Origin of the sequence: Cellulosilyticum ruminicola JCM 14822, assembly GCF_001311925.1 — a bacterium.
Classification (GTDB): Bacteria; Bacillota; Clostridia; order Lachnospirales; family Cellulosilyticaceae; genus Cellulosilyticum; species Cellulosilyticum ruminicola.
In genome coordinates this window covers 1-109,756 of sequence record NZ_BBCG01000007.1, presented here as the reverse complement: position 1 = coordinate 109,756, position 109,756 = coordinate 1, and the positions used below count along the sequence as shown (strand labels likewise).

The following is a 109,756-nucleotide window of genomic DNA, read 5'->3' as shown; positions in this document are numbered from 1 at the left end:
GAGAATTATATAACTTACTTGAATGTTGACTTTTGCCATTAAATTCATGAAAGATATATTCGAAGAGATTATTAAGGAGTATAAAGATACAAAAGTAATTTCTGATTAGCTTACAGAGTTAAGTAGAATAGATTAGAAAAATGAAAGGATATATGAAAAGTAGAAAGAATATAATCCTTTTTCATACTATGAAAGTGTAGTTATTAAGTCAGATATAATTGATAAAATAGCTACACTTATTTTGGTTATACTTGAGGAAGGAACTGGTTGATAGAGAAAAATAAATGGTAGCGTGTTGCACAAAAAAATCGGCAATTGTATTTATAAAGTAAAATATTTTAGTGAAATGTAAACAAATATATTTAAAAAGGTTAAAAAAATATTGATATTCGAGTGTATTTAAGTTATATTTACCATGTATTTAATTAAGAATATTAATAATATATTCTATAAAAAAGATATAAGTGGGGGATATATGATGTTAAAAATGTATGTAAATCCTAATATTAAAAAGGGAAAAATTAATAAAGAAATATATGGGCATTTTGCAGAGCATTTAGGAAGAGGAATTTATGAAGGGATTTATGTAGGAGAAAATTCGTCTATTCCTAATACTAATGGAATGCGTAATGATGTAGTTGAAGCATTAAAGAAAATGCAAGTACCTGTATTAAGATGGCCAGGTGGATGTTTCGCTGATGAATATCATTGGAAAGATGGTATTGGTCCTAAAGAAACTAGAAAAAAAATGATTAATACAAACTGGGGCGGTGTAGTTGAGGATAATAGCTTTGGTACACATGAATTTATGGAACTTTGTAATCAGTTAGGCTGTGAAGCTTATGTGAATGGTAATATGGGAAGCGGTAGTGTACAAGAAATGAGTGAATGGGTAGAGTACATGACTTTCGGAGGAAGCTCTCCATTAACTAAACTTAGAGAAGAAAATGGACGTAAAGAACCATGGAATATTAAATTCTTTGGTGTAGGGAATGAAAACTGGGGTTGTGGTGGTAATATGACACCAGAATACTATGCAAATCAATATCGTCAATATCAAACATTCTTAAGAAATTATAATAGTGATAAGCCAATCAATAAGATTTGTTGTGGTCCTAATGGTAATGATTATAACTGGACTAAAAAAGTAATGGAAGAATGTTTCAAAGGCGTTCAAAAAGAAGCACATGGTTTAATGGATGGTTTATCTCTTCATTATTATACAATTACAGGGCCCGATTGGTTCCATAAAGGAAGCGCTACTGGATTTAGTAAAGAAGAATGGTATAAAACACTTAAAGCTACATTAAATATGGAAGAATTAATTACACGTCATAGTACAATTATGGATGAATATGATCCAGAACAAAATATAGGGCTTATGGTTGATGAATGGGGTAACTGGTTTGATGTAGAAATTGGAACAAATCCTGGATTCTTATATCAACAAAATACAATGAGAGATGCACTTGTTGCTGGAATTAATTTAAATATCTTTAATAAACACTGTAAACGTGTAAGAATGGCTAATATTGCGCAAATGGTAAATGTACTTCAATCTGTTATTTTAACAGAGGGAGAAAAAATGGTATTAACACCTACATATTATGTATTTTATCTCTACAAAAATCATCAAGAAGCTACATTAGTAGACAGTTATTTACAAACAAGTCTAATAGGTACTGAAGAATCTAAAGTGCCAAATCTTGTTGAATCTGTTTCTATGAATGAAGAAGGGCATATTAATATGACTATTAATAACTTATCAGCAGATGAAAGCTATGATGTAGAAAGTCTATTAGTAGATTTTAAAGCTCAAAATGTTAATGGAACTATTTTAAAAGGTAATATTAATGCCTACAATACTTTTGAAAATCCAGATGTAGTAAAATTAGAAGCATTTGATGCATATGAGTTAACAGATCAAGGCATTAAATTTACAATTCCACCATGCAGCGTATTACACTTAGAGGTATTCTAGATGCGTGTATGTAAGGGATGTCTTATAAGAGATATAGATTACAAAAAAGAATATCAAAATATGTATGATTATATTAATGGGTTAGATGAAGAAATTAAAACAGATGAATCAGTATATAAGATGAGATTGCAGACTTGTAAAGACTGCGATGCACTTATAAATGGTATGTGTAAATATTGTGGGTGTTTTGTAGAAATGAGGGCAGCTATTAGTCATAATAGCTGCCCATATAAAAAATGGTGAATACTTATTTTATTGGACTATAGTTAATTTGGACATTAATGTCTTGATTATAATTTCCAAAATTCTTACCGAAGATTGTGAGACCTCCAATATAATGAGCTGTGTTAGGAACGCCTAATTTAAATTTAATTGTACTTTTATAATCGAATTTAAATTGATTAATGGTTACATCAGAGATACGTGTACCGTCAATAAAGGTACCTTCTTCATTAATCACAAGCATTTTTAAAAGACCGTATTGATTCCAGCCACGAGGCCACCAATCAGGGGTAAAAATACCTTTTACATTTCCAAAATCACCAGGGCTTGTCCATTTGCCAACATAGATATCATTAATATAGAAATGAATATCAGAAGGCCATACTGCATTATAACCAGGTGCTTCAGAAGAAAGTTCAGCAGAAATTGAAATTTGGTCAATTTTTTGGGAAATAGGAATGAAATTAGGAATGATGTATTCTACATATCCTTTTGTGAACCATAAAATATCTGCGTCATAGTGATCAGGATGTGCAAAATACCTAGCATCATCAACTTCGCCTATAATTTTAGTTTTAGAAGAGAGTGCACAAGTTGGATAGATTTCATAATTACAATAATGTCCAACCTTAATTTCGGCCTGATAAACATCATTAGTAGTATTTTGTAAAGCTAAATCAATTAAAAGTTTATCGAGACATACAGAATATTTCTTTTGATTACCGTGACCAGTATACTCGTTAGAAGTAGCAATGATGCTACAGTCTTCTAATTTTTTAATATGGCTTGTAAGTGCACCATTTGTAATATTAAGCTGACTAGCTAGTTCATTCATATTGTAATTTGGATTAGCAAGCAAGAGCTTAATAATTTCTATTCGAATTTCTGATCCTAGAGCTTTAAAAATATTAAGCCCTTCATCTAAAGTTTTAATATGTAACATAGGAACCTCCAAGGTTATGTTTTAATAATATATAAAATATTATAATTATACAGAAAATAATAGTCAAACATAAAATTAGATACTAAAATATAATTGTCATATCATAAAAAAGTCGATAGGGGGCTGTATAATGACTTTAGCAAATGAAAAAGTAAGAGAAATAATTCAAAATGGGAAAGCAGTATTAGGAATTGAATTTGGTTCTACACGTATTAAAGCAGTATTAGTAGATGAAGAAAATAACACAATTGCTATAGGTAGTCATGAATGGGAAAATCAATTTGAGGAAGGTGTATGGACTTATAGTGAAGAAGTTATCTGGGAAGGACTTAGAGCTTGCTATAGTAATATGGCTGAAGAAGTATATAATCAATATGGTGTATACATCGAAAACATAGGTGCTATAGGTTTTAGTGGGATGATGCATGGTTACATGCCTTTTAACAAAGAAGGGCAATTATTAGTGCCATTTAGAACATGGCGTAATACGATTACAGGGGAAGCATCAGAGAAACTTACTGAGTTATTAAACTATCATATTCCACAAAGATGGAGCATCGCTCATTTATATCAAGCTATTTTAAATGGGGAAACTCATGTAGGAGAAATTGACTTCATTACAACTTTAGCAGGATATATTCATTGGCAGCTTACAGGGAAAAAGGTAATGGGAGTTGGTGAAGCTTCAGGGATGTTCCCTATTGATTTAGAAACTAAGAATTATAATGCACAAATGGTGGCTAAGTTTAATCAAGCTATTGAAGATAAGAAATATGCTTGGAAACTTGAAGATATTTTACCACAGGTTAAAGTGGCTGGTGAGTTAGGTGGAAGACTTACTGAAGAAGGTGCAAAATGTTTAGATGCTACAGGACGTTTAAAAGCAGGCATTCCTATTTGTCCTCCTGAAGGAGATGCGGGAACTGGTATGGTAGCTACTAATAGTGTGATGAAACGTACAGGAAATGTATCAGCAGGAACATCTGTATTTGCTATGATTGTCTTAGAAAAAGAATTATCTAAAGTATATGATGCTATTGATTTAGTAACAACACCAACTGGTGAATTAGTAGCTATGGTACATTGTAATAACTGTACTTCTGATTTGAATAGCTGGATTAATATGTTTGAAGAATTTGCTGGAGCTTTAGGTGCAAGTGTGGATAAAAATAAATTATTTACAGTTTTATATGAAAAAGCTTTAGAAGGAGAACCTGATGCAGGCGGATTACTTGCTTATAATTATTTCTCAGGTGAACATATTACTGGCTTTGAAGAAGGTAGACCTTTATTTGTAAGGTCATCACAATCTAAATTAAATTTAGCTAATTTTATGCGTGCACATTTATTTACAGCTTTAGGTGCTTTAAAAATTGGATTAGATATTTTAATGAAGGAAGAAAAAGTAGCTGTAGATGAAGTTTTAGGTCATGGTGGTTTATTTAAGACTAAAGGCGTAGGTCAAAAAATATTAGCAGCTGCTATTAATGCACCAGTATCTGTTATGGAGAATGCTGGAGAAGGTGGTGCTTGGGGAATCGCAGTACTTGCTAAGTATATGAAAGCTAAACTTGATGGTGTTACCAATAGAAGTTTAGAAGAGTATTTAGCTCAAGATGTATTTGTGAATGAAAAAATGAGTAAGATGGCGCCGGATGCAAATGATGTAAAAGGGTTCGAAGACTTTATGGTACGTTATAAAAAATGTCTTGATATAGAAAGTGCAGCAGTAAAATCTTTAAATTGGAGTGAATAAAATGTTAGAGGAACTTAAAGAGCAAGTTTATAAAGCCAATATGGAATTACCAAAAAGAAAGCTGATTACTTATACTTGGGGAAATGTAAGTGGTATAGATAGAGAAACAGGTTATTTTGTTATTAAACCAAGTGGTGTAGATTATGATGAATTAAAACCAGAAGATATGGTTGTTATGGACTTAGAAGGAAATAAAATCGAAGGAAAATATAAACCATCTTCAGATACACCAACACATTTAGAGCTTTATAAAGCCTTCCCTGAAATAGGAGGGGTTGTGCATACACATTCACCATGGGCGACTTCATGGGCACAAGCTGGTAGAAGCATTCCATGTTATGGGACAACTCATGCAGATTATTTCTATGGGGATATTCCTTGTGCAAGAAGCTTAACAAAAGATGAAATTGAAGAAGCTTATGAAAAAAATACAGGGCTTGTGATTATCGAGACATTTAAAAAATTAAATCCTAATTATGTACCAGGTGTTTTATGTGTGAATCATGGACCCTTTACATGGGGAAAAGATGCGATGGAAGCTGTGCATAATGCTGTTGTTTTAGAGGAAGTGGCAAAAATGGCTTATCAAACAGAAAGTATCAATCATCATGCACAGCATGCACCTGACATGATTAAAGAAAAACACTTTATGAGAAAACACGGCAAGAATGCTTATTATGGTCAATAAATAAAAAGGTTATTAAAAAGGCAGTGCTCTGAAATTATAAACAATTTCGAAGCACTGCCTTTTTTGATTATTTCAACAGAAATGGTGTTAAATTTTATGGTCTATTTAATAATGTAGCAACGCCAGCTTCAATTGTTCTAATTTCATTTTTAATTTCAACAAGGCCAGTTTGTGGATCTTGAAGTTGTGCATTAATAGAGTTAAGAAGAGTTGTTAAGTCATTTATTTCATTTTGAAGTGTAAGCACTTGTGTTTGAATTTCTTCAAGTCCGAAAGAAGCACTGAAAACAGCTTCAGATAAGTTTGCAGTATCAGTAGAAATTTGAGGAAGGCCGCCACTTTCAGTAGTTGTTAAGGTGTCTAATATGGTGTTAGATGTATTAGAAAGTGCAAGTAAACCAAAATCTGGGTTAGCAACCGTAGATTGAATATCAGATGTCATTGCACTAATAGCGCTAAGGCCAGAACCACTATCAAGAACTGCTGTTTCAATATTAGCAACTTCAGCTTTAATTTCTTCAAGACCGAATGAAGGATTTGTAACGTTTTCAAGAATAGTAACAATATTAGTAGCAATAGTATTAAAAGCAGGAGCTAATACAACATCTTCGATAGCAGCAACTTCAGCTTTAATTTCAGCAAGCCCGAAAGATGGATTATTTAAAGTATTGGTAATAGCGGCTAAACCTATTGTTTCATCAAAAATAGCATTAGCAATATCTGTTACTTCACAGTTAAGATCGCTTATAGCAGATTTAGGGCAAGCGATACCTTTTTGAATACCAAACATATTTTTATTAATTTTTTTGAGTTCATGATTTGTAAAAGCTAGACTGTCTCTTTTAACATGTTTATGAGGTTTAGGATGCTTATGAGGCTTACCAGATTTATTAGGGTCACTAGAATGTGAAGATGATGATGAAGAATTTCTATGAGAATTAGACTTTTTGGAACATTTGTTTTTGCATGGTTTATCAGATGAACTAGAATCTATAGTGTTTTTGTGTATGACATGATTGTGTAATGACATGTAAAAAACCTCCTAATAAGATAGATTAATAAATAGCTACTATACTATATGCAAGAAGGTAAAAAAATGGGAATTAAATGTAAAAAAAGTTCAAGCTCTTTAAAAAGTGACACATGAAATATGGTACATTAATATTATTATATTAGGGGTAAAATAAATTTTTAAGCTATGGAGAGATTAGAAATGGATGGGATGTTAGAGAAACAAAATCAATTCTTATATGCTACAAAAGGGGAAGGTATATCTGTAGTGGCTGTTACAAAGAGAGAACAATACATCCCTAATATTGTAGCAAATTATGACCGTCAATTTTTTGGCTTAAAAGAATTAGTTATTATTTTAAATAATGATTGTATTACTAAAAAGAATATTAAAGAAAAGTATAGAGAAAGAGTAGATATTAGAATTTATCAATTACCTGAATTTATAAATTTGGGAATTTGTTTAAACTATGGATATGAGCGGACTTATTATAGGTATATTACTAAATTCGACGATGATGATTATTATAGTATGCACTATTTAAAAGAAGTATATGATACTTTTAAACGAACAGGTTGTGATATTGTATGTAAATCTAAGATATTTTATTATTTAAAGGGTTATAGAGAATTAATTGTAATACCTTCATTATTAAAAGAAGGTAAGCCTGCTAAGAATGGAGCAGGTGCTACTATTAGCATGACAAGGGAAGCTTTTAATCAAATACAATATGGGAATTTAAATAAAGGTGTAGATTTAGATTTGTTTAATAGGAATAAGAGTATTGGATTAGAGGTATATAGTACAACAAGTTATAACTTTTTATGTATAAGGAAAGAAAATGTATTAGAACATACATGGCAGATTTCAGAGGAAGCTTTAGAATCACGAGCAGATAAAGAATATGGTATTAGGCATATAAGTCTAGAAGAAGCATGCAAAGAAGTGACTTATTATAGGTATAAATGAAAGGTATAATTAGCATAAAAGCATCATAGTATACAGTAGCAGTAGAAATGGGAGTTTAATATGATTAGCATAAGTCTATGTATGATTGTTAAAAATGAAGAAGGAGTATTAGCAAGATGTTTAGAGTGCGTCAAGGAAATTGTGGATGAAATAATTATAGTAGATACAGGATCTACGGATAAGAGTAAAGAAATCGCTAAGGGATATACAAGTCAAGTTTATGATTTTGTATGGACAGATAATTTTGCAGAAGCTAGAAACTTCTCTTTTTCTAAGGCTACTAAGGACTATATTATATGGTTAGATGCGGACGATGTTTTAACTCAAAAGGCTCAAGGAGATTTATTGAAATTAAAGCAAGTTTTAGAACCAGAAGTGGATGTAGTTTATATGCCATATTATATGATTAAAGATAGTAAAAATAATGAAATTGATTCTATCTTTTGGAGAGAACGAATTATTAAAAGAGAAAAGGGATTTAAGTGGGAAGGAATCGTACATGAATATATTATAAGTTCAGGAAAACTCGTGAAGATAGATATTCCTATAGTTCATATGAAAATGCATAGTGCAGGAGATCGGAATCTAAAAATTTTTGAAAGCTATTTAGCAAAGGGAAATAAGATTTCAGATAAGGAAGCTTTTTACTATGCAAGAGAATTATTTGCAAATGGGCAGATTGATAAGGCTATGGTGTATTATAAAATGTTTTTAAATACCGTGGTGCATTAAGATCTAATTATTTGAATGCATGTATTGAGTTATCTGATTGCTATGCAATAAAAAGGGATAATGAAAATTGCCTTAAGGCATTGCTACAATATTTTGAGATAGATGTACCAAGAGCAGAGATTTGTTGTAAGATAGGGCATTATTATAAGGTAAGAAATGAGTTTGAGAAGGCAATTGCTTGGTATAGTTTAGCACCTTATACAATTAAGCCAGAAGAGTCAATTGGTATGATTAAACCAATGTATTGGGATTATGTGCCTTATATGGAGATTGTAATTTGTTATTATAAATTAGGCGATATAGAGAAAGCTGTTTATTATAATGAAAAGGTAGCTCAAATCAAACCTAATGATGAGAAGATGTTAAGTAATCGTTATCTTTTAGCAAAAATGAAGATGAAGAAGTAAAAGTGAATAAATAAAAACAAAGGCATTGCGGTAACGTATTGAAAAGCAATGCCTTTAATATATATGCAAAATAAAGAATACATTAAAGTGCTTTCTATTATAGTAGTAATAGAAATAGTTGATTAGTATATGAAACAAAAGTAATAGAAGGAACTTAAATGTGATTTATATTATGGATATAGTATAAAAAATGGGAGAGGTAAAGTGATATGCAAGAAATAAAAATATCTATTATTACGCCTACAAGAAAGCAAGATTGCATTGAACATTTAATAGAGAATTACTATAGACAAGAATATAAGCATAAAGAATTAATCATTGTTATTAATAATGATAATATGCAGACTGCTATATTTGACAAATATATAGCGAAAGATTCGAGTATACACGTATATCGCTTACCTGCTAGACTGCATTTAGCCCAGTGTCTTAATCTAGCTGTATCTAAAGCAAAGTTAGATTATATAGCTAGATTTGACGATGATGATTTCTATGGAGAGAAATACTTACAAGAAATCAATGAAAATTTTCAAACCAAGCATTGCGATATTATTAATAAAGGAAGTTTTTATACTTATTTTAAAGAAATTAAGATATTGATGAAAAGAGGAAGTGGCAAAGAAAATAGGTATGGAGCAGAAGGTGGTGGAGCCACAACCTGTTTCAAAAAAGAGATTTTTAACAATATAAATTATGTGAGCATAGACAGATGTGATTCTGTTTTAATGAAAGCATGTAGGGCTGCAAGATATAAAATATATTCTACATCTAGTCATAATTTCATGGCAGTTAGAAGTACGGATATAAGTGTGCATACTTATCAAAAACCTTTTGAGTTTTTCTTAAAAAATCCTAGGAATAAAATAGTAGCAGAGCAAATAGAATATGAGGAGGCTTGCAGACTTATAAATACTTTGTAAAGAAGCTAAAAGCAAGCACTTAAATAGGAGGATTAGCCATGTGTAAAAAAATAGTAGTATGGATTCTTTTTAATACAATAAATTATACACCAGCTAGATTAACCAAGGAATGGATTGATGAGCGTATAGGTATTTTTGAAAAATATACATTAAAGAGTATGAAGGCCCAAACAAATCAGAACTTTGAAGTTTATTTATGTTGTGATAAAACCACTATGCCTATTATAAATGAATGCTTGGCAAAAAGACTGCCATTACCTCCTAATATACATTTTGATACAACCTATAGTAATAGTAAGGCTGTTATGAAAGATATTAATAACTATGATTATTTATATCATATTAGGTTAGACTCAGATAATCTATATCACAAGGACTTTATTCAAAAATTATATGATTATAAGCCTAAAAAGGATACGCAAGTTATTATCACTCAAAATGGCTATATGTATGATGGCACCGATGACAGATTAGCAACATATTATCAACCTTCACCACCATTTTATACTTTTATTTATAAAGTGCAGGATTATATAGATGGTTTTCGTTATAATACGCCAGGTGGACATGGGAATGTCATTAAAATGTGGAAGTATGAACTTATAGAGGGTTTAAATTATTTAGTTACAATACATGGCAAGAATGTATCTAATTTTAGAGGATTAGTTAACAAAAAAGCATTAATAGAGGGAGAAAATAAAGAAAGGATATTAAAGGAGTTTGGAATGCAGGATAGATTGTCTAACTAGGGGTGAGGCTGCATGAAGAAAACAATCTTATTCATGGTTACAAATGGTGCGGGACTAGGTCATTTAACTAGGGGATTGGCAATAGCCAAGAGATTACGAGCTCTTGATAAAGAGTATGAAATAGTTTTTCTAACCACTTCAGTAGCAATAGAAGTTTTACGCGAAAGTGGTTTTATGTTTTACTATGTACCTACTAAAAACTTAATGCCTAACGGTTTAAATGGTGGGGCATGGAATGAGTTTTTAAAGAGGCAACTTAAGGATATTATCAATATGCATAAGCCAGCAGCGATTGTATTTGATGGGGCAATACCCTATGCAGGACTTTTGGCAAATATTAATAAGGTACGTAATTATAAAACTATTTGGATTAAAAGAGAATGCTATAAACAAAATGTTGATAGCCTAGCAGATAAGGAGAAGTTTTTTGACCTTACTATTGTACCACGGGAAATTAATGAGATTAATGTTTCTAGGGGACCTGGCAAGGTGTATACCAATCCTATTATGTTATTAGACCAACAGGAGGCTCTTGACAGAGAAACAGTAAGAGAAGAATTAGGTATTAAGATGGATGAAAAACTCTTTTATGTGCAATTAGGTGCAGGACTTATAAATGATATAGAGACTACGTTGCAAATGATAGTGGATAAGATTGTAGAGAATCCTAAATATCATGTTTTATTAGGAGAATATATTATAGGAAAATCAATAGATATAAGGCATCCAAGGGTTAAAGTGATAAGGAGCTTTCCAAATGCAAAATATTTTAAGGGACTAGATGGAGCCATATCTGCTGCGGGTTATAATACGGTGCATGAACTTGTATTTTTTGGAGTGCCCACTATTTTTGTGCCAAATACTCAAACAGGTAGAGATGATCAGGTCGCTAGAGTACAAAAAGTAGAAGATGCAAGAGCTGGAACTGTACTGATAGATGTGACACCTGAAAGCATTAAAGAAAAACTAGATTATATTGTAAGTAATCAAAGAATACTTCAAATAAACGCTAAGACACTTATTAGAGTCAATGGTGCCAGTATAGCTGCACGATATATTAAAAATTTAATATAAATAAAGATAAAAAAGCAGATAAGCTTAGCTTATCTGCTTTTTTATCTTTATTTATATCAGATATATACGCAGTAGCAAAAAGGAGAAATCAACATATAATGTAGTAAGTTGGTAAAAAACGTATTAATTTGCTGAAGGAAGGGAACGCGATGTATAAAGATCAAGTTGTGTTTGTGACAGGAGGAACAGGTTCTTGGGGACATGAACTTGTAAGACAACTCTTAAAAGAATCACCTAAAGAAATACGTATTTTTAGTCGAGGAGAATTATCACAAGTAAAGATGGAGAGAGAATTTAGAGATTCTCGTTTAAAATTTGTTATAGGTGATATTAGAGATTTAGAGGCTATTACAGCAGCAACAGAAGGTGTAGACTATGTGTTTCATCTCGCAGCATTAAAACATGTACCTATATGTGAATTGCAACCTAATGAAGCTGTTAAGACGAATATTGTAGGAACACAAAATTTAATAAAAGCATGTATCAAAAATAAGGTAAAAAAAGTAATCGATGTATCTACAGACAAGGCAGTAGATGCACTTAATTTATATGGTATGACTAAAGCTGTAGGAGAAAGACTTATTATTCAAGCTAATTTAATTTCTAAGAATACTAAATTTGTTTGTATAAGGGCAGGGAACGTACTAGGATCAAACGGAAGTGTAGTACCATTTTTTATTAATCAAATTAAAGAATTAAAGAAAGTAACAATTACTGATCCTAAGATGACAAGATATTTTATTACATTACCAGAAGCGATTAGTTTATTATTTAAAGCTGTTCAAGCAAGTGTAGGTGGAGAAATCTTTGTTATGCGTATGCCGGCTTATCGCATTAAGGATGTGGCAGAAGTATTAATAGAAGATAGTGGTGAAAAAAATATTGTTGTTGAAAATATAGGTATAAGGCCAGGTGAAAAACTGGATGAGGTCTTAGTTTCTGAACATGAATCAGGTCATACTTATATGTATGATGAAACCTATTATGTGATTATGCCAACGATAGACATACCTGGACTTAAAGAACATTACACACCATTAGGATTAAAAAAAGTGGATTTTATAAGATATACATCAGCAGATTTTATTTTAGAAAAATCAGATATTACACTTTTGTTAAAAAAAGGAAAATATTTAAAATAAAAATCAATAAGGTTAGTGAGAGAGAATATGAAAGTTTTATTATTAGGTGATCAAAATACGTTTGTTTATGATTTACAATGGGGATATAAACAGATAGGATGTAATGTAAGGATAAGTCAAAATCACAGAATGAAAGAAAGTTTAGATAAAGAAATTCAAGAATATAAGCCAGATTTAATTATGACTTTTGGTTCACCCTTGTATGGTATAAGAAGACCAGAAATTATGGAATATTTAGGTAAACGTTCAGGGAATGTAACATATCAATATATTCATTGGGATACGGATGGATGGTTAAATGCAAAAGTACATCAATATATGCTGATTTCAAAGACCTATCCAGATAAGATATTTACAGTTTGTAAAGAAGCATTAGCGTTTTATGAGACTAAGGGGTTTAGTGGAGGGATTATGCGATATGGCATCAATCCAGAAGTATTTCATAAGGTAAAAGCTAATGAGAAATATAAAGGAATGATTACGTATATTGCTAATGATTATAAAGGGAGAATGACTGATACAAGATTTTATAAGGGACAATCTATAGATATTTTATATGGTGGTTTAATTAAAAATAGAATAAAGGTGGATTTATGGGGCAGTGCAGGGATGAAAGACTTATATAGTCATTGGACGAATCAAACACCAGAAAATTGTTATCATGGAATATGTCCTTATTTTGTGCTTAAAGATGTTTATGGTAGCTGTTATATGAATCTAGCCACACAAAATTCAAAATATCATGTTACAAAGAGAACATACGATATTTTAGGTTCTCAAGGATTTGTTCTTACTTATAATACAGGGGGTATAAATGAAGAGTTTGAAAATGGTAAAGATTTGATTGCTGTAAATTCAACTGAAGAAGCCTTATATTATATAGAGTATTATACAAAACACATAGATGAATATAACAAGATTAAAGAGAATGGTTATAAAAAAGTAATGACTCAGTATACGTATAAACATAGGCTACAAGGTATGTTAGGTGAAATTGGAGTTTTGTGAGAAAATTAAAGTACTATAAAGAGATATACCTTTAGATATTCTGTTAGGAATCTATGGGGATACTTTTTTATGAAGCAGCAACTTTTAGACACAAGTAGCCATATAATGAAGTAGCTTTATGATGCTACTATGTAAAGGGAGGGAGCGTTAAGAAGAGAAAAATAAAATATACCAAAGAGCGGATATTAGGAAAAGTTAAGGAGTATATCAGAGGAGGAGAAGCTATGGCTATAACTTGGGAGGAGGGTATTTCAATTATTACTCCCACTATACGTGAAGCATATGTACCTCAAATCGTTTCTAATTTTTTAAGACAAAGATTTATAAGTAAAGAGCTTATTTTAATTATTAATGATGACAGAAGGTGGTTTACAGCTCCTCAGATAGCACATTTTAATACATTAAATATTCATATTTATTACATGCCAGCTAGTAAAACGTTAGGCGAATGTCTTAATATGGGTGTAGAAATAGCAAGGTACAATCATATTGCTAAGTTTGATGATGATGATTATTATGGGGCACTATATTTAAATGAAATGTACAATGCATTTAAGATGGAAAATTGCGATGTAGTGTGCAAGCAAAGCATATTTTATTATTTAGAAGCTTCTGGTAAGCTCATGATATTATCTACTTCCGGAAAAAATAGGCGCGTGACAAGAGGAGCGGGTGCCACTATTGGTGCTAAAAAAAATATCTTTGCTAAAATACAATTTGCACACCTTAAATCAGGGACGGACACAGACTTTTTTAATAAATGCAGAAAGCATGGATTAATATGCTATAGTACTTCTAATTATAATTATTTATGTTTTAGAAATAAGGATGCTATGCAGCATACATGGCAAATTACATCAGATGCATTAGAGAAGAAGTGTAAAGGCTGCTGGAATCAATTTATGAGTTATGAGGAAGCCTGTTATTTTGTAGAACAGATTAAATAGTTAAATCCCTATGAAGATAGACAAATCTATGTTCATGGGGATTTTGTTAAATATCTTAAGCTAGAGGAGAAAAAAGAAGGCTAATGTAACAAAATGTATAAAATATACATATCTTATAATAGAAGCAAAACACATAGATAAATTTGTAAAAAGTTAATAAAGAGGGTTATAAGCATTTGGAAGTAGAAAGGGGTTTAATAATGGATTTTATAGATGCAATAAAAAATAGGCAGATAAAAATAGCCGTTATAGGACTAGGCTATGTAGGTTTGCCATTGAGTATGGCCCTGACTAAAGCAGGATATTATGTACAAGGAATTGATTGTAATGCACAAAGGGTTGAAAGTATTAATAACGGACATTCTAACATAATTGACGTAAAAGATGAATGTTTACAAGAAAGTTTAAAAAATGACTTATTTAATGCTTCTACAGAATATAGCTTAATTAGTAATGTTCAAGCTATTATCATATGCGTACCTACACCTCTTAATAAGGCAAAAGAACCTGATTTATCATATATTATTAAGGCTATGAAAGGTGTCTTGCCATATTTAACAAAACAAATATTAATCTCATTAGAAAGTACAACATATCCAGGAACAACTGAAGAACTTATTGAAGGTTATGTAGAAAAAGAAAAGGGATGGAAGGTTGGAGAAGATTTCTATGTATGCTATTCACCAGAACGTGTAGACCCAGGGAATAAAAAATTCTCAGTAGAAAATACACCTAAAGTTATAGGTGGAAGCACCCAAAAGTGTCTACAAATAGGTCAAACATTATATGAATCTTTCTTACCAAAGGTTGTGGGGGTTAAAACAACGAGAGTTGCTGAGATGACTAAAGTTTTAGAAAATACATTCCGCTGTGTTAATATTGCACTTGTTAATGAAATGACTATGATGTGTGAAAGAATGGGAATAGATATATGGGAGGTTATTAAAGGTGCATCTAGTAAGCCTTTTGGATTTATGCCATTTTATCCAGGTCCAGGTGTAGGTGGACACTGTATTCCACTTGATCCGCTCTATTTATCCTGGGAAGCTAAGAAATATAATTATTTTAACCGTTTTATAGAAACAGCGTCAGATATTAATAGCAATATGCCTTATTATGTGGTACATCAGATTGGTAAGATATTATGCCAACAAGGTAAGAGTATTAGAAAAAATAAAATATTATTATTAGGCATGAGCTATAAAAAAGATATTAGTGATTTAAGGGAATCACCTAGTTTAGAAGTTTATGAGTTATTAAAGAAACAAGGCGCCTCAGTAGAATATTATGATCCATATATTGAAAGTTTTAACTATAAGGATAAAGTTATAAAAGGCATTGTATTTAATGAAGAGACGATTAAACAATTTGATATCGTCGTGCTTTTAAGTGATCATAGTAATATAGATTATAATTGGTTGGTAGAAAAAGCAACGCTTATTTATGATACAAGAAATGTTTGTAAAGATATTGAGAATCATAAGATTATTAAATTAGGTCAAAATATAGAAGGTATGTATTTAGAAAACTAATAGGAGCATATAAGTAATTGTTTTTTATCAAAGAATCATATACATCCTAAATTAGAGGAAATTTTTATTAAAGCACGAACAAAAAAATGGACAGATAGGCGAATGGAATTATTTATGAAGTATGCAGGAAATAGCTTAATTCATCAAACAAATCAAGATTGTATATGCTTAGTAAGATAACGAGTTGTGCTAGTTAAATTTACAAGTAGAATAAGCTCCAATCATATGATATCTTACTTTTACATCACAAAAATAGGGGGACATCATATGTCAGAGCTCATTTTAGCAAACGATTTAGAGATATTTCATCTTATGGTTACTGTGCATCTAAAAAAGAGACTTATTACGGTTTAAAGCTTCATGCTGCAGTTACTTTAGATGGTTATCTTGCAGAAATTGAAATTACAGCTGGCAACGTAGATGATCGTGCTATTCTATGGGAATTATTATCAGATGTCTATCAACCTATTGTTCTAGGTGACAAAGGATACATAGGTGATCATATTGCCCAAGAACTGAAAAATGATAAAAATATGATCTTGCTAGCTTTAAAAAGAAATAACAGTAAGAACCCTTACCCAAAAGATTTAAGAAACTGGATCAGTAAGCATCGAAGATGTATAGAAACTACATTCTCGCAGCTAGCAGAACAATTCCATATCAATGAGGTGTTAGCCAATTCAATAAGTGGCTTAAAAGCAAGGATTCAAAGTAAAATTTTAGGGCATAACATCGCATATTTCATGAACAAATGCCTTGGAAATAAAGAAACTGGATAGATTAAGCATTTAATATTTGGATAAATAGATCTTAGTATAATTATTTTAGGGATTATACAGTTTGATGTATTACCATATTTATCCTATTTATAAGTTGAGATAATCTAGCACATGTCGTTAGGATATAATAACTATAAGTGGCATATGTACAAGAAATCCAGCATTACAATAAATAGAGAGATTAGATTAAGGTGAAATATAATGAAACTGCTTATAACAGGTTCTAAAGGATTTATAGGCAAAAATTTGGTGATAAGGATTAAAGAAGAGGGCATACATGAAGTATTAGAATATGATATTAATATGCCTAAGGAATTATTAGAATCCTATTGCGAGATTTGTGATTGTGTGATTCATTTAGCAGGAATTAATAGACCGAAATCTGAAGAAGAGTTTATGCAAGGAAATTGTGATTTTACAAAGGAACTTATAGAAAAGTTGAAGAAAACGAATAATAAAGCGCCTATTATTGTTACCTCATCTATACAAGCTCAGAGAGATAATTTATATGGCAAAAGTAAAAAAGCTGGAGAAGAAGTACTGATTAAGTATGGGGAGGAAAGTGGTAATAAAGTTTGCATTTATCGGTTACCTAATGTATTTGGCAAGTGGTGTAAGCCTAATTATAACAGCGCTGTGGCTACGTTTTGTTATAATATTGCAAGAGATTTACCAATTACAGTAACTGATCCTAGTATTAGTTTACAGCTTGTATATATTGATGATGTTGTAGAGGAAATTATAAATGCTATAGAAGATAAGAATAGAGCTTATGAAAAGTATTATTATAAGATACCTAAAGTTTATACAGTCACATTAGGGGAAATTACAAGTTTGTTATATGCTTTTAAGGCAAGTAGGACGAATTTAGATGTGCCTAAAGTGAGTGATGATTTTAGTAAAGTATTATATAGTACTTATACAAGTTATTTACCAGAAGAGGAATTTAAATATCCATTAGTGATGCATATAGATCAAAGAGGTAGCTTTACAGAGATTATTAAAACCGCGGAGAAAGGTCAGTTTTCTGTAAATATAGCAAAGCCAGGTATTACAAAGGGAAATCATTGGCATCATACGAAGGTCGAGAAATTCCTTGTAGTATATGGCAAGGGCTGTATTAAATTTAGAAAAATAGGAACGGATAAAGTGATTACCTATCATGTCAGTGGTGAAAAGTTAGAAGTTATAGATATTCCAGTAGGTTATACTCATAGTATTAGTAATGAAGGAGAAGAAGACTTAATCACCTTTATATGGTGTAATGAATGCTTTGATTCAGATCATCCAGATACGTATTATGAGGAGGTTTAGCATGGAAAAACTTAAGGTTATGACAATTATAGGTACGAGGCCTGAAATTATTAGACTTTCAGAGACAATTAAAGCATGTGATAAATATTTTGATCATACCCTAGTGCATACAGGACAAAACTGGGATTATACATTAAATGAAGTTTTTTTTAAAGACTTAGATCTTCGTGCACCGGATTATTACTTGGATAGTGTAGGAAAGGATTTAGGGGAGACTATGGGGAATATTATTGCTAAATCTTACGCTATCTTACAAAAAGTAAAGCCAGAAGCTGTTTTGGTATTAGGAGACACCAATTCAGCACTAGCAGCTATTTCTGCTAAGAGACTTAAAATTCCTATCTTTCATATGGAAGCAGGCAATAGATGTTGGGACTGGAATGTATCTGAAATGATTAATCGAAAAATAGTAGACCATATATCAGATATTAACTTACCTTATACTCAGCATGCAAGGCGTTATTTATTAAGTGAAGGTATAGATGGCAAAACAATATTTGTAATAGGTTCTCCTATGCAGGAAGTACTTAGAGCACATCAGGAGAAGTTTAATAAAAGTGATGTGTTAGAGAGATTGGGATTAAAAACAAATAATTACATCTTGGTATCAGCTCATCGTGAAGAGAATATTGATATTGAGCAAAACTTTATGTCTTTAATGAATGCCATTAATGGTATTGCAGAGAAATATCAAATGCCAGTGATTTATTCAACCCATCCTAGAAGTAAGAAATTTATAGATCAAAGAGATTTTAAATTCCATCTGTTAGTACAAAGTCTAAAACCATTTGGATTTATTGATTATATTAAATTGCAGACTAATAGCTACTGCGTTTTATCTGATAGTGGAACATTATCAGAAGAAAGCGCTATGTTAGATTTTCCAGGGGTACTTATACGTACTTCTACAGAAAGACCAGAAGTTTTAGATAGTGGTACTGTTGTTATAGGTGGGATTACAGAAAAGGATATATTAGAAGCAATAGGTGTGGCGGTAAGTATGCAAATTAATAAAGAAGAAAAGGCAATGCCATGGGATTATGAAGATACCAATGTTTCAGCTAAAGTTGTAAGATTGATTCAAAGCTACACCCATATTGTTAATAAAACGGTATGGCAAAAATAAAAATGTATTTAGAGGCTTAGATAGAACAAGGAGTAATCGTTGTGTAAAAAGTTATAACGATTACTCTTATTTTTTAGGGAAAATAAATTAAAAATTTAGAGATAAGATACACTAATGACTATAAAATAAATAATAAATGTATAAAAATTAGGGGAAATGATATCTAGATTATTAGATTATCAAAAAGTGATTGGTGAATTATAATTAAAACAATGTATAAAGGAAGATAAATATGTAACAAATATTTAGGAGGAGAGTATGAATAAAATTTATAAATTACATATGGGCAAAGCGAAATGTGCAGTAGATTTAGGAGATGGCAGCGAAAGAGGAGAATATGTTAATCAAGATTATATCTTATATAAGATGGGCAGACCTCATCGCGCTATTAGTTTAATGTATTGTTACTATCCAATGGATGCAGGATGGCCAAGACGTGCCAGCGTGGCACATGCAAGTGATGATGTAAAGTTTGCTTGGGACTACCCTTATGATGATTACTTCACTTATAAAGGCGGCCTTGGGGGAAACTTAAATGATGAACCTTTTACATATATGAGAGATATTCGTCGTCATGGACAAGATGTAAATTTAACATTAACTATTGACTGTGGTTTAAGTGATGAATATCTAATTGCAGTAGCTAAGGAGCTACGTACTTTTGGGCGTATGTTTCTTAGAATTAATCATGAAGCTACAGGGAACTGGTTTACACATAATAAACGCTATAGCTATCAAGAAGTAGCAGATTTCTTTGTAAGATTTCATAACATAATTAAGGAATATGCTCCAAATGTGAAAACAGTTATTTGTGCAGCTGATATTCAGAAATTAGAAAGTAATAGGCTTGAAAAAGAAGATGAATTTAAACAAACTATATTAGCAGCAGATGTATGGTCGGTAGATAAATATTTAGCACTTCACTGGGGATGGCCATATGATATAGCAGAAACAGGGGGAACAAGTCATGCCCGCTATAAAAATGAGAATACATATGCCCTTACAAAAGCTACATTTGAGCGTTATAAGGAGCTTAATGGTGGAGTAAGTAAACCTATGGTAATGGCAGAATTTAATGCAGATGGCGATGTAACAGGACCTTATGAGCAAGCTACTATGGTAAGAGACTTCTTAGACCGCATTAGAGAAGACAATGCGACTTGGTTTACAGGTTTTACAATGTATCAATTTAGAGATAGAGGACGTCTTGGACTTGAAATAGAAGATCCTAATAATAATGAAGTGGGCATTGAACAGCCTATTTTTAAAATGTATAAAGAAATGATTCATGAAGATTACTTTATGCCAGAAGTGATTCAAGGTGAAGAAGTAAAATTACCAATGACACTTCGTTGGGGAGGTGCAGAAGATGCAACAGGACTTGCTATGCCTCTTCATTTTGAAAAAAATCCTACTTTCTGTGAAGTCATTTTTGAAGGAGAAGAAAACTATATGATGGAGCTTAATGGGAAATGGTTCTATAAATCACCAAAGGCTAAAAATATTGATTTAATGTCTGCGTTTTTTGAAAAACCATTAGAAGGTGAAACAGATTTAACACTTAAAATTTTTGCACCACCAGCTACAGGTGAAAATGATCCAAGTCAAGGTGAGGATTGGTTAGAAAATTATTATGCAAAAGTAGAGAAATTACCAGAAGTACGTATCCGCTTTACACCTACTGAAGTATAAAAAATGAAAATTAGATTAAAAATAAAATATTTATAGTTTTATGAGGCAGTAAGTTGTATAATAGGAAAGTATTTGGTCAAAAATCTAATACAATCATATAATTATAAAGATAGGAGTTGTACATATGACAATTTTAGAAGCCATTGTACAAGGTATTATTCAAGGGATTACAGAATTTTTACCTGTTTCAAGTTCAGGCATATTGCCTTATTCCAGCATTTTTCTCCTAATATGCAAGGTTCAGCAGCCACATTCGTTATGGCACTTTTACATTTAGGAACATTAGTTGCTGTATTTATTGCTTTTCATGAAACAATTTGGAAGCTTATTCAAGAAGCCTTTCGTATGTTGGGTGATATCTTTACATTAAAGTTTAGTTTAAAAAATATGAATGATGAACGTAAGATGATTATGATGTATATTGTGGCAAGTATTCCGCTTGCTATCATTTATCCATTTAAATCTATTTATGATAGTATTGTTCAATCAGGAAGTTTAATCTTTTTAGGATGCTGTTTCCTCTTTACATCTGCAGTTTTATTTATTTCAGATCGTAAGGATAATGGAACTAAAGGGACTAAAGAGATGACTTACAAAGATGCATTATTCATTGGATTATTCCAAGGTTTTGCCTTACTTCCAGGTGTATCTAGATCAGGTTCAACAATTGGTAGCTCATTAATTAGAGGTTTCTCAAAACAATTTGCAGTACAATTTTCATTTATTTTAGGAATTCCAGCTATTTTTGCAGGAAGCTTTGTAGAAATCAAAGATGCTATGGAAATAGGTGCTACAGTAGAGATTGTACCAATGATTGTAGGCTTCGTTGTTTCAGCAGTTGTAGGTTTCATTTCTATTAAAATGATAGATTATCTTGTAAAAACAGATAAATATAAGATTTTTGCTATTTATACTTTAATTCTTGGTGTAGTAACAGTAGGTTTAGGTATATTTGGCTAAACAAAAAGGATGCTCGTAGAGACATCCTTTTTTGTTGTTTAAATAAGTTAAGCAAAGTATACTTTGTTAAAGTGAGTTTGTAAAGGATTTGAAGTGTTGAATACCTTCTTCTGTAAGCTTGAATACACCAGCGTCTTCTAAGACGCGAGTGAATTTTTTACCAAGTGCTTCTTGAACGTAAGTTGTAAGATTGCTGCCTGTGTAAGACGCTTTAAGTTCTTTAGCCCATGGAAGATGATAATCTGCTACTTTGGCAGTTCCATCACCTTGAATATAAGCTTTGATTGTTTCAAGTTCATAAAGTAAGCGGCCTGGTAAAATAGCAAGTCCCATTACTTCAATAAGTCCGATATTTTCCTTTTTGACGTGTTGAACATCTGCATGTGGATGGAATATGCCCAGTGGATGTTCATCTGTTGTACGATTGTTACGGAGTACAATGAGCATAGAGAATTTGCCATCTTTCATTTTAGCAACTGGTGTGACTGTATTGTGAGGTGTATCACCTGTAAATGCCAAAATATCAGCTGAGTCATCGCTATAAGTTTTCCATGTTTCAAATATGTAATTAGCACATTCAGCTACATCATCTAAGTAATCAGCTGTAAGTTCAATAGTAGACATTGGCCAGTTAAGAACATTACAACTTACTGTAGGATATTTTTCTATTTTAAATGCATATAAAGATTTTGCTAGGTGAAGAGGAAACTCATAACATCCACCTTGATAGTGCTCATGAGATAAAATAGAACCGCCTACGATTGGTAAATCTGCATTTGAACCAATGAAGTAGTGTGGGAATAGTTTTACGAAAGATAATAAAGTGTAAAAACTATCTTTACTAATATGCATAGGTTCATGGGTTTCAGATAAGAAAATGCAATGTTCATTGTAGTAAAGGTATGGAGAATATTGAAGTCTCCAGTTACGTTTATTAAGTTCTACAGCAATTGTACGGTGATTTGCGCGGTCTGGTAAGCACAGCGAGCCATCATAGCCTTCGTTTTCAATGCAAAGTAAACAAGAAGGATATTTGTTAGGAGGTGCTGTTTTAAGACGTGCAATTTCTTTAGGATCTTTTTCTGGTTTTGAAAGATTGATAGTAATATCAATATCACCATATGGAGAAGCTGATTTAAATTGCACATTTTTTGCAATACGGCTCATTTTAACGTAGTTTACATTTTGGCTTAAATGATAAAAATAGTTTGTGGCAAGCTTAGGATCTTTTTCATAAAGTAGCCAGAATTTATCTTCTACCATGGAAGGTACTGGCAAGAAGTAATTCATTAAGTTACTTGTGAAAATATCTTTTTCAGCGACGCTATCTTCAATAAGTCCTCTAGCCACTGCAAGAGCAGCGAGTGCATCTAATGTTTCATATAAATTTAAGTCACATACTTCATTTATTGTTTCATATTCAGGTGCTTTAAAAGCAGCAAGTAAACGATTACGTACATAGATTTCATCACGTTTTGTAATGAGACCATTTTGAATACCATGAGCAATGAGGGTATCAATAAGTGTATATAAACGATTCATAACTAAACTCCTTTATAACCATTAGGATGTGAATTATGCCATTTCCAAGCAGAAGCAATAATTCCTTTAATATCTGTAAATTGAGGTTCCCATCCAAGTACATCTTTAGCTTTTTGAGAAGAAGCAATGAGAAGTGCTGGATCGCCACTACGACGCTCGCCCAGTTTAAGAGGGATTGGATGACCAGTTACCTCTCTAGCAGCTTCAATCATTTCAAGTACAGAGTAACCTGTATTACTACCTAAGTTAAAGATATTACTTTCGCCGCCTTTCATTAAGTAATTTAAGGCAAGGATATGGGCATCAACTAAGTCTGTAACATGAATATAATCTCTAATGCAAGTTCCGTCATTAGTAGGATAGTCATTACCAAACACAGTGATAAATTCTCTTTGTCCAAGGGGGACTTGAAGAATAAGTGGAATAAGGTGAGTTTCAGTTGTATGAGCTTCACCGATTAAGCCATTAATATCTGCACCAGCGACATTAAAGTATCGGAGACATACATAGTTAAGGTCGTGTGCAGCACAGGTCCATTTAAGCATTTTTTCAATGGCAAGCTTTGTTTCCCCATATGTATTTGTAGGGCAAGTTGTCATATCTTCTGTAATAGGCATTGTTTTAATGTCTCCATAAGTTGCAGCAGTAGAAGAGAAAACAATATATTTTACGTGGGCTTCTACGAGCACTTCTAGAAGCGTTTGCGTACCACATACGTTATTATTATAGTATTTAAGAGGATTTGTCATAGATTCCCCAACAAGTGAATTGGCTGCAAAATGAATGACGCCATCAACTTTTTCTTTTTCAAATACGGCTTTAAGTTCATCCTTGTAGCGAATGTCTACTTGATAGAAAGGTACATTTTCAGGAATACTTTCAATATGTCCTGTGGCAAGATTATCAATAACTACAACTTCAATTCTTTTTTCGAGAAGTTGTTTAACGGCATGAGAACCGATATAACCAGCACCACCAACAACTAAAATTTTCATATCTATAATCTCCTTTTTATTAAGTCATAATTTTATTAGATGAATTTATTTAATTTCACAAGGGCCATTTCCAATAGAAGCAATATAGAATGTTACATCATATCCAATGACTTCTTTATATTTAGCGCCTACATTTGCCATAAAGTTATCTACATTTTCAGTTTTTACAATAGCAATCGCACAGCCGCCGAAACCAGCTCCAGTCATACGTGCCCCTAATGTGCCTTCTTCAGCGAGAGCAGCTTCTACAAGCGTATCAAGTTCTTTGCCTGTTACTTCATAATCATCTCTAAGAGAAGCATGAGAACCATTTAAGAGCTTTCCGAAAGTTACAAGGTCATTATTTTCAAGTGCTTTTGTCGCAGCAATTACACGTAAATTTTCAGAAATAGCATGCTTTGTACGTTTATAAAGGATAGGATCAGTAATAACCTTATCAAGTTTCTCGAGTTCTTTTTCACCTAAATCACAAATTGCACTAATTTGTGGATAAGTTTGTTTAAGAATAGTAAGCGATTGTGTACATTCATTAAAACGTTCATTATATTTAGAGTCTGCAAGTTCGCGACGTTTATTAGTATTCATAATGACGATTTGATAACCATCCAATACAAATGGAATATGTTCAAATTCTTGTGTGCCACAATTTAAGAGAAGGGCACTATTTTTTTTGCCAAGTGCAATAGCGAATTGATCCATAATACCGCTGCTTACACCCATATATTCATTTTCAACTTTTTTACCTAAAAGAGCCATTTCAGTTGGCTTAAGGTCTAAATCATACATCATACTAAAGAGTTTACTTACTAAGATTTCTAAAGAAGCAGAAGATGAAAGTCCTGAACCATTTGGAATATTACCATATATAAGGATATTTAATCCGTGAGGAATTTCATGACCTGATTCTAAAAGGAATTTTAAAACAGCTTTTAAGTAATTTGTCCAATTATCTTCTTTACGGTATTCAAGGTCATTTATAGAAATATTTATAATACCAAGTTCTTTAAAGTTTTCAGAGTAAACAGCGAAATTCTCATCTTCACGAATGCTTACAAGTGCATATGTACCTAAGGTAATGGCACAAGGAAATACAAGGCCCCCATTGTAATCAATATGTTCACCAATAAGATTTACACGCCCTGGAGCAAAAAATGTATGTGCAGCTGATTCACCAAATAATACTTTAAATTGATTTTGCAGTTCTAATACGTTCATAAAATCCTCCTAAAAGTAAATAAATATATGGGTAAAACTTTTCTTAGTTTTATTATAAAATTTTAGTAAAATAAATCAATAGTTTTTAGTAAAATAAAATTTAAAAAGTTGCGATAAAATATTTGACATATTATAATAAAACTATAATAAAGCATAGAGACATGCTTTACTAAAAGGAGTGGGAAGATGGCAACTATTAAGGAAGTAGCAGCTCAAGCGGGTGTTTCGATAGCAACTGTTTCTAGAGTCCTTAATTTTGATGAGAGTTTAAATGTAGCAGAAGCCACGAAAAAACGTATTTTTGAAACGGCAGAGGCTTTGCAATATGTGCCCAATAGCAAACGTAAGGCAAAAGAAAGGCCTATAACTATAGGAATTGCCCAGTGGTATACAGAAGAAGAAGAGTTAAGAGACCCTTATTATTTAGCAATACGTATTGCAGTAGAAAAACTATGTGATAAAGAAAAAATTGAGTTTAGACGTATTACATCAAACTATGAGAATAACATGCAAGATAAAAATTTTGATGGTGTTATTGCAATTGGAAAGTTTGGTGGTAAGGAAGTTTCTTATTTAAAAAGTTTATGTAGAGAAATTATTTTCGTGGACTTTTCACCAGAAGAAGAAGTATATGACAGTGTTCTTACAGATTATAAAAGAGGCACATTAAAAGCTCTAAGATATTTATATGATTTAGGACATCGGGCTATAGGCTATATTGGTGGTGAAGAATACATTAGTGGCCAAGAAAAATGCATAGAGGATGAAAGAGAATATGCTTATTTAGAATTCCTAAAAGAAAAAGATTTAGAAGAAAATCATTTTATATTAAAGGGTGAATTTAAACCAGAAGCAGGTTATGCATTAATGAAAGAAGCCTTAGCAAAAGTAGATTATCCGACAGCATTTTTTGTAGCAAGTGATCCGATGGCTATAGGTGCTTATAAAGCAGTTCATGAAAAGGGGTTAGTCGTTGGGAAAGACATAAGTATTATTGGCTTTGACGATATATATACAGCACAGTTTTTAACACCAGCTTTAACAACTGTTAAAGTTTATACAGAATTTATGGCAGAAACCGCTTTTGAAACCTTAAAAGAACGCTTAAATAGTGGGCGAAAAATCTCTAAAAAAATATTAGTTCCAACTGAATTTATTATAAGAGAAAGTTGTGGTCAAATAGAATAAACTTTGTTATAGTGTAATTGTAAGAAAATTATAAAATACTAGGAAAAAGGGGATTGGGAGATGAAGATTCAAGAAAGTAAAGTGACTTTTAAATCTGGAAGAGTAATTACAAAATATGCCTTAACAAACAACAATGGCATGCAAGTTGAATTAATCAGTTTAGGTGCGACGCTTACAAAAATCATTGTACCAGATGCAGCAGGCAATTTTGAAAATGTTATTCTTGACTGGCAGGATCTTGAAGTTTATGAAAGTCATCCTGGGTATTTTGGAGCTGTTCCTGGACGTACAGCAGGACGTATTTGGAATGGACAAGTTACAATAAATAATGAAACATATTATTTCTATAAAAATAATAATGGGAATACATTACATGGTGGTAAAGTAAGTTTTGCACATAGAAACTTTGATTGTCAAGCAGTCATTGATCAAGAAGGTGCGAAATTAGTTTGTAGTTATTTAAGTCCTGATGGAGAAGAAGGTTATCCAGGAAATTTACAAGTTAAAGTGACTTACATACTTAAAGAGGACAATAGTCTTACAATTGATTATGAAGCTACAACAGATAAAGATACAATTGTAAACCTTACAAATCATGCATACTTCAACTTATCAGGAGATGCAAAACGTTCTGTTTTAGAACAAGAAGTATATCTTAATAGTGATGAAATCTTTGCAACAGATGAAAATCTTATTCCAAAAGGAACAATGATTTCAGTAGATGATATGCCTGAATTTGATTTTAGAGTGCCTAAAACAATAGGACAAGATATCAATTCAAATAATGAAGTTTTAAGATATGGTAATGGTTATGACCATGTATATAAATTAAAAGACAAAGGCGTAGCAGCTAAACTTTTTGATTCGATTTCAGGACGTTGTATGACAGTCACAACAGATGCCCCTTGTGTTGTTGTTTATACAATGAACGGCGCAGATAGTTCATTAATGCATTCAAATGGCAAAAGCAGCAAACCAAACTATGGTGTTTGTTTTGAAACACAAAGACCAGCTATTGGTTATGAGGAAGTATTTAAAGACTTAGTATTACTTAAAAAAGATGATGTTTATACTCAAACAACAACATTTAAATTCGGTATACTGTAATTTAATAAATTTGTAACAATAAATATATATATCTAAAAAAAGACTAAAAGTTGTCCGACTTTTAGTCTTTTTTGTGCAAAATAAATTGCTAAATCTTGACAATAGCTTAAAATATATTTATAATGATTTTGTAACAATTAGTTAATAATATAAAATAACTTAGTAATAAATAAAAGCAATTATGTAATAACGCTGATGAAAATAAGAAAATATAAAATAACATTATAAATAGACAGTGTAATCGCAGACAATGGAGGTTAGTTATGAAATTTAATAAATTGGTGGCAATAGGAATTTTAATGGCAACGATGGTAGGAAATGTGCAAGCTGAAGTAGTTAATTCAGCAAGCGTTGTAGCAGAAATAGAGGGAACATTTACAGTAACTACAGATGAAGAAACGAAATTAAGAGAGACAGCAAGTCCAACAGGAGATATTATTAAATTCTTAAATAAAGATGTAACAGTTCAAGTTTTAGAGAAGTATGGTGACTTTTATAAAGTAGCAGCTAGTGGAGTACAAGGATACATATATAAAACACAGTTAGATACAACTGAGTTACAAGCGGTTAAAGAAGCGGTAATTGTTAAAGAAAAAGTAGCAAATGCATCAAAGGGAGAAGCAATTGTAGCACTTGCTAAGAAATACATTGGTGGAAAATATGTTTATGGTGGAACTAATTTAGAAACAGGTGTAGATTGTTCAGGCTTTACGCAACAAATTATGAAGAAAAACGGTATTACAATTGAAAGAACATCACGTAGCCAATATGCTGCAAATGGTGTAAAGGTAAGTGTATCAAACATTAAACTAGGGGACTTGGTGTTTTATGGGAAAAATGGTGTCACTGTAGATCACGTAGCTATTTATGCAGGTGATAATAAAATTGTTCATGCAAGTGATTCTAAATCAGGCATTAAAATGAGCAATTTGTACTATGGAAAACCAATTATTGGTGTTAAAAGAGTAATAAATTAAATACAAAGGGGTAACAGTTGACACAAGTTTAAACATATATTATAATATTTTTGTAATAAATGATTTAAATTTGTGCAAAAGTTAAAATATAAATAGTTCATCTATAAGGGGGAAAACAAGTGAAGAATGTTAAATCGATAAGCGTATTACTTGCAACATTACTTATGACATCTGTTTCAGTATTCGGGGCAGAAATATCAGCGCAAGGCACTGTTAATGCAACTGTTAGAGCATACAATTCAGCTCAAGAATTAAAAGAAACATGTTATATCTATGAAGGTGAAACATTTAAAATTGTAGAGGACCTTGATGGCTATTATGGTATTTTAATAGATGATAAAGAAGTGGTATATATTGAAAAAGAATACATATCAGTAGAAAAAGAAGTTGTGAAAGAAGAGCCAAAAGCAGAAGTAACAACTGAGAAAAAAGCACCTGTTAAAGCTAAAACTACTAAAGTAGAAGTTAAAAAATCAAAAGGTCAAGAAATTGTAACATATGCTAAAAAATTCATCGGAACACCTTATGTATACGGTGGAAATAGTTTGACATCTGGTGTAGATTGTTCAGGGTTTACGCAACAAGTTTTTCGTAACTTCAATGTTAAATTAGAGAGACGTTCTAGAGATCAATACGCAAGTAATGGTGTAGCTGTTAAAAAGTCAGATTTAAAACCAGGAGATTTAGTGTTCTATGGTTATAGCAATGTAACACATGTAGCAATTTATATTGGAAATGAACAAATTATTCACGCATCAACCCCGGGACAAACAGTTTCTATTGCACCAGTATGGCAAAGAGGCGATGCACCAATTATGGGATATAGACGTGTGATATAGATAAGATAAAAATGGTATTGCAAATAAAAGCAATACCATTTTTTACCATTATTTATAAGTGTTTTAGTATTTTTAACCATGCATGGAAAGGTAAATTTATCAACATAATAAGAGTATTAGAGTAAAACAAGGGGTGTAAAGATGACAAAGGTGCGTGCAGGCTATGCTTGTAGCAATTTATCTTTAGAAAATAATTTTAAAACTTTCCGTCTTAAGACTGTAGAAGATAAAGATGAGGAAAAAATTACGGAAGTCATATGTATTATCAAGTCCTAAAGTTGATGTAGTAGCACGTTCTATAGAATAAGTTCAAACACAAGCTAGCTGGATTAAGCGGGTAGGTGGACAAAATGTGGTGCTTCATATGGGGGCATTTATGGGGATAAGGAAGGAGCTGTGAAAAGATTAGAAAGTAATTTGCAATATGTAGATTGTAAACGGCTTTATATGGAAAATGATGCTAAATCTTATCATACACAAGATATTGTCTCACTTTGTGAAAAGTGCGGATTAAAGTGGGTATATGACTTTCACCATGATAGATGTCATCCAAGTTCTAATGGAACAGATGAAGTAAGGAAGCTTATTATGGCTTATCCACCAGATAAATATTATTTATCAACAGGGACACATAACATTAATTCAAGGCCTCATGCAGATTATATTAGTGCCTAGGATTATGGGACTTTTGTAGCGTTCTTGGAAAGTTGAAAAATCGCTGAAGCAGATGTGATTTTTGAAGCTAAAAAATTTGGCCATTCATGAAATAGTAACCTCTTTAGAGAATGGTTATTGGCAGTTTAAGGAGTAGAAAAAATGAGACAGATTAAGCAAATATTTAAAGTAATATGTTTAGTAGTATTATGTATAAGTTTTGTAGGAGAGGGGATGTCACTTAAAGCTTCGCAGCCGAATAAAAAGTTACTTCCTATATACTGCGTCGATACACAAGGTGAAAAAAAGTTGCTTTAACTTTTGATGCTGCATGGGGAGCAGATGATACAGATCAAATTATTGAAATACTAGGTAAGTATAATGTAAAGGCTACGTTTTTTATGGTAGGAGATTGGGCTAAGAAATATCCAGAGGCAGTGAAGAAATTCCAAGAAGCTGGCCACGATATTGCTAATCATTCCAATAAACATCCCCATGTATGCCAAATGAATAAAGAAGCGATTAAAAAGGATTTATTAGAAGCACATGCAACATTGAAAGAGCTTACGGGAACGCAGCCCTATCTTTATCGTCCACCTTATGGAGAATATAACAATACAGTATTAGAAGCTGCTAAAGAATGTGGTTATTATACAATACAGTGGGATGTAGATTCATTAGATTGGAAAGAGTATGGTCTTGAACCACTTATAAATAAAGTATTAAATCATAAGAATTTACGTCCTGGGACAATTATTCTCATGCATAATGATACTAAATATACTGCAGCAGCTCTAGAAAGTATTGTAAAAGGAATTATAGATAAGGGATATACCTTTGTACCTGTATCAGAACTTATTTACAAAGATATGAATTGTAAAATAGATCATGAGGGAAGACAATTAGCGCCTGTATCTCAGGCAGCTGATACAAATACGCAGCAAGTAAATTAAGTTATTTGGAATATAAAAAGAGAGTGTCGTGAAAATTTTACGACACTCTCTTAATCTAAAATAAGATTAGGAAACTTTATAAGTGTTTTCTAATTGTTTTTCAAACAAGGGATTGAGTAATAAATCAAGTTGCATGCTTAGTTGTAGTACTTCTGGGGAGAGTAGGTTATAAGCATTTTTTGTATAGTGAAATTTAAGGTTTTCTTGAGATGAATAATTTGATTTTGGGTAGGAATACTCATTGAATCGGCCTCTCTTTAAGAAAAAATGTGACTAGGATGTAAGTACCTGACTAATACTATAATATGTGAAAATATAAAAGATGTGACTAATATTTGAGAAACATAAAATGATAGTGCACATTAAATACATTAAGTTCAAGTTAAAGGAGTACATCAAATGATGATTATAGGCGTAGATAATACATTTCATTTAGGAAGCGAAACGATTGCTTTATTAAAGCGAGTAGCAGATAAAAATCAAATCGCATATATACATCTTAAGGTATTAGAAAGCAAAGTATATAAAAGTATGATGCTTAAGCAAAACATTGATGTAATCCAAAAAAATGAAAAATTTAAGTTGTGTATTATTGAATTTACTAAGAAAACTTTAAAAAAGTCTTAAAGCCATTCAATTTGACAGTATTGTATTTTTTGATGAAAAGATAGGGGATAGGAAATGTTATAATCATCATACCTACTTTATGAAGAATAAGCTGCAAAAGATTTGTGAGATTAAAAACTTTATTATACCAGACACTATAAGAGGCCAATTAAATAAAGATATAAGTTATGGCTGGAGTAAACAGGCCCATATTTCACTTACAAGTAGTGAAGAAGAAATAGAAGGGATATTAGAAGTACAATGTATTTTACAACATCCAACTGTTGCTATAAGTGGGGACTTTACTACACCTAGCGAGTTTGGAATTAATGGGAGGGCAAGATATCCAGAACAAATTTTAGCTACTGTAGCTATGCTCCTATTATATGGATTTAAATTTTACAAAACAAAATATAATCTGGAATAAAACTCCTTATCTTTGAATAAGATGTAAAAGACATACGATTAAATTAAGCACACAAAGCCAGAGGATAGGATAAGGAGTGGTTAGGAATGATAGAGCACATGTTAGAAAACAATAAGGTACTACTTATAGGAAAAGTAGTTAGTGAAACTAAATTTAGTCATAAAGTATATGGAGAAGGTTTTTATACTTTTGACTTAGAGGTACCTAGGCTAAGTGAATCAGCAGATATTTTACCTGTTACAATTTCAGAAAGACTTTTGCCAGCTATTGGTGGTAACATACTTGGAAAAGTATTAGAAATTGAAGGTCAGTTTAGATCTTATAACCAATATGAAGAAGGCAAAAATAGATTAATCTTAACGATTTTTATATTTGAAGTAAAAGAAGTAGGGCTAAGTGAACTGAGCAAGAATAAAAATGAAATTACACTCAATGGTTTTGTATGTAAGGCACCTATTTACAGGACAACACCATTTGGTAGGGAGATTACAGATTTACTTCTTGCTGTAAATAGATCTTATCATAAATCTGATTATATTCCTTGTATCACTTGGGGCAGGAATGCTAGGTTTGCCCAGAATCTTGTAACAGGTGATCATATTCAAATAAGTGGACGTATTCAAAGCCGTACTTATCAAAAGAAATTAGAAACAGGGGAAGTAGAAGTAAAAACAGCTTATGAAGTATCTATTAGTAAGATGGAACAAGTAGAAGAAAATAATGAAATGAAAAAAGAAGAAACAGTAGAAATAAAAGAGACAAATGAATAATACATAATATTAAAAAAGCCGTCAAATAGTAAAATGAACCCTATAGAGTAGGCATTAATAAAAAGTCTACCCTATAGGGCATTTTGTGTATAATAATTAAACATCAACCATTAAGGACGGAGACACATAAATGAGTAATAAGATTTTTACAGCTACTGAAATTGAAATATTATCAATGAATCCACATGTAAAGAAAGTTAGTTCAAAAGGAATAACTTATACCGATAAATCATAAGCGTTAACTTATAAATAAAATTTTTCAGTAATAAATTCAATGAAAATGGGAAAACTCTATAGTCTAATACTACTCAGATTAGGAGTTTTCCCGTGCATATCGCAAGATTAGTATCTAGACTTTTTAAACTTTTTATACCATCTTTTATAGAAAAAGTTGCAAAATTAACTGGTTTTATGAAACGTCATTCTAAACTTCTACCTGAGATATTTGCAAAAGCAATGTCTTTAGGACTTTTAGATTCAAAGAATATCACCGAAGAAGTGATTGATGAAAAATGTGCTGTTATTCAAAATGGTGTATCCTTAAGTAAACAAGCTATTTCTAAAAGACTCAATGAATGTATACCTTTTTTACTAGAACTTCTTTTTAAGGTTCTAAAAAGCACCCTTTCCCTAGATAAAATGCATGTAGGTAAAACTAAATATGTAGAAGCAATTCTTTATGGGAAACTTCTAGGAGCATTACTTACAATGACACTTTATGATAGTGTAGATCAAAGCATACTTAAGAGTCATGGGAGAGGCGTCAGTATGCAAAGATTTTATACATTACTGCTTGTAGACTTATATCAATTCTATACACTAAAAAGAATCACACTACATACTTACGAGACGTTTTCTAACTTAGTTCAAAGAATAGGAAAGTTGGCTTTGCATGAAAAAACGTTTAAGACAAACTAACTATTCTAAAATAGAAGGTTATTTAGAACAACTTATTGTTACTGGAACAACTTAGTCTTAAGTTAACGACTATGGGATACATTTTATAGTGTGACGGCTTTTTAATATTTTAGAAAAATTGTACATTTCAAAGTCAGTTGTGATATAATGAATTAAATAAGGTAATATACAAAAAATATAAAAATGCAAAATAAAGGATTGTTGAAATGAATGATACTACAAATAGAAGAGTATCCGTTGATTATGTAATTATGAGGCAAAGCCGAAAAACAGCTGCTATTAAAGTAGAGAAAGACTTAAAGGTAGTTGTTAAAGTGCCATTATTTATGAAAGACAGTGAAGTACAAGACTTTATATTGAAATATGAGGATTGGGTTAAGGAAACTCTAAATAAAAAGCAAAGTATTAAAAAAAATAATGACTGGATACTTAATAAAAAAATAATGTATTTGGGAGAATATAAGGAGATTGATATTCAAGTTGTGCCTTATGCTAAGGAATTAATTATTTTAAAAAATCAAGGAATTAAGGTGATTACTTCAGGGGATGAAAAACTCATGCGTAAAGCATGGAAGATTTTTTGAAAATCCGTAGTAAAAAGATTTTCTTAAATCTTACAGAAAAATATGCTCAGTTAGTTGGGGTAAAGTTTAATAAAATTACTATACGTAAGCAAGAGACGAGATGGGGAAGCTGCTCTCAAAATGGGAATATATCATATAATGTAAAGCTTATGTGTGCACCTATGGAAATTATTGAATATGTCATTTTACATGAAGTGATGCATTTGAGACACTTTAATCATAGTACAGCGTTTTGGGAGAATATTAAAATGATTATGCCTGATTATAAAAAGCGTATGGACTATTTAAAACAATTTGGACACAATTTTATAATATAGATAGGAGCTACTATAAAACTTTTATTTAATATAAAAGGAGGAAGAATGATGGAGAAAGGGCTTGTAGAAGTCTATTATGGTACAGGAAAAGGCAAGACAACAGCATCGATTGGGCTGGGGATTCGTGCATTAGGAAATAATTATAAGGTTATTATGGTGCAATTTTTAAAGAATACAGATACAAGTGAATGTAGGATGCTTAAAAAATTTAGAGCCACAATTTAAAGTTTTTAACTTTGAAAAAAATAGAGGATTTACATGGGAATTAAGTGAAGAAGAAAAAATAGAGCTTACTAGTGAAGTGCAAAATGCATTAAAGTTTGCAAGTAAGGTTATGGATACAGGAGAATGTGATGTTCTGATTTTAGATGAGATTTTAAATGCTGTACATTTAGGGTTTTTAGAAGAAGTATGCTTTGTGAGTTTATTGATAATAAGCCTGATGAGGTAGAGCTTGTACTTACAGGACGCATCTTAACAGAAGAAATAGCCAAACGCGCGGATTATATTAGTAATGTTGATGCAATTAAGCATCCTATGGAAAAAGGGATAGCAGCCAGAGTTGGCATAGAATATTAAAATAAAAACCTTAGTAAAATGGGCAGGAGAACCTAGTTTACTAAGGTTTTTTACATCTATAAAATTTTATAGATAAGAGGAGTATTACACGAATAAAGTTATACTAAGTGATTATTATAAGACTACGTCATTTGCTTGATAGGGGAGACAAAATACGTATCTTATAATAATCTCAAGATGGAAAAAAGATTTACGTTCCTAATTTTCTTTCTAAGCCACTTGATAATGATATATTAAAGGTGCTTTGTGATAACTATGTGAATAATTGGTGGTTAAAATTTGAAATTTAGTGTGTGCTATTTAATAAGTCAGACATGTTATAGAGTCCACTTGTCATAGAAGCTAAGAATTTAGCTGCTTTAAGGGCACCTACAGCAAATACTTCCTTAGAAGTTGCTTGATGTGTAAGAGAAATAAATTCATCATTACCAGCAAATAAAATCTCATGTTCGCCTACGATTGTACCGCCACGTACAGCGTGGATACCAATTTCTTTTTGTGGGCGTTTTTCACGTACTGTGCTACGGTCATAGCGATAAGAATATTTTTCATCTAAGCTATCATTGATGGCATCGGCAATTGCAAGGGCAGTACCACTTGGTGCATCGATTTTTTGGTTGTGATGTTTTTCAATGATTTCAATATCGAAACCACTATCTCCTAAAACTTCTGTAGCACGTTTGGCAAGGGCAATTAAGAGGTTTACCCCAAGAGACATGTTAGCAGAGAAGAAGATAGGAAGGTTTTTACTAGCTTCATGAATAAGATTAATATCTTCTTCTGATAAGCCAGTTGTACATACTACTACAGGTTTATTGTGTTTACTTGCAAACTCAATAAGCGGGCGTACAGCTACAGCAGTAGAAAAGTCAATGATTACATCATATTCTGTAGTGCAAGCGTCTAAGCTCTCATAAGTAGGGAATGGGTTAGAGATACCTAAGTAAGGGTCTACACCTGCTACAAGTTCTAATCCTGCGTGAGCTTTAATAATACGAGCGATTGTTTGGCCGATTTTACCGTTACAGCCATGCATTAATACTTTTGTCATGTTATAAGTCCTTTCAAATGTCAATTTCTAGAGTTTATTGTATTATAAATAAATGGATTTGTATACCACCCAAAATTTCTAAATGAAAATGTAGGCCTTATGTATAAAATAGGGGGTATTGTTACATACTTAAATAGGTATATTTAATCTATGAAATGAGGAAAAACCATGAGAGCGAATGAAGTCAAAAATAAAGAAAAGTTATTTGATGCCTTATCACTATCTGAAAAGATGAAGTTAGAAATTGCTGAAGAACTAGGTCTTTTAGAAAAAGTACAAGAAGGTGGCTGGAAAGCACTATCAGCCAAAGAGACAGGTCGTATTGGCGGGCTTATGACTAAGAAAAAACGTGAGCTTAAAGCAAAACAGGAAGAACAATAGAAATAAAAAGGTGCCATGAAATAATTTATCATCTCATGGTACCTTTTTATTTCTAAGCTAAAGGTGTTCTTTCGAAAAAGAATTATTATTTTTAATGACTACTTTTAATGTGTTAATACGGTTGTTAGAAGTTGCATCTACGATAAATTTGATGTTTTTATAAGTGATTTCTTCACCTTCTGTAGGAAAACGGTCAAACAGACCGATTACGAAACCACCGATTGAATCAAAATCTTCAGAAGAAATATCAAGATGTAAAAGTTCATTAATATCTGTAAGGCGTGTAGCACCTTCGATGAGATATTCATTTTCACTTACTTTTTGAATATCATCTTTTGCTTCATCATATTCATCATCAATCTCGCCAACAATTTCTTCAATAAGGTCTTCCATAGTGATAAGCCCGGCTGTACCGGCGTATTCATCAAGAACGATACACATTCCGACTTTATGGGTACGCATTTCTTTGAAGAGTTCATCATTTCTTTTGAACTCATGAACGAAATAAGGATCTCTTAAAAATTCATCAATATGAAATTCATTTTGCTCAAAATCATAAAGTAATAAATCTTTGATATGTAAGATACCAATGATATTATCAATTGATTCCTCATAAACAGGCATTCTTGAGCATGGATCCGCTTTATATAAAGATAGGATTTCTTCATAAGTTGCATTACGATTAATAGTAATCATATCTGTACGAGGCACCATAATATCTTTAGCTGATGTAGAACCAAAGTCGAATACGTTGTAAATCATCTGTTTTTCTTCAGCAAGAAGCACACCTTCTTCATGACTAACATTTACAATGGTTTTAAGCTCATCTGGTGTAATAAAAGGTTTTGTTGCATTAGGATCTACACCGAAGAGGCGTAACATACTATTTGTAATAAACATTAATACACGTACGATAGAGCTAAAAATAGTAACGACCATAGAAATAGGTCCAGCTACGAATAGTGCCATTTTCTCTGTGTTTTGTGTGGATAAAGATTTTGGCGTAATCTCCCCAAAAATAAGTACTAAAATCGTCATAATTCCAGTAGCAAGGCCCACGCCGCCACTTTTAAAGAATCTAGTGGCAAGTACTGTTGCTAGAGAAGAGGCACCAATGTTAACAAGGTTATTACCTACTAAAATAGCACCAAGTAATTTAGTAGGGTCTTCTATTAATTTTTCTAGTCTTTTAGCACCTTTTACATTTTGTTCTACTAGATGACGAACTTCTATTTTACCAATGGCCATAAGAGCTGTTTCAGATGCTGAGAAAAAGCCTGAAGCGATTAGTAAAATGATTAAAATAATGATTTGTACCGATGTTGCAGGGTCCAACTTATAATCACTCTCCTATAAATTAATATACTTGAACTTATCATGAACAGATGAATATGTCATGAAAAGGTCTAGATATTTTTAGTTTGATATATTTGCTAAGAACTATTCATAATACATCTATTTATTAGATAAATACATAATATAGTTAACTGTCATGATACTATAGCAACCTATTTTGGTAAAAAAATAAAAAATTTCCAATATTATTTTTTATCTTTTAAAGTGCATACTAGATAAAGTGAGATAAAATATGTATAATAAATTGTTAGACATAACTAGCTAGCGAGGTGTAAAAGTGGAAGCTTATAATGAATTTGCAAGAGTATATGACACATTCATGGAAGATACGCCCTATGAAAAATGGGTAAATTTCATTAACGAATGTATGAAGAAATATAATATCACACCTAATATTGTATGTGATTTAGGCTGTGGTACTGGAAAAATGACAACAATGTTTGCTAAACAAGGCATTGACATGATTGGGATTGACAACTCAGAAGAAATGCTTATGGTTGCAAGAGAAAATGCATATGATGATGAATTAAATATTCTTTATCTTATGCAAGATATGTCTCAGTTTGAACTTTATGGGACAGTAGACCTTATTTATAGTGCATGTGATTGTATGAACTATTTATTAGATGAAAAAGATGTTTTAAGCACTTTAAAATGGGTTAACAATTACTTAGAACCAGAAGGACTTCTGGTGTTTGATATTAATACACCTTATAAATATAGAGAAGTATTAGGAAATCGTGTATTTGCACAGCAAGAAGCATCATCAGCATATATTTGGGAAAACTACTATGATGAAGAAAAAGGCATCAATGAATATGAAGTAAGTTTCTTTATTCAAGATGAAGAAGATGGTAGATATGACCGCGCTGTAGAAACACATTATCAAAGAGCTTATAGTGTAGAACGTATGATAGAGCTTATTAAAGAAGCAGGACTTGAATTTATTGGAGCATATGATGAATATAGTTTTGATCCAGTACGTGAAGATAGTCAAAGAGTAACCTTTGTTGCAAGAGAACAAGGGAAAAGAAAGGAAGTAAAATAATGAAACAAAATAATGATTACATGATCAGAGGAATTGATAAAGAAGGTAACTTCAGATTTTTCGGTGCAAACACAAAAACATTAGTAGATACAGCTTGTGAAAGTCATCAAACATCTCCGGTTGTATCAGCAGCACTTGGTAGAACATTAACTGGTGTAGCGATGATGGGACATATGTTAAAAAATGATCGTGATAGAGTATGTATCATCATTAAAGGTGATGGACCTATTGGCGGTATCGTTGTAGAAGCTAGTGGAGCTGGCAAAGTAAAAGGTTATGCATATAATCCACATATTGATCTTCCGCTTAATGAATTTGGGAAACTTGATGTAGCAAAAGCTGTAGGAAATGCTGGAATGACGGTAATTAAAGACCTTGGTCTTAAAGAACCATATTCAGGACAAGTTCCAATGCTTTCAGGTGAGATTGCAGAGGATATGAGTTTCTACTTTGCAGTATCTGAACAAACAAATTCAGTAGTTATGCTTGGTGTTCTTGTGGATGTAGACTGTTCAATTAAACAAGCTGGTGGTATCATCATTCAAGTACTACCTAATGCAAAAGATGGAGCAATCACAGCGCTTGAGAACAAAATTAAAGAGTTCAAATCTCTTACAGAACGTCTTGAAAAAGGTCAATCTATTGAGTATGTATTAGAACAATTACTTGGTGAAATTGATATTATGGATCGTAGTGAAGTAGCATTTGAATGTGATTGTTCAAAAGAACGTATGGAAAAAGCACTTATCACAGTAGGTAAAAAAGACTTACTTGAAATGGCTGAAGAAGATGGACAAGCTGAAATCGTATGTCCATTCTGTAGCAGTAAATATTTATTCTCAAAAGAAGAGCTTGAAGAACTTGCTGAATATGCATCAAAAAAATAAATAGACATTAAGAAATGGGGTTCTGCATTAAACAGGACCTCATTTTTTGTACATGTGAGAAAAGTTTTTTTGATACCATTTCTATAAAAAGAATGCAAGGTGTCAAGCCTAACGTTATATACTAATAGTAGAGAATTACACTGTTGAGGTAATAACATGTGCCGTTATACTCTCTATACTATAAATTACAAGGAGGAGATAATAGCCAAAATCAAGGAGACCGAATATCATGAAGATTTAAGAGGCAAGCTTGATGTTAAAAAGCTAGAATCTATCTGGCAATTAGATTATGAGATTGAGGAGAGTAGAGAATATTGTAATGAGATTGTGGCGCATGTTATAAGCGATGTGATTCAGAAGCAAGCTATTTATAAGGTGTGCCATAAAGCATTGAAAGCAAGAGAAGATATTGATGCTATTGACAAGAAAGAAATTACAGAAACTTTTATGACAGAAAATTATTTATCAAAGCAAGAAGGATTTTCCTCTATTACGTATTATTTGATTTATATGCCTATATTATTAGAGGTGCGTAAGGATACTTCTTTTAATGTAGATGGTTGGCTACAATTTCGTATTAAGAAATATAAGATTCTTTTAAATGATTTATTGGAGCAGTTTATAGCTGATTTTGAAATGAAGAAAGATGTTGTAACCTTTATTAGGTTGATGCGAGATATAAGCATGCTCAGTGTACCACTTGAAGAAGTTTTACATCTTATTTACAACCAAGAAGGAAGTCCTCAGCTTTTTAATAAAGATATGAAAAATGTCACAGGATATTATATTAAAAAATATTGTAAAGAATTAGTTTTAGATAGTACTTTGCATGAAGAGGATTGGATGCTCCATATCCTCATTACTGTTGTCCCTAAAAAACTTGTTATTCATAAAAAAGAAAGGGCTAGGCAAAAGAAATTCCTTAAAACTTTAGAGATTATCTTTGATGAAAGTATTGAGTATTGCAATGGATGTGATTACTGTAATGAAAAAAATAAGTAAAATGTATTTAAGGCGTTGACAGTAGATAAGAATGAAAATTTAATAATATTAAATTTTGTAATTTTAAGAAAACTATAATGAGAAAAGTAATTTGTAAGTACTTTTTCAGAGAGAAGATAGAATGGTGGGAGTATTTTTAAAGGCTACAAATGAAGACCGCCTCGGAGTGATTGTAAACCAATCCGGTATTATACCGTTATCATAATAATAAGTGGTAAAGAATATATTTCTTTGCAACAAGGGTGGAACTGCGGGTATAACTCTCGTCCCTTTTAAATAAGCAGTTATTTAAGGGATGAGAGTTTTTTGATGCAAATTTTTAAATTACTACTTTGATTTTGAACGATTATCTTATAAAGTAGAACATATTGAAGATTTACCAGAAGGTGAAACAATTTCATTCTACAAACAAGGTGAATTTACAGATTTTTGTGCAGAACCACACCTTATGAGTACTAAACCGGTAGAAGCATTTAAAATCATGTCTGTAGCAGGTGCTTATTGGAGAGGTAATGAAAAAAATAAAATATTACAACGTTTATATGTTACAGCTTTCCCTAAAAAGCGCAGCTTCAAGAGCATCTTGATAAAATCGAAGGAGCTAAGAAAAGAGACCACCGTAAACTTGGAAAAGAACTTGAATTTTTTGCTTTACTTGATGAGGGGCTAGGATTCCCATTCTTCTTACCAAAAGGTATGATTCTTAAAAATACACCTATTGATTATTAGAGAGAAATTTACAAAAAAAGCTAGTTATCAAGAAATTTCTATACCTAGTATTTTAAATAAAGAATTATGGTTTAGAAGTAGTCGCTGGAATCATTATCGTGAAAATATGTATACTACTATCATTGATGAAGAAGATTATGCAGTTAAACCTATGAAATGTCTTGGTGGTATGCTTGTATATAAAACAAAAATGCGTTCATAAAAAGATTTACCACTTAGAATGGGTGAATTAGGGCTTGTACATCGTCATGAACTTTCTGGTGCATTACATGGTTTAATGTGTGTAAGAAACTTTATACAAGATGATGCCCATATCTTTGAAAGTCATTTATAATATTATTATGAATGCTATTGCTCATACCCCTAAAAAGGGAAAAATAGAAGGCAAAAAAGTAGGTATACAAAATGAAGGGCAACCTTTATCTAAAGAAATGTTAAAAAATATTTGACAGAGTTTCTATAAAAACAAAAATATGGTAAATCTTTCTGGTGAAGGAACTGGACTTGGACTTGCTATTGTGAAACAAATTTTAGAACTGCATAAATGGCAATATGGAGTGTTAAATACAGAGGAAGGGGTAAGTTTTTTGTTTGAATGTAAGGTATAAATTTCCTAATAGTATAATATAATATATATTGACATATACCTATAGATTAGCTAGAATAATGTCATTACAAAAAATTAAAACGATGATGAGACGAGTAACTTATAAAAACTTTTTCAGAGAGAAGATGCATTGGTGGGAGCATTTTTAAAGCTTATAAGTGAAGACTACCTCGGAGTGATTGCAAAACAATTCGGTGACCCCGTTATCGTCAGTATAAGCGAGTGACTTTTAGATTTTAGTTTCAATGTATTTTGGATTAAGAAATGAAAGTAACAAGGGTGGAACCGCGGGAATAGATGTAAATCCCGTCCCTTTTAAATAAGGATAGTTATTTAGAAGGGACGGGGTTTTTTGTGCCTTCAAATAATTATCATTACAAAAGTCAAATTTGAAAGGAGCATTATAATGATTAAAATTACATTAAAAGATGGTAGCATTAGAGAATGTCAAAAAGGTATTACAGTACTTGGTGTTGCAGAAGAATTAAGCAGCGGTCTTGCAAGAGCAGCTTGCGCTGGTAAAGTAAATGGAGAAATGGTGGATTTAAGAACAGAGCTTACAGCTGACTGTGAACTTGAAATCCTAACATTCAATGATAAAGAAGGTAAATGGGCATTCCGTCACACAGCAGCTCATATCTTAGCTCAAGCTGTTAAACGTGTATTCCCAGAAGTAAAACTTGCTATTGGGCCAGCTATTGAAGATGGTTTCTACTATGACTTCGATACAGATAGACACTTCGTTGAAGCTGATTTCGAAAAAATTGAAGCTGAAATGAAAAAAATCGTTAAAGAAAAATTACCTATCGAACGTTTTGAACTTCCAAGAGAAGAAGCTATCAAACTTATGGAAGAATTAGATGAACCATACAAAGTAGAACTTATCAAAGACTTACCAGAAGATGCAGTTATTTCATTCTACAAACAAGGTGAATTCACAGATCTTTGTGCAGGACCACACCTTATGAGCACAAAACCAGTAGAAGCATTCAAAATCTTAAATGCAGCTGGTGCTTACTGGAAAGGTAATGAGAAAAACAAAATGCTTGCACGTATCTACGCTACAGCATTCCCTAAAAAAGCTGAACTTGCAGCTCATCTTAAAGCGTTAGAAGAAGCTAAAAAGCGTGACCATAACAAACTTGGTCGTGAACTTAAACTTTTCACGACAGATGATAAGGTAGGACAAGGACTTCCACTTCTTATGCCAAGAGGTGCTAGAATCGTTCAAGCTCTTCAACGTTTTGTAGAAGATGAAGAAGAAAGAAGAGGTTATGTACTTACTAAAACTCCTCTTATGGCGAAAAGCGACCTTTACAAAATGTCAGGTCACTGGGATCACTATAAAGATGGTATGTTCATATTAGGCGATGAAGAAACAGATAAAGAAGTATTTGCACTTCGTCCAATGACATGTCCATTCCAATTCACAGTATACAATGCGGAACAACATAGCTACAGAGATTTACCAATTCGTTACGGTGAAACATCTACATTATTTAGAAATGAATCATCAGGTGAAATGCACGGACTTATTCGTGTACGTCAATTCACAATTTCTGAAGGACATCTTGTATGTACACCAGAACAACTCGAAGATGAATTCAAAGGTGTAATTGAACTTATCAAATACATGATGAATACATTCGGTATTCAAGATGATATCAGTTACAGATTCTCTAAATGGGATCCTGAAAACACAGAAAAATACATTGATGATCCAGAAGCTTGGGAAAGAACAGAAGGTCTCATGAGAAATATCTTAGATAACCTTGAAATTAACTACGAAGAAGCTGTAGGTGAAGCAGCATTCTACGGTCCAAAACTTGATATCCAATTCAAAAATGTACATGGTAAAGAAGATACAATCATTACAGTACAAATCGACTTCGCCCTTGGTGAAAGACTTGGTATGACATATATTGATGCAGATGGTGAGAAAAAACACCCACTTATCATTCATCGTACATCTATCGGATGCTACGAAAGAACACTTGCTATGCTTATTGAAAAATATGCTGGTCAATTCCCAGTATGGCTTGCACCAACAGCAGTTAAAGTTCTTCCAATCTCTGATAAATATGCTGATTATGCAGAAGAAGTTATTAAAGAATTTAAAAACCGTGGTATCTTAAAAGTAGAAGCTGACTACCGTACAGAAAAAATTGGATACAAAATCCGTGAAGCACGTATGGAAAGAGTACCTTACATCGTAGTAGTAGGTGCTGATGAAATGGAAAACAAAACAGTTTCAGTAAGAAGTCGTCAAAAAGGTGATGAGGGTGCAATGTCACTTGTAGATTTCGTAAACCGCGTAGATGAAGAAATTAAAACAAAATTCAACTACTTACTTCATATGGAACCACAAGAAGAAAATAAATAAATTATATGAAATACAAGGAGTGTCTGTATAAAGTTACAGATACTCCTTTTTTGATATAAAATATAGAAAATTATTTAAAATAGCATTATCATATAAGCACGAGTAAAGGGGAAAAGGTGCAAGGAAGGGGTATAATGGAAAAAGAGTAATTAAAAAGGAAGAGAAATTATTTTTTGTTAACGCCTTGTATATCAGGTATTAATATGGAGATTCCAATCTTGACACAGCAACTAATGTATAAAGGAATTATGAAAACAGATATGCAAGTAGCTATGAAAATTATAGGAATTATATTAGTGCTTACGTTAGTATCAGAAAGTATAAGTGTTGTGCAAAATAGTGTACATATAAATTTGAAAAATAGAGTAGAGTTTGAGTTGTAAAATAAGGCTATTAGTAAGTTGTTAAGGTTGAAAATGACAACATTTAATGATAAAAGCTTTTCTGAAATTCTAGATAGCATAATGTTTGATATAACAAACGTTGCACAGTTAGCAGACCAGAGCTTTTTTAATTTAATTATGGAAATGTTTAAATTAGTAGGTGGATTTATTAGACTAGTATTAATCAGCTGGAAATTAAGTATATTTATTTTAATGTTTGCAGCTATTAAATATGTGATTATAGGTATTATAACTACCAAAAAAGATAAGATGTTTGATATGTTTCTTGAAAACGTAGGAAAAACAGGTGAATGGGTAGGGGGGATGATTAATGGCATACAAGAAATTAAATTATGGAATCTATATAAGAAACAAGAAGAGATATATAGTCATTTGACAAAAAACAAAATGGATTTAGATAAAAAAGGGTGCAGTTTTTAGAGCAGATTAATATGAGAAGTGATAGCTTTATACAAAGCATTGTGATTAATCTGATTTATATCATTGCAATTATTTTTATTGGAAAAGATCAGTTGACAATAGGTGGTTTAGTAGCCTTTTTATCGTATAGTAGTTTAGTGATGTAGCCTATAATACTTTTATTACAAATAGTAAATTTTTATTAAAAAGCAATATCGATGTGCCTAATATAGTTTTATATAAAGTGAATCATTTAGTGGCAGAAAGCTTAAGTGAGGAATTTGTAAGATTATTCTATGAGGAGCAATATAACGGTGTAGTTTTAGGAGATTCCAATATGATAACGAAAATAGAAAAATCAATTTATGCCATTGCGGAAAATAATATAAACAGCATAAAAGAGAGAGTATTGAAATTATACAATCTGACAAGACCAGATTGTATGATAACAATACTTGAACAATATAGAGATTTAGAAGTACTTAGGAAATATGATTTAAATGAAGTAAATATGACAGAAGCTGAGTATATAGAGGAACTTAGAAAGAAAGTCATTACAGATAAAGTTAACGATACAATAAGAACAGTGGATGTTGAAGTGAGTGAAGAAGAAGTCGTTCAGCATTATGAAGCAAATAAAGCAGAATATATGCAATGTGCAGGGCTGATATGCAGTATATTATAGTTTATTCAGATAGTAATGAGGAAGAAGCTCAGCTTAATGTGTAGTTAGGTATAAAAGCTGTTCAAGAAAGATTAGATGCAGGAATGAATTGAACAAGCAATAAGTGAAATAGACTTAGAAGAGGTTATTTGTGAAGCTCAAGAATTGGGCTTTGTAGAATATGATAAAATGCACTTGGAGCCTGAAATGATAGAGGTATTTTAGAACGCTGGATGAAGGACAAGTATTAGTTTTATTAAAAGTAGAAGATAATTATTATTTCTTTAAAAGTGGAAAACATCGTAGAGGCAAAAAGTATTTCTAGACAAGAAGCTATGGAAGAAATACGTAAAAATCTGAGTGAAGAGAGACAAGGTGCTTATTATGAAGAACAATTAAACAAATGGGTAGACGAAGCTAGAATTGAAAAATACTAATTATACATATAACTTTAAAAAAGGTGAAAAAGTTGGTCATAGAAAGATTAAAAAGTGACTATACTAAATATAGCCTTTCATATAAATTATGGGAGGTATACTCTAACAAAACGCCTTAATCCTGCTATGAATTTAATAAAATGATTAATAAAAGTGGGAAAATAATTATGGGGGAGCAATCTGCCATAGATATTATATATAGTCGATGGGAAGTACCTGCAAATAATCAAAATGTTCCACATGAAAATGGGAAAAAATACAATTCTAATTGATTGTTGACAAAATGAAAGAAAGATGATATTATATTAGATGTTGAAGGCGGCAAGCCTAATAAGTAGAAGCTATTACTTCTCACCTTACAACGTTAGTTGTTCGTAAGGTCATACTAATTTGAATTTGATTAACTTAGTTTAGTATGATATAGAGAGGTGGGTAGTTTCGGCTATCCACCTTATTATTTTATGTAAGCGTATCACACTACGCCAAAAGGGTGAAAAATAATTATATTTAGGCAAACAAATTTAGGAGGTGCCCATTATTAACGATTTAATGATCAACGAACAAATTCGTGACAAAGAAGTAAGACTTATAGGAGCAGATGGCGAGCAAATCGGTATTGTTTCAGCTAAAGAAGCACAACGCATGGCTTCAGAAAAAAATCTTGATTTAGTAAAAATCGCTCCACAAGGAAAACCACCAGTATGTAAAATCATGGACTATGGTAAGTACAAATTTGATGCAGCTAAGAAAGAAAAAGAAGCGCGTAAAAAACAAAAAACTATTAGCGTTAAAGAAGTTAGACTCTCAGCTAGTATTGAAAAGCATGACTTTGAAACGAAAATGAGAAATGCAGCAAAATTCCTTAAAGCAGGGGATAAAGTTAAAATTTCTGTTGTGTTCCGTGGGCGTGAAATGATGCATACTCATAGAGGAAACGAACTTCTTGAGCAAGCTATGGCTTTAGTAGAAGAAGTTGGAGTAGCAGAACAAAAACCTAAATTAGAAGGCAGAGCAATGGTTATCGTGGTAACACCAAAATAAGTTACTTATTGATAAATAAATATAAGGTATAAAAGGAGGACTTCTCACAATGGCTAAATTAAAATTAAAAACTAATAGAGCAGCAGCAAAACGTTTCAAAGTAACAGGAACAGGAAAGTTAAAAAGAAACAAAGCTTACAAAAGACACATTTTAACAAAAAAATCAACTAAAACAAAACGTAACTTAAGAAAAGCTACATTAGTTGATTCTACAAATGAAAAACAAATGAAGAGAATTTTACCATATTTATAAGAAATAGACGATAGGAGGTCAAGCAAATGGCAAGAGTTAAAGGCGGAATGTCTACTAAAAAAAGACGTAATAGAGTATTAAAATTAGCTAAAGGTTATAGAGGAGCTAAATCTAAACAATTTAGAACAGCTAAACAAGCTGTAATGAAATCATTAAGCTACGCATACGTAGGTCGTAAATTAAGAAAAAGAGAATTCAGAACTTTATGGATTGCTCGTATCAACGCTGCAGCTCGTTTAAACGGTTTATCATACAGTCGTTTCATGAACGGATTAAAAAATGCTAACGTTAACATCAACAGAAAAATGTTATCAGAATTAGCAATCACAAACCCAGCTGCTTTTACACAATTAGTGGAAACAGCTAAAGCTAACTTAAAATAATTAACAATCATAGCCTTTTAAAAAGGCATCCTTAGGGGTAATGTCATTAAGTTAAGATAACGATTTAAGATCTTTATATCAGAAATGATATAGGGGTCTTTTTATTTTGTAAAAAATTCTTGACATATAGAGCATAGTGAAAGCGGCCCTTGTAATTAAGAAATATCTTGATTACAAGGAGGAAATAGTATGTCAGATTATATTATAACTTAACTTTATCCTTAGAAAATGTGATAGTGGATTTAGCTGATAATCCTTCGCTTTTTGTTAGAAATCCTAGTGTAGATTTTACTAGAAATAGAAAGATGAACGTTTACGGGTCGCAAGAATTAAGAGACAAAAAAGACAGCCACTTTAGTGACTGCCTGTGAAAGTAATGCGATTGACGGGCTAATCGGTGCATCTTTTAAGATGCTGCCAGTAATATTCCCTTCTAGGGCTGTGCAAACCACCAGTTCAACTGGTGGTATTGATTTATTAATTAATATAAGTAAAAAGTAGGCTTAATAAAATAGAAAAACTACAGCAGCTTATAGCAATTAATAAATGCAAAAGTTTTTTGCTAAATAAGTAAAGAATTAAGTTGAAAACAGCCATAGATAAGAAAAAGAGAGAGATAAAATTAGCAACAGGAAGTAAAAAATTCAATGTAATAAATAGAAAAAATAAATTAATTGCTACGAGCAAAACAGCATAAATACGATTGTAATTTGTGACATTACTTTTTTTATTATGTAGCATCTTGTCCTCCTCTTAATAATATAAAAAAACATCTTTATTATATATTATGAAATGAGTGTTCAAATATAACAGTAAGGTAACAAAAATGTAAGATTAATACTAGTTAGAATTAATTGACTATTAAAAAATATTATAATATAATTCAAAATGACTACAAAGTCAAAAGGATAGGATGTTATGAATAGAAACTTTTTAAATTTGAGTAAAATTAAGCAAGAAAATATTTTAAATGTAGCTATTGGCGAATTTGCAAATGTAGGCTATGACAGAGCATCTACAGAGATTATAGCGTCGAAAGCTGGAATATCTAAAGGAAGTTTATTTAACTATTTTTCTAGTAAGCAAGGCCTATATGAAGATGTTGTAGACTACATAATGGCAAAGGTGCAAAAGGAGGTTAGAGAAGTAGTAGAGAGTATAGATGAGAAAGATTTTTATATACGATTAAAGCATTTACTACTTACTAAATATTACTATATAAGTAATCATACATTAGAAATAAAATTACTTAAAGACTATACTAATAAAATTACTGAGAATAAAAATGAGAAAATAAAACAATATAAGAGAATTGAAATGGAGTGGCTACAAGAATATCTTATAGCTTATTTAAACTTTGAGTCAATTCGCGTAGATTTAATAATAGAAGATATTATTTTTGTAACTAATACACTTTTAGAAGCAGTATTTAGAAGATATGATGAACTTATACATTTAAGGGACAAGAATAGAAATATAGATGTATTAGAGAAGGAACTAAATAAGTATATTACTATACTGAAATATGGCATTTACAAATAGGATAATGAATTTTTTTGGAGGATGTTATGAAAGGAAAAAAGATATTAATCATTGTAGCAGTTGTAGCAATAACAGGGGTTTTAGTAGTTGCTGCTGTGAAAAATAAGCCTAAAGAAGATGACACCATTGGTGGCGATAAAACAGGAATGCGTGTACAAGTAGAGAAAGTAAAAACGGATAATATTGAAACGAAGATTTCTTCTAGTGGAAAACTTGAAGCAATTGATACACAAACTGTTTATTTAGATTCAAATAATAAAATTATTGGTGTTTCTAAAAAGGTAGGAGACAGTGTTAAAAAAGGTGACGTTATTGTTGTTTTAGACCAAGAAACGCAACTTTCTACACAAAAAAGTCTAGAAGTATTACAAACCAAATTAGCGGCTGCAAATGAATCACTAAATGATTTGATGGGGGCTTCTTCAAAAGGAGATATTCTAAAAGCACAGCAAAGTATTGCAACATTACAAGATAGTAAAAAGAAAGCTCAAAATGAAATACAAAATGTAAAAATAGAAATTACAAATGCAAAAACTGATTTAAGTGAAGCAGAAAAACAATTGAAATTAGATGAAGAACTTTTAAAAGAAGGGCTTGTATCTCAAAATACTGTGGATACGGAAAAAGACAAGATTGCAACTATGAAACAAAAGATTAGTCAATCTAATGAAACAATTGCCCTTAATACAGAAAGCCTAAAAACTATTGATTTACAAATTACTTCTGCACAATATGAATTAGATGTTTTATTAAATAAGGAACAAAGCACAACTAAAAAAGAGGCAATTACAGCTAAAAAATCAGAGATTAAACAACTTGAAAAAGATATTTATGATGCACAAACTAGTTTGAATAAAGCAACAACTCAGGTAGTGGCACCTATTAATGGTGTTATTACTAAATTAGATGTAGCAGAGGGCATGAGTGTTGCTGCTGGTACAGTTTTATTTACAATAGTAGATCCAAGTAAATTAAAAGTTAAATGTAATATTTCACCTTATTATGCAGCAGATTTAAAACTTGGTTTGGATGCAACTGTAAAATATACAGGATCTAAAACCATTGAAGTTCCAGGAAAGGTAAGTAAAATAGCAGCAGTAGCTACAACTGAAACAAATACTAAAGGAGAAACTATTTCACTACCTATAGACGTAGAAATTACTAAACCAGGAGACGTGTTAAAACCAGGCTTTTCGGTAGATGTCAAGATTATTACAGATACAAGAGAAGATGTATGTGTTGTACCACTTTTAGCAGTGTTAGAAGATGATGAAAACGAATTTTATGTTTATGTCGTAAAAGAAGATGGTTCATTAGAAAAGAGAACAGTTACACAAGGACTTAGTAATGGGCTTAATATAGAAGTAGAAGGTGTAAATAAAGATGAATTAGTTGTAAGTAATCCATCAGAAGCAATTACAGTCGATACAAAAGTTTCTTATGAAAAAATAGCTGATGAGAAAATAGGTGATGAACAGTGATAGATATCCAAAACGTCAATAAAATTTATCGTAATGGCAGACTAGAGTTACAAGCATTGTTTGATATTAATTTTAGGGTAAAAAAAGAAGAGTTTGTTTCGATTATGGGAGCATCTGGCTCTGGAAAATCTACGTTCTTGCAAATATTGGGATGTCTTGACCATGCTACAAGTGGTACTTACATACTAGATGGTATTAATATTTCACAAGCTAATGATAAAGATTTCTCTAAAATTCGTAATCAAAAAATAGGGTTTGTATTTCAAGCATTTAACTTATTACCTAAATTAACAATTACAGAAAATGTAGAATTACCAATGATGTATGCAGGAATAAAGCCGAAAGAAAGAAGAGAAAGAGCTGTAGATGCACTCATTAAAGTGGGACTTGGAAATCGTATTAAACATACACCTAACGAGATTTCTGGAGGGCAAAGGCAGAGGGTAGCTATTGCAAGAGCCTTGGTTAATAATCCGGCTATAATATTAGCAGATGAACCTACAGGAAACTTAGATAGTAAATCAAGTGTGGAGATAATGAATATTTTTCAAGGCCTTAATAATGAAGGCGTAACAATTGTTATGGTTACTCATGAACCGGATATTGCAGAATTTACAAAGCGTAAGGTTGTCTTTAGAGATGGAATCATCATAGATGATGCATTAATTCAAAATAGAAGAGGCATATAACTTACAGCATAAGCTTGTGTGAAAGGAGGCTAATATGAATATTCGGGAAACAGTAAAAATGGCCTTAAAACAGCTTTTAGGTAATAAGGGAAGAACGTTTTTAACAATGCTAGGAATGTTTATAGGAATAGGTTCAGTTATTGCAATTCTAGCATTAGGAACAGGGTTCCAAGATTTCTTCAAAGATAAGTTTATAAATTTAGGGTTAGGTGTGTTTTCTATAGAAGCCAAGGAAGACACCATTGAGTATTTAATAACACCAGAAGATGTACAGGTTATAAGAAACTTAGAAGAGATTAGAACTGCAATACGTGGTACGTCTGAAGAATGTAGTATAAGAGATGCAAAGGGAAAAGAATTTGACACATGGATTACAGGAGTAGAAGATGGTTATATGACGCTTATAAAACCTATTACACTACGAGCTGGAAGGAATATTAGTGTACGTGATCAGGAAGCAGGAAGTCAAGTATTACTTATTGCAGATATAATTGGTAAAGCTTATTTCGGTAATATTCCTTATGAAGATATGATAGGAAATAACATAGAGATTGTCATTGAAAAACAGCCTGTAAGTTTTCAAGTTATAGGTATTTATAAAACTGAGAGTGATGTCAATCAGTCACAAAAAGAATTAGAGAAATATTATGGTTTAAAAGAATATATCACACCTTTTAAGGCACTTAATAATATTATAGGTGCAGGAGAAGATGTATCCATGATTGCAGGGCTTATAAAAGATGGATATGATCAGACATCAGTAGCAACAAGGATAGGTCAAATTTTGAATCGTAGACATCATCTAAAGGATGGCTATAGTATTATGAGTGTTGCACAAATTGTAGATATGGTAGATAAAATTATGAGTGTGCTTACAATGTTCGTTAGTGCTTTAGCTAGTATCTCATTGATTGTAGGTGGGGTAGGAATCATGAACATTATGCTTGTAACGGTGAAAGAACGTACAAGGGAAATTGGTATTCGAAAAGCATTAGGAGCATCTAACAAATTGATACTTAGACAGTTTGTTATTGAAGCTTTACTCATAACTGTAATAGCAGGATTTATAGGTATGATTATAGGATATATTGGTGCTATTACAATTGGAGCTAATTTTGGTATACAAGCTAAATTTTCTAGTGGCATGGTTGTATTTTCTACAGTAACTTCTGTAAGTATTGGCTTAATCTTTGGTGTATATCCAGCTTACCAGGCCGCTAGATTAGATCCTATTGAAGCATTAAGAGCAGATTAAGGGGGAAGAAGGATGAAAGAGATACTAAAAAGTGCCTTTAAACAGCTTAAAGGTAATAAACTCCGAACTTTCCTAACAATGCTGGGGATGCTGATAGGAATAGGTGCTGTTATTATTATATTAAGCTTAGGTGAAGGTGTAAAAGGCTATATGACAGAAGAGTTTAACACTATAGGAAAAGGTGCTATACAAATAAACGCATATAGCTCAAAGGACTTAATTACAGCAGATGATTTAAATGTTATTAATGAGATACCAGAAGTAAAATTTAGTATTATGATGCATGATGGACAAACTGAAAGTGCAATGGATTATAAGAATGATGAAAGAATGGTTCTACTATTTGGAATTCCATATAACTATGAGAAAGTAAAAAGTTTAAATCTTAGATTTGGACGAAGCTTTATTGAACAAGATGAAAATATTAAATCGAATATTATTATAGTTGAAGATAATTTTGCAGAAATAATGCTTGGTTTAAAAGATCCAAAGGCAGCATTAGGAAAAACAATAGAAATCAATATAAGTGGAGAAAAGCAAGAATTTGAAGTAGTGGGAGTAGTTAAGAGTCAATATCCTTCAGCAGCACCAAAGAGTCAGATTACACCAATTATTTATGTACCATTTGCTACATTAAATCAATATATTATGGATGGTGAGAAAAAAGCAAATCAAGCTATAGTTGTTATAAAAGATGAGTATGATGCATCTAAATTCAGCAGCCCTATTGCTAAATTACTAGATAGGAGACATGGGGTAGAAGATGTTTTTGACGCTACTTCTGTAGCAGAAATGGGGGACTCATACAGCAGTATGTTAAATAAAGTAAATTTATTTACTAGTGTTGTAGCAGCTATATCATTATTAGTAGGTGGTATAGGAATTATGAATATTATGCTTGTAACGGTGAAAGAACGTACAAGGGAAATTGGTATTCGAAAAGCGTTAGGAGCCACAGATAAACAGATATTGAATCAGTTCCTTGTGGAAGCCTTAATTCTAACGTTGTTAGGTGGAATATCAGGACTTATCTTAGGTTACCTTGGCGGTTTCCTAATTGGTTCAGCTATGCATGTTAAAGCTAAAATGACAATAGGCATGATAGCATTTTCGGTAGGTACATCAAGTGTAATAGGGATTATCTTTGGCGTATATCCAGCATATAAAGCAGCAAAACTTGACCCTATTGAAGCACTTAAAGATGAATAATATATAAGAGGAGATGGGAATATGAAATTAGGACAAAAAATAAAATCAGTAGCAATATTTATGGTAAGTGCAACATTATTAGCTACACCTACATGGGCAGCGGAAGAGTCAAAACCGGTACTAGATATGCAAAAAGCAATAGATATGGCGATAAGTAAAGATGATACATTAGGGCAATATAGTAGGAATATTGAGGTTTATAAAGAACAAACAGAAGATATGAGAGATATATCTACTTTAGAATATAGTACAAAACAGCTTGATGTAAGAGAAACTGAACAAAAGAAAGGGTTTAGAAAAGATAAGATTGCTAATGAAGTTGTAAATGATTATAACAATATGTTTTTAATGTATAAGAAAATCAATCTTTTAGACGAACAGATTAAATTAGGTGAAAAACAGATCAAACAATTAAAGATTAAAAAAGATAGAGGTTATTGTGACACATTAACTTATGAGAAAAAGGTACAAGAAGTAGAAAATATTAAGGTAAGTAAAGAACAGTTACAAAAGAATTTAGAAGATGCTAAGAAGAGTTTCTTAAATCTTACGAACTTAGACGTAGACAAATACGTATTAGTAGCTGATGAAACATATCAACCATTTATACTTGAGAAATCACTTACGGCCTATTCAAGTGCTATGGCTAATGAACTCACTAAATTTGCTGATCAAAAAGCTACCTTAAATGTAGATAACTTTTGGGATACAATTTATCAATCAGGAGTAGGTGGAACAGGACCTACATATACAACATATCTAGAAAACAAGGCACAAGTACAAACAGCTAAAGAGCAAGTTAAAGCAAATTATGATAATTATAAATTATTAATTGAGAAAAAATACACAGAGTTAAATGCACAGCTTGATGCAATAAAAAGTAAAAAAGACAGTTACAATATAAGTATAAAAGACATGAAGGTTGCAGAGATTAAGTATAAAGCAGGTTATTTAAGTGCTATTGATTATGAAACACAAAAAGTACAGTTAGATGCATTGCAAGTGGAATACTTAGAACAAATATTTAAATATGATGAATTAAAAACACAGGTTGAAAAGCCTTGGGTAATGCAGTCATAAGCAGACTTATAAGAATTATAAAATATAATATGTATAGTAAAAGCATTCAAAAATTAAAGTTAATGATTTTTGAATGCTTTTTAATGTCAGAATATATATTCGTGGGTGGATAGGCATGTAAATTATAAAACATACTATAACTAAACTTTTGTTTTAGAGATATGTTTTGTGTTTACATGTATGATTTTTAAATAAATACATATGTTAATAGGTGATAAAGCTAGAAAAATCAACGGGGTATATGAAATTTAATACTAAACAAAATGTTTGATAGCTATAAATTTTTAGTGTAAAAAATATTGACCTTTTCTGTATAAATATGTATAATCTTTTAGTATGTGTTTAATGTCTGTAAACAAAAAGTTTATTTATATACATAGTGCACATGAAAATTAATAGTAAAAATAATTGTAACTGTTCAGCCGTTGGCTGAATAAATATATTTTTCACTGTGGATAAACAAGTTTTTTAGTACGATTTTTATGTTAGATTCTCAACTATATAGGTATAGACGTTTACGATTGTTGGTCATTTTATTGGAAGTATGATGTCGCAACTCACGCCGTATGTTGTGCTCATCTTTTAAGAGAGCTTACAGGAATCAAAGAAAATCATCCCGAACAAACGTGGGCATCAAAGATGATAGAACTGCTACTAGATATGAAAAAATAAAGAGATAAAGTAGTATTTATGAGTAAAGAGGAGCTGACCTATTACTATACCCATAAATTCCACAAAGAATATCAGAGTATAATAGAGGAAGCTAGAAAACTCAATCCCATCTAAAAAAAGTACCAGGTAAAAACAAGGAAAAGTCCGAGCCCTTATAGAAAGATTCTTTGACAACGAGGGCTTAATATGCTATTTGATAATAATCAAACTAAACGAGATGTACGAATGGTAAAAGTAAAGACCAAAGTAGCTGGTTACTTTAGAACACTTGAAGGGGTACAAAACTTTATGATAATTATGTCATATCTAGGAACAGCTAAAAAACATGATATCAGCCATATAAAAGCATTAAGAAAAGCACTTTCCGATGAGGAGAATTTTATTTTTGCTTAAGTTAGTGAGTGAATAGTTACAAATAATTAATATATTTATATAAGAAAAATAGTTAAGGAGGAGGCATTTAAATGGATATTGGTGCAAAAATTAACCAATTACGTAAGAAAAATGCGTTAACTCAAGAAGAACTCGCTGATCGTTGTGAACTTTCAAAAGGCTTTATTTCACAAGTTGAGCGTGGACTCACATCTCCCTCAATAGCAACACTTATTGATATCCTTGAATGTTTAGGAACTAATCTTAAAGACTTCTTCAATGAATCTAGTCAAGAAAAGATTGTATTTACTAAACAGGATGTATTTGAAAAAGAAGATAAAGATGCTGGAAATATGATTACATGGCTTATTCCGAATGCACAAAAAAATGATATGGAGCCAATTCTTATAAACATTGAACCGGGTGGAAAGTCTAGTTTGCAAGCGCCTCATGAGGGAGAAGAATTCGGCTATGTACTTGCTGGGAGTATTTACGTGCATTTAGGAAACAAAAAGTTTAAAGCTAAAAAGGGTGATAGTTTTTACTTTAGACCAACAGGTGATCACTATTTACAAAATACAGGTAAGACGAGAGCAACAGTGCTTTGGGTTGCTACCCCACCAAGTTTTTAAAGGAGTAGACGAAAATGGCAGAGAACAAATTAGAAAATGATTATATTATAGATCTTAAAAATATTAGCAAATCTTTTGGTGATACAATTATCCTTGACAAAATTAATATGTATATTAGACGTAATGAGTTTTTAACATTATTAGGTCCTAGTGGTTGTGGCAAAACAACACTTTTACGTATTATTGGTGGTTTTGAAGAAGCTTCAAATGGGAAAGTACTTTTTGAAGGTGAAAACATCGGTAAATTACCACCTTATAAAAGAAAGATTAATACAGTATTCCAAAAGTATGCGTTATTCCCACATATGACAGTAGGTGAAAACATTGCCTTTGGACTTAATATCAAAAAACTGGATAAGAAGATTATCAAAGAGAAAGTCCAAGAAATGCTTGAACTTGTAGGGCTTAAAGGATTTGAAAATAGAAAAATTGATTCTTTAAGTGGTGGGCAACAACAACGTATCGCTATCGCAAGAGCACTTGTTAATGAGCCAGAAGTATTACTTTTAGATGAACCACTTGGAGCACTTGATCTTAAACTTAGAAAAGGCATGCAGACAGAACTCAAACGTATTCAACAAAAAGTTGGCATTACATTTATTTATGTAACACATGACCAAGAAGAAGCACTTACTATGTCTGATACAATTGCGATTATGAATGCAGGAAAAGTACAACAAATTGGTACTCCAGTAGATATTTATAATGAACCTAAAAATGCTTTTGTAGCAGATTTTATTGGTGAAAGTAATATTTTACATGGAACAATGATTGATGACTATCGTGTAAACTTCCATAGTACAGAATTTAAATGCGTTGATGCTGGATTTGGGACAAATGTACCTATTGATGTAGTTGTAAGACCTGAAGATATTCGTATTATTGAAGCAGAAAAGGGCATGATAAAAGGTGTGGTAGAGTCAGTAACATTCAAAGGTGTACATTATGAAATGGTTGTTACAACAGATGAATATAAATGGCTTGTACATTCAACAGTAATGTCACCAGTAGGTGAAACTGTAGGTATGGTGATTACACCGGAAGATATTCACATTATGAGAAGGAGATAGACGATGAATAAAAAGTCATTAGCGTATCCATATGTAATATGGGCAGGTATTTTTATCATCGTGCCTTTGTTACTTATTGTATACTTTAGTTTCTTTGTAGATGGACAGTTTACTTTCCAAAACTATACAAAATTTATGGAAGATTATTATATTAAGGCAATGGGTAAATCAATTAGTCTTGCCTTTATCAGTACAACAATTTGTTTACTTTTGGCTTATCCATTAGCAATGGTTCTAAATGGCAAAGATATATCAAATCGTGGTGTGATATTATTACTTATTATTTTACCAATGTGGATGAACTCATTACTTAGAACATATGCATGGGCAAACTTACTTGAAAATAATGGTGTAATTAATAATGTGCTTGCAGCACTTAATTTACCAACAGTAAAATTCCTTTATGGAGATGGTGGTGTGATCTTTGGGATGGTATATAATTTCTTCCCATTCATGGTATTACCTATTTATAATGCACTTGCAAAAATTGATAAAGGTCTAATCGAAGCGGCATATGATCTTGGGGCTAATGATATTACAACATTTAGAAAAGTTATCTTACCACTTAGTATGCCAGGTGTAGTAACAGGAATTATTATGGTATTTATGCCAGCGCTTACAACATTTCTAATCACACGTTTATTAGGTGGCGGAAAAGTAATGCTCATTGGTAACATTATTGAAGAGCAATTCACAAGAACAGGAGACTTAGGCTTTGGTTCTGCAGTTTCTATGATTCTTATGATTATCGTACTTATAACATTAGCCTTTATGTCACGTAAAGGTACTTTAGATGAAGAAGGAGGCTTATTCTAATGATTAAATTTATTAAGCGCTTTTATGTCGCCTTAATTTTGCTTATAATGTACGCACCAGTTGCTGTACTTATGGTATTTTCATTTAATGATTCTAAGCTTCCTATTTGGAAAGGATTTACTTTTAAATGGTATGAAAACTTAGCAAATGATATGAGTATTCAACAAAGTTTTGTATACACAATCATTATTGCAGTAGTATCTTCACTTATTGCAACAGCTATTGGAACATTAGCGGCTATGGGAATCCACCAAATGAAAGGATATAAACGTAATTTAATGCTTAATATTACTTATATCCCGCTTCTTAGCCCAGATATCGTAATTGGTATTTCATTAATGATGCTCTTTAATGTGCTTCATATTCCTTTTGGATTACCAACATTAATTATTTCACATATTACTTTTAGTACACCTTATGTGATTTTATCAATTATGCCAAAGCTTAAACAAATGAATTTCAATGTTTATGAAGCGGCATTAGACCTTGGGGCAACACCATGGTATGCTTTTAGAAAAGTTATTTTACCAGAAATTATGCCAGGGGTAATAGCAGGATTATTTATTGCTTTTACCTTATCAATTGATGACTTTGTAGTAAGTTTCTTCAATACAGGAGCAGGTGTAGATACACTTCCAATTAAGATTTATGCAATGGCAAGAAAAGGGTTAACCCAACAATTAATGCCATTTCAACAATTATGTTTGTGACAATTATTAGTGTATTACTTATAAGTAATATTAGAGCTAGTCGTAAAGAAAAAGAACAAGGAATATAATTTATGCATAGCAAATTTTGCTATGCATAAAGTGCTATAAGAAAGGAATTAGCCATGAAAAAATTAACTAAAAGAATTTTAAGTGCAGGTCTCGTAGGTATGATGACATTAGCTATGGCAGGATGCGGAAACAGCGCACCTAATGGGCAAGTCGTTGTATATAACTGGGGAGAGTTCATTGATCCACAAGTAAATAAAATGTTTACACAAGAAACAGGAATTAAAGTAGTTTACTCTGAATATGCCAATAATGAAGAGATGTATGCTAAAGTAGAACCAGGCAACGTATCTTATGATGTTATTTTTCCATCAGATTATATGGTTGAGAAAATGATTAATAAAGGTATTTTAGAAAAACTTGATTTCTCTAAAATACCTAACTATGAAAACATTGATGTAAGATTTGAAAACTTACCATATGACCCAAATAATGAATATTCAATCCCTTATATGTGGGGAACAGTAGGTATCGTATATAATAAAAAAATGGTAAGTGAACCGGTAGATAGCTGGGATATCTTATGGGATTCAAAATACAAAGATCAAATCTTAATGTATGATAGTGAAAGAGATTCACTTATGGTAGCACTTAAAAAACTTGGCTATTCCATGAACACAAGAGATGAAAAACAGTTAGAAGAAGCTAAAAATCTTCTTATTGAACAAGCACCACTTGTACTTTCTTATGTAGGTGATGAAGGTAAAAATAAGATGGTAAATGAAGAAGCAGTATTTATGGTATCTTATGCTGGGGATGCAATGATAATGTTAAGTGAAAATCCAGATCTTGAATTCGTTATTCCTAAAGAAGGTTCTAATTTCTATGTAGATACAATGGTTATGCCAAAGAATGCAACAAACAAAGATAATGCATATGCTTATATGAACTTCTTATGCAGACCAGATATTGCAGCAATGAATGCTAAAGAGATTGGTTACTCTACACCAATTAGTGCAGCAAGAGAGCAATTAGATGATGAAATTAAAAATAACCCAGTAGCTTATCCAAGTGAAGAAGTTACAAATGCTGATAATATGGAAATGTTCAATGACCCATCAGATGTTATTGGAACATACAGTAGTATTTGGACACAGGTTAAGGCATCAAATAACTAGTGAGAGATATAGGCTCTAGCATAAGTGCTAGAGTCTTTTTTTATGAGGCGTGGATAATGTGGATAAGTGGCATATCTAATTTTCCTTTGCACTCACTTTGTTCGAATGCAAGATAAAATTATGAGGGTGTGTATGTTTTAAGATGTGTAAAGGGTAGAATATAAGATGTATAAATGTTGTGGAGAATGTGAATAGATAATTGGATGGAAATGGGATATACTAGTATTAAACATAATTTCATTATTTATCTTGTGTATAATTTTACTTGTGAAATAAGTGTATCAACATATATATTTAAAATACGTAAGATGGAGGTGCGTTATATGAGAAATAGAGATAGAGAGATTATAAGTAAGGAATTATTAGACCAAAGCACATTGGCGGCTTGTTTGGATGATGATTTATTGGAGAAAGAAGAGATTGCTACGCAGGGAAAGATATATATTCGTAAGAAAAAGAATCCAGGAGCATGGCCTTCATTAATTTTAGGGATTTTTGGTTCTATAGGTTGGATTGTACCTGTGCTTGGGCTTCCTATTACTGTAGTTGGGATTGTACTTGGTGCTATGGGAATGGGGAAAAAGAGAGAATATAGAGGCGTATCTATTGCTGGATTTGCAGTGAATTTAGTGTTTTTAATGTCAGCTATTGCTAAAGGAATTGTAGATATTGTTATTTATTTCAAAAAGAAACATTAATTTATCTTATCACCTATAATTCGTAGTCTGCATATATTGATAGCAAGGAGCGACTATTGAAGGAGGAGACAAGGTGTATAAAGAAGTTATTATTATTAATAGTGATACACTTGGCCAAGGGATAGTGAGGTTGGTAGAACTTTATTAGGAACATTTCTTAGAAAAGTTTTAGCGAGCTTAGATAAACCTGATGCAATTATCTTTTATAATTCTGGTGTAAAACTTGTAACAAGAGAATCTCATTTTAGAGATATCTTAGAAGGGCTTGAAACTAGTGGTGTAGAACTTTTAGCTTGTGGTACTTGTGTTTATAGTGTATGTGGTAAACGTTCATTAGCAGTAGGACGTATAACAAATATGGAAGAAATTGCAGATATAGTATTAAATGCAAAAAAGTTATAACTTTATAAAATCCTTTGCAAAGATAGAATAGTCTAAAGCAATATAGAAGCTCTAAAAAAGGAGGGTTCTTTTAAGAATCCTCCTTTTTGTCTCAATATCTAATTCAAATTGGTTTTATAGGCCTGTGAATTTATTAATAGTCATCTCTAGATTCAAGAATAGAATCACTAAGTTCATGAATAACAGATAGTATTTGAGGTACATCACTATTTTCAATGTAATCTACTGAACCATTAATATGGTATTGTGCAAAGTCAGTTGATAAAGAACGCATTGAGTTTTGTGATCTACTCCAGTTACTATATGGACTAGCTTTAGAAGTAATAATACGAAGTGGGATATTACCAATACTACCTGCATCTAAAATGACTTGGGCATTTTCTGGAACTTTAAGTTTTTCTGCAATAATATTACGGTTCCAAAGTTTTTCTAAATTGATACCCCTACTTAGTAGTTTAACTTGATCAGGAAGCTGTTTATTCATGCAAAGTAAATTACTTACATAGTTAGTGTTTTGCATAAGCCTTAAAAGACCTGTATTACGAGCCCCATTAATCATAAATGATTCTATAATCATAATGTTGTTAAAATCAGCCCCAAAGCTTGGTGAAGCACCATCTATTAGTACAATACCAGCTACATCTTCAGGATAAAGCTGGGCATAGCGTAATGCTTCGAATGACCCCATGCCATGGGCTACATAAACAAATGGTTTTGCAAGTTCAGATTCATCAATTAAGGTATGAATTTCATTTACAATTGTATCAATATCTCTTGGGGCAGAAGTAAAATCACTCCAACCATATCCAGGTTTATCATATACAGCAATACTAGTTTCATTAGCAAGAACACTATGAAGTTCATAAGTATCTGCATAAGGCATAATTTGCCCTATAGTAGAGGTGAATACAATAGGTAAATCACCTGTACCCGTTGTGTAAAGATGCATATTAACATCATTTACAGTAATAAGGGAACCTACTCTTCCCAGCTTATCAGCATTATTATAAATACCTAGTTTTTGATAAATAATTCCTAATAAACACAATGAGGCTATAATAATGTAAACTAAACGCTGTCTAATTTTTTCATGTCTACGGCTATACTTTTTTACAACCATTCTTTTACGTCTAATCATGGCGTAATCTCCTATTTCTACTCCTTATAGGTTTATATGTTCATTATACACAATCGGCATACATGCCCAACGGGTTAAATAAAAATTTTAACAAGATTAGAATAAAAAAATTGTATAAAAAGCTTAACTATAGCACTATAGGGAAAAATAGTATAGTATGAATGTAAGAAATAAATATTAGGAGAGGTATGAAGATGAAAATTTTGCACACTTCTGATTGGCATTTGGGAAGAAGTTTAGGAGGTTTTTCGTTAATAGAAGACCAAAGATATATACTAGAACAGATTTTAGAGACTATAGAGCGTGAAAAAGTAGATGTACTTATTATTGCTGGGGATATTTATGATAGAAGTATTCCAAGTGAGGAAGCAGTAGAACTTTTTAATGAATTCTTAAGCAAGGTTGTATTAGAACATAAGATTTATACTATAGCTATAGCGGGAAATCATGATAGTGAAGAGCGTATAGATTTTGGAAGTAAACTTTTTGAAAATCAAAATCTTTATATTGTAGGGAAGAGTTCCAAAGGTTATGAAAAGTTGCAAGTTACAGTAAGTAACGAATGTATTGATGTATTTTTAGTGCCTTATATAGAGCCATCTAAAGTAAGAGAAATAGCGGGAGATGAAAATATTAAAAGACATGATGAAGCTATGGCTTATTTAGTTGGTGAAATGAAAAAAGAAAAGACAGAAAATCCTAGTATTGTAGTGGCACATGCTTTTGTAACGGGTGGAGAAGTATCTGATTCAGAAAGAAGATTAAGTGTAGTAGGAGGCGCTGAATTTGTAAATGCAGAGAACTTTAAAGATTTTACTTATACAGCTTTAGGACACCTTCACAAGAGACAAGCTATGGGGAGAAATTATATTCGTTATAGTGGTTCATTACTTAAATATTCTATTTCAGAAGCAAATCAGCCTAAAGGATATGTTCTTTTAGATGTAGATCAAAAAGGAAACTTAGAGATTGAAGAGAAAAGCTTTAATGTCCTTCGTGATGTACGTATTTTAAAAGGAAGTGTAGAAGAAATTATTGCAGCTTCTGAAGTAGATGAACATAAGGATGACTATGTATATGCTAAATTAACAGGTAATTATGTACACGATGTCACAGCGAGGCTGAGACATATTTATCCATATATTCTAGGCAGTGAATGGGTAGCTGAAGAAAATAAAGCAAATACCAATACAGATGATTATGTAGTGAGTAATACAGATTTTTTAAAGACGAAGGAACGTACAATAACAGAAGTCTTCATGGAATTTTTAAATTTCGTAGGTGAAACTGATTTTGAAGCAGATGAAATTGAAATGATAGAGGAAATTGTTAAAGAAGTAGAGGAGGAAAAAAATGAGGCCTAAATTGTTGAAGATGACTGCTTTTGGTCCTTATGGTGGTGAACAGATTGTAGATTTTATGCAGTTAGAAGATGCTAATATGTTTCTGATTTATGGACCTACAGGTGGTGGAAAGACGACTATTTTAGATGCGATATGTTATGCCCTTTATGGAGAAACCAATGGGGGTGAACGTAGTGGCGAAAATATGCGTAGTAAGTTTGCAGAAGAAGGCGTTATTACAGAGGTAGAATTATTCTTTAAACTGCGTAATGAAGAATATCGCATTATAAGACGTCCTCAATATGAACGTGCACCTAAAAAAGGGAAAAGTGACAAACTTATTAAAGTGCCAGCAGAGGTGGAATTTTATAAAGAGGAAGATGGAGAATATAAGATTATTACCTCTAAATATAATGAAGCTGGTGAAAAGATTAATGAGCTACTTCATTTTAATATTGGGCAATTTAGACAAGTTATTATGATTGCACAAAATAAGTTTAGAGAGCTACTTACTGTAAGTAGTAAGGAGAGACAACAAATTCTACAAGATATTTTTGAAACAGGAATTTATCAAAATGTAGAGAAGTCATTAGATAAGCTTTCAGCAAGTGCTAAAAATGAATTACATGATCAAGAGGCCAATTATAAGGCTATTATGGACACAATAGCACCAAATGATCATGAAATGTTAAATACGTATATGCAGACAAAGGTTATTTATAATGCACCAGAAGTATGTGAGATTTTAGAAACAATTTGCAAGGTAAAATATAATGAAAAAGAAAAAATAGAAGTCAAGTTACTAGAAATAAGCGAAGCTATTACTAAATCACAAGAAGAGCTTGCAAAGCTGACACAAATGGCCAATGACACGCTAGAAAAGGTTAAATTAGAAGAACACTTAAAAATTTTAAAAGAACAAGAAGCAGAATTTAAAACTTTAAAAGAGAAAGTAACTTTAGCTGAAAAAGCAAAAGGTATTATACCTTTAGAAGAAGTCGTTATGAAGCTTAGAGATGAAGTTTTGGTGAAACAAAACGATCAGGAAAAATATAAAGCAGAGCTAAAAGATATAGAAGAATTTTTAAAAGCAAAAGAAGAAGAATTAAAGCTTAATGAAAAATTAATAGATGAAGCGGCAGGACTTAGAAAAGAAGTTAATGTTTTGGAAACTTATGTACCAAAGGTTTTAGAACTTAATGAAGCTTATAAACGAGAAAGTGACTTGAGTAAGCAGCTTGATAAATATGAGAATGGGTATAAAAAATTAGAAGAAATATTAGAAGCTGTTAAAATACAAATAAGCAACAAACAAGAAGAGATTAAAGAAAAGTCACAGTTACAGAAAAAGTCTACTGAACTATATATGCTTCAAAGAGAAATGGAAGATGCATTAAAGCTTGTGTCAGAAAGAGCAAGTAGAGAACGGGAAGCTAAGGTGCTATTTAATAATTTGCAAGGAATATATAAAGAGATAGAGGTACATGATAAGGTTTATAATGCGTGTGAAAGTGAATATAGAGATGCGTTTAGTATATGGTTCAATGGTCAAGCTGCAGAACTTGCACAAACTTTAGAAGAAAATACTCCTTGTCCGGTATGTGGTTCACTGCGTCATCCTAAAAAAGCTGTTTTAACAGATAATCATATAACTAAAGAGGAACTTGAAAAAATAGAAACAGCTAAAAAACAAGCTGAAACGAGACTGGCTAAGTTAAAGCAAGAAAGTGCTGCACAAGAAGCAAAATGTACAGCAGTAAAAAATCAAATAGATGACTATAATGAAAAAATAAAAGCAAAAGGTAATATTACAGAGGAATCAAAAGAAAAGTTAGATAACGATATTGAAATTTTAAAAAGTAAGATTAGTAGATTAGAAGAGTTAGAGAAAAGTTTAGACGAAGATAATAAGAAGCTTAAAGAATCTGAAGAGCGTAAAGAAAATGGAAAGAATTTTATTGAAAAAGCAAAATTAGATTTAAATGAACAAAGAGCTGCTATAAAATCTATTGAAAAAGACGTTCCAGAAGAATTACGTAATCAAGAAGCTTTAGAAAAGAAAATAGAAGGCTTAAAAAGAGAGTATGAATTAAAAGAAAAAGTCTATAAAGAATTAGGAGAAAAGGTAGAGACTTTACGTAAAAAGCAAGCTCAGTACACAACAAGATTAGAAGAAACTAAGAAACATTTAGGAGAACTTAAAAAGCAAGGAGTTGAGCAAAAAGAAACTTTAAAGAGTGCAATCTTATCTGCTGGATTTGAAAATAAAGAAGCCTATAAGGCGAGTAAGTTAAGTGATCTAGCGATTGAGAATGGTAAAAGGAAAGTAGAAATTTATACGCATGATCAAGTTGTTTCTGAAGAAAAATACAAAGTGCTTCAAAAGAAAACAAAAAGACTTTAAGCAAGAAGATTTAGAAAGTGCTAAAGAAAATAGCGAAAAGGTACTTGCTGAAAATACTAGACTTAATGTAGAAAAGACGAAGTTAGAACAGTATCTACAAGCCCATGAAAAAATCATAAAAAGTTTAAAAGAAATTTATGGTGCAACAACGGCTCTTTTAAAACGTCAACGTATTTTAGACAAAATTAGTACAGTGGCAAAAGGTAAAAATTCTAAAGGGCTTTCTTTTGAACGTTATATTCAAAGTAGTATTTTTGAAGAAGTATTAGCAAGTGCTAATAAGAAGCTTAAACCAATGACACTAAATCGTTATGAGCTTTATCGCAGCGATGATTTATCTAGAGCTAATGCACAGGTAGGGTTAGATATAGGAATTAGAGATTATTATAGCAATGAAACAAGGCCTGTAAATACACTTTCAGGAGGCGAGAGCTTTATGGCAGCACTTGCTTTAGCATTAGGACTGTCAGAAGTTATTCAAAGACTTGCAGGAGCTACTCCATTAGATACTTTATTTATTGATGAAGGCTTTGGAAGTCTAGATGAAGAGGCATTAGAGATGGCCATTAAAGTACTTCTAAATATTCAAGACACAGGAAGGCTTATTGGCATTATTTCTCATGTACGTGAACTTAGAGAGCAAATACCTGTTGGACTTGAAGTGACAACGGGATCTACAGGCAGCAAAGCAGTTTTTAGAGTCTAATAAAAGCTATTGACCGCAAGTGAGATGGAAGGTTTTGGGTACAATAATAGCAGTTAAAAATACTATCATTATAAATGAAAATATTGTATATTATTAAATAGAATAAGGCGTAATAACTAAAACTTTACGCAAGGAGTTGAAAAAATGGACATAAATTTAATAACAGAAATTTTATCTCGAAAGATATTAAAAGAAAATATACTAATAAATGAACCGATGAAGAAATATACAACATTTAGAGTAGGTGGACCAGCAGATATTATTGTGAAGCCTAGTGCAATTGAAGAGATTCAATATATTGTAGTAGCATGCAAAGAAAATAATGTACCGTACTATATTATTGGTAATGGCAGCAACTTGCTTGTAGATGATCTAGGATTTCGTGGGGTGATTATTCAGGTATATAAAAATTTATCAGATGTAGTAATTGAAGGAACTACAGTAAGAGCACAAGCTGGTGCACTCCTTTCAAAAATTGCTACAAAAGCAGCAGATGAATCACTTACAGGATTTGAATTTGCCCATGGTATTCCTGGGACACTAGGAGGCGCTGTAACAATGAATGCAGGTGCATATGGCGGGGAAATTAAAGATGTAATTGTAAGTGCTAAAGTTATGAATCAAGATGGTAAGGTCTATGAATTAAGTAAAGAATCATTAGAACTTGGCTACCGTAAAAGTATCATTGAAAAAGAAGGACTTATTGTATTAGAAGTAACATTAGACTTAGCGAAAGGTAAAAAGGAAGAAATTTTAGCTACTATTAAAGATTTTAATGGGCGTAGAAGAGATAAACAACCATTAGATAAACCAAGTGCAGGAAGCACTTTTAAAAGACCAGTACCTAAAGAAGGTGAAATGCAGCTTTATGCAGGTAAACTTATTGAAGATAGTGGACTTAGAGGATTTCGAATAGGTGGCGCAGCTGTATCTGATAAACACTGTGGATTCGTGGTGAATGAAGGCGGTGCAACATTTGAAGAACTTACGAAGTTGATTAAACACGTACAAGATACAGTACAAAGTAAATTTGGTGTATACTTAGAGACAGAAGTAAAAGTTATTAAGAACTAAATAGATAAGTACTAAGGAGGCTACTATGAACTTTATTATTGTAACTGGAATGTCAGGTGCTGGCAAAAGTAGCGCCATTAACTTTTTCGAAGATATGGGTTATTATTGTGTGGATAATCTTCCACCGACACTTATTAAAAACTTTGCACAACTTATTGCAGCCCAACAAGGCAAATTAGATAAAGTTGTGTTAGGAATTGATATACGTGGTGGAAGTTTATTTGCGGATTTATTCAGTAGTTTGAATGAGCTCGTAGAAATGGGACACACTTATGAAATTTTATTCTTTGATTGTAGTGATGCAGAACTTATTAAACGTTTTAAAGAAACGAGAAGACTGCATCCACTTGCTAGAAGTGAAAGAATAGAAGAAGGCATTGAAAAAGAAAGAAAAATTTTAAGTGAGATAAAAGAAAAAGCAAATCATATTATTGATACATCATATATGTTACCTAAAGATACAAAAGAAGTACTCTTTAAAATTTATAACGAGAAAAAGGACTTTAATAGTCTTATGGTAACAATTGTATCCTTTGGATTTAAATATGGTATACCAATTGATGCAGATTTAGTATTCGATGTACGTTTTGCACCAAATCCATACTATAATCCGGAAATGCGCCCTTATACAGGAAATGAGGCTATTGTTAGAGATTATGTATTGAGTTTTGATGTAACACAAAAGTTTTTAACAAAATTAGAAGATATGATTGACTTCTTAATTCCAAATTATAAGCAAGAAGGTAAAAATCAAGTGGTTATTGCAATCGGTTGTACAGGTGGAAAACATCGTTCTGTAACAATTGCAAATGCCCTTTATGAATTTTTACAAAAACGGGGGCATACTGTACTTAGACAACATAGAGATATAGAAAAGGATAGTAAAAGAGGAAAATAAACCATGAAAATAAGGCAGCAAGATTTAAAGGTTGTTGTAATAGGTGGGGGTACAGGATTATCAACCATGCTTAAGGGAATTAAAAAATATACTTCTCATATCACAGCGGTTGTTACTGTATCTGATAATGGTGGTGGATCAGGAAAACTCAGACAAGAGATGGGTATGATTCCTCCGGGAGATATTCGCAATTGTCTCGTAGCACTGGCGAATACAGAACCTATTATGGAAAGATTATTACAACACCGCTTCAAAGAGGGTGGCTTATGTGGACAAAGTTTTGGAAACTTGTTTTTAGCAGCTCTTACAGAAATTACAGGTAGTTTTGAAGAAGCTGTAAAGGTGACAAGTAATGTTTTAGCCATTACAGGTAAAGTACTACCGGTAACCTATGAAGATGTTCATTTAGAAGCTATTTTTGAAGATGGAGAAAAGGTTATAGGAGAAACACAAATAGTAGACTATGGCAAAGATAAACTTTTAGATATAAATGAGATTTGGCTTGAACCAAGAAATCCAAAGCCTGCAGAAGAGGTAATGACAGCAATTGAAGAAGCTGACCTTATTATATTTGGGCCGGGAAGTCTTTATACAAGTATTATTTCTAATTTATTAGTAGAGAAGGTCACTGAGCAAATTGCAAAGTCTAAAGCTGATAAGATTTATGTAGCAAATGTAATGACACAACCAGGTGAAACAACTCATTTAAGTTTAGAAGATCATGTAACTGTTTTAGAAAATTATGTAGGAAAGAGTACTATTAATGTAGTAATTGCCAATAATGCCTCTATACCTGAAAAATATTTGAAACAGTATAATGACGATGGAGCCAAGGTTTTAAAAGTAGACGAAGAGCATGAAGTCTGGACACGTATTCAAAGAATAGATGCACCACTTGTATCTATTAATGAAAAGAAAGGGCTTGTTAGACATGACTCAATGAAGTTAGCCCAATGTATATTTGAATCAGCACTCACTAAAATTACATAAGATGAGGTGAATAATATGTCTTTTTCCTCCAATGTAAAAAAAGAGCTTACATGTGTACCATTAGGTGCTAGACATTGTATGATTGCAGAAATTGCAGCGATGCTCATTATGGCGGGAGAAATAAAATACGAAAGTCAGCAATTTTCAATAAAATTTCAAACTGAAAATGCAGCCATTGCAAGAAAATACTTTACAATGGTAAAAAAACTTTTAATATTAATACAGAGGTAGTTCTTAAGGAAAATAAAAAGTTTCATAAAAAGCAAATATATGTACTAAAGCTTAATGATTCACAAGCTGCAGAAAAAATATTGCGTGCAACAACATTGCTAAAAGAAGAACAGGGGAAAATGATATTAAGGGATTATGTTGATTTAACTGTTATTCAAAGTACGTGTTGTAAAAGAGCATACTTGAGGGGAGCCTTTTTAGGTGCGGGTTCAGTAAGTGATCCGGAAAAAGGATATCACTTGGAATTTGTAAATCCATCAATAAAGCATGCAGAATTTCTACAAGAGGTAATGACTACTTTAGAAATGGAGCCTAAAGTTGTACCACGTAAAAATAATTATGTGTTATATTTAAAAGAAGGTACACAAATTGTAGATTTATTAAACATCATGGGTGCACATATTGCTCTTATGGAGCTTGAAAATGTGCGCATTGTAAAAGAAGTAAGAAATAATGTAAATCGCATAGTGAATTGCGAGACAGCCAATCTCAAAAAAACTGTATCAGCAGCTGTGAGGCAGATGCAAGATATAGAATATGTGCAAAACACCATCGGCATTTCGGCATTACCTGAGAACTTACAGCAAGTAGCTACTTATAGACTGGAGTATCCAAGTAGTACATTAAAGGAATTAGGTGAATTACTTAATCCACCTGTAGGAAAGTCAGGCGTTAATCATAGACTCAAAAAAATAAGCGAAATCGCGGAACAATTAAGGGAAACCAGAGGAGGAAATGTAAAATGATTAAAGAAGTACTTAAATTAGAATTAAAAAATGGGTTAGAAGCTAGACCTGCCGCATTATTTGTTCAAATTGCAAGTAAATATGAAAGTCATATTGCAGTAATCGTTAATGAAAAACAAGTTAACGCAAAAAGTATTATGGGTATGATGTCACTTGGTGCAATCAAAGGTCAAGAAATCGAAATCAGAGCTGAAGGTGAAGATGAGAAAGAAGCTACAGAAGCACTTATTAAATTTTTATCAGAACAAGAAGTAGAATAATTATAGTATAAACTATTAAAATAGTTGCCAGATATTGATGGTATGGAAAAGTGTATTTAAAAATACATTAAGCATACTATTATATCTGGCTTTTTAATTATTAAACTTATAGATAAGTCGTTAAGTATTTATGATAGAGGGATATTTTAATTAAAAAAAGACATAATAACAAACGTGTAGAATTTAAGAGAACTTTATAAAAAGTAGATTAGCATAAGTTGTAGATTTTTAGTAAACATTTCTATATAATAAAATCAGCAATTGGCTTTATTATACAAGAGGAGGAGAGTACGAGACAATGCGAGCAGCACGAAAGAAAAGCCTAATAAGCATTATAGGTTTTATGGTAGTTTGCTGTTTTTATACATTGGCTTATTCTAAGACACCAGAAATAATTAAGGTAGGCTTAGAATCAGTTTATAAAAACGTAGCAAGTGTTAACTTATCTAGTGATTCTAATATACAGATTGGATATTATGATGAAAGAGGATTTCAAGTAGAAGGTGTTTTAAATGCAAATCAAATAACAGTGCGTTTAAATAAAGAAAGTTTATATGATTTAGGTGTAACATTTAATAATTTTAATGATGCAAAAGAATATGCTATAAATCATGGAAATAGCACTGTACCAGTTTATATTAGACCATCTGTTTATAGTGTTTATACAACGAATAATGAAGATGATTTAAATAGAGGGCAAAACTTTACAAGAAGCATTGCTATTTATAGTAATTCTGGTACATTACTTTTGATTAGTAATGAAGATGAGAAGCCTCTTGTAATGAGAGGTTATGATAAAGCAAGTAATTTATCACTTACAACAGTGAAGGACAATAAGAAATATCGTGGTGCTATTGGAATGGGTGGAACATCGGGCCTTACACCGTATAATATTGTAGATATTGAAGAATATTTATTTGGAGTAGTGCCGAAAGAAATGCCATCATCATGGCCTCAAGAGGCATTAAAAGCCCAAGCTGTAGCAGCAAGATCTATAGCAATCTTTCAATATAACCGTTTTGCTAAAAGTGGTTATAATGTAATCGATACAACAACAACACAGGTATATGGCGGTTATTTAGCAGAAACAGCTGCTACTAATAAAGCAGTTAATGCTACAAATGGACAAGTGATTCGTTATAACGGCAATGTAGCAGAAGCTGTATACTTTTCAACAAGTGGTGGCACAACAGAGGATGCCCAAAATGTGTGGGGAAGTGAAGTGCCTTATTTAAAATCGGTTAAAGATACTTATGAAACAGAGCCCTCACAAAAACCTTGGACACGTACAATTACTTTAAGTGAAATTAATAAATGCCTTACAAATAATGGCGTAAATATTGGTAGCGCAAAAGGTGTACAAATTGTAAGTCGTACAAGTTCGGGACGCGTGCAAGAGCTGAACATATTAGGAACAAATGGAACTTATACTGTAAACGATGAAAAAATACGTAGTTTTTTTAGCAGTAGTCAAGGTGGTTCTTTAAAGAGCAGGTTATTTAGTTTCTTAGGAAATATAAATACAAATACAGTAGCTGCTGCTCAAACAAGTAATAATGAAGTAACTGTTATTTCTGCAAATGGGAAATCGACCCTTCCTAGTAAAAATTTAATGGTTATGACAGCTACTAATATGGGAACTCTAGCTGATAAATTTGCAGTACAATCGGCAACTCAAATGAGAAGTCTTACAACACAAACTGTAATAGAGACAGCCAATAATAATACAGAAACAGTTTGGGGAGATATTACGGTTTATGGACAAGGATTTGGACATGGGGTAGGGATGTCTCAAAGTGGTGCAAAAGGAATGGCACAAGCAGGTTTCTCATATAAAGATATATTAGAATATTATTATACAGGTGTAAGTGTTAATTAATAAAAAATAGTCATTGTTTAGTGGTAATTAAGTGCAGAATAAATAAGTAAAAATAGAGGAGTATCTTATAAAGTGATAGAGATACTCCCCTATTTTATAGTAGTAATTAGATTTAAAATGATGGAATGTCCTAACAGCTATTCTAACTTAGTTATAATAGAATCCATACGAAGCATTTTGCCATCAAGGTTCATCTCTGTTTCAATAAGCGCAGCAAGAGCTTCTATTTCTTATTTTATCAAGTCTCTACCTGTTTTCTTTTCATACTTTTTGCGCAGATATTTAGGTAGATTAATTGTTGGATCTTGAATATTAAGTTGTTGAACTGTATTTTTACGAAACATAAAAATTTCCCCTTGTTTTTTTCTTAATTATACCATAATGATGTAAAGTAGTTTTAAAAACTAGCCTTTTTGTGGGCTAATCTTTCTATTTTTTACTTATAAAAAGATGAAAAATTCTAAAAATTATAATATAATAATTAGATTAAGGAAAGGAAGAGTGAGATAAAGCTTAGAGCAAAGAGGAGGAGAACTAATTATGGCGTCATGTGAACTATGTATTGAACGTGCAGATTATATTACAGTATATTTAAGGAATAATGAAGGGCAGATTGAAAATGAAAAATTACAATTTGCAAAAGCTATAAATTATTATTTGAGTCATAAAAAGCCTATTATTAGAGAATGTAATCTTATTATGGGGACTTTAACTTCGAAATTAAAAGGCATTCATTTGTATCCTGAAATTGGTGATTTAGCTATTTGGCGGAGTTTAAGAATGAAAGGGCTTAAAGAAACGGAAGTTAGAAAACTTAATGAAGATATTTTTCCTTATTGGATGAAAAGGGATTTAGCAACTTATCTAATTACGAATAATGAAAATACCCAACAGCTTGTAGAATTTATGAATCAAGGATTTTGTAAGATAGAAGAATATAGAGGTTTTATACCTGATTTTAGAATGATTTTGGAACAAGGTCTAGAAAAAATATTAAAGGAAGTGGATGATAAATCAAAAGATATTAAAGCACGTAGTTTAAACATTAATGGCAATAAGTCAACAGAAGAGAAACTTTTATTTTATGAAAGTATTAAAGAAATAGGAGATGGGCTTTTAAAATATGTAGTAAATCTTGGAGAAAAAGCAAAGCTATTAAGTGAAGAAACAGAAAATCAATTGCAAAAACAAATTTATTTTAAAATGGCAAGAACATGCAGCAAAATCCCAGCTCAAGCAGCTGATAGTTTTTATGAAGCGATTCAGTGCATATGGTTTTGCATCATCACTATGGGAGCAGAGTATAGTTTAGATGGCATGAGTTTGGGAAGGTTAGATCAAATACTATATCCATATTATGAAAAAGATTTATTAATGGGCAAAGTCACAAGAGAAGAGGCTTTTTATTTAATAAAAGAATTATGTACTAAGTTATATGAATGTAAAAATCTCAAAGAGGAAAGTACTTTAGGAATAACATTAGGTGGCATAAATGAAAAAGGAGAAGATGGTGTAAATGCAGTAACTTATTTGTTCTTAAGGGCTTTAAAAAGTTTAAAAGAAGAAATTCCAGTTGTAAATGTAAGAATACATAAGGATAAAAATGTAGATGAGTACATAAAATATGCTGAAACTATAAGTAATGAAGCTCCAATTATTATACAGGAAGATAGTGAAAGTATTAAAAAACTTATTAGAAAAGGCGTAGGACTTGAAAGTAGTCGTAATTATGCAGTATTAGCTGATGGCATATTGGCTAGAACAGGACTTAGTTATGAAGGTAGTCAAAAATTATGCATAGATGTGAGAGATATATTTAAACTGACATTAAGAAATGGTAGAAGGCAAGAAACGGGGAGAAAACAATGGGGTCCTTTAACTGGTGAAGCAGAAAATATAGATAGTTTTGAAGAATTTTTAAAAGCTTTTCAAAAACAAGGAGAATGGTTTATCAAACAAAGTATTGCTTCATTAGAGGCGAAAGAAGAAGTAATTAAAGCCAAAGTACAATGGCCATTTGCAGCAATATTAAGTAAGGGATGTTTGGAACGTGGGTCGGACTTGATAAATGGTGGAAGTATTTATGCTGATGTTAGAATTAGAAAGTATGGTATAGGAGAAACAGCAAAATTATTAGCTTATGTAGAACAAAAGATTTTTAGTGAATCTGGAAGTAGCTTTGAAAAGAATCTGGAAACTTTAAAAGATGAAAAGGCATATATACAGATAGACTTTGATAACATAAGTGAGAAAATTATATTAGAATATACGACTTGGATTCAAAATTTCTTACAGACTGCTTTAAGAGGATATAGTAATTCACGAGGTGGTAGATACCTTTAAAATTTAATGATGGCAAATTGACTGTATCAGACAAAAAGCTTAGATTGGAACCTGATTTTAAGGTGATGTTTAAGAATGAAAAGGGGCTATATAAGTTTTTGTTAGGCGAAGAGTATGAATATGAGGAAGCACTTTTATATAGAGAAGTAATCTACAGAGGAAATATTAATTATATTAAACGTTTTTCTTTTATGGCTAAAGAAGCTGTTAGATTGTAGATGAAAAATAGGGGTGCTTGATAAGTATTGGTCTAAGTGTTATTATTTTCTAGACGCAAAGATGCGTTAAATACAAAACAATAGATAAAATTACATGAAATAGATAAAGGACTTAGGAGAAGATTATGAAGACATCAGATTTTTACTTTGATTTACCGGAAGCACAAATTGCACAAGTACCGCTTAAGGATCGCACAACTTCCAGACTTATGGTATTAGATAAAGTAAGCGGTGAAACAAAGCATCAACATTTTTATGATATTATAGATTATTTACAAGATGGTGACTGTTTAGTACTTAATAACACAAGAGTTATTCCAGCTCGTTTATTTGGTGCACGTCCATCAGGCGGTAAAGTAGAATTTTTATTACTTACTCGTAAAGATGAAAAACGTTGGGAAGTACTTGTAAAACCAGGGAAAAAAGCAAAAGTTGGCGATCAAATTATATTTGGTGAAGGACTTTTAAAAGCGACAGTAGAAGAAATTATTGAAGATGGTAAACGTATTGTAAGTTTTGAATATGAAGGTATCTTTGAAGAAGTATTAGATCAGCTAGGAGAGATGCCATTACCACCATATATTCACGAGAAATTAGAGGATAAAGAACGTTATCAAACAGTATATTCTAAAAATGAAGGAAGTGCAGCAGCACCAACAGCAGGACTTCACTTTACAAAGGAATTACTTGCTAAGATTGAGGCAAAGGGAGTAAAAATTGCTTATGTAACACTTCACGTAGGCCTTGGTACATTTAGACCAGTTAAAGTTGAAGACGTATTAGAACATGAAATGCATTCAGAGTTTTATATTATTGAAGAAGAAGATGCCAAGATCATCAATGAAACTAAACTTGCAGGCGGCAGAATTATTCCAGTTGGGACAACAAGTACACGTACATTAGAATCTAATGCAGATGAAAATGGAATGATTAAACCAGGTAGTGGTTGGACAAATATCTTTATTTATCCAGGATATACATTTAAATGTATTGATGCACTTATTACAAACTTCCACTTACCAGAATCTACACTTATTATGTTAGTAAGTGCATTAGCAGGGAAGGAACATGTATTAGCAGCTTATAATGAAGCTGTGAAGGAAGGGTATCGTTTCTTTAGCTTTGGGGATGCTATGTTCATCAAATAACCTAAGCTTAGACCAGCTAGTTAGTGTCAATGGTAATTGCTAAAAAATCTTTTTGAATATTGGAAAGGTTACTTTTTAAAAAAGGGTAACCTTAATAAACTCAAATCAATTGATAAGAGTTGGAAAATTATTATATTCACTATTGCTTATGCATGTTTATGCAATAAGTGTGAGTTGTGGTTTATAGTTTTGACGATGTTCTTTAGGAGAATAAAGTTCGAATGATTTACCATCCCTAAGTACTGCAAAAATGATATTCAAACTTTAGGCAATACAGCACCAAGAGCAACAGCAAAGATTACTCGTACAGCAATACGTGATTCACGTTTGGACATAGGGCACTCTGTACCCTTAAACTTACTAGATTCATTGACTTTAGGATCCATACCATAATCAAAAAGTTGTTTAGGGCTCTTGAATATGCTGAAAGCACCTATTTCGCACATGATAGTAACAGCAGATAAAAAGCCTACACCATTAATGGAGTCTAAAAGATGAATTTGTTGAATAAAAGTATAATTATTTTTGGATATAGAATAAGCTCCTTTCGAGATAGGGTCGATGATGACAATGAATACACAACCTGGCATGTGACACGGGTATAGCTTATAGGCTTCCAACCAGCTAAAACATAAGTTTTCATTGAATGGATTGACTGTCTAAGAATACAGGTATGACCTCATAGAAAAGGTTTCTTAGGGGGAGAACGTTTTTCTTTTTATCCAATGGTTATCATACTGTATGTTTTAGAATAAGTCGAGATGAATATCTATACATTTAGAATGGAATTTATTCAAAATGTGTCAGATGTTTTTATGATATCTAGAGGAGAATACTTTCATAAAAGATATCTTGTTTATAAATCATTAGCATAGCTTTTTTAGCTATGACTTTAATATACTAGGGAGAGAAAAATGGATATAGAGTTAAAAGAAGATTATGTGGTAGAATTTGAAGATGTAGATTTTTTGGGAAACATTAATTTTCTAGGGCTTGCAAAAAATATGCAAAACATTGCGATACATCATGCAGATTTAATAGGAGTAGGATTTTATAAAGATGAATTGAAGCCTACTTATTATTGGGTAGTATCCAGAGTTAAGTATATCTTAAATAAGACTATTCAGTGGAAGGAAAAAGTTAGTCTAAATACATGGCTAGCTGGTAGTCAGAAGTTCTTTGTTATAAGGAAAACTGACATCATGAGAGAATCAAATGAAATAATAGGGCAAATTATAATGAACTATATGTTGTTAGATGCAGATAAAGGGCGTCCATTACGTATTACGGACAATATAGGAAATGGTACAATGGTTAGAGAGTATGAGGGTGAAATCCTTCCAAAGTTGGGAATACCAACTAACATTGTTGCAGAAGAAATTCGTAAAGCACGTTATTCAGATCTTGATGTAAATGGTCATATGAATAATGTACAGTATGTGAAGTGGATTTTGGATATGTTACCTTTAGATTTTTATAGAGAACGAGAAGTAGAAAGTCTGCAAATTAACTATAATAAGCCTGTTATGTATCAAGATAAAATAAAAGTTATTTTAGGGACTGTAAAAGAAGCAGGATATAGAGTAGCTGGTGTAAGCCTAGATAATAAGATAAATTATTTTACGGCACATATGACATTTAGAGAGTGAGAATAGAGAGAAAGGACGTATTACAGATGATGTAAAAGGCGTCCTTTCTTTTTTATATTTTAGAGCTTATTTATAGCTAGAAGTTATAAGGAGGAGCAGGAGATAAACTATAGCAATAAATCAATTTTTGTGAATCAAGATTATAGACTAAAATATAATTTTTGCATATTGGATGGTCAGGATTAAAGATAAGTATAGTTAATAAATGATCGACAAGTAAGGCTTGAATAGAAAGAAGATTTTCTTTTATATTGAATCACCATGTCTTTTTTGGATTAAAGCCATAAATTTAAAGAACTTCTAAAAGAGGGATACTGGCTAAATCTTTGGGTGTGATAAAAAGATGATTATAGGTATTTAATCATAGCCAAAGTGATAGAAGACCTGCCAAATGAGTAAGGCACATTGGGTTTTTGTAGGGACAAAGTTCATATCTTTATAGGGATAGCTTAGTAAATGATAAGTCGTATTTTTAAGCGTGTCCTTGGCATAAGAAGCAATCTGTGCATGTGTCTGTAAGAAAGTATCTTTAAGCTGCATCATTTTAAAGGTGGGGGAATACTGCCATTTTTCAATGTTTTGTTCTTTACAGCCTTTGCCTAGGCTAATAGCTTCTAAGGTCCTACCATATTTTTCATCAACGATAATGCCAGCATGGCCGTGATGCCATCCAAAAGAATGGGCGGCTTTTGTAAAGAGAATAATATAACCATTATGATAAGGGGCAAGTTCAAAGCCTTGTATATAGTCATCAAATGGATTTGTAAGATGTTTTTCAAAGGTAATAGGCGCACATATAAATCCATTTCACATTTTTCTTTTTCAAGTAGTCAGCTTGAAATGTTTGCATTTTTTCTGTAAAATTAGGCAGGGTCTTTAATTCTTCATAAAGGGGTTTGGCAATAGCGGTTTGTTCATAAATGAGCTGATAATCCCCGTCTGTAAGCTGTGCCTTTATTAAAATCGGTGTTAAATCGACTGTTTTATGATTAGGCATAAAGTAGGCAGCTTTTACAGTAACATAGAAATAACCTATGATAAGAAAGATAGAACAAACTGCAATAAATTTTTTATGTGACAAAGTAAGACCTCCAGACGCATAAAAATGCGTTATTTTAAGCAAATTAATAGATGAATATGTAAATAATACATGTATAAATTTATAAGATTTAAAGGAGTAAGTTATGAGCAGTAAAGAAGCCTTAATTAAAGAGATTATTAGTATTCGTAGAAGATTAAGCTGTATTCCAAAAGACGAAACAAGAGATATTGAAAGATTTGAAGAACAACTTAGCAAATCTTTAAGACGTGTGGATCAAGCAAGTTATATTGCGAAAAAATTCGATTACGAAGAACTTGAACAAATTAAAGAAGCTTATCAAAGTTTATAAAAATGACTTAAGGGGATGCTTTTAAAGTAAGGCTTAAGACCTTGCTCTAGGGGCAGCCCTTTCTTAAGGGGAGGAGACTTTAGGATGAAAGGTAAAGTGATAGGGCCAAGTCAGGTAGAAGACTTTAAATGTATTGGTGCCAAATGTGAAGATACATGTTGTGCGGGTTGGTACATTGGTATTGATGAAGCGACTTTAAAAAAGTATAAAAAAGTAAAAAATCCAGCTATGAAGAAACGATTAGATAAAGAATTGGTGACTAAAAACGCATCAGAAGAACATGCAGCCAAGATTAAACTTAAAAACAATCGTTGTGCCTTTTTATCTAAAGAAGGCTGGTGTGATATTTATACAAACTTAGGTGAAAATTACTTAAGTGAAACATGTACACTTTTTCCTCGTACTTTTAATGAAATCGGGGAACATATGGAGTATTCTATTGCACTTTCATGTCCAGAAGCTGCACATATGATTTTGCTCAATGAAGCAGGCTTTAAGTTAAATACATTAGAAAATGCGCCTAATCAGTATAAAATAAGTGCGAAGATTAATTTAAATGAAAAGAAACCACAAAAGTGGCAAGACTATTTAGTAGCTATTAGAAATGTATTAATTGGACTGCTTCAAAATAAAAATAAAAGTTTTGAGACACGCTTTAGTGATGTAGAAGACTTTTTATTAAAGTTAGACCTATTAGCACGTAAACAAAGTTTAAAAGAGATCCAAGCACTTATAAAGGCTTATGAAGAGACAAATAAATTACCAGCAGCTTTAAAACATCCATTTAAAGAGAAATGGCAAGATAAAGCATTAGAGCTAGTATTAAATCTTAAAGCCTTACGTGCAGAGAAGAAATGGCCTTCTACTTTTTATGAGGCATATTATAATGATTTATTAAAAGGATTAGGACTTGAAGAATCAGATGATTTAAAACTTGCAAGTACTAATATGCAAAAGAGTAAAGCACAGTATTTAGATGAATTTATGGTAAAATATGGATATATATTAGAAAACTATTTTTCAAACTATATCTTTGAACGTTTAGTACCATTAGATGGAGAGACTATATTAGAAAGTCTCGTAAAGATTGAGATTTACAAAAATCTTATTTGCGCACATTTAATAGGCATAGGTAATAGTAATGAAGTCTTACAACCTGAAACTGTTGTAAGCTTCATTCAAGCATTCTCAAAGGTATTTGATCATAATGAAATCTATATGTATAAATTACTTAAATTACAAAAGAAATAGGTTTTAACCTATAGCTAAAAGGAGTTAATATGGAACAACAATTACAAGGCTTAACAGCTGAGGCAATCTTTGAACAAGTAGGCGAAGGAAAAGTACTTAATACAAAAAAGAATCTTTTAGATTACATGGACAAAATGCGTGAACTTTGTAAAATTGGCAGCTTAGATGAAAAGCAAGCACAAGAATCTTATGAGTTTATTGAAAAAAATATAATGGCAATGGGTGAAGTTGTAAAAGCTAATACAATTGTTTATCTTAAAAACGAACTTAAATTAAAACTTGGTAAATTTGCAAAAGCAACTGCAACAAAAGATAATGCATTCGTGAATTTCTTTAAACAAACTTATGATAGTGTTGTAAAAACTAAAGAGTATACATGGGTACTTGCAGATATAACTAAAATCAAAGAACAACAAATCTTAGATACATTAAAAACAATTAATACTTACTGCTTTAAATCAAGACTTACAGAAGGTGAGAGAAAAGATATTTATCCAATGATTGAACGCATCGTAGATACACAAAATGTAAGACTTATTAATCAAGTAAGAAGTATGGAAGGTATTCGTAAGGCATTCCGTATTAAAATCGTAGAAGAAAATAATCGCTTTAAAATCATTAGAGTAAAAAGATAATAACATTACAAAAGGATAGCTGATTATTAGGTAAGCTGATATCCTTTTGCATATTTTTAGAAATGATGTGATTAGTTAGTTCCTGTTTTCTTTAAAACATAATAATAAGGTTTATTTAATCTACCAGTGATATAATCACCACTTTTCCATTCTAGGAATATATAATTTTCTCTGTCGATTGTTTTAATAGCATACTTACTAGCTGTTACATCTCCAAAGTGGAGGAGATAAGCTTTCGTCCAAGTAAAGCCGCTAGGTGTTAAAGTTATATCTTTAGATTTAGTAAGAAATAAAGCAGCACGGTAAATATTAAGTGATGTTTTCTTCATAGAGTACCTTGGATTCTTGTTTTAAAATGGTACTGCTAAAATCTCATTCCTAAAAGATCTGGCTTATGAATAAAGTAGGATAAGCTCCATTTAAGAGACTATCTTTAGACAAAGTATTTAAATGTACATTTATATTTCCTATATACTGATTCTAAGAAAATGGCTCGATTGAAATCAGAAAACTTAAAATTATAAGATAATTATAAGTTTAAATATATAGCAGGAAAATAAAAAAGCCTATAAAAGTATTTACTATAGTTAGTAATCCTTTTATAGGCTATAAGCATTAACGGGATAATTATCTTATTTAGATAATTTAAGAATCGTATTTATATTAGAACCTAAGTTACAGAGAATGAGATCTGCAAGGGCAATGGCAGCCATAGATTCTACTACAACCACAGCACGTGGTACGATAACTGGGTCATGACGCCCTACGATTTCAATGGTTGTTTCTTCTAAGTTCTTATTAATAGTATGTTGCATTTGTGCAATAGATGGTGTTGGTTTAAAGTGTGCTTTAAAGAAAATATCGGTGCCATCAGACATACCCCCTAAAATACCGCCTGAATGATTAGTTTTCTTAGCCACTTTGCCATCTTGAATACAGAAGGCATCATTATACTCAGAACCTTGAAGCTTAGAAGCTTCTATGCCACTACCTACTTCAAAGGCTTTCACACCACCAATGCCCATAATGGCATAAGCTAAAGTAGCATCGAGTTTATCAAATACAGTTTCACCAATTCCAGCAGGCACACCGCTAATAATACATTCTACACTACCACCTACAGAATCTTTTTCTGTACGCATTTTAGCAATATAATCAAGTGCAAGCTGTGCTGTTTTATTACTTGGCATATTAACTGGATTTTCACGTGCTTCATTTAAATTGAATTCAGCATCGTTAACTTCTATAGGCCCTATAGAACGTGTATAAGCTGTAACTGTAATGCCAAGCTCCTCTAAGAAACGTTTAGCAATGGCTCCAGCTGCAACGCGAGCTGCAGTTTCACGGCCAGAAGATCGGCCACCACCACGATAATCACGAATACCATATTTTTGATCAAAGGTATAATCAGCATGAGAAGGACGGAAAACATCTTTTATATTACTATAATCATGAGATTTTTGATTGTTATTGCGGATAAGTAGTGCAATAGGTGTACCAGTTGTCGCACCTTCAAAAGTACCTGATAGTATTTCTACAAGGTCATCCTCCTTGCGAGTTGTACCAATTTGTCCATTACCAGGTTTTCTGCGATCCATATTCTTCATAATATCTTCTAAAGTGATTTGTATATTAGAAGGACAACCATCAATAGTAACACCTAAGGCGGGGCCGTGAGACTCACCGAAGGTAGAAACGCGAAACATTTTACCAAAAATTGAACCAGACATATATTATGCTCCTTTCTTAAAATAGTAGTAAATAAAGATAATTTTAACATAAACCCCTATAATTCTTCAATGAGAAGTGTTTATAATAATGATTAATGTTCATAATAAATATGAATGTTAGTAGCATAAATAAAAAGTATTAAAAATAAAGGGGCTATTGTTGAAAAAGTAAGTGATTTCTTGTACACTAGATTAGAGTATAAAAAGATTGGAGATACTAGATGTATGAATTACTAAAAGTAGAAGGCCGTGCAAAAAGAGGACGCTTTCATACACCACATGGGGTAATTGAAACACCTGTTTTTATGAATGTTGCCACAGTAGCAGCAATCAAAGGGGCACTTTCTACAGAAGATTTAGAAAGAATTGGCACACAAGTTGTTTTATCAAATACTTATCACCTTCATTTAAGACCAGGGGATAAGCTTATTAAAGAATTAGGCGGACTTCATAAATTTATGGTTTGTGATCGTCCAATCCTTACAGATTCAGGCGGATTCCAAGTGTTTTCACTTGCAGCAATGCGTAAAATCAAAGAAGAAGGGGTATACTTCTCTTCACATATAGATGGTAGAAAGATTTTCATGGGGCCAGAAGAAAGTATGCAAATACAATCTAACATTGGTTCAACCATTGCTATGGCATTCGATGAATGTCCACCAGCATTAGCAGAACGTGATTACATTATCCCATCTGTAGAACGTACAACAAGATGGCTTAAACGTTGTATGGCAGAAATGAATCGTTTAAACAGTCTTGAAGATACAGTAAATAAAGAGCAAATGTTATTCGGTATTAACCAAGGTGGGGTTCACCCTGACATTCGTATCGAACATGCTAAAGTAATTCGCGAATTCGATCTTCCAGGATATGCAGTAGGAGGACTTGCAGTAGGTGAATCTCATGCAGAAATGTATAATGTTCTTGAACATGTTGTACCATATCTCCCACAAAATAAACCAACTTATCTTATGGGTGTAGGAACACCAGAAAATATTTTAGAAGCTGTAGACCGTGGAATTGACTTCTTCGACTGTGTATTACCAGCTAGAAATGGACGTCATGGACATGTTTATACAAATCAAGGTAAAATTAATTTATTTAATCAAAAACATGAAAATGATATGACACCAATTGCAGAAGATTGTAAATGTCCAACATGTCAAAAATACAGCAAAGCTTATATTAGACATTTATTAAAAGCAAAAGAAATGTTAGGTATGCGTTTATGTGTAATGCATAACTTATATTACTTCAACAATCTTATGACTGAAATCAGAGAAGCATTAGACAAAGGTGAATTCGCTAAATACAAAAAAATGCGTTTAGAAGGTTACAAACAAAATAAATAATAAATGGAGGAATCAGAAATGAACACAGTTTTATTAACAACTGCCGGTGGCGGTATCATGAGTATTGGTGTAACAGTAGCTTATATGGCGGTATTCTTCGGAGTAATGTGGTTCTTAATTATTAGACCACAAAGAAAAAGAGAAAAAGAAGTTGCAACAATGCAAGATAGTATTAAAGTAGGTCAACACGTACTTTTAAACTCAGGAATGTATGGTAAAGTTGTAGATATCGTTAATGATGTATTCATTATTGAATTTGGACTTAATAAAGGTGTACGTATTCCAGTTAAAAAAATTGCTATAGCAGCAGTTCAAGAACCAAATCTTACAGTAGGTAAAAAAGCTGAAGAGGTAGAATACGAATATGTAGAAGTTGAAGTTGATGAAAACGGAAACGAAATTAAAAAATAGTAAGATGTAAAAAAGCTGTTATGATTGGTTTGATCATAGCAGCTTTTTATTACACTAAGTAGAATAATTTATACATAAATACAGTATAAAATTAAGGTAAGTTAAAGAAAAATAAACTATAACACATTTATTTACAAACAAGGAACAAATATCTATATAATATTAAATATGAGTTAATACTTTATTAAAAAAAATAGTGTAGTATATATATCAAGCAAGAGCAATCTTGCTTATAAAATCTCCCCATAATATATCTATTTTCCTGTTTATAAAATATGAACGGAACGGTAAGAAGGTCAGACCCCAATGGCCTTCTTTTTTTGTCCCAAAATAAAAAGCCATGATAAAAATATTTAGTTTTTTATCATGGCTTTTCCTATTTATCTAATGTAGAAGATTTTTCGCATAATCACGCAGTAATAGTTTATCAGATTTTCTATCTTAATAATTTACTAGATCTTCAATCCTAATAGCTCATCGCCTTTCACATCTCCCTCTAGCCATAAGGATATATCCTCTTCTTTTTATTGCATATTGTGAATTAAATCTTCAAAAGTATCTCTCTTTCTGATTTGTCTTATGCTACCATTTGATTCAATAAGAATTTCAGCTGGTCTGAAACGTTGATTATAGCATGATGCCATACAGTAACCATAAGCACCTGCATCCATCATAGCGATGAGATCGCCGCGGCAAGCTTCTGGAAGTATACGATCTTTAGCTAAGATATCGCCACTTTCACAAATATTACCTACTACTGTAAGTGGTGAAACTGGTGGATTTTTTACTTCTTTTGAATAAAGTTCAATATCATGGTGAGAATCATACATGATAGGTCTTTGAAGTGTATTAAATCCAATGTTTGTTCCTAAATATTTATGCTCAGCATTTGTTTTAGTTGCAGTAACTTCTCCTAAAAGTAAACCTGATTCACATGGAATATAACGGCCAGGCTCGATTTGAAATTGAATTTCTTTACCATATTCGTCTGAGAATGCTTTGAGTACTGGATCAAGTTTTTCACCTAAAGCTTTAATATCGAGGCGAGCTTCGCCATCTTGTTTATGATAAGGAATACCAAATCCACCACCAAGGTCGATGAATTCTAAGTCTTCGAATTGTCTGGCAATGTTTAAGATAGAATCAAGACTTGCAATATATGGTGCATAATCCATAAAGAGTGAACCGATATGTTGGTTAATACCTGCTAAAGTAAGATTGTAAGTTTCAAGAATGCGTTTAACTTCTGGAATATATTCTGGGTTTACACCGAATTTTGTTTTTTTACCACCTGTTACAACTTTTTCATGGTGTCCAGCACCTACACCAGGATTAAAGCGGATAGCAACTTTTCCGCCTGGATTAAGTTCACCGTAAAGTTTGAGTTGATCTAATGAGTCAACACTTGTCATTACGCCGTGATCTATAGCAAATTGCATATCGCTAGCTGTAACGTTGTTTGGAATGAAGAAGAGTTCTTCTGGTTTGAAACCGCTTTGAAGAGCCAAATAGATTTCACCAGGACTCATAACATCTGCGTGTAAACCTTCTTCATGTACAATACGCAATAAATGAATGTTCGTATTTGCTTTAATAGAATAGTGAGGGATAAAATTTTTATAATTTACTAAGTGTTTCATATCTCGACAACGTGCTCTTAAAATATCTTCATTGTACACATAAAGTGGACTTCCGAATTGTTCAATTAATTGATAAACATCATGACCTTTGTAAAAGTTTGTTTCTTGTGTAAAAATACCATGTAAAGTATGCATAATTATCCTCCTCAAAATAGTCTTAAGCTTGTAAATTAATCATATCCAGTGCAGTCTTAAAAGATGAACGCATAAGGTGTACAAGTGATTCATTTGTAGAATAAAGGCACTGGGCATCTTCTCCATTTAAATCTCCAGTGATGACTGATTTAGTGTCGATAATCATATAAAATCCTTCAATTGGACGGGTATGCACATAGGATTTTATATGTTGGCCTAAATCCAGTGGCGCATCACACATAACAATTACCTTATGGTTATTACTGATTTGAATTAACTCGTCTTGGAGTGAAGTGATATCACTTAATGTACTCATAATATAAAGATGAGATTCACAGAGTAAAATATGGTTTTTAATTTTGTGAATCACATGTTCATAACCACGGATTGTTAAATAAGGTTCATTGGTAATTACGGGTCTTGGAAAGTGTGCTTCAATTTCTGAAAGTGTTTGTTCCATTTCTCGTCTAGTTGTAAGAAGTAATTCTTCTTTTGAAATAGGAATATATTTTGTAGGCTCCCCCTCCGAGGCAAAACATTTTCCTTTGTCTTGTAAGCTATACAAAGCAGCATAAACATTTGAACGAGAAATTCCAGTTAATTTACTGGCCTCATAACCTGTTAAACTGCCATGTTTACAGAGTGTCATAAAGACTGTAGCTTCAATAGGTGAAAAACCTAATTTGTAAAGTGTATCATTAAAATGCATTGCAATTCTCCAATAGTAGTTTTGTTTAGTACTACTATAAAATAAATAGTGTCCAATGTCAATAAAATATAGAAAATATAAATAATATAATGTTATAGTACATTATATGACAAAAGTTTCTTAAAAAACAACAAAAATTGAGAAGTTGTCTTGAGAAACTAAAACAAGAAGAAACATTGTAATTTGTATTTAAATAGTGTATCTCTTATAATAAAGAAAGTATATTTTGGATTTTAGAGAGGGTAGAATATGGATATATTTGAATATATGAATGAAAAAAAAGGACAGGAAGAATCACCTTTAGCATCTCGTATGCGACCTACTAAATTAAGTGAAATTGTGGGGCAAAAACATATTTTAGAAAAAGATAAGTTATTGTATCGCGCCATTTTAGCTGATAAGCTCCAATCACTTATTTTATATGGACCACCAGGTACAGGAAAAACAACAATCGCAAAAGTAATCGCCAATACAACAAAGGCAAATTTCATTGTATTGAATGCTACAACAGCTGGAAAGAGTGAGATTGTAAAAGCAGTAGAAGATGCAAAAATAACAAGAGGTATGAGAGGTAAGAAAACCATTATATTTGTAGATGAGATTCATCGTTTCAATAAAGCACAACAAGACGCACTCTTGCCATATACGGAAGATGGCACGCTTATATTAATTGGGGCAACAACTGAAAATCCATATTTTGAAGTGAATCGTGCCCTTATTTCACGTTCTTTAGTTTTTGAACTTTTACCACTTACAGCTGAGGATATCAAGGAGATTATTAGAGAAGCTATTAGTAGCAAAGAAAGAGGGCTAGGAGCTTATAAGGCAGATATTACAGAAGATGCTTTAGAATATATTGCTCAGCGTACAGCAGGAGATGCGAGAAGTGCATTAAATGCTATAGAACTTGCAGTCATGACAACTAAGCGCAGTGAAGATGGAATTATTCATATTACAGTAGCTGTATTAGAAGAATGCATGCAAAAGAAAGCCTTGCATTATGATAAAAAAGGTGACAATCATTATGATGTAATTTCTGCGTTTATCAAGAGTATGCGAGGCAGTAATCCGGATGCTGTAGCCCATTATTTAGCTCGTATGATAGCAGCCGGTGAAGATCCTAAGTTTATTGCAAGACGTATTGTTATTTGTGCTAGTGAAGATGTAGGAAATGCTGATCCTATGGCCCTTGTAGTAGCGACTAATGCTATGCTTGCTGTAGAGCAGGTAGGCATGCCAGAAGGACGCATTATACTTAGTCAAGCGGCACTATATGTGGCAGCAGCTCCTAAAAGTAATGCGGCTTATAATGCCATTAATAGTGCGTTAAGTGATATTGAATCTTGTGATATTGGTAGTGTCCCAAATCATCTTAGAAATCATCATTATAGTAATTTACAAACATTAGAACGTAGTGGGGAATATTTATATGCTCATAATTATCCACATCATTATGTAGAGCAGCAGTATTTACCAGACCCATTAGTGGATAAAAAATATTATATCTTAACTGATGAAGGTTATGAGAAAGAAATGCAAGAGAAGCTGGAAGAGAGAAAAGGACACAAATAAAAAGAAAGGGATGCCGCGAAATGATTATTAACTTTACGGCAGCTCCTTCTTTTTTGAGTTAAGCACCTATAAAGCTTTTTACGTCTTTAATTGTAATGCATTTTAAAGCAAATAGTAGGGCAATATAAAAAATAGCAAGTAATAGGATTCCTAAAAGTGTACCAGATATTAATGAAAAGCAAGTTGCAATATAAGTACGATAAATAAAAGTAGCACCTAAAGCACTGGCTATACTAGCTATGGATGGTTGAATAATCCAGCCCATGAGATTAATAGAAAGAGAAATGTTTTTAAGTACTTGCCAGAGTAATAAACAACTAATGACACCAGATTGAACGAGCATGGCGATTACAAAGCCAATGATACCTTTTTGAGGAACTAGCATTTGAATAGTTAATATACAAAGTAGGGAGCCTACAATATTTGTTTGGAAGGTTTTCTTTTGAAGGCCTAAGCCGTTCATAGCACCTGTTAAGATACTTTGTAAATAGAGAAATGGACAGATAATAGCAAGTAATTTAAGGAGTGAACCAACTTCCTCGAGTTTATAACAGGCTAACCCAATTTCTCTTGGAAAAGCTAAGAACAAAGCAGTTGCCCCTATACCGATTAATGAAGAAAACTGAATAGACATAGACAGTGTACGTTGTAAACGTGGTTTGTTGTTCATAGCAACAGCTTCAGAGATAGCAGGAACTAAAGCTGTGGATAAAGAAGCAGTTACCATAGATGGGAAGAATAAAAGAGGTAAAGCCATGCCACTAAATTCACCATATAAGCTTAATGCACTGCTTGAAGAAAGTCCGAATTTTTGAAGGCCAATAGGAATTAATATATTTTCAAGTGACTGCAAGGCTGAAGTGAGAAAACGATTTGCTGTAATGGGGATAGATAAAGCTAAAAGTGTATTAAAGGTAGCATGTGTATGGAGCGTAATAGGCGTTTGTTTGATTTTACGCTTCTTAAGGTAGAAGGCACTATAAGATAAAATAAGTGAACAAACTTCTCCAGCACACATACCAATTACACCTAAAGCACATATGAATTCAATGCCTTTAGAAATGAAAAAACTGGCACAAAAGTAAATGGCAAGCATACGACCGCATTGCTCTACAATCTGTGCAAGGGCTGTAATGGACATTTCTTGTAGACCTTGAAAATAGCCACGTATACAGCAGGCAGTACTCATAAAAGGAATGCAAGTAGCAAGTATTTTAAGTGAGAGTGTTGTAACGGGTTCGTGAATGTAGTAAGTCGCAATAAATGGGGCAAATACGTAGAGTGAAGATGAAAGTATTAAACTAATGGGAAGTGAAATAAGTAGAGAGGTTTTTAATATATGTATGGCATTACCTTGCTCACCTTTTGCTATTTCTCCTGCAACCATCTTGGCGATTGCTAAAGCGATTCCTGCAGAGGAGGCCGCCCAAAGGAGCATATAAATAGGGAAGAGAAGTTGATAAAGTCCCATACCTTCAGCCCCCATAACATTGGATTGATAAATTCTAAATCCAAAGCCGAGTAAACGTGTAATGAGGCTGGCAATAGTTAAAATAAGGGTTCCTTTTATTAATGATTTTTTACTCATTATAATCTCCTTTCTTTGGCTAATAAAATAACACTAGTACAATCTATGAAAAAATAAATAAAAATATGAAGCTTATCCATAAAAAATTAAGACAAGGATGGGTTATAGTTGAGAATAAATAGAGAATTGGATATAATAAGCAATAGGGGATTTTAAGTGGAGGTGAAGTCATCGTGGAAGTAATGAATTGGAAACAAATCTTATTACCATATACACAAGCAGTAGAAGAACTCAAGGTGAAATTTAAAAGTATTAGAAGTGAATTTATAAGTTTAGATGAATATTCACCTATAGAGTTCGTAACAGGTAGAGTAAAGAAAATATCTAGTATATTGGAGAAGGCAAAAAAGAAACAAATTCCAGAAGATGAAATCGAAGAAAAGATTGAAGATATTGCTGGGATTCGTATTATGTGTCAGTTCGTAGAAGATATCTATAAAGTAATTGATATTATAAGAGCAAGAGATCACAAAGACTTAGTTATTGTAGAGGAAAGAGACTACATTACAAATACTAAGAGCAGTGGTTATCGTAGCTACCATATTATTATTAAATATCCTGTGCAAACAGGACATGGTGAAAAATGGATTTTTGCTGAAATTCAAATTCGTACACTTGCCATGAACTTCTGGGCAACTATTGAGCATTCTTTAAGATATAAATATAAACAAAATATGCCTAAAGAAATTCAAGAACGATTAAACAAAGCCGCTGAAGCAGCGTTTTTATTAGATCAAGAAATGGCTGAGATTCGTGAGGAAGTTTTAAAATGTCAAGAATCCTTCCAACAGGAATCTAACTTAATTGGAGATATATTTAGTAGTATTCAGTTTTTAAATAAAAAGAAAAATAAAAAGGATATGAATGAGCTTTATGAAATGTTTTGGACATTATGGGAAGAAGGAGATATGCATAAGCTTAAAGAATTTAGTGAAAGTTTAGAGCATACTGTATAAAGAAATAAGGTTATTATTCTAGAGGGGAAAGGCAGTTACTAAACTATTTAAGAGGAGAGAGTAAAGTTGCCAATTAGAGTACCAAATACATTACCAGCAATAGAAATATTGCAAAAAGAAAATATATTTGTAATGGACGAAGCAAGAGCGATTACCCAAGATATTCGTGAGCTTAAAATTGTTATTATGAATTTAATGCCTAAAAAGAAAGAAACAGAAGTACAGCTTATTAGGCTGCTAAGCAATACACCGCTTCAAATCGAACTTACGTTATTAAGTCCTAAATCGCATGAAAGTAAAAATACTTCTAGGGAATATCTAGAAACTTTTTATACAACTTTTGAGCAGATTAAGCATAAGAGATATGATGGCATGATTATAACAGGGGCACCTGTAGAACAAATGCCCTTCGAAGAAGTGAATTATTGGGATGAATTAAAAGAAATTATGGAGTGGACCAACACCAATGTGACATCAACTTTTCATATTTGTTGGGGCGCACAGGCAGGGCTTTATTATCACTACAATATTCCTAAGTATAGTTTATCAGAAAAAAGATTTGGTATTTATGAGCATCATGCTGTAAATATTGAAAAATTACTTCAAGGTTTAGATGATATCGTTTACATACCACATTCAAGACATAGCGAAGTAAGATTAAATGATATTGAAAAGTGTGATGAGTTAAAAATCTTATTGACGTCTGAGGAAGCAGGGCCAACATTAATGTGTTCTAGAGATGGTAAGCATATCTTTATAACAGGGCATGCAGAATATGAAGCTAGAACTTTAGAAGAAGAATATTTACGAGATTTGCAAAAAGGTTTACCAATTAAAATGCCAGTAAATTATTTTAGAAATGATTGTAGAGAAGATGGAATCAATGTTTGTTGGCGTTCACATGCTAATGTAATTTTCTCAAACTGGTTAAATTACTATGTATATCAAGTAACGCCATTTAATTTAGAATAAGTTCAGAATATGAAAGTTTTCACATATGGAGCAGAGTAACTAATTTGTAATTGGGTACTCTGTTTTTTGCACTTTATACCATTTATAATATTACTAGAATTAAAAGAATAAAAGGAGAAAATATGATACAAAAAAAATCACAGATGAAGTCATGGATTATATATATAATAATAGGGATAATAGTCATTATGGCGTTGGCAGGATGTGGAACTACTACAGAAAAAACTGTGTTACAACAAAGTCCATTATCTATTATTGTAGGAACTGATATTCATTATTTATCACCTAGTATGACAGATCATGGGAAAATTTTTACCGAAGCCATGGCTGGTGGAGATGGAAAATTTACAGCTTATTGTGAAGAAATAACAGATGCTTTTTTCGAAGAGGTGAGGGAAGCAAAGCCGAATGCTTTAATATTAAGTGGCGATTTAACCTTTAATAGTGACGAAAATAGTCATAAAGATATGGTCCAAAAGTTATCAGCATTACAGGAAGCAGGCATTAATGTACTTGTTTTACCAGGAAATCATGATATTGATTATCCATATGTGTATAAATATGAAGGGAAAAATGCCATAAGAATGGAGGGAATATCTCCTAAAATATTTAAAGCTCTTTATAAAGATTTTGGTTATAATCAAGCCATAGCAAAAGATAAAGCATCATTTAGTTATGTTTATGAATTAGCAGAAGATTTTTGGGTAATGTGCATTGATTCCCATGCCAAAGGATATGAAGAGATGATTTTAGATAAAACTTTATCATGGGCACAAAAACAACTTCAAAAAGCTCAACAAAATAATATTAAAGTGATGATGGTAACTCATGAAAATATATTATCTCATCATGAGGAGATAACATCTGGCTTTATCTTAAAAAATGCGGATAAGCTATTGGCGCTAGTGCAAAAATATGATGTTATGTTTAATTTGAGTGGACATATACATATTCAACATATTGCAAAGCAAAACAATTTCTATGAGATTGTTACGAGTGCACTGAGCATATCACCTAATCAATATGGCGTAGTGGAAATAGATCAAGAAAGAAAAATGACATATGAAGTGAAAGTAGCAGATATTTCGGCTTATGCTAAGAAACATGGTAGTACAGATTTAGTGCTGCTTGATTTTGCGCAGATGTCTAGAATGTATTTTAATGCAGCTGGCAAACCAAAGATTAAGAAAGCATTAGCAGATTTATCATTATCACAGAAAGAAACTGAAGACATGATAGGATTTGCAACGTGGGTAAATGAGGCTTATTTCGCAGGAAGAATAATAGAAGAAAAAAAGAGAATGTTAAAAGATAGTAGATGGCAGTTATGGGAAAAGTATGGACAAAATACCTTTTTCTATACATATCTAAAGGGTATTTTAAAAGAAGAACCACAGGTTGAATCTTTTTTATATATTCGCTAAAGTAAAGAGGTAATATAGATTTGTTTTGAAAAATATATAAATATATTCATGCAAATAAAATGGATTATAGATATAATAATTAAGGATAGAAAAAGATATATAAATGAGGGAGTCATTATGGAAAATTTAATATTTAGTTTAAATGCTACAATGCCTATTTTCTTATTGATGGTATTGGGGTATATCTTTAATCAAGTGGGAATTTTTGATGAAGTTTTTGCAGCTAGGATGAATAAGTTTGTCTTTAAAATTGCATTACCTGTAATGCTTTTTCAGGAACTTTCAATAGCTGATTTTAGTGAGAGCTGGGATACGAAGTTTGTGCTATTTTGCTTTGTAGCTTCACTTATTAGCATTTTAATAGCAGTGGGTATTGCGATGCTTATTAAAGAACGTTCGGTACAAGGGGAATTTGCACAGGCGGCGTATCGAAGTAGTTCAGCTCTTTTAGGATGTGCTTTTATTCAAAATATTTATGGGCAGGCAGGACCATCAGCTCTAATGATTATTGGGGCAGTTCCTTTATACAATATTGCGGCTGTCGTTATTTTGAATTTATTAAAGCCCAATAGAGGATATATAAATCAGGAAACTATTAAGAAAACGTTAAAAGGTGTAATAACTAATCCAATTATTATCGGGATTATTGTTGGACTTATTTGGTCACTGCTTAAGATTCCACAGACCGTTATTTTACAAAAGACAGTAAGCTGCGTGGCAACACTGGCAACGCCAATGGGACTTATGGCATTAGGAGCTAGTTTTAATATACACAAAGCAGGCAAAAACATACATTTAGCTTTTGGCTGTGTTTTTCTTAAACTCATTGGATTTGCTGCTGTATTTTTACCAATAGCTGTATGGATGGGATTTAGGAAGGAGAAGTTAGTGGCAATTTTAGTTATGTTAGGTGCAGCTACAACGGTTTCTTGTTTTGTAATGGCACGTAATTTAGATCATGAAGGGATACTTACTTCAAGTACAGTGATGCTGACTACATTATTAAGTGCCTTTACATTAACTATGTGGCTGTTTGTTTTAAAGACAGCTGAACTAATTTAAAGAGAAAGATAGGGCATACTATTTTTGGATGAAATATGGGTTCTCCATGAATTTATGCTATAAGGGGAGCATAAGTTATAATAGTTTATAGTATCTTCATTGAATAGTTGTAATCTAGATATATAGTCAGGTTGTATAATTTAATTAAAATAAGATAAACTTACTTATAAGAGATGAAATAAGTAAATAGGAGTATACTTGTTATGTTTTAGTGTGCTTGTTATAATAGCATTATATGGAATAAATGAGGAGCTGATTGAATGAGTTGTAGAAGATGCAAAATAAGTGGAAGCCCATTAACAATGGAGGAGGTAAGGGAGTTTATGAGAAGTGAGAAATCTAAAAGAGGTATGCTTTGTGGCATTGTGTTTGGCGTTATTCTTGCATTAGTTGCAATTGTTTTATGGGTTGCACATAGTAAGAGCAAAGACTTAGAAGAGCATTATGAGTACTTTGATGATGAATTTGAAGATGACGAGTCATTTGATGAGCTTGATGAAGATCTTTATGGTGACGGGGAAGGTATTCAAGGTGGCGTAGAATACGTTAAAATTAAAGATTACATGAATTATGATCATGAAGATGAAAAAAAAGAAGATGTAGATAAAAAAGATATAGAATCAGAAGAAACAGAACAAATAGAAGAATAAAAAACGGCTCTTAAAAAGGTATCTATTACTTAAAAATAGTAATAGATACCTTTTTTGCTTTCACATAAAGTAAACAGTAATAGGTTTAAGGAAAATGTATAAAGCTATTAATTAAAAAAGAATAATATAAAACTATGTATAAAGTTTTTTGAGTATATTTCATGAAAATATTGACTAGCATAAATAAATAATTCGGTATTTTTAAGAAAATTTCGCACATTATAAACTAAACATTATTTAACTTAAATATATACTAGATTACTTAAAAAAGAGTTAGTCTCATCGTGCAAAATGAGAAAAGTATAGTATGGGGGGATAGAGCTTGAAGAAGACAGGTAGGAGAAAATGTCTTGCAATGTTGTATGTTGGCTTTTCCACAACAAATTACCTTTGCCAAGAATGCTGGAGTTTAGAAGCATATATGGAAGACTTATCTTCATATACTGAAATTCAAAGGTATGCGGAGTATTTGCAGCAAAACAGTAAGCTAGCGCATCAAGTAATTAATATTGAAGCTGATAGCTATGTGCATAGTGAGGGAATGGATGTATCTGTTTTATCAAATTATGAAGGTGAGTTAGGAAATAGTATTTTAACAAATGAAGAAGGACTTGTGGAATGGGAAGTCAACGTAAAAGAGGAAGGATATTATAACTTAGATGTAGTGTATTCTTCTATAGAAGGAAAGAGTTCTGATATTCAAAGAGGTATTTTTATTGATGGTAAGTTATCTTTTCAAGAAGCCAATATGATTGGTTTTAACTGTTTTTGGGATAATGCCAAAGCAGAGATAGAAGTGGATAATCAGGGAAATGATTTGAGACCAAGTTAAGTGGAGGCACCAAGGTGGAGTGAAATGTTAGTAAGGGATTCAAATAGTTATTATGATGAACCTTTTGAATTTTATTTTTCTAAAGGGAAGCATACGATAACTTTTGTTTCATAAAGAGAGCCAATGGTTATTAGAAAATTAGTCTTAAAGCCTAAAGAAGAAACTGTAAGTTATAAACAGAAACTTGCATAGTATGAGGCAAAAGGAGAAACGATTACCATAGAAGCAGAGAAAGCAAGTCTAAAATCTTCACCTATGCTTTATCCATTAACAGATCATTCAAGTCCAGCACTTTCGCCTTATAGTCCATCAGCAATCAAGATGAATACTATTGGTGGTGAGAAGTGGAACGAATCAGGACAATGGATTGAATGGCAAGTAGATGTATCTCAAAGTGGTTTATATGAAATAGGTATGAACTTAAAGCAAAATTTCATAAGGGGCATACCGGTTACAAGAATGCTTACAATTGATGGAGAGATTCCTTTTGAAGAAGCTAAAAAGTTAATTTATAAATACAATAGTAAATGGCGTACAGAGTTTATAGGAGATGGGGAAAATCCTTATTTATTTTACTTAGAAGAAGGAAAGCATACTTTAAGGCTAGAAGCAACATTAGGGGATTTGGCACCACTTATTCGTGAAGTAGAGTTAAGTGTAAAGAATTTAAATGAACTTTATAGAAAGGTTATCATGGTAACAGGGGTAGAGCCGGATAAATATTGTGATTATCAATTAGGTAAAGTATTGCCAGAGGTAATAGATGCTTTTGGTGTAGAACGTGACCGCCTAAATAAAGCAGCTAGTGAACTTCAAAGTTTAGTAGGAAAGTCTAGTGATAAAGATGCTATCTCATTAACTATTGTTAAGCAGACAGATATGTTCAATAAAGATATTGATAAGATTATTTCTAGACTTGGAGATTTTAAACTTAATATTGGTACATTAGGTACATGCCTTACAGATATGCAAAAAGAACCATTACAGTTAGACGCCTTATATATAGTAGCACCAAGGGAAAGTATGCCAATAACGAATAATTCTTGGACAAGGCGTTTGTGGCATAATGTGCAAAAGCTTTATTACTCATTTATCATTGATTACAATGCTATCGGAAATGTAAGTAATGATAAAAAGGCAAGAACGATTACAGTATGGGTACCTACAGGACGTGATCAGGCCAATACAATTAAAGCGCTAATTGATGAAACATTTACACCACAAACAGGAATAAATGTTAACTTAATGCTTGTACAGCCGGACGTACTTTTAAGAGCGATTCTTTCAGGAGAAGGACCGGATGTAGCAATGCAGGTTACAAATGATGTACCACTTAACTTTGTAATGTGTGGTGCAGCTACCAATCTTAGACAATTTTCTAATTATGAAGAAGTGGCAAGTCGTTTCTATGATAGTGCTAGAGTACCATATGATTTTAATGGTGCTTCTTATGTACTTCCAGAAACAGAAACATTCTTTATGCTTTTTTATAGAAAAGATATTTTAAAAGAGTTGGGGCTTGAAGTGCCTCAGACATGGGATGAAGTCAAAACTTGTCTATCTGTTCTTAGTAAAAATAATATGGAAGTCGGTTTACCTGTTATTAATGTTTTAAATGCGGATATGATCTATGGTAACTTTTTATATCAAAAGGGTGGACAATTTTATACAGATGATGCTAAGGCTTCGGATTTAGATAGTGATATAGGTGTTAGTGCTTTTAAAGATTGGGTTAAATACTATACAGATTATACGCTTACAAGAGAATATGATTTTGTAAGTAGATTTAGGATAGGAGAAGGAACTTACATTAAGACAAAGACAAATGTTATTTGGCTACGTATTTATTGCACCTTGGGTTATTGGCTTCTTGATTTTCTTTGCATCAAACTTAGTAGAGGCAATTATTTATAGTGTCAGTAAAGTATCTATTAATGAAAATGGTGGGTTTTCACTGAGCTACATAGGGCTTCAAAATTATAAATATGCCTTTATGCAACATGTAAGTTTCAATAGAACCTTAGAAGAATCTATAGGAAATAGCCTTTTAGACGTTGTACTAAATTCAAACAAGCTTTAGCATTAGGTTTAATTGGTGCAATGAGTATTGTACCTGTAGGTTGTGGAAATAATGCGGCAAATACGAGCAGTGATGCACCAACCGAATCACCAGCCGTAGAAGAAGCAGAAACTCAGGAATCAGTAGCGGCACCATATGACAAATATCCAGCCAAGGATATGAATGGCCGTACATTTACATTTGCATATAACTGGGCTCCAATACTAAAAGAAGAACCAGATTCAGCTACAGCAACAGTTGAAGATATTTATAAATGGGAAAATCTTAAACGTGTAGAAGAAAAATATAATTGTAAAATTGAATTTATCAATGTACCTTATGAGGAACTTGATACAAAACTTACAACAAGTGCTATGGCTGGAGATCCATATGCAGATGCTGTAAACTTAGAAGCAGCAAAAGCTATTCCTTTAGCTGTTAGTGGGCAAATTATGGCACTTGAAGATATTAACTTATCAGAAGCTGATATCTTTAATGCACATGATGTGTCAATTCCTGTAACATAGATTAATGGTAAACATTATGCCATGGCAGAACGTAATGAACAAGTTAACGCATGTTTCTTAGGCGTTAATGAAGATATTATTAGTGGACTTGGAATTGAAGATCCAGTTGAACTTTATGAAAAAGGCCAATGGACATGGGATAAATTCTTAGAAATTGCTAAAGCGCAACAAAAGATACAAATGGGGATAATGTTGTGGATCAATTTGGTATTTCGGGTATACCATTTTTAATGGCTGAGCAATTCATTGTAGCCAATGATGGTTATTTGATTGATAGCAGCTTTAAAGAAGGTTTATCAGACATTAAAACAATGGAAGCTTTAGAGTTCTTTAATAAACTTTATACTACAGACAAAGTTGCATACCTTGCAGATAACAATGTATGGGAATGGAATGGTAACTTACAAGCTTATAGAGAAGGTAAATCACCAATGTACTACTTACAAAGCTGGGTACTTGGAGAAGGAGACAATGGCAGCTTCAATTATTCTGTAGTACCATTCCAAATAGATTCAAGTAATACAACAGGGACAACATATATGACAGCTACTGCTGGTGTTACTATTCCTAAAGGTGTTGAAAATCCAGAAGATGTTTTAATGATTTTTGAAGAAGTTCAAGACTGGTATGGCGGCGATTATGAAATCAAAGCAGATGCTAGCCGTGAATGGTTATCTAGATTATTTAAAACAGAAAAAGATATGGAAAATGCTATTGCTTTCAGCGAGGGAGAAGTACAAGATCTCTCAGATGGTGTGACAGATTACCCAATTAATACAGTTGTCGGTAACTTGTTAGAAGGTGGTCAAACCGTTGCACAAGCCGTAGAAGCTAATAAACAACTTGCTCAAGATAGTATCAATGCAGTATTTAAGAAAAATGAATAATTTAAAAGTATACATAGCGGTAAGCGTTTATGTTATCATATTAGAAACCTATCAAATTAAAAAATAACTTAGTAAATAATCTCAAGGGTATGAAGCTATATATTTTGTAAAAATAGATACGAACATATGTTTGGAATTGGGTTGTGCATTCTAGTAAAGTTATGTTATAATAAAAGAAAGAATTGCCAAAAGACATAAGGAACTGTTGCATTAGTATTTGAATAATGTAACAGTTCCTTATGTTTGTTTTTGCAAAACAGATGCTATTGTTATAAAAATTTATAGTTTTGAGCAAGATGTAACAATAGGAAGATAGAGGAGTTGAAAAGATGCGTGTAATTATAGCGGAGAAACCTTCTGTTGCAAAAAATATAGCAGATGCACTTCAGATTAGAAAAAGATGTGATGGTTATTTTGAAGGAAACGAATATTTAATTACATGGGCGTTTGGACATTTATTACAGTTATATGATGCAAAAGATTATGATGAACAAATGAAAAGCTGGCGCCTTGAAAAATTTCCGTTTATACCAGAAGAGTTTAAATATAAGATTAAATGTGATAGCAAAAATAAAGCAGAAGTAGATGCAGGTGCACAAAAACAATTAGAGATTATTAGAAGCCTTATAAATCGTGAAGATGTAGATGGTGTTATTTCTGCTACTGACTTTGATCGTGAAGGACAAGTTATTGGCGATGAAATCTTCTTATATTTTAATGAACAAAAACCTGTTTATCGTATGCTTTTAAATGAATGGACACCTGAAGAGGTTCAAAAGGGGCTTGCCAATTTAAGACCAAATGAAGAGATGAAATCCCTTCAAGATGCAGGGATTGGTAGACAATGGGCGGACTGGATGATAGGCATTAACCTAACTTCAGTTGCTACAGTGAAATATAATCCTGGAAGTAAAAAAATTCTTAATATTGGCCGTGTACTTTTACCGACATTAAAGATTATTTACGATAGAGACAAAGAAATTGAACAGTTTCAAGTTTCCACATACTATAAGTTATTAGCTAATTTTAAAACAAAGCAAAATGAATCTTTTGAAGCTACTTATTATGAGAAAGATAAAGAAGGTAAAGAGAATGAAAAGTTTGAGGATAAAAAGCTTTTAGAAGAGATGGCAGAGCTTATTCAAAATAAGCCAGCACAGATTATTGATAAGCAAGTTGAGAAGAAAAAGGAATATGCCCCATTCTTATTCAACCTTTCAAATTTACAAGGATATATTACAAGTAAATATAAAGGATGGACTTCAGATAAAGTATTGAAGGTAGCACAGTCATTATATGAGAAGAAATATATTACTTACCCTAGAACAGGGAGTTTAGCCCTTGAGGAGAGTTTAAAAGGCAGAACAAAGAAAGTATTAGATATACTTAAAGTGGGACTTACTTATGAAGAGCAAATTCACTTCGTAGATAACAAGAGAATCTTCGATAATAGTAAAGTAGAAAGCCATAGTGCTATTGTACCAACTTATATGATTCCAAAAGGCTTAACAGCAGATGAACAGATTGTTTATAATGCTGTTAAAAACCGTTTCTTAATGCAGTTCTTACCTGTAGCAGAATATGAGGAGACTAAACTTGTGACCAAGGTGCAAGAAGTACCAGAGGGTAAAGTAAAAGGCGTATTCATTACAAAGGGAAAAGTACAATTAGTAGAAGGCTGGCGCGTTGTTGAAAAGCTAGAAGTTAAAGGGACTAAAACTACAAAGGATAGTAAAGAAAAAGATGTGATTTTGCCGCAAGTAGCTAAAGATGAAATTGTAGAAGTAAGAAGAGCTACTGTAGGTGAAGTGACAAGAAAGCCTCCTAAAGCGCATACAGAAAAAACACTTTTACGTGTTATGGAAACTTGTGGTAAAAGCTTTAAAGGCGATGGAAAAGACGATAATAAGGAAGAAAATGAAGAAGATACACTTAAAATGATGGCAAGTATCTTAAGTGGTTTTAGTATCGGAACTCCAGCTACTCGTGCGGAAACTATTAAAAAGCTTAAGGATGCAGAGTATATTAAACCTAAAGGGAAAAGCCTTGTATGTACAGATTTAGGAAAGGCCTTAGTAGAGGCATTTCCAGCTAAACAGCTTCTTGACCTTGAATATACAGGACGTCTTGAAAAGACTCTATCAGATATTGAAAAAGGGAAATTCCAAAAGGATGATTTCTTAAATATGATTAAAGAATTTACGGCAGAGGCTGTAGATGCTATTAAGAATGATACAAAGGTGCTTAGTGGGACAAAAGTAGAAGTGCCTAAAAATATGGAACCGGTAGGTGTTTGCCCAATCTGTGGTAATGCTATTGTAGAAAGTGATAAGGCCTTTGGCTGTGTCAATTGGAAAGGTGGATGCAAATATACTATTTGGAAAAATGATAAATATATTGCTATGCTAGGAAAAACGGTAACACGTCCTATGGTAGAATTACTTCTTAAAAATGGTAAAGTAGGCTTCCGTAATTTGAAAAGCCGCAATGGAAGTACTTATGCTGCTTATTTAAAATACGTTAGAAATGAACAAACAGGATATTTCAATTGGGAACAAGAATTCATTAATTAGAAATACAAAAAGGTTATTGCATAATTGTAATAACTTTTTGTATTATATATAATTGAAGTTTAAATTTTCTTGACATAGGAAGGCCTATGAGATATCATAAATTTGAAATAAACATATACGGAGGTGTTATTATGGCATACCAAATTAGTGAAGATTGCATCAGCTGTGGAGCATGTGAAGCAGAATGTCCAATCGGATGTATTTCTGAAGGTGATGGAAAATATGAAATCGCTGCAGCAGATTGTATCGAATGTGGTGCATGTGCAAGTGTTTGTCCAGTAGGTGCACCAGCTTTAGCAGAATAATTTAATTCAAACTTTTACATAGAAAGATGACCTGTTTTAGGTCATCTTTTTTGTTGTCTAAAATATCATAGTTATTTTATTAAAACACCTTATAGTGCTGTGGAATATAAATAAAACAAATGTATAATAATATTATTTATAATACACATTAAACTAAAAATATTGAAAAATTATACATACACTATCTATAATGAAGCATAAAGTTTACTAAAAAGGAGAGGAGGGTTGTATATTATCTGAAAAATATTATGCCATCTAAAAGTCAATAAGAAGTAAGGTAGAAAAAATAAGATATAGGGGGAGAGATTGGGATGAACAAGAAGTTAAAACAAGTAGTGAGAAAAACTGCATCGTATCTAGCAGTAGCTTCTATGTTTGGAGCAACATTTGTAAGTATGCCAAGTGTAGCAACATATGCAGCACAGGCAAGACAAATGGAAGCATTAGATAGGGGGCTTATCGCGAATAAGATAAATAATGGTGTCTATTTATCTTGGAGATTGTTAGGTACAGATACTAGTAATATAGGTTTTTATGTTTACAAGAATGGTAAACGTTTAAATAACACACCACTTACAACGAGTACAAATTATGTGGATTCATCAGGAAGTATAAATGATACATATTATGTCACTACAGTTATTAATGGTGTAGAAAAAACAAAAAGTAAAGTTATAAAGGCATTTAGTCAAAATTACTTAGATGTACGCATTAATAAACCTACTCCAATGAAAATGAAAGATGGTTCAACTTGCACCTATAGTGCTAATGATGCTTCTATAGGGGATGTAGATGGGGATGGAGAATATGAAATTATATTGAAATGGGATCCATCAAATTCAAAAGACAATTCCCAAAGTGGTTATACAGGAAATGTATATTTAGATGCCTATGAAATGGATGGCACACAACTTTGGCGTATTGACCTTGGTAAAAATATTAGAGCAGGTGCACACTATACACAATTTATGGTCTATGATTTAGACGGAGATGGAAAAGCAGAAGTAGCGTGTAAAACTTCTGATGGCACAGTAGATGGCGCAGGCAAAGTAATCGGGAATGCCAATGCAGATTATCGTAATTCATCTGGATATATTCTAACCGGCAATGAATACTTAACAGTATTTAATGGTCAGACAGGGAAAGAGATAACAACTATTGACTATACACCGGCTCGTGGGAATGTTTCTAGTTGGGGAGATAAATATGGTAATCGTGTAGACCGTTTTTTAGCGTGTATCGCTTATTTAGATGGTAAAACGCCTAGTCTAGTAATGTGCCGTGGCTATTATACAAGAGCTGTACTAGTAGCTTATAAATTTGATGGTGCTAGTCTTAAGAGACAATGGATATTTGATTCAAATGCTTCAGGTAACGCAGCAGCAGCGGGGCAAGGAAATCATAATTTATCAGTAGCAGATGTAGATAGAGATGGCTGTGATGAAATTATTTATGGTAGTGCAGCAATTGATCATAATGGTAAGCTACTTTATTCTACAGACTTAGGCCATGGGGATGCTATGCATGTAAGTGATTTAGATCCGGATAGACCAGGGCTTGAAGTATTTCAGGTACATGAAGATGAAAAATGTACAGAAGTTCATGATGCAGCTACAGGAAAAGTGCTTTGGAAAGTAGATGGAGGAAGAGATGTAGGCCGAGGTATTATTGGGAACTTTGGGGCAGATTTCTTCCCGTATATTGCTAGATCAACTACTGGCTGCTATGACAAAAATGGAACAGCCATTTCGGCAAAAGTTACATCAGTTAACTTTGCTACTTGGTGGGACGGTGATTTATATCGAGAACAACTTGATGGAACCCGTATTGATAAATACAATAGTACAACTCATGGAACGGATACATATGTAACATTCAATGGAGTTACTTCATGTAATACAACTAAGGCAACACCTTCGCTTCAAGCAGATTTATTTGGTGATTGGCGTGAAGAAGTTATGTTACCGCTTACAGATAGTAGTGCCCTTAGGATTTTTATGACAACAGATGTAACGAATTACAGATTCTATACATTTATGCATGATCCAGTATATCGCCTAGGTATTGCATGGCAAAATGTAGCGTATAATCAGCCGCCACATACAAGTTTTTATATTGGACCAAAACATACAAGTCAGCCGGCGGCTAATTTATATACACCAGGTAATTATGTAGAAGAAGCAGTAACTAATACTTCTACAAGTGGTGAAAATACTGGTGTAACTACAGATACTATTAGAAAAGATTATGCAACTTTAAATAATGGTTGGTATTACATTAAAAATGTAAATGCACAAAAATATCTTCAAGTAAAAGATAATAAAGGTGCAAATGGACAAAATGTAGAAATTGGTACAGGTACAGGTGTATCAGGTCAAAAATGGTATTTAACAAATACAAGTAATGGTTATGTCACACTTAAAAATGGCCAAGGCTATATGTTAGATGTAGACTATGGCAAAAATGAAGACAGTACAAATATCCAAACATACACAGCAAACGGTTTGACAGCACAAGAATTTAAGTTAATCCGTACATCACAAAATGATACATATGGTATTGTAGCTAGATGTACAGAAGATACAAAAGGCTTAGATGTAGCAGGTAAGTCTACAGTAGATGGTGCCAATGTATTAGAATACACTTATAGAGCGGCAACAAATCAAATCTGGGTATTTGAGGCCTGTGATGGAGCAAAATCAATAGAACAGACATCAAACCAGGCATCACAGACATCAACGAATACACCAGATAAGGCTAATGTAAAGATAACATCAGATTGGACAGATGGTGCAACAGGTGAAATCACATTTACAAATACAACAGGCAAAACATTAAATGGTTGGACTTGTACATTTACCTCAAGCAGAGAAATTACAAATTTTTGGAATGCAGAACTTATAAGTCATAGTGGCAATACTTATACAATCAATAATCCAACATGGCAAAGTGAGTGGAAAGCAGAAGAGAATTTTACAACAGGCTGCTCATTTGGTAAAGGGGATTCAAATGTAACAATTACAAATGTTACTATTAAGTAATAAGTAAAATAATCACAGATATTTTAAATAGAAGGAGTTATCTGAAATAATATTTTGGGTAACTTCTTTATTTTTAAAATTTGAATAAGTAAAAATGGTTTATAAAATTTAACAATAGAACTGAGATTATTACTTAAAGAAAAGTTAAAAATTAGCATAGAGTGAAATATAAAAGTATGTTATGCTAGGCAGAGTGATTAGTCATATTTTACAGTATAAATAAGATATAAATGTGGCTTACTAAATACTAAAGAACACTATTTAAGCATATATGCATTTGATGAATATAAATGTATTTGATGAATATAAATGTTGAGTAATGTAATAAACTGTGCTAAAATAAGTAATTGTGATAAATTACGGAAAGAAGGTTCAATGCCCATGAGCGACATGAAAATTATAAATATAGCAGTAATCGCCCACGTAGATGCAGGTAAATCAACGCTTGTAGATGCATTCTTAAATCAAAGTGGTGTCTTCAGAGCAAACGAAGAACACGTTGATTGTATTATGGATAGTAACGATTTAGAGAGAGAAAGAGGAATCACAATTTACTCTAAAAACTGTTCAATCAAATATGGAGATTACAAAATCAATATCGTAGATACTCCAGGACACAGTGACTTCTCTTCAGAGGTAGAACGTGTTATTCGTACAGTAGATACAGTAATCCTTTTAGTAGATTCAATTGAAGGACCAATGCCACAAACTCGTTTCGTTCTTCAAAAATCTCTTGAATTAGGACTTAAACCAATTCTTGTTATTAACAAAATTGATAAACCAAATCATAGAGCTGAAGAAGTAGTGGATATGACATTTGACTTATTCGTAGATCTTCAAGCAAATGATGAACAACTTGATTTCCCAATCCTTTATGGAATTGGTAAACAAGGTATCATGAAATATGAACTTGATGATGAAGGATCAGATATCAAACCACTTCTTGAAACAATTATTGAACGTGTAGGGGAATATCCAAAACAAGATGAAGAACCACTTCAACTTCAAATTAGTGCCCTTTCATACGATAACTTCGTAGGACGTCTTGGTATTGGACGTATTTATAAAGGTAGAGTAAAAGAAGGACAAACAGTAGAAATTGCTGATAACGATGGTAAAATCAGAACAGCTAAAATTTCTAAAGTAATGGTATACGAAGGTCTTAAACAAGTAGCAGTTAAGGAAGCTACAAGTGGAGATATCGTAGTTATCGCTGGTGTACCAGACATCTCTATCGGGGAAACAGTAGGGGAAATCGGTAAAGTTGATCCTATGACACCAATCCACATCGAAGAACCAACACTTGCAATGAACTTCTTAGTTAACAATTCACCATTTGCTGGTCAAAGTGGTAAATTCGTAACAACAAGACATATCAAAGATCGTCTTGAAAAAGAAACAGAAATCAACGTAGGTCTTAAAGTTGAGCCAATGGATACAACAGATGGATATAGAGTATCAGGTCGTGGGGAACTTCACTTATCAGTTCTTATTGAAAACATGAGACGTGAAGGTTACGAACTTGGTGTATCTAAACCGGAAGTTATCATGCACCGCGATGAAGAAGGCAAACTTGTAGAGCCAGTAGAACGCGTTGTAATCTCTGTACCAGAAGAATATTCAGGTTCAGTAATTAGTAAACTTAACCTTCGTAAAGGTATGATGCAAAGTATGGAACCAGAAAATGGTCATATTCGTATTGAATACCTTTGTACAACACGTGGCCTTCTTGGATTCAGAAGTGAGTTAATCACTGATTCAAGAGGGGAAGCTACAATGGTTAGAAGAATCGAAGGATATACAGAATACGTTGGAGAACTTCCAAGAAGAGGTAATGGTGCTCTTATTGCTCAAGAACAAGGAACAACTATGGGATACGCTCTTAACTCACTTGAAGATCGTGGTATCTTATTCGTTAAACCAGGTGTAGATGTATACGAAGGTATGATTATCGGTCAAAATTCTCGTAAAGAAGATATGACTGTTAACCCATGTAAAAACAAAAAAATGACAAATACACGTTCATCAGGTGCTGATGAGGCCATTAGATTATCACCTCCAAAAACTTTCACACTTGAAGAAGCGTTAGAGTTTATTGAAGATGATGAATTAGTAGAAGTAACACCAGATGGTATCAGACTTCGTAAAAAAATCTTAAATGAATCTGAACGTGTAAGAGCAGCTAAAAGAAAATAATAAAAGAATCCTGTTATCTAATTTATTAGATAGCAGGATTCTTTTATTTAAGATTTAAACTATGATAAGATCCCAAAAACTAACGTTTTTGAAATCTTATTATAGTTACATTTATTTACATCCTCTATTGCACTTAATTTTTTAACAATAAATGTATATATCGCTATACTTAAAATTGTATCCGAAGTTAAGATATCTTTTTTTAAGGTATCTTAGCAGTTTATTGAAGTTATATGCTCCAATTTTAAAGCCAAACACTATTTTTGAGCGCAAAAGGCCACGAACTGGTATGGCATCTACTTGATATTTTTTTCGAATTGCTGATGGAATGCCTTCTACACCAGCTCTTTTATTGGTAAGCTTAATATAA

The 109,756-nt window shown here is 32.3% G+C and carries 105 protein-coding genes, 7 pseudogenes and 2 other annotated features; of the genes and pseudogenes, 95 read left to right on the top strand and 17 right to left on the bottom strand.

What is annotated here, in order from left to right; genetic code table 11:
* Positions 1-478 precede the first annotated feature (478 nt).
* Positions 479-1,981 carry an alpha-N-arabinofuranosidase gene (locus JCM14822_RS04205; RefSeq protein ID WP_054739966.1) on the top strand — a complete coding sequence of 501 codons (1,503 nt, stop codon included), beginning with the start codon at positions 479-481 and terminating at the stop codon, positions 1,979-1,981.
* Positions 1,982-2,224: a DUF6171 family protein gene (locus tag JCM14822_RS04200; protein ID WP_054739965.1), complete on the top strand. Its 243-nt coding sequence runs from the start codon at positions 1,982-1,984 to the stop codon at positions 2,222-2,224.
* A gap of 4 nt (positions 2,225-2,228) precedes the next feature.
* On the opposite strand, the gene JCM14822_RS04195 is transcribed toward JCM14822_RS04200, so the two are convergent.
* A complete protein-coding gene (locus JCM14822_RS04195) occupies positions 2,229-3,146 on the bottom strand; it encodes an ArsR/SmtB family transcription factor (RefSeq protein WP_054739963.1) in 918 nt (305 codons plus the stop codon).
* 130 nt (positions 3,147-3,276) lie between these two features.
* Here JCM14822_RS04195 and JCM14822_RS04190 point away from each other — a divergent pair, with 130 nt between their 5' ends.
* Complete coding sequence (locus JCM14822_RS04190) at positions 3,277-4,902, top strand: xylulokinase (protein WP_054739961.1); 1,626 nt, start codon at positions 3,277-3,279, stop codon at positions 4,900-4,902.
* Between the two features lies 1 nt (position 4,903).
* Positions 4,904-5,590 (top strand): L-ribulose-5-phosphate 4-epimerase, encoded by a 687-nt coding sequence (locus tag JCM14822_RS04185; protein WP_054739959.1) that lies wholly within the window; start codon positions 4,904-4,906, stop codon positions 5,588-5,590.
* A gap of 94 nt (positions 5,591-5,684) precedes the next feature.
* Here the strand turns inward: JCM14822_RS04185 and JCM14822_RS04180 are convergent, their stop codons facing one another.
* Positions 5,685-6,620: a hypothetical protein gene (locus JCM14822_RS04180; RefSeq protein ID WP_054739957.1), complete on the bottom strand. Its 936-nt coding sequence runs from the start codon at positions 6,618-6,620 to the stop codon at positions 5,685-5,687.
* Between the two features lie 183 nt (positions 6,621-6,803).
* On the opposite strand from JCM14822_RS04180, the gene JCM14822_RS04175 reads away from it, so the two are divergent.
* From JCM14822_RS04175 to JCM14822_RS04110, 15 genes and pseudogenes are all read left to right on the top strand, one after another.
* Positions 6,804-7,571, top strand: coding sequence for a glycosyltransferase (locus tag JCM14822_RS04175; protein WP_054739955.1), 768 nt, complete (start codon positions 6,804-6,806; stop codon positions 7,569-7,571).
* Positions 7,572-7,631: 60 nt separating this feature from the next.
* Positions 7,632-8,303 carry a glycosyltransferase family 2 protein gene (locus JCM14822_RS21525; protein WP_242861392.1) on the top strand — a complete coding sequence of 224 codons (672 nt, stop codon included), beginning with the start codon at positions 7,632-7,634 and terminating at the stop codon, positions 8,301-8,303.
* A gap of 11 nt (positions 8,304-8,314) precedes the next feature.
* Positions 8,315-8,710, top strand: coding sequence for a tetratricopeptide repeat protein (locus JCM14822_RS21520; protein ID WP_242861391.1), 396 nt, complete (start codon positions 8,315-8,317; stop codon positions 8,708-8,710).
* Between the two features lie 209 nt (positions 8,711-8,919).
* On the top strand, positions 8,920-9,630 hold the full coding sequence (locus tag JCM14822_RS04165; protein WP_054739953.1) for a glycosyltransferase: 711 nt from the start codon (positions 8,920-8,922) through the stop codon (positions 9,628-9,630).
* Positions 9,631-9,668: 38 nt separating this feature from the next.
* Entirely contained in the window at positions 9,669-10,379 is a 711-nt protein-coding gene (locus tag JCM14822_RS04160) for a glycosyltransferase (protein ID WP_054739950.1), read from the top strand.
* A 12-nt stretch (positions 10,380-10,391) separates the two neighbouring features.
* Positions 10,392-11,453: a glycosyltransferase gene (locus JCM14822_RS04155; protein WP_054739948.1), complete on the top strand. Its 1,062-nt coding sequence runs from the start codon at positions 10,392-10,394 to the stop codon at positions 11,451-11,453.
* A gap of 149 nt (positions 11,454-11,602) precedes the next feature.
* Entirely contained in the window at positions 11,603-12,595 is a 993-nt protein-coding gene (locus JCM14822_RS04150) for a polysaccharide biosynthesis protein (RefSeq protein WP_054739946.1), read from the top strand.
* 27 nt (positions 12,596-12,622) lie between these two features.
* Positions 12,623-13,603, top strand: coding sequence for a glycosyltransferase family protein (locus JCM14822_RS04145; protein WP_054739944.1), 981 nt, complete (start codon positions 12,623-12,625; stop codon positions 13,601-13,603).
* Positions 13,604-13,827: 224 nt separating this feature from the next.
* Entirely contained in the window at positions 13,828-14,550 is a 723-nt protein-coding gene (locus JCM14822_RS04140; RefSeq protein ID WP_054739942.1) for a glycosyltransferase family 2 protein, read from the top strand.
* 200 nt (positions 14,551-14,750) lie between these two features.
* Positions 14,751-16,082 carry a nucleotide sugar dehydrogenase gene (locus tag JCM14822_RS04135; protein ID WP_054739940.1) on the top strand — a complete coding sequence of 444 codons (1,332 nt, stop codon included), beginning with the start codon at positions 14,751-14,753 and terminating at the stop codon, positions 16,080-16,082.
* Between the two features lie 272 nt (positions 16,083-16,354).
* Positions 16,355-16,861, top strand: a pseudogene (locus JCM14822_RS24810) (IS982 family transposase); the annotation flags it as partial.
* A gap of 201 nt (positions 16,862-17,062) precedes the next feature.
* On the top strand, positions 17,063-18,175 hold the full coding sequence (locus JCM14822_RS04125; protein WP_054739936.1) for a capsular polysaccharide biosynthesis protein CapF: 1,113 nt from the start codon (positions 17,063-17,065) through the stop codon (positions 18,173-18,175).
* A gap of 1 nt (position 18,176) precedes the next feature.
* Positions 18,177-19,301: a non-hydrolyzing UDP-N-acetylglucosamine 2-epimerase gene (gene wecB, locus JCM14822_RS04120; protein ID WP_054739935.1), complete on the top strand. Its 1,125-nt coding sequence runs from the start codon at positions 18,177-18,179 to the stop codon at positions 19,299-19,301.
* A 258-nt stretch (positions 19,302-19,559) separates the two neighbouring features.
* Complete coding sequence (locus tag JCM14822_RS04115; protein WP_054739932.1) at positions 19,560-20,993, top strand: glycoside hydrolase family 26 protein; 1,434 nt, start codon at positions 19,560-19,562, stop codon at positions 20,991-20,993.
* 124 nt (positions 20,994-21,117) lie between these two features.
* Positions 21,118-21,953, top strand: a pseudogene (locus JCM14822_RS04110) (undecaprenyl-diphosphate phosphatase).
* A gap of 66 nt (positions 21,954-22,019) precedes the next feature.
* On the opposite strand, the gene JCM14822_RS04105 reads toward JCM14822_RS04110, so the two are convergent.
* From JCM14822_RS04105 to JCM14822_RS04095, 3 genes are read right to left on the bottom strand one after another with little or no spacing between them, the layout of a single operon-like run.
* Positions 22,020-23,495 (bottom strand): UDP-glucose--hexose-1-phosphate uridylyltransferase, encoded by a 1,476-nt coding sequence (locus JCM14822_RS04105; RefSeq protein ID WP_054739931.1) that lies wholly within the window; start codon positions 23,493-23,495, stop codon positions 22,020-22,022.
* A 2-nt stretch (positions 23,496-23,497) separates the two neighbouring features.
* Positions 23,498-24,490, bottom strand: coding sequence for a UDP-glucose 4-epimerase GalE (gene galE / locus JCM14822_RS04100; protein WP_054739928.1), 993 nt, complete (start codon positions 24,488-24,490; stop codon positions 23,498-23,500).
* Between the two features lie 45 nt (positions 24,491-24,535).
* Positions 24,536-25,705, bottom strand: a complete 1,170-nt coding sequence (locus tag JCM14822_RS04095) for a galactokinase (protein WP_054739927.1) — start codon at positions 25,703-25,705, stop codon at positions 24,536-24,538.
* Between the two features lie 186 nt (positions 25,706-25,891).
* On the opposite strand from JCM14822_RS04095, the gene JCM14822_RS04090 reads away from it, so the two are divergent.
* The 8 genes and pseudogenes from JCM14822_RS04090 to JCM14822_RS04065 all read left to right on the top strand — a co-directional run bounded on the left by JCM14822_RS04090 (position 25,892) and on the right by JCM14822_RS04065 (position 31,423).
* Positions 25,892-26,893: a LacI family DNA-binding transcriptional regulator gene (locus JCM14822_RS04090; RefSeq protein ID WP_054739925.1), complete on the top strand. Its 1,002-nt coding sequence runs from the start codon at positions 25,892-25,894 to the stop codon at positions 26,891-26,893.
* Between the two features lie 60 nt (positions 26,894-26,953).
* Positions 26,954-28,000 carry an aldose epimerase family protein gene (locus tag JCM14822_RS04085; RefSeq protein ID WP_054739923.1) on the top strand — a complete coding sequence of 349 codons (1,047 nt, stop codon included), beginning with the start codon at positions 26,954-26,956 and terminating at the stop codon, positions 27,998-28,000.
* Between the two features lie 263 nt (positions 28,001-28,263).
* Entirely contained in the window at positions 28,264-28,977 is a 714-nt protein-coding gene (locus tag JCM14822_RS04080; RefSeq protein WP_054739921.1) for an NlpC/P60 family protein, read from the top strand.
* Positions 28,978-29,096: 119 nt separating this feature from the next.
* Positions 29,097-29,816, top strand: coding sequence for a C40 family peptidase (locus JCM14822_RS04075; protein WP_054739919.1), 720 nt, complete (start codon positions 29,097-29,099; stop codon positions 29,814-29,816).
* Between the two features lie 141 nt (positions 29,817-29,957).
* Positions 29,958-30,092, top strand: a complete 135-nt coding sequence (locus JCM14822_RS22440) for a hypothetical protein (RefSeq protein ID WP_278287171.1) — start codon at positions 29,958-29,960, stop codon at positions 30,090-30,092.
* An 87-nt stretch (positions 30,093-30,179) separates the two neighbouring features.
* Positions 30,180-30,491 (top strand): annotated as a pseudogene (locus JCM14822_RS04070) (hypothetical protein); the annotation flags it as partial.
* 141 nt (positions 30,492-30,632) lie between these two features.
* Positions 30,633-30,788, top strand: a complete 156-nt coding sequence (locus JCM14822_RS19960; protein WP_157047618.1) for a hypothetical protein — start codon at positions 30,633-30,635, stop codon at positions 30,786-30,788.
* Between the two features lie 38 nt (positions 30,789-30,826).
* The gene (locus tag JCM14822_RS04065; protein WP_306307284.1) at positions 30,827-31,423 is read left to right on the top strand and encodes a polysaccharide deacetylase family protein; all 597 of its coding nucleotides are present in this window, start codon (positions 30,827-30,829) and stop codon (positions 31,421-31,423) included.
* 66 nt (positions 31,424-31,489) lie between these two features.
* Here the strand turns inward: JCM14822_RS04065 and JCM14822_RS24805 are convergent.
* Positions 31,490-31,594 (bottom strand): annotated as a pseudogene (locus JCM14822_RS24805) (Spo0E family sporulation regulatory protein-aspartic acid phosphatase); the annotation flags it as partial.
* A 228-nt stretch (positions 31,595-31,822) separates the two neighbouring features.
* Between JCM14822_RS24805 and JCM14822_RS04060 the strand changes: the two are divergent.
* The 8 genes and pseudogenes from JCM14822_RS04060 (at position 31,823) to JCM14822_RS24800 (ending at position 35,624) form a co-directional block, all read left to right on the top strand.
* Positions 31,823-32,050: a hypothetical protein gene (locus JCM14822_RS04060; RefSeq protein ID WP_054739914.1), complete on the top strand. Its 228-nt coding sequence runs from the start codon at positions 31,823-31,825 to the stop codon at positions 32,048-32,050.
* Between the two features lie 79 nt (positions 32,051-32,129).
* Positions 32,130-32,456 carry a hypothetical protein gene (locus JCM14822_RS04055; protein WP_054739912.1) on the top strand — a complete coding sequence of 109 codons (327 nt, stop codon included), beginning with the start codon at positions 32,130-32,132 and terminating at the stop codon, positions 32,454-32,456.
* Positions 32,457-32,542: 86 nt separating this feature from the next.
* The gene (locus JCM14822_RS04050) at positions 32,543-33,226 is read left to right on the top strand and encodes a single-stranded DNA-binding protein (protein WP_054739910.1); all 684 of its coding nucleotides are present in this window, start codon (positions 32,543-32,545) and stop codon (positions 33,224-33,226) included.
* Positions 33,227-33,553: 327 nt separating this feature from the next.
* Complete coding sequence (locus tag JCM14822_RS04045) at positions 33,554-34,144, top strand: hypothetical protein (RefSeq protein WP_054739908.1); 591 nt, start codon at positions 33,554-33,556, stop codon at positions 34,142-34,144.
* Between the two features lie 206 nt (positions 34,145-34,350).
* Positions 34,351-34,728: a YgjP-like metallopeptidase domain-containing protein gene (locus tag JCM14822_RS22435; RefSeq protein ID WP_054739906.1), complete on the top strand. Its 378-nt coding sequence runs from the start codon at positions 34,351-34,353 to the stop codon at positions 34,726-34,728.
* The gene (locus tag JCM14822_RS22430; RefSeq protein ID WP_172674761.1) at positions 34,725-35,045 is read left to right on the top strand and encodes a M48 metallopeptidase family protein; all 321 of its coding nucleotides are present in this window, start codon (positions 34,725-34,727) and stop codon (positions 35,043-35,045) included. Before JCM14822_RS22435 ends, JCM14822_RS22430 begins: the two co-directional genes overlap by 4 nt.
* A 48-nt stretch (positions 35,046-35,093) precedes the next feature.
* Positions 35,094-35,270, top strand: a complete 177-nt coding sequence (locus JCM14822_RS21505; RefSeq protein ID WP_242861390.1) for a cob(I)yrinic acid a,c-diamide adenosyltransferase — start codon at positions 35,094-35,096, stop codon at positions 35,268-35,270.
* Positions 35,230-35,624 (top strand): annotated as a pseudogene (locus tag JCM14822_RS24800) (cob(I)yrinic acid a,c-diamide adenosyltransferase). The gene JCM14822_RS21505 and the pseudogene JCM14822_RS24800 overlap by 41 nt, the downstream one beginning before the upstream one ends.
* 286 nt (positions 35,625-35,910) lie before the next feature.
* On the opposite strand, the gene dapB reads toward JCM14822_RS24800, so the two are convergent.
* On the bottom strand, positions 35,911-36,675 hold the full coding sequence (dapB, locus tag JCM14822_RS04025; protein WP_054739902.1) for a 4-hydroxy-tetrahydrodipicolinate reductase: 765 nt from the start codon (positions 36,673-36,675) through the stop codon (positions 35,911-35,913).
* A 168-nt stretch (positions 36,676-36,843) separates the two neighbouring features.
* On the opposite strand from dapB, the gene JCM14822_RS04020 reads away from it, so the two are divergent.
* Positions 36,844-37,056 carry a small, acid-soluble spore protein, alpha/beta type gene (locus JCM14822_RS04020; RefSeq protein WP_054739900.1) on the top strand — a complete coding sequence of 71 codons (213 nt, stop codon included), beginning with the start codon at positions 36,844-36,846 and terminating at the stop codon, positions 37,054-37,056.
* Between the two features lie 57 nt (positions 37,057-37,113).
* Here the strand turns inward: JCM14822_RS04020 and JCM14822_RS04015 are convergent, their stop codons facing one another.
* Positions 37,114-38,391 carry an HlyC/CorC family transporter gene (locus JCM14822_RS04015; protein ID WP_054739898.1) on the bottom strand — a complete coding sequence of 426 codons (1,278 nt, stop codon included), beginning with the start codon at positions 38,389-38,391 and terminating at the stop codon, positions 37,114-37,116.
* A gap of 298 nt (positions 38,392-38,689) precedes the next feature.
* Here JCM14822_RS04015 and JCM14822_RS04010 point away from each other — a divergent pair, with 298 nt between their 5' ends.
* The 27 genes and pseudogenes from JCM14822_RS04010 to JCM14822_RS03890 all read left to right on the top strand — a co-directional run bounded on the left by JCM14822_RS04010 (position 38,690) and on the right by JCM14822_RS03890 (position 62,059).
* Positions 38,690-39,460 (top strand): class I SAM-dependent DNA methyltransferase, encoded by a 771-nt coding sequence (locus JCM14822_RS04010; RefSeq protein WP_054739896.1) that lies wholly within the window; start codon positions 38,690-38,692, stop codon positions 39,458-39,460.
* Positions 39,460-40,347 carry an Hsp33 family molecular chaperone HslO gene (gene hslO / locus JCM14822_RS04005; RefSeq protein WP_054739894.1) on the top strand — a complete coding sequence of 296 codons (888 nt, stop codon included), beginning with the start codon at positions 39,460-39,462 and terminating at the stop codon, positions 40,345-40,347. Before JCM14822_RS04010 ends, hslO begins: the two co-directional genes overlap by 1 nt.
* 156 nt (positions 40,348-40,503) lie before the next feature.
* On the top strand, positions 40,504-41,349 hold the full coding sequence (gene ytxC / locus JCM14822_RS04000; protein ID WP_054739892.1) for a sporulation protein YtxC: 846 nt from the start codon (positions 40,504-40,506) through the stop codon (positions 41,347-41,349).
* Positions 41,350-41,414: 65 nt separating this feature from the next.
* Positions 41,415-41,623: a binding site (T-box leader), on the top strand.
* Positions 41,624-41,701: 78 nt separating this feature from the next.
* A pseudogene (locus tag JCM14822_RS24400) lies at positions 41,702-42,397 on the top strand (aminoacyl--tRNA ligase-related protein); the annotation flags it as partial.
* A gap of 154 nt (positions 42,398-42,551) precedes the next feature.
* A complete protein-coding gene (locus tag JCM14822_RS22425) occupies positions 42,552-42,686 on the top strand; it encodes a hypothetical protein (RefSeq protein ID WP_278287170.1) in 135 nt (44 codons plus the stop codon).
* A gap of 73 nt (positions 42,687-42,759) precedes the next feature.
* Positions 42,760-43,002: a binding site (T-box leader), on the top strand.
* Positions 43,003-43,094: 92 nt separating this feature from the next.
* Entirely contained in the window at positions 43,095-45,068 is a 1,974-nt protein-coding gene (gene thrS, locus JCM14822_RS03990) for a threonine--tRNA ligase (RefSeq protein ID WP_334291642.1), read from the top strand.
* A 218-nt stretch (positions 45,069-45,286) separates the two neighbouring features.
* The gene (locus JCM14822_RS03985; protein WP_157047616.1) at positions 45,287-45,451 is read left to right on the top strand and encodes a hypothetical protein; all 165 of its coding nucleotides are present in this window, start codon (positions 45,287-45,289) and stop codon (positions 45,449-45,451) included.
* A gap of 9 nt (positions 45,452-45,460) precedes the next feature.
* Positions 45,461-45,892: an ABC transporter transmembrane domain-containing protein gene (locus JCM14822_RS03980; RefSeq protein WP_304502429.1), complete on the top strand. Its 432-nt coding sequence runs from the start codon at positions 45,461-45,463 to the stop codon at positions 45,890-45,892.
* An 11-nt stretch (positions 45,893-45,903) separates the two neighbouring features.
* Positions 45,904-46,038, top strand: a complete 135-nt coding sequence (locus JCM14822_RS22420) for a hypothetical protein (protein WP_278287168.1) — start codon at positions 45,904-45,906, stop codon at positions 46,036-46,038.
* A gap of 89 nt (positions 46,039-46,127) precedes the next feature.
* Positions 46,128-46,556, top strand: a complete 429-nt coding sequence (locus tag JCM14822_RS03975) for a hypothetical protein (RefSeq protein ID WP_054739884.1) — start codon at positions 46,128-46,130, stop codon at positions 46,554-46,556.
* A gap of 965 nt (positions 46,557-47,521) precedes the next feature.
* Positions 47,522-48,013 carry a translation initiation factor IF-3 gene (gene infC, locus JCM14822_RS03970; protein ID WP_054739882.1) on the top strand — a complete coding sequence of 164 codons (492 nt, stop codon included), beginning with the start codon at positions 47,522-47,524 and terminating at the stop codon, positions 48,011-48,013.
* Between the two features lie 49 nt (positions 48,014-48,062).
* Entirely contained in the window at positions 48,063-48,266 is a 204-nt protein-coding gene (gene rpmI, locus JCM14822_RS03965) for a 50S ribosomal protein L35 (RefSeq protein WP_054739881.1), read from the top strand.
* A 26-nt stretch (positions 48,267-48,292) separates the two neighbouring features.
* A complete protein-coding gene (gene rplT / locus JCM14822_RS03960) occupies positions 48,293-48,649 on the top strand; it encodes a 50S ribosomal protein L20 (protein WP_054739879.1) in 357 nt (118 codons plus the stop codon).
* Between the two features lie 918 nt (positions 48,650-49,567).
* Positions 49,568-50,191: a TetR/AcrR family transcriptional regulator gene (locus tag JCM14822_RS03950; protein WP_054739876.1), complete on the top strand. Its 624-nt coding sequence runs from the start codon at positions 49,568-49,570 to the stop codon at positions 50,189-50,191.
* 26 nt (positions 50,192-50,217) lie between these two features.
* Entirely contained in the window at positions 50,218-51,672 is a 1,455-nt protein-coding gene (locus tag JCM14822_RS03945; RefSeq protein WP_054739874.1) for an efflux RND transporter periplasmic adaptor subunit, read from the top strand.
* Positions 51,669-52,361: an ABC transporter ATP-binding protein gene (locus JCM14822_RS03940; RefSeq protein WP_054739872.1), complete on the top strand. Its 693-nt coding sequence runs from the start codon at positions 51,669-51,671 to the stop codon at positions 52,359-52,361. The genes JCM14822_RS03945 and JCM14822_RS03940 overlap by 4 nt, the downstream gene beginning before the upstream one ends.
* A gap of 34 nt (positions 52,362-52,395) precedes the next feature.
* A complete protein-coding gene (locus JCM14822_RS03935) occupies positions 52,396-53,616 on the top strand; it encodes an ABC transporter permease (RefSeq protein ID WP_054739870.1) in 1,221 nt (406 codons plus the stop codon).
* Positions 53,617-53,628: 12 nt separating this feature from the next.
* Complete coding sequence (locus JCM14822_RS03930) at positions 53,629-54,825, top strand: ABC transporter permease (RefSeq protein ID WP_054739868.1); 1,197 nt, start codon at positions 53,629-53,631, stop codon at positions 54,823-54,825.
* Between the two features lie 21 nt (positions 54,826-54,846).
* Positions 54,847-55,905 carry a TolC family protein gene (locus tag JCM14822_RS03925; RefSeq protein WP_054739866.1) on the top strand — a complete coding sequence of 353 codons (1,059 nt, stop codon included), beginning with the start codon at positions 54,847-54,849 and terminating at the stop codon, positions 55,903-55,905.
* A 489-nt stretch (positions 55,906-56,394) separates the two neighbouring features.
* Positions 56,395-56,577 (top strand): IS66 family transposase, encoded by a 183-nt coding sequence (locus JCM14822_RS24795; RefSeq protein WP_083461252.1) that lies wholly within the window; start codon positions 56,395-56,397, stop codon positions 56,575-56,577.
* Between the two features lie 186 nt (positions 56,578-56,763).
* Entirely contained in the window at positions 56,764-56,970 is a 207-nt protein-coding gene (locus tag JCM14822_RS03920) for a hypothetical protein (protein ID WP_054739864.1), read from the top strand.
* A gap of 71 nt (positions 56,971-57,041) precedes the next feature.
* Positions 57,042-57,581, top strand: coding sequence for a helix-turn-helix domain-containing protein (locus JCM14822_RS03915; protein ID WP_054739863.1), 540 nt, complete (start codon positions 57,042-57,044; stop codon positions 57,579-57,581).
* 14 nt (positions 57,582-57,595) lie between these two features.
* A complete protein-coding gene (gene potA, locus JCM14822_RS03910; RefSeq protein ID WP_054739860.1) occupies positions 57,596-58,651 on the top strand; it encodes a spermidine/putrescine ABC transporter ATP-binding protein in 1,056 nt (351 codons plus the stop codon).
* Between the two features lie 3 nt (positions 58,652-58,654).
* Entirely contained in the window at positions 58,655-59,467 is an 813-nt protein-coding gene (locus JCM14822_RS03905) for an ABC transporter permease (RefSeq protein ID WP_054739858.1), read from the top strand.
* Positions 59,467-60,177, top strand: coding sequence for an ABC transporter permease (locus tag JCM14822_RS03900; protein WP_330377290.1), 711 nt, complete (start codon positions 59,467-59,469; stop codon positions 60,175-60,177). Before JCM14822_RS03905 ends, JCM14822_RS03900 begins: the two co-directional genes overlap by 1 nt.
* Positions 60,178-60,299: 122 nt before the next feature.
* A complete protein-coding gene (locus JCM14822_RS03895) occupies positions 60,300-61,361 on the top strand; it encodes an ABC transporter substrate-binding protein (RefSeq protein ID WP_054739856.1) in 1,062 nt (353 codons plus the stop codon).
* A 323-nt stretch (positions 61,362-61,684) separates the two neighbouring features.
* On the top strand, positions 61,685-62,059 hold the full coding sequence (locus JCM14822_RS03890) for a hypothetical protein (RefSeq protein WP_157047612.1): 375 nt from the start codon (positions 61,685-61,687) through the stop codon (positions 62,057-62,059).
* A 535-nt stretch (positions 62,060-62,594) separates the two neighbouring features.
* Here the strand turns inward: JCM14822_RS03890 and JCM14822_RS03885 are convergent.
* Complete coding sequence (locus JCM14822_RS03885) at positions 62,595-63,599, bottom strand: alpha/beta fold hydrolase (protein ID WP_054739852.1); 1,005 nt, start codon at positions 63,597-63,599, stop codon at positions 62,595-62,597.
* A 194-nt stretch (positions 63,600-63,793) separates the two neighbouring features.
* Here JCM14822_RS03885 and JCM14822_RS03880 point away from each other — a divergent pair, with 194 nt between their 5' ends.
* From JCM14822_RS03880 to queA, 11 genes and pseudogenes are all read left to right on the top strand, one after another.
* Positions 63,794-64,963: an exonuclease SbcCD subunit D gene (locus tag JCM14822_RS03880; protein ID WP_054739850.1), complete on the top strand. Its 1,170-nt coding sequence runs from the start codon at positions 63,794-63,796 to the stop codon at positions 64,961-64,963.
* A complete protein-coding gene (locus JCM14822_RS03875; protein ID WP_054739848.1) occupies positions 64,953-67,346 on the top strand; it encodes an AAA family ATPase in 2,394 nt (797 codons plus the stop codon). Before JCM14822_RS03880 ends, JCM14822_RS03875 begins: the two co-directional genes overlap by 11 nt.
* On the top strand, positions 67,285-68,052 hold the full coding sequence (locus JCM14822_RS03870; protein WP_054739846.1) for an SbcC/MukB-like Walker B domain-containing protein: 768 nt from the start codon (positions 67,285-67,287) through the stop codon (positions 68,050-68,052). Before JCM14822_RS03875 ends, JCM14822_RS03870 begins: the two co-directional genes overlap by 62 nt.
* Before the next feature lie 144 nt (positions 68,053-68,196).
* Complete coding sequence (gene murB, locus JCM14822_RS03865; RefSeq protein ID WP_054739844.1) at positions 68,197-69,126, top strand: UDP-N-acetylmuramate dehydrogenase; 930 nt, start codon at positions 68,197-68,199, stop codon at positions 69,124-69,126.
* 25 nt (positions 69,127-69,151) lie between these two features.
* Positions 69,152-70,024 carry an RNase adapter RapZ gene (gene rapZ, locus JCM14822_RS03860; RefSeq protein ID WP_054739842.1) on the top strand — a complete coding sequence of 291 codons (873 nt, stop codon included), beginning with the start codon at positions 69,152-69,154 and terminating at the stop codon, positions 70,022-70,024.
* 3 nt (positions 70,025-70,027) lie between these two features.
* Positions 70,028-71,014 carry a gluconeogenesis factor YvcK family protein gene (locus JCM14822_RS03855; protein WP_054739840.1) on the top strand — a complete coding sequence of 329 codons (987 nt, stop codon included), beginning with the start codon at positions 70,028-70,030 and terminating at the stop codon, positions 71,012-71,014.
* A 15-nt stretch (positions 71,015-71,029) separates the two neighbouring features.
* Positions 71,030-71,991 (top strand): annotated as a pseudogene (whiA, locus tag JCM14822_RS03850) (DNA-binding protein WhiA).
* Positions 71,988-72,251 carry an HPr family phosphocarrier protein gene (locus JCM14822_RS03845; protein ID WP_054739839.1) on the top strand — a complete coding sequence of 88 codons (264 nt, stop codon included), beginning with the start codon at positions 71,988-71,990 and terminating at the stop codon, positions 72,249-72,251. Before whiA ends, JCM14822_RS03845 begins: the two are co-directional and overlap by 4 nt.
* Before the next feature lie 298 nt (positions 72,252-72,549).
* Positions 72,550-74,130 carry a SpoIID/LytB domain-containing protein gene (locus tag JCM14822_RS03840; protein ID WP_054739836.1) on the top strand — a complete coding sequence of 527 codons (1,581 nt, stop codon included), beginning with the start codon at positions 72,550-72,552 and terminating at the stop codon, positions 74,128-74,130.
* A 540-nt stretch (positions 74,131-74,670) separates the two neighbouring features.
* Positions 74,671-76,473, top strand: coding sequence for a pyruvate formate lyase family protein (locus JCM14822_RS03835; RefSeq protein ID WP_054739834.1), 1,803 nt, complete (start codon positions 74,671-74,673; stop codon positions 76,471-76,473).
* 343 nt (positions 76,474-76,816) lie between these two features.
* A complete protein-coding gene (queA, locus tag JCM14822_RS03825; protein ID WP_054739830.1) occupies positions 76,817-77,839 on the top strand; it encodes a tRNA preQ1(34) S-adenosylmethionine ribosyltransferase-isomerase QueA in 1,023 nt (340 codons plus the stop codon).
* 257 nt (positions 77,840-78,096) lie between these two features.
* On the opposite strand, the gene JCM14822_RS24395 is transcribed toward queA, so the two are convergent.
* A complete protein-coding gene (locus JCM14822_RS24395; protein ID WP_242861387.1) occupies positions 78,097-78,285 on the bottom strand; it encodes an IS110 family transposase in 189 nt (62 codons plus the stop codon).
* Positions 78,286-78,753: 468 nt separating this feature from the next.
* Between JCM14822_RS24395 and JCM14822_RS03815 the strand changes: the two genes are divergently transcribed.
* Complete coding sequence (locus JCM14822_RS03815; RefSeq protein WP_054739826.1) at positions 78,754-79,488, top strand: acyl-[acyl-carrier-protein] thioesterase; 735 nt, start codon at positions 78,754-78,756, stop codon at positions 79,486-79,488.
* Positions 79,489-80,263: 775 nt separating this feature from the next.
* On the opposite strand, the gene JCM14822_RS03810 is transcribed toward JCM14822_RS03815, so the two are convergent.
* Positions 80,264-80,569 carry a hypothetical protein gene (locus tag JCM14822_RS03810; RefSeq protein ID WP_054739823.1) on the bottom strand — a complete coding sequence of 102 codons (306 nt, stop codon included), beginning with the start codon at positions 80,567-80,569 and terminating at the stop codon, positions 80,264-80,266.
* Between the two features lie 103 nt (positions 80,570-80,672).
* Between JCM14822_RS03810 and JCM14822_RS03805 the strand changes: the two genes are divergently transcribed.
* The 3 genes from JCM14822_RS03805 to JCM14822_RS03795 all read left to right on the top strand — a co-directional run bounded on the left by JCM14822_RS03805 (position 80,673) and on the right by JCM14822_RS03795 (position 82,765).
* Positions 80,673-80,879 (top strand): hypothetical protein, encoded by a 207-nt coding sequence (locus tag JCM14822_RS03805; RefSeq protein ID WP_054739821.1) that lies wholly within the window; start codon positions 80,673-80,675, stop codon positions 80,877-80,879.
* A gap of 84 nt (positions 80,880-80,963) precedes the next feature.
* On the top strand, positions 80,964-82,130 hold the full coding sequence (fliB, locus tag JCM14822_RS03800; RefSeq protein WP_054739820.1) for a flagellin lysine-N-methylase: 1,167 nt from the start codon (positions 80,964-80,966) through the stop codon (positions 82,128-82,130).
* Between the two features lie 29 nt (positions 82,131-82,159).
* Positions 82,160-82,765 (top strand): hypothetical protein, encoded by a 606-nt coding sequence (locus JCM14822_RS03795; protein WP_054739818.1) that lies wholly within the window; start codon positions 82,160-82,162, stop codon positions 82,763-82,765.
* Between the two features lie 71 nt (positions 82,766-82,836).
* On the opposite strand, the gene JCM14822_RS03790 is transcribed toward JCM14822_RS03795, so the two are convergent.
* Both JCM14822_RS03790 and aroC read right to left on the bottom strand, forming a co-directional pair.
* Entirely contained in the window at positions 82,837-83,094 is a 258-nt protein-coding gene (locus tag JCM14822_RS03790; protein ID WP_054739817.1) for a hypothetical protein, read from the bottom strand.
* A gap of 303 nt (positions 83,095-83,397) precedes the next feature.
* The gene (aroC, locus tag JCM14822_RS03785; protein ID WP_054739815.1) at positions 83,398-84,495 is read right to left on the bottom strand and encodes a chorismate synthase; all 1,098 of its coding nucleotides are present in this window, start codon (positions 84,493-84,495) and stop codon (positions 83,398-83,400) included.
* Between the two features lie 221 nt (positions 84,496-84,716).
* Here aroC and tgt point away from each other — a divergent pair, with 221 nt between their 5' ends.
* Positions 84,717-85,847: a tRNA guanosine(34) transglycosylase Tgt gene (gene tgt, locus JCM14822_RS03780; protein ID WP_054739813.1), complete on the top strand. Its 1,131-nt coding sequence runs from the start codon at positions 84,717-84,719 to the stop codon at positions 85,845-85,847.
* Positions 85,848-85,865: 18 nt separating this feature from the next.
* Complete coding sequence (gene yajC / locus JCM14822_RS03775; RefSeq protein ID WP_054739812.1) at positions 85,866-86,258, top strand: preprotein translocase subunit YajC; 393 nt, start codon at positions 85,866-85,868, stop codon at positions 86,256-86,258.
* A gap of 524 nt (positions 86,259-86,782) precedes the next feature.
* Here the strand turns inward: yajC and lysA are convergent.
* Together lysA and JCM14822_RS03765 are read right to left on the bottom strand one after the other, a co-directional pair.
* Positions 86,783-88,033, bottom strand: a complete 1,251-nt coding sequence (gene lysA, locus JCM14822_RS03770) for a diaminopimelate decarboxylase (RefSeq protein ID WP_054739810.1) — start codon at positions 88,031-88,033, stop codon at positions 86,783-86,785.
* 22 nt (positions 88,034-88,055) lie between these two features.
* On the bottom strand, positions 88,056-88,742 hold the full coding sequence (locus JCM14822_RS03765; protein WP_054739807.1) for a TrmB family transcriptional regulator: 687 nt from the start codon (positions 88,740-88,742) through the stop codon (positions 88,056-88,058).
* 249 nt (positions 88,743-88,991) lie between these two features.
* On the opposite strand from JCM14822_RS03765, the gene JCM14822_RS03760 reads away from it, so the two are divergent.
* The gene (locus JCM14822_RS03760; RefSeq protein ID WP_054739805.1) at positions 88,992-90,314 is read left to right on the top strand and encodes a replication-associated recombination protein A; all 1,323 of its coding nucleotides are present in this window, start codon (positions 88,992-88,994) and stop codon (positions 90,312-90,314) included.
* Positions 90,315-90,372: 58 nt separating this feature from the next.
* Here JCM14822_RS03760 and JCM14822_RS03755 read toward each other — a convergent pair whose 3' ends face one another.
* Positions 90,373-91,902: a putative polysaccharide biosynthesis protein gene (locus JCM14822_RS03755; RefSeq protein ID WP_054739803.1), complete on the bottom strand. Its 1,530-nt coding sequence runs from the start codon at positions 91,900-91,902 to the stop codon at positions 90,373-90,375.
* A 182-nt stretch (positions 91,903-92,084) separates the two neighbouring features.
* Here JCM14822_RS03755 and JCM14822_RS03750 point away from each other — a divergent pair, with 182 nt between their 5' ends.
* The 14 genes from JCM14822_RS03750 to typA all read left to right on the top strand — a co-directional run bounded on the left by JCM14822_RS03750 (position 92,085) and on the right by typA (position 109,386).
* A complete protein-coding gene (locus JCM14822_RS03750; protein WP_330377300.1) occupies positions 92,085-92,858 on the top strand; it encodes a GTP pyrophosphokinase in 774 nt (257 codons plus the stop codon).
* 66 nt (positions 92,859-92,924) lie between these two features.
* Complete coding sequence (gene metA / locus JCM14822_RS03745; protein ID WP_054739800.1) at positions 92,925-93,830, top strand: homoserine O-acetyltransferase MetA; 906 nt, start codon at positions 92,925-92,927, stop codon at positions 93,828-93,830.
* 122 nt (positions 93,831-93,952) lie between these two features.
* Complete coding sequence (locus JCM14822_RS03740; RefSeq protein ID WP_054739797.1) at positions 93,953-95,254, top strand: metallophosphoesterase; 1,302 nt, start codon at positions 93,953-93,955, stop codon at positions 95,252-95,254.
* A 117-nt stretch (positions 95,255-95,371) separates the two neighbouring features.
* Positions 95,372-96,316, top strand: coding sequence for an AEC family transporter (locus JCM14822_RS03735; RefSeq protein WP_054739795.1), 945 nt, complete (start codon positions 95,372-95,374; stop codon positions 96,314-96,316).
* A gap of 260 nt (positions 96,317-96,576) precedes the next feature.
* Positions 96,577-96,966, top strand: coding sequence for a hypothetical protein (locus tag JCM14822_RS03730; RefSeq protein WP_054739793.1), 390 nt, complete (start codon positions 96,577-96,579; stop codon positions 96,964-96,966).
* A gap of 322 nt (positions 96,967-97,288) precedes the next feature.
* The gene (locus JCM14822_RS03725; protein WP_157047609.1) at positions 97,289-97,798 is read left to right on the top strand and encodes a carbohydrate-binding protein; all 510 of its coding nucleotides are present in this window, start codon (positions 97,289-97,291) and stop codon (positions 97,796-97,798) included.
* Between the two features lie 255 nt (positions 97,799-98,053).
* On the top strand, positions 98,054-99,712 hold the full coding sequence (locus JCM14822_RS03720; protein WP_054739788.1) for an extracellular solute-binding protein: 1,659 nt from the start codon (positions 98,054-98,056) through the stop codon (positions 99,710-99,712).
* Positions 99,713-99,898: 186 nt separating this feature from the next.
* Positions 99,899-100,384: an extracellular solute-binding protein gene (locus JCM14822_RS03715; RefSeq protein WP_054739786.1), complete on the top strand. Its 486-nt coding sequence runs from the start codon at positions 99,899-99,901 to the stop codon at positions 100,382-100,384.
* Between the two features lie 21 nt (positions 100,385-100,405).
* Positions 100,406-100,615 carry a hypothetical protein gene (locus tag JCM14822_RS03710; RefSeq protein WP_054739783.1) on the top strand — a complete coding sequence of 70 codons (210 nt, stop codon included), beginning with the start codon at positions 100,406-100,408 and terminating at the stop codon, positions 100,613-100,615.
* Positions 100,579-101,271 (top strand): type 2 periplasmic-binding domain-containing protein, encoded by a 693-nt coding sequence (locus JCM14822_RS03705; protein ID WP_054739781.1) that lies wholly within the window; start codon positions 100,579-100,581, stop codon positions 101,269-101,271. The genes JCM14822_RS03710 and JCM14822_RS03705 overlap by 37 nt, the downstream gene beginning before the upstream one ends.
* Positions 101,272-101,600: 329 nt before the next feature.
* Positions 101,601-103,844: a type IA DNA topoisomerase gene (locus tag JCM14822_RS03700; RefSeq protein WP_054739779.1), complete on the top strand. Its 2,244-nt coding sequence runs from the start codon at positions 101,601-101,603 to the stop codon at positions 103,842-103,844.
* Positions 103,845-103,975: 131 nt separating this feature from the next.
* Positions 103,976-104,149, top strand: coding sequence for a DUF362 domain-containing protein (locus JCM14822_RS03695; protein ID WP_054739777.1), 174 nt, complete (start codon positions 103,976-103,978; stop codon positions 104,147-104,149).
* A 311-nt stretch (positions 104,150-104,460) separates the two neighbouring features.
* A complete protein-coding gene (locus tag JCM14822_RS22415; RefSeq protein ID WP_083461247.1) occupies positions 104,461-107,190 on the top strand; it encodes a rhamnogalacturonan lyase family protein in 2,730 nt (909 codons plus the stop codon).
* A 381-nt stretch (positions 107,191-107,571) separates the two neighbouring features.
* Positions 107,572-109,386 carry a translational GTPase TypA gene (gene typA / locus JCM14822_RS03685; protein ID WP_054739775.1) on the top strand — a complete coding sequence of 605 codons (1,815 nt, stop codon included), beginning with the start codon at positions 107,572-107,574 and terminating at the stop codon, positions 109,384-109,386.
* A 141-nt stretch (positions 109,387-109,527) separates the two neighbouring features.
* On the opposite strand, the gene JCM14822_RS21225 is transcribed toward typA, so the two are convergent.
* A partial coding sequence (locus JCM14822_RS21225) for a hypothetical protein (RefSeq protein WP_054739773.1) occupies positions 109,528-109,756 on the bottom strand: 229 nt, incomplete at its 5' end.

Excerpts from the sequence above, each read along its gene's own strand:
- JCM14822_RS04205 (WP_054739966.1), top strand. The coding sequence starts at position 479 with ATGTTAAAAATGTATGTAAATCCTAATATTAAAAAGGGAAAAATTAAT.
- JCM14822_RS04200 (WP_054739965.1), top strand. The coding sequence starts at position 1,982 with ATGCGTGTATGTAAGGGATGTCTTATAAGAGATATAGATTACAAAAAA.
- JCM14822_RS04195 (WP_054739963.1), bottom strand. The coding sequence starts at position 3,146 with ATGTTACATATTAAAACTTTAGATGAAGGGCTTAATATTTTTAAAGCT.
- JCM14822_RS04190 (WP_054739961.1), top strand. The coding sequence starts at position 3,277 with ATGACTTTAGCAAATGAAAAAGTAAGAGAAATAATTCAAAATGGGAAA.
- JCM14822_RS04185 (WP_054739959.1), top strand. The coding sequence starts at position 4,904 with ATGTTAGAGGAACTTAAAGAGCAAGTTTATAAAGCCAATATGGAATTA.
- JCM14822_RS04180 (WP_054739957.1), bottom strand. The coding sequence starts at position 6,620 with ATGTCATTACACAATCATGTCATACACAAAAACACTATAGATTCTAGT.
- JCM14822_RS04175 (WP_054739955.1), top strand. The coding sequence starts at position 6,804 with ATGGATGGGATGTTAGAGAAACAAAATCAATTCTTATATGCTACAAAA.
- JCM14822_RS21525 (WP_242861392.1), top strand. The coding sequence starts at position 7,632 with ATGATTAGCATAAGTCTATGTATGATTGTTAAAAATGAAGAAGGAGTA.
- JCM14822_RS04165 (WP_054739953.1), top strand. The coding sequence starts at position 8,920 with ATGCAAGAAATAAAAATATCTATTATTACGCCTACAAGAAAGCAAGAT.
- JCM14822_RS04160 (WP_054739950.1), top strand. The coding sequence starts at position 9,669 with ATGTGTAAAAAAATAGTAGTATGGATTCTTTTTAATACAATAAATTAT.
- JCM14822_RS04155 (WP_054739948.1), top strand. The coding sequence starts at position 10,392 with ATGAAGAAAACAATCTTATTCATGGTTACAAATGGTGCGGGACTAGGT.
- JCM14822_RS04150 (WP_054739946.1), top strand. The coding sequence starts at position 11,603 with ATGTATAAAGATCAAGTTGTGTTTGTGACAGGAGGAACAGGTTCTTGG.
- JCM14822_RS04145 (WP_054739944.1), top strand. The coding sequence starts at position 12,623 with ATGAAAGTTTTATTATTAGGTGATCAAAATACGTTTGTTTATGATTTA.
- JCM14822_RS04140 (WP_054739942.1), top strand. The coding sequence starts at position 13,828 with ATGGCTATAACTTGGGAGGAGGGTATTTCAATTATTACTCCCACTATA.
- JCM14822_RS04135 (WP_054739940.1), top strand. The coding sequence starts at position 14,751 with ATGGATTTTATAGATGCAATAAAAAATAGGCAGATAAAAATAGCCGTT.
- JCM14822_RS04125 (WP_054739936.1), top strand. The coding sequence starts at position 17,063 with ATGAAACTGCTTATAACAGGTTCTAAAGGATTTATAGGCAAAAATTTG.
- wecB (WP_054739935.1), top strand. The coding sequence starts at position 18,177 with ATGGAAAAACTTAAGGTTATGACAATTATAGGTACGAGGCCTGAAATT.
- JCM14822_RS04115 (WP_054739932.1), top strand. The coding sequence starts at position 19,560 with ATGAATAAAATTTATAAATTACATATGGGCAAAGCGAAATGTGCAGTA.
- JCM14822_RS04105 (WP_054739931.1), bottom strand. The coding sequence starts at position 23,495 with ATGAATCGTTTATATACACTTATTGATACCCTCATTGCTCATGGTATT.
- galE (WP_054739928.1), bottom strand. The coding sequence starts at position 24,490 with ATGAAAATTTTAGTTGTTGGTGGTGCTGGTTATATCGGTTCTCATGCC.
- JCM14822_RS04095 (WP_054739927.1), bottom strand. The coding sequence starts at position 25,705 with ATGAACGTATTAGAACTGCAAAATCAATTTAAAGTATTATTTGGTGAA.
- JCM14822_RS04090 (WP_054739925.1), top strand. The coding sequence starts at position 25,892 with ATGGCAACTATTAAGGAAGTAGCAGCTCAAGCGGGTGTTTCGATAGCA.
- JCM14822_RS04085 (WP_054739923.1), top strand. The coding sequence starts at position 26,954 with ATGAAGATTCAAGAAAGTAAAGTGACTTTTAAATCTGGAAGAGTAATT.
- JCM14822_RS04080 (WP_054739921.1), top strand. The coding sequence starts at position 28,264 with ATGAAATTTAATAAATTGGTGGCAATAGGAATTTTAATGGCAACGATG.
- JCM14822_RS22440 (WP_278287171.1), top strand. The coding sequence starts at position 29,958 with ATGACAAAGGTGCGTGCAGGCTATGCTTGTAGCAATTTATCTTTAGAA.
- JCM14822_RS19960 (WP_157047618.1), top strand. The coding sequence starts at position 30,633 with ATGAGACAGATTAAGCAAATATTTAAAGTAATATGTTTAGTAGTATTA.
- JCM14822_RS04060 (WP_054739914.1), top strand. The coding sequence starts at position 31,823 with ATGATGATTATAGGCGTAGATAATACATTTCATTTAGGAAGCGAAACG.
- JCM14822_RS04055 (WP_054739912.1), top strand. The coding sequence starts at position 32,130 with ATGAAGAATAAGCTGCAAAAGATTTGTGAGATTAAAAACTTTATTATA.
- JCM14822_RS04050 (WP_054739910.1), top strand. The coding sequence starts at position 32,543 with ATGATAGAGCACATGTTAGAAAACAATAAGGTACTACTTATAGGAAAA.
- JCM14822_RS22435 (WP_054739906.1), top strand. The coding sequence starts at position 34,351 with ATGAATGATACTACAAATAGAAGAGTATCCGTTGATTATGTAATTATG.
- JCM14822_RS21505 (WP_242861390.1), top strand. The coding sequence starts at position 35,094 with ATGGAGAAAGGGCTTGTAGAAGTCTATTATGGTACAGGAAAAGGCAAG.
- dapB (WP_054739902.1), bottom strand. The coding sequence starts at position 36,675 with ATGACAAAAGTATTAATGCATGGCTGTAACGGTAAAATCGGCCAAACA.
- JCM14822_RS04020 (WP_054739900.1), top strand. The coding sequence starts at position 36,844 with ATGAGAGCGAATGAAGTCAAAAATAAAGAAAAGTTATTTGATGCCTTA.
- hslO (WP_054739894.1), top strand. The coding sequence starts at position 39,460 with ATGAAACAAAATAATGATTACATGATCAGAGGAATTGATAAAGAAGGT.
- ytxC (WP_054739892.1), top strand. The coding sequence starts at position 40,504 with ATGTGCCGTTATACTCTCTATACTATAAATTACAAGGAGGAGATAATA.
- JCM14822_RS22425 (WP_278287170.1), top strand. The coding sequence starts at position 42,552 with ATGGTAAATCTTTCTGGTGAAGGAACTGGACTTGGACTTGCTATTGTG.
- JCM14822_RS22420 (WP_278287168.1), top strand. The coding sequence starts at position 45,904 with ATGAGAAGTGATAGCTTTATACAAAGCATTGTGATTAATCTGATTTAT.
- infC (WP_054739882.1), top strand. The coding sequence starts at position 47,522 with ATGATCAACGAACAAATTCGTGACAAAGAAGTAAGACTTATAGGAGCA.
- rpmI (WP_054739881.1), top strand. The coding sequence starts at position 48,063 with ATGGCTAAATTAAAATTAAAAACTAATAGAGCAGCAGCAAAACGTTTC.
- rplT (WP_054739879.1), top strand. The coding sequence starts at position 48,293 with ATGGCAAGAGTTAAAGGCGGAATGTCTACTAAAAAAAGACGTAATAGA.
- JCM14822_RS03950 (WP_054739876.1), top strand. The coding sequence starts at position 49,568 with ATGAATAGAAACTTTTTAAATTTGAGTAAAATTAAGCAAGAAAATATT.
- JCM14822_RS03945 (WP_054739874.1), top strand. The coding sequence starts at position 50,218 with ATGAAAGGAAAAAAGATATTAATCATTGTAGCAGTTGTAGCAATAACA.
- JCM14822_RS03935 (WP_054739870.1), top strand. The coding sequence starts at position 52,396 with ATGAATATTCGGGAAACAGTAAAAATGGCCTTAAAACAGCTTTTAGGT.
- JCM14822_RS03930 (WP_054739868.1), top strand. The coding sequence starts at position 53,629 with ATGAAAGAGATACTAAAAAGTGCCTTTAAACAGCTTAAAGGTAATAAA.
- JCM14822_RS03925 (WP_054739866.1), top strand. The coding sequence starts at position 54,847 with ATGAAATTAGGACAAAAAATAAAATCAGTAGCAATATTTATGGTAAGT.
- JCM14822_RS03920 (WP_054739864.1), top strand. The coding sequence starts at position 56,764 with ATGCTATTTGATAATAATCAAACTAAACGAGATGTACGAATGGTAAAA.
- JCM14822_RS03915 (WP_054739863.1), top strand. The coding sequence starts at position 57,042 with ATGGATATTGGTGCAAAAATTAACCAATTACGTAAGAAAAATGCGTTA.
- potA (WP_054739860.1), top strand. The coding sequence starts at position 57,596 with ATGGCAGAGAACAAATTAGAAAATGATTATATTATAGATCTTAAAAAT.
- JCM14822_RS03905 (WP_054739858.1), top strand. The coding sequence starts at position 58,655 with ATGAATAAAAAGTCATTAGCGTATCCATATGTAATATGGGCAGGTATT.
- JCM14822_RS03900 (WP_330377290.1), top strand. The coding sequence starts at position 59,467 with ATGATTAAATTTATTAAGCGCTTTTATGTCGCCTTAATTTTGCTTATA.
- JCM14822_RS03895 (WP_054739856.1), top strand. The coding sequence starts at position 60,300 with ATGAAAAAATTAACTAAAAGAATTTTAAGTGCAGGTCTCGTAGGTATG.
- JCM14822_RS03890 (WP_157047612.1), top strand. The coding sequence starts at position 61,685 with ATGAGAAATAGAGATAGAGAGATTATAAGTAAGGAATTATTAGACCAA.
- JCM14822_RS03885 (WP_054739852.1), bottom strand. The coding sequence starts at position 63,599 with ATGATTAGACGTAAAAGAATGGTTGTAAAAAAGTATAGCCGTAGACAT.
- JCM14822_RS03880 (WP_054739850.1), top strand. The coding sequence starts at position 63,794 with ATGAAAATTTTGCACACTTCTGATTGGCATTTGGGAAGAAGTTTAGGA.
- JCM14822_RS03875 (WP_054739848.1), top strand. The coding sequence starts at position 64,953 with ATGAGGCCTAAATTGTTGAAGATGACTGCTTTTGGTCCTTATGGTGGT.
- JCM14822_RS03870 (WP_054739846.1), top strand. The coding sequence starts at position 67,285 with ATGATCAAGTTGTTTCTGAAGAAAAATACAAAGTGCTTCAAAAGAAAA.
- murB (WP_054739844.1), top strand. The coding sequence starts at position 68,197 with ATGGACATAAATTTAATAACAGAAATTTTATCTCGAAAGATATTAAAA.
- rapZ (WP_054739842.1), top strand. The coding sequence starts at position 69,152 with ATGAACTTTATTATTGTAACTGGAATGTCAGGTGCTGGCAAAAGTAGC.
- JCM14822_RS03855 (WP_054739840.1), top strand. The coding sequence starts at position 70,028 with ATGAAAATAAGGCAGCAAGATTTAAAGGTTGTTGTAATAGGTGGGGGT.
- JCM14822_RS03845 (WP_054739839.1), top strand. The coding sequence starts at position 71,988 with ATGATTAAAGAAGTACTTAAATTAGAATTAAAAAATGGGTTAGAAGCT.
- JCM14822_RS03840 (WP_054739836.1), top strand. The coding sequence starts at position 72,550 with ATGCGAGCAGCACGAAAGAAAAGCCTAATAAGCATTATAGGTTTTATG.
- JCM14822_RS03835 (WP_054739834.1), top strand. The coding sequence starts at position 74,671 with ATGGCGTCATGTGAACTATGTATTGAACGTGCAGATTATATTACAGTA.
- queA (WP_054739830.1), top strand. The coding sequence starts at position 76,817 with ATGAAGACATCAGATTTTTACTTTGATTTACCGGAAGCACAAATTGCA.
- JCM14822_RS24395 (WP_242861387.1), bottom strand. The coding sequence starts at position 78,285 with ATGTGCGAAATAGGTGCTTTCAGCATATTCAAGAGCCCTAAACAACTT.
- JCM14822_RS03815 (WP_054739826.1), top strand. The coding sequence starts at position 78,754 with ATGGATATAGAGTTAAAAGAAGATTATGTGGTAGAATTTGAAGATGTA.
- JCM14822_RS03805 (WP_054739821.1), top strand. The coding sequence starts at position 80,673 with ATGAGCAGTAAAGAAGCCTTAATTAAAGAGATTATTAGTATTCGTAGA.
- fliB (WP_054739820.1), top strand. The coding sequence starts at position 80,964 with ATGAAAGGTAAAGTGATAGGGCCAAGTCAGGTAGAAGACTTTAAATGT.
- JCM14822_RS03795 (WP_054739818.1), top strand. The coding sequence starts at position 82,160 with ATGGAACAACAATTACAAGGCTTAACAGCTGAGGCAATCTTTGAACAA.
- JCM14822_RS03790 (WP_054739817.1), bottom strand. The coding sequence starts at position 83,094 with ATGAAGAAAACATCACTTAATATTTACCGTGCTGCTTTATTTCTTACT.
- aroC (WP_054739815.1), bottom strand. The coding sequence starts at position 84,495 with ATGTCTGGTTCAATTTTTGGTAAAATGTTTCGCGTTTCTACCTTCGGT.
- tgt (WP_054739813.1), top strand. The coding sequence starts at position 84,717 with ATGTATGAATTACTAAAAGTAGAAGGCCGTGCAAAAAGAGGACGCTTT.
- yajC (WP_054739812.1), top strand. The coding sequence starts at position 85,866 with ATGAACACAGTTTTATTAACAACTGCCGGTGGCGGTATCATGAGTATT.
- lysA (WP_054739810.1), bottom strand. The coding sequence starts at position 88,033 with ATGCATACTTTACATGGTATTTTTACACAAGAAACAAACTTTTACAAA.
- JCM14822_RS03765 (WP_054739807.1), bottom strand. The coding sequence starts at position 88,742 with ATGCATTTTAATGATACACTTTACAAATTAGGTTTTTCACCTATTGAA.
- JCM14822_RS03760 (WP_054739805.1), top strand. The coding sequence starts at position 88,992 with ATGGATATATTTGAATATATGAATGAAAAAAAAGGACAGGAAGAATCA.
- JCM14822_RS03755 (WP_054739803.1), bottom strand. The coding sequence starts at position 91,902 with ATGAGTAAAAAATCATTAATAAAAGGAACCCTTATTTTAACTATTGCC.
- JCM14822_RS03750 (WP_330377300.1), top strand. The coding sequence starts at position 92,085 with ATGAATTGGAAACAAATCTTATTACCATATACACAAGCAGTAGAAGAA.
- JCM14822_RS03740 (WP_054739797.1), top strand. The coding sequence starts at position 93,953 with ATGATACAAAAAAAATCACAGATGAAGTCATGGATTATATATATAATA.
- JCM14822_RS03735 (WP_054739795.1), top strand. The coding sequence starts at position 95,372 with ATGGAAAATTTAATATTTAGTTTAAATGCTACAATGCCTATTTTCTTA.
- JCM14822_RS03730 (WP_054739793.1), top strand. The coding sequence starts at position 96,577 with ATGAGTTGTAGAAGATGCAAAATAAGTGGAAGCCCATTAACAATGGAG.
- JCM14822_RS03720 (WP_054739788.1), top strand. The coding sequence starts at position 98,054 with ATGCTTTATCCATTAACAGATCATTCAAGTCCAGCACTTTCGCCTTAT.
- JCM14822_RS03715 (WP_054739786.1), top strand. The coding sequence starts at position 99,899 with ATGAGTATTGTACCTGTAGGTTGTGGAAATAATGCGGCAAATACGAGC.
- JCM14822_RS03710 (WP_054739783.1), top strand. The coding sequence starts at position 100,406 with ATGGCAGAACGTAATGAACAAGTTAACGCATGTTTCTTAGGCGTTAAT.
- JCM14822_RS03700 (WP_054739779.1), top strand. The coding sequence starts at position 101,601 with ATGCGTGTAATTATAGCGGAGAAACCTTCTGTTGCAAAAAATATAGCA.
- JCM14822_RS03695 (WP_054739777.1), top strand. The coding sequence starts at position 103,976 with ATGGCATACCAAATTAGTGAAGATTGCATCAGCTGTGGAGCATGTGAA.
- JCM14822_RS22415 (WP_083461247.1), top strand. The coding sequence starts at position 104,461 with ATGAACAAGAAGTTAAAACAAGTAGTGAGAAAAACTGCATCGTATCTA.
- typA (WP_054739775.1), top strand. The coding sequence starts at position 107,572 with ATGAGCGACATGAAAATTATAAATATAGCAGTAATCGCCCACGTAGAT.